This is a genomic window from Neolewinella marina, from assembly GCF_002631205.1.
Lineage (GTDB): Bacteria > Bacteroidota > Bacteroidia > Chitinophagales > Saprospiraceae > Neolewinella > Neolewinella marina.
In genome coordinates, this window is the sequence record NZ_PDLO01000007.1 from 115179 (window position 1) to 226271 (window position 111093).

Below are 111093 nucleotides of genomic sequence, written 5' to 3' on the forward strand. Positions count from 1 at the left end.
GATCTTGCGTACCGGCAGGGGAGACAGGAACGCCCGCTCAGCCCCCTGGGCCACCCAGCCCGAGCCGTTGGGCTTGGCCTCGCCGGCCCTCACCTTCGATACCAGCTTGTTGACGGACAGTCCGGCGGACAGCGGCAGGCCCGTCTCCCGGATGATGCGCTGCCGCAGTTCCCCGCTCCACTTCACGCAGCCGACGTGGCGGTCCATACCCGTCATGTCCACGTAGAACTCGTCGATGGAGGCCTTCTCGAAAACCGGTCCTTCCTCAGCGATGATCTCGGTCACGATCTCCGAGTGTTGCTCATAGCTCTCGTAATCACCCCGGATGGTGCGGGCATCCGGGCAACGCCGCAGGGCCACGGCCATCGGCATGCCGGAATGGATGCCGTAACGCCGGGCCTCGTAACTACAGGAAGTAACTACGCCGCGCCCGCCGGTGCCACCCACCAGGAGGGGAAGGCCGGCCAGGGCGCTGTTCTTTTTGATTTCCACGGAGGCGAAGAAGGCGTCCATGTCTAGGTGGAGGATGGCTCTTTGGTACATGGGGGCTGGTTTTTTTGGTTGGCTGGTTGCTGGTTGCTGGTAGGCTGGTTGCTGGTTACGGGTTGGGGATGAGGCGTTCCCGGCGGCTGGGGGGTGGCGGATCCGGGGCGGGGGAGCGGTCGTCGGTGAAGCGGAGGTCGCGCAGGTAGGGGAGGCGTTCCATGCGGGTGACTTCCAGGCTGGGGAAGTTGAACTCGCGGGTCACCTTGCCGGCGAGCCGGTAGACGCCCGGGCCGCGGAAGGGGTAGCGCAGGTAAGCGTCGGGGAAGTGGACGCTGTCGAAATACTGCCCCGTTTCGCTGAGCCAGCAGCCGAAGCTCATCCGTTCGCCCTTCACCGTGGGGACCACCTTGTCGCAGACGAAGTAGCCGAGCAGCTCCGTAGTTCCGTTTTCGGGGATGTGTCGGAGGGGGTGGCTGACGGGGGCCTCATCGGACGTGCCGGCGTAGCGCGGCGGAGGCGGTTCGCCCGGTGTGTTGCCCCCGATGCCGTTTGCGGTCAGCCAGAAGGGAGAGCAGAGTGGGAAGCCCAGCAGTTCCAGTTCGTCGAAGGCCTGGTCGAGTTCGGGGCCGCTGAGGGGATGCTCTGGCCGGTCGTTGGGGGCTTCGTCGAGGTAGAAGTCGGGCTCGGGGGCCACGGTCCTGAAGAGGTCCAGGGAGGATTCGCGGCGCAGCCGGGGGTTGTACACGGCGTTCTTTTCCCACAGCAGTTCCGATTTGCGTTTGCCGGTGAAGCGGAAGGCCCCGATGCGGATGAGGAGTTCGAGCTGGCTGCTTTCCACGTCGACGCGGGCGCAGAAGTCGGACAGGTCGTGGAAGGCCCCCGCCCGGTGGCGCTCCAGGACCGTGCGGTGGATCAGCTGCTCGGAGGCGCCCTTGAGGTGGATGAAGCCCAGGTAGAGGTCGGTGCCCCGCAGGTCGGTCAGGTAGCCGCTGTGGTTGATGCAGGGGGGGTGGATGGTGGCTCCGGCCATGCGGGCCTCGTGGACGTAGAATTCGGTCTTGTAGAAGCCGCCGAAGTTGTTGATCACGCCGACGATGAATTCCAGGGGGTAGTACGCCTTCAGGTAGAGGCTCTGGAAACTTTCCACGGCGAAGCTGGCCGAGTGCGCCTTGCAGAAGGAGTAGCCGGAAAAGCTTTCCACCTGCCGCCATACTTCCGCGGCCTTCTCCGGGGCGTGCCCCCGCACCTGCGCACCCGCAAAGAACTTCTCCCGCAGCTTCTCCAGGGTGTCGCCGCTGTGCTTCTTGCCCGACATGATGCGGCGCAGCACGTCGCTCTCGTCGAGGTCGAGGCCGGCGAAGTGGTGGACGATCTTCATCACGTCCTCCTGGTACACCATGATGCCGAAGGTCTCGCCGAGGTGCTCGGCGAAGACGGGGTCGAGGTACTCGAAGCTGTGGGGGTGGTGGTAGCGGCGGATGTACTCCTTCATCATGCCCGACTTGGCCACGCCCGGGCGGATGATGCTGCTGGCGGCCACGAGGTGGATGTAGTTGTCGCAGCCCAGCTTGGTGAGCAGGCCGCGCATGGCCGGCGACTCGATGTAGAAGCAGCCCAGGGCGCGGCCGCTGCGGAGCATATCGCGCACCCGGGGGTCCTGTTTGATGGTGTCCAGGGCCTGCAGGTCGACCGTCTTTCCGTGGTTGCGGTAGACAAGGTCGGCGGCGGAGCGCAGGTGCCCGAGTCCCCGTTGGCTCAGCACATCGTATTTGTGCAGGCCCATATCCTCGGCGTGGTACATATCGCAGTGGGCCACGGGGAAGCCCTTGGGCATGAGCCGCTGGGCGGTGTGGTAGTAGATGGGCCGCTCGGTGATGAGCACCCCGCCGGCGTGGATGCCGAGGTGGTTGGGCAGGCCTACGAGGCGGCGGGCAATGGCAACGACGGTACGGGCCTTCGGGTCGTCGGCGGCGCGGCCGTGGGGGTCGCGCACCAGGGCGTCGATCTCTTCCTTGGGCAGGCCGTGTACCTTGGCCGTCTCCCGCAGGGCCGCCCGCCCCTGGAAGGTGGAGTAGGTAGCCAGCAGGGCGGTGTACTCGCGGCCGTAGCGCTTGAAGATGTAGTCGGTCACGTCGTCGCGCTCGTCCCAGCTGAAGTCGATGTCGAAATCGGGCGGACTGGCGCGGTAGGGGTTGATGAAGCGTTCGAAGTAGAGGTCGAGTTCCAGGGGATCCACGTCGCTGATGCCGATGCAGTAGGCCACGATGCTGTTGGCGCCGGAGCCGCGGCCCACGTGCTGGTAGCCGGCCGCGCGGGCGTAGCGGACGATGTCGTAGGTGATGAGGAAGTAGGGGCAGAAGTCCTGCTTGCGGATCACGGCCAGTTCGCGCTCGGTGCGCAGGCGGGCGCGCTGGAAGCCGGGGCCGGGGGCGTAGCGGCGGGCCACCCCGGCCAGGGCCAGCTTTTCCAGCAGCTGGTAGTCGCCCTCCTTGGAGCCCGTAAAGGTTTGCCGGTTGATCTGCAGCCCCGTTTCCAGTTCGGCGGTGCAGGAGTCGATGATGCGCTGGGTGTTGCGCAGGATGGCGGGGTAGGGGCGGTAGAACTGCCGCAGGGTGTCGGGGGGCAGCAGGCGGTCGCCGCGTTTGGCCAGGTCGCGGGGGGTGAGTTTGGTGTGGACGGTGTTCAGGTCGATGGCCCGCAGCGTCCGGTGGAGGTCGTAATCGTCCTCGGTAATGGCCACCACGGGGGCCAGCACGACCAGCTTGTGGAGGTGGTGGCGCAACTCGTGGCTGAAGAGCCGGTTGACGTGCTGGGGCCGGATGCCGAGCAGCTCGTTGTCGCGGAAATCGCGGATGGGCTTGCAGAGGCGGGGGTAGATGATCCACACGTCGTTCATCCGGGGCGGCACGGCGGGCAGGGGGCGCTCCGCCAGGGAGTGCTCGCTGAGGAAGCGGCAGAGCTGGTACCAGCCGGCGGCGTTGCGGGCCAGTCCGGTGTAGAGCCACTGCCCGTCGTCACTGCGGAAGCCGATGCCGAGGATGGGCTTGACGCCGTATTCCCGGCAGCAGTTGACGAACTCCACCGCGCAGCTGGTATTGTTGTTGTCGGCCAGGGCCAGGCAGTCGACTCCCCAGGCGGCGGCCTTTTCGACCAACTGACGCGGACTGAGCACGCCGTAGCGGAAACTGAAGGACGTATGACAACTGAGGTGCACGCCGGCTCAGTTGGGGTATGAAGGACGCACCGGCGAACCGGCGTAAGGGACATGGCGGGGGCGTTCGGAACCGGAGGGGCACACGGGGCACCCCCCGGCCGGGCGGGGTGGAAAGTACATGTTTTCGTGAGTATTAGAGCCTGTTCCGACTTTGCGGTCCGGCCGGCGAGCGGTGCCTTTTTACCCAGGCAGCGGTGGTGAAGACGGCTGTACTGCACCGCAGGAACCCGGCTCCACGCTTCGTGAAGCTACGATCCGCTTTCACCGCCCCGCCTGGGCAGAAAATCCCGCGCTTTCGACCAGGAAAGCAAATTCAAAGCAGGCTTTTAATTAAAACAAGTCGTAAATCCGGAGGAGCCCGGATCAAAACATAAACGATAAAATCAAAAAACAGGAAAGCCCGGGGTTGCCCGCGAACGCTAGCAAACACACGCTTTCCGAGGCAAAGTAACGCGTGGTACAACTATAAAACAAATAAATTGTTTTAAAACTTTAAAAAAACAACACCTTGCTTTCCGCCAATATGCTAACTTGACGTATAGCGTATTGGCTTACTGTTCTATTTGGTTTTTCCCCGGGATGGGGTTGTCGTCCCGGTTGTTAGCGTACTACGAAGAGCGAACAAGACAATGAACGAGGCGAAACAGAGTTACCAGCAGCAGTTTTTCGAGCGGCTGTCCACGCGGTTCACTTCCCGCAGTGCCCTGGTACAGGCCGTGGCGGAGGACCTGCACGTGGGGCGCGACGCGGTGTACCGCCGGCTGCGGGGGGATACGGCCCTGACGGCCGACGAAATGATGCACCTGGCGGCGATCTACCAGCTGCGTACCGACCTGGGGGGCTCCTCCAAGGAGCGGGTGCCGAGCCTGCGCTACCCCGAGGACCGGCGGCCCATCACCAATGAATTCGATCACTTCGTGCAGCTCCACAGCCGCTGGGAGCAACTGAAGCGCTTACCCGGGGCCTCCTTCGACCTGGCCTCGCCGGAGCTGCCCATCTACTACGAGCTGTCGACACCCGTGCTCAGGGCCTTCAAGATCTTCATGTTCGGGATCACCACCTGGAACCTGGCCAAGTGGAAGCACCTCGACTTCTCGACCGACCTGATCGACGCCTCCCTGCACCGGCTGGTGGAGGACACCATCCGTGACCACTACAGCATACCGGCCCGGGAACTGTGGTCGATCGGCGTCCTCGACGTCACCCTGCGGCAGGTGAACTACATGGCCCAGATCGGCAAGTTTGCCGACCCCAAGGACCAGGAGCGCATATTTATCGAATTACATAAAATCGTCGACCACCTGGAAGCGATGGTCCGCACCGGCAAGCGCTTCCCCCTGGGGGAGGGCCCCGGCCCCCGGAGCACGGATTTTCGCGTATACCATAACGAACTTTCCAACACCAGCAACGTGGTCCTGGTAAAATCGCGCCTCCGTCCCTTTTTATTTACTACCTTGGTCAATCCAAATTACGTGGCCACCTCGGACCGCGAACTCTGCGAAGAAGCCCAGCAGTGGTTCGATAACCTGGTAGAACACGGCAATGCGCTCCACGCCGAGGCGGGGAAATATGCCGCCCAGTACTTTGGTTATCTTCGGGGGCTGATCCGCCACCACGAGCAGCGCAGCAAGGTGGGCCACTCCGTGTTTTGATCTTAGCCTAGCCCATAAATCTGTTAAAAAAAATAAATTTCGCCCCCGGGTCAAACATTTGGTGACCCCCGGGCGTCTATTCTACCAAACGGCTGGAAACGCCAGCTATATCGATATTCGATAATCCGGTATATATGCAGTAGCATAAAATGCCAAATACGATAAAGACAAAAGTGCTTATCTTAGCAGTAGATTCAGACCCTGCTAGGGTAAGAAATCAAGAATTAGGTTTATTTTTCATGAGAGACGCTGTGGACACAACACAGTCGTATAACAAGGACCCGGGCAATTTGCCCGGGTCTCTTTATTTTTGCCCCCCATGGAAGACAACCGCCGGCGCCGCAGGGGCAAGTTTCACGCCGCCCTGGCCTGGGTGCCTATCCTGGTCTACTTCGTAGTCAAGTACCTCGTCTTCGGCAATGAGATGCCGCAGAACCAGTGGATCGCCCTCATCGTGGCCGTGATCCTGGCCGAGGTGGCCCTGTGGCAGTACCGCCGCCGCGACCTCCAAAACCCTCCCTCCGATGGAACCGATTAGAAAAGACAAGCCCGGGCTGGGCCTCTTCCTCCTCATGAGCCTGGTCTACTTCGGCAGCTACTTCGGCCTCAAGTACGGGGTATTCGGGGGCAACATGCCCTGGTACTACAACGTGGTACTGATCGTCGTCTGCCTGGGGCTGGCCCTAGGACTGCGGGGGCGGTTTGGTTAGGAGCACCGCCTGCTTTAGATTTGTCATACATAATACTTATTCCCCGCGGCGATCCGCCGGAGCAACACTTATGCTATGCCAAAACTGCTGGGGTTCTTCCTGTTTATCTTTTGTGGTGGCCTGCTGAGCGGGCAGGGTAGTACCGGCCCGGAGGCGGGTGCCGTGCCCATGCTGATCCCCCACCCGGCGGAGCTGACGGCCGGGACCGGACACTTCACCTTCGATCCGGAGACGCGCATCGTAGCGACCAACGCGGCGGAACGCAAGCTGGCGGGGCTGCTGACGGAGAAGCTGTCCCGGGCGGCGGGCTTTTCGCCCCGGCTGGAAACCCGCGCGCCGCGCCGCAACTTCCTTCGGTTCACTACGGACGACAGTCTGCCACCGGAGGCATACACCCTGGAGATATCGGAGAAATCGATTGAGCTCCGGGCCGGGGCCTATGCGGGACTGGTGCACGGGCTGCAGACGATCCGCCAGCTGTTGCCGCCGGCCATTGAGGGGAACCGGGTGCAGGCGGGGGTGAGCTGGCAGATCCCCAGTCTGCGTATCCGCGACGAACCCCGCTTCCCCTGGCGGGGGCTGATGCTCGACGTGTCCCGCCATTTTTTCGGCAAGGACTACGTGCTGGCTACCCTGGACAGGATGGCACTCTTTAAGCTCAATACCCTGCACCTCCACCTCGTGGACGACCAGGGGTGGCGGCTGGAGATCAAGGGGTACCCGCGGCTGACCGAAGTGGGGGCCTACCGGGTGGACCAGGAGGACCGGCACTGGGACGCCCGCCTGAAGAACGGACCCGCTGACGAGGCGACCTACGGCGACTTCTATACCCAGGAAGACATCCGCGAGATTGTGGCCTACGCCCGCGACCGCGGCATCACCGTGGTTCCCGAAATAGAGATGCCGGCCCACGTGATGAGTGCGCTGGCGGCCTACCCCGAATTCTCCTGTCACGGGGAACCGATCGCGGTGCCCTCGGGCGGGGTGTGGCCCATAACGGACATCTACTGTCCGGGCAAGGAAGCAACCTTTGGCTTCCTGGAAGAGGTGCTGCTGGAGGTGATGGAGCTCTTTCCCTCCCGCTACCTCCACGTGGGCGGCGACGAAGCTACCCGGACGAACTGGGAAGTGTGCGAGGACTGCCAGCGCCGCATGCGGGAGGAAGGACTGGAAAGCACGGCGGAGCTGCAGAGCTACTTCATCCGCCGCATGGAGCGCTTTGTAAGCGCGCACGGCCGGGTACTCATCGGCTGGGACGAAATTCTGGAAGGGGGGCTGGCCCCCGGAGCCGCAGTCATGAGCTGGCGGGGCACGGAGGGTGGCTGGGAGGCCTCGCGGGCGGGCCACGACGTGGTCATGACCCCCGGCGACTACGTCTACCTGAACCAGTATCAAGGTGACCCCGATTACGAACCCCTGGCCTTCGGTGGCTACGTGCCCCTGAGCAAGGTGTATTCCTTTGATCCGCTGGTGGACTCCATGTCGACGGAACAGCAGCGGCACGTGCTGGGGGGGCAGGCCAACCTCTGGTCGGAATTCATTGCCGACGTGGCCGGTTCGGAGTACATGCTCTACCCCCGGCTGGCCGCCCTGGCCGAAGTGCTGTGGACCCCCCGGGCGGCGCAGCGCTGGGAGCGGTTCTCGGGACAATTGCCGGAGTTGTTCGGCCGCCTGGAGGCGATGGGCGTCAACTACTCGCGCAGTGCCTACGCCGTCACCGCGGCGAGCGAGCTCAGTGCGGAGAAGGACCGCATCCGCGTCGCCCTGCAAAGCGAGGTGGCCGGAGCCGACATTCGCTATGCGCTGGGGGAAGAAGCCCTAACTGCCGCCTCACGACCGTATACCACGCCCCTTGAACTGGACCGCACCACCACCGTACGGGCGGCCGTATTTGCCGACGGCCAACCCGCGGGAGATCCGTTGACGAAGACCTTTACCTTCCACCGGGCGGTAGGCAAGCCGGTAGCGTACGCGCCGGTCTACCACGCCCAGTACCCGGGGCGGGAGGACATTGGCCTGGTCAATATCCTGCGCGGCAGCAAGAACTTCCACGACGGGCAGTGGCAGGGTTGGCTGGTGGACGACGTTACCCTTACCATTGATTTGGATGAAGTTGTGACGGTATCATCCGTGGCCGTGGGTACGATGGAGAACCAGGGCTCGGGCATCTTCTTTCCCCAGGGGGTGAAAGTGGCGGTCTCGACCGACGGGGTCACCTACCAGCGGGTGGGGGAGTACGCCCGCGATTACGCCCGCAGCGGTGAGGTGCGGCTGGATGCCTTTGCCATTGAATTTGCGCCCCGCCCCGTCCGCTACCTGCGGATAGCGGTGGACAACCTGGGCCACCCCCCGCAGGGCGGGTCGGCGTGGATGTTCCTGGATGAGGTTATCGTGAAGTAGGCCCGGCCCGGATAACCGCTAACTTTTGTGGAAGGATTCCGGCGGGAGTTTTGTCCGAAGCAGTTTTCTTCCCTACATTTGTTATGTCATACATAATACATGAACATGGAACAGTTGATGGCGGCTACCTACGCCCCCCTTAAAGCGGATGGCTCACTGAATACCGGGGTGGTCGCGCGGTACCGCGAATTCCTGCGGGCGAACCGGGTAAAGGGGGCTTTCGTCAACGGGTCGACCGGTGATTTTGCCTCACTGTCTACCGAAGAACGCAAGGAGTTGATCGATGCCTGGGCGGATGGCCGGCCGGACGGATTTACGCTGGTCAACCACGTCGGCCACACCAACCTGCGGGAGGCACGGGAGCTGGCCGCCCATTCGAACGGCCGGGTGGACGCCGTGGCGGCCTTGGCCCCCTATTACTTCCGGATTAGGACCCTGGACAGCCTTCTGACCTACTGCCGGGAGATCGCGGTCTGTGCGCCGGATACGCCATTCTACTACTACCACATTCCCGTGCTGACCGGCGCGGACTTTGCCATGCGCGATTTTTTGGAGCGGGCGGAGCGGGACATTCCCACCTTCGCGGGCATCAAGTATTCCGACGGCAACCTCACCGACTTCGGGGCCTGCGTCAGCTACGGCGACGGTGACTACCGCATCCTGTTCGGGGTGGACGAGATGCTGGTCGACAGCCTCGCAGCCGGGGCCACGGGCTGGGTGGGCAGCACCTACAATCACCTGGCCCCCCTCTACCAAACCCTGATCCGCCTGTACCGCAAGGGGGAAACCGACGCGGCGCGTCAGTTGCAGGAGAAGGCGGTGCGGTTCGTCCAGACGCTGGACGGGCAGTGCGGCTTCAACGGAGCCGGGAAGAGCTTCCTGCGGGAGGTCGGCCTCGACCTGGGCCCGAGCCGCTTTCCCCACCGCTCCCTGACGGAGGAGCAACGCGCTGCCGTAATGGAGGTGCTGGAGCAGCTGGGAATCCTCCCTCACCTAAGCACTGTCCCCGCCTGGCCGGCAACCACTCCGGCTGAATAAACCACTTTTTCACTGACCCTGAAATAGATAGCGCCACGCTAAAGGGAACTACCAATCGTAAAAAACACAAGTCTTATGTATAACATAATACTTGCAGTGCCTATCTTAGGGCGGTCTTAGTTGAGGTCAATAAAAACTAGTACGTATGAATCGGTCTAAAAAATCATTGCGCTTGCGGGTTCGTCCGGGCGGTCTGGTGGCGCCCCCGGCGCTGCTGATGTTCCTCTTTCTATTGGTTGGGGCGAGTGCCTCCGGGCAGGAGCTGGAGGTGACGGGTACCGTTACCGATGCGGAAGGAATGCCGCTGCCCGGGGCCACGGTGTCGATCCAGGGCACTTCCCAGGGCACCCAGACCAACCTGGACGGCACCTATACCATTCCGGCACCGGCGGACGCGACCCTGGAATTCAGCTTCATCGGTTACGCCACCCAGGCGGTGGAGGTAGCGGGCCGGTCGGTGATCACCGTCCAACTCGCGGAAGACGCCGCCACGCTGGGTGAAGTGGTCGTCACCGGCTACGGCAAGCAGTCGCGGGCGAAACTCACTACCTCCGTAGCCAAACTCGATAGCCGGGTGCTGGAAACCGCTACGCGGTCCAACGCAGCCACCGCCCTGCAGGGTACGGTGGCCGGTTTGCGGGTCACCAACGTGACCGGGCAACCGGGGGCCACGCCGCAGATCATCCTGCGGGGCGGAACCAACTTCGACGGTTCGGGGGCACCGCTGGTGCTGATCGACGGGATCCCCGGCAGTTTCTACGGGCTGAACACCGACGACATCGAGTCGATCGAGGTGCTGAAGGACGCGGCGGCCACCGCCATCTACGGCGCGCGATCCGCGAACGGCGTCGTGCTGGTCACCACCAAGTCCGGCCGGGTGGGGCGTTCCAGCATCAGCTACAAGCAGCGGTACAGCGTGAACCGGAAACGGGAAACGCCGGACTACATCGGCGGGGCCGACTTCATCCGCTACAACCGGCAAGGGGTGCAGTACTACCGCGAAGCCACCGGCAACGCCACCGGATTCGCGGCCTTCCTGGACGGGGCCTTAGCCTTCGGGACGGGGGGCAACACCACGAATTCGCCGTTTACGGTGCAGTTCCTGAACGACGACAACCGCTACCTGCTCGGGCAGCCGGGGTGGGGCACGATAGCAGATCCCCTCGACCCGAGCCGCGAGATCCTCTTCTACGAGAACGACGTGAGCGACAACATCTACCAGAGCAGCCGTACCCTCGATCACTACCTCTCGGCCGACGGCGGCAACGAAAAGGGGACCTATTATCTCGGACTGGGCTATCTGGACAACGACGGACTGATCCTGGGCTCCGGCTTCAAGCGGTATTCGGGCAAGTTTTCCGCCTCCTACGAGGTGACGGACAAGCTCCGCGTGTCCTCCAACATCCTGTACACCCATTCCAACCTGAACCAGAGTCCGCTGGGCAGCGACAACACGGTGTTCCGGCGCTTTGCCGGGCAGCCGCCTACCTCGCGCACCTATAACAACAACCCGGACGGGAGCCTGTCCACCGACCTGAATCCCGGCACCAACTCCGGCTTCGGTAACCCGCTCTACTACATCGACAAATTCGTCCGGAACAACCTGGAGCAGCGGCTGTCGGCCTCGGTGGGCCTCAACTACGACGTGGCCCCTGATCTGGTGCTGGCGGTTAACGGCAGCCACTTCACCATCAACAACCAGGATGCATCCTTCAACCGGGCCTACCTGAACGGCCGCACCCTCATCACGAGCCGTAATGCCTCGGCGAGCCTGGACCGGACGCTGCGCAACCAGCTCACCGGCACACTGAACTACACGAAGGACCTGAACGCCCACCACTTCGACCTGCTCCTGGGCGGGGAGTACTACCGCGACAACTTCTACACCCTGCGCGCCGCTACCCAGAAATCGCCCACTGATCTCATTGCCACCCTCAACGCCGGCAGTGAAGCGGACGGGGTTCCCAGCAGCTTTGAAACGGAGAACGTGATCGTCTCCAACTTCGGGCGGCTGAGCTACGACTTTGCCAACAAGTACCTCGTGGGCCTGACCTACCGCTACGACGGTTCCTCCCGGCTAGGCAACAACAAGTACGGGTTCTTCCCGGGCGTCTCCCTGGGATGGAACCTCACCCAGGAAAACTTCTTCCGCGACCTGCCGGTGGCGGATTGGGTCACCACCCTCAAGCCGCGCCTCAGCTACGGGGTGAACGGCAACCTGGAATCCCTCACGGGCAACTACGCCGTCTTCGGGTCCTACGGTTCCCAGGGGGTGTACGACGGGCAAACGGGCTACGCCAATACCGGCCTGCCGACGCTTGACCTGCAGTGGGAGCGCTCCACTACCACAAACGTTGGCCTGGACCTGTCGCTGTTCGACTACCGCGTTACCCTGATTGCCGACTTCTTCATTCGCGACGTAAAGGACAAGATTGCGGACCTTACCCTGCCGTACTGGACGGGCTTCAGCTCCATCCGCACCAATAACGGTACCCTCCGCAACCGCGGCTTTGAGCTGCAGCTCACCACCGACGTCATCCGGAACGAACGGCTGCAGTGGCAGCTGCGGGGGACCGTATCGCGGAGCAAGAACTTCGTGATCAAGCTGCCCACCAACGATAACGAGCTGAACCGTCAGGGCGGGGCGCTCATCTACGATCCGGCCACCGGCGAACCCACCTGGGTGGGGGGACTGCAGGAAGGACAGCGAGTAGGCAACGACCTGGTGATCACCTACGTGCAGGACTACATCTACGCCGACGAAGCCGCCGTGTCGGCCCACGCCGAGCGAACCGACGTGCTGCTGCCCAACCCCAGCCAGCGCTACCCCGGCGACGTGGCCTGGGTGGACACCAACGGGGACAACGTCATCAATAGCCTTGATCGCCAAGTGATCGGCCGGACGACCCCCGACTGGATCGGCGGTATCTCTTCCAACCTGAAGTACGGCAATTTCGCCCTCTACGTGCAGACCGACTTCGCCACCGGCCACGTCATCTACAACCACATCCGCGGCAAGGGACTGGCCCAGACCCAGGGCAACCTCAACCAGGATGCCCTCGTGCTCGACTCCTGGACCCCGCAAAACCGGAATACGGACGTGCCTCGCTTCGTCTTCGTAGACGCCCAGCGCAACATCTTCCGCGGCAACGAGGGAGTGGTAAACAGCCGCTTCTGGGAGAAGGGGGATTACCTGGCCCTGCGGGAGGTTACCCTGAGCTATACGGTGCCGGCCGCCACCCTGGGCAACCGGGTAGAGGGACTGAACCTCTTCCTCACCGGGGCCAACCTCCATTACTTCAAAGCCTACAGCGGCGACACCCCCGAAGTGGGGGGCTACCAGGCCGGGCAGTTCCCGGTACCCCGGGTCTACTCGGCGGGTCTGAACCTCACCTTCTAAAATTCAAGCCATGAGATACCTCTATATCACCGTCGCTTTCTTCCTCCTGACCGCCTGCGAGCGGCAACTCGAGCTGGTGGCCCCCAGCGAACTCACCGTGGAGGGGTTCTGGGATACCGAAAACGGGGCCCGCGCCGCCCACTCCGGGCTCTACGGCACCCTGCGATCCAGTCACTCCACCCTGTGGCTGCTTGGGGAAATCCGCAGCGACGTATGGGGCGGACAGACCTTTGAGTCGCCCTCCAACCTCGACCTGATCGAATCCAACATCAGCATCGCCAACGCACCCTTCGGTGGATGGGCGGGGCTGTACACCAATATTCACCGCCTGAACGACTTCATCGCCAACCTGCCGGAGGTAAACTTCAACCGCAGTGAAGACCGGGACCACATGCTGGGGCAGGCCTACGGACTGCGGGCGTTCTACTACTATACCCTACTGAAAACCTGGGGAGCGGTGCCCCTCACCACGGAGCCCCTGGCGACCACCGACCCCGAAGGCCTGAGCAAACCGCGGGCCCTGGAGTCGGAGGTGATGGCCCAGATCAAGGCCGACCTGGAGGCCTCCCTGCAATTTTTCGGGGATGATGGCTCATTCTGGAACGGTCAGCGGATCTACTGGTCGAAAGCCGCCACCCTCGCCCTGATGGGCGATGCCTACCTCTGGTCGGGCACCCTGCTGAACGGCGGCGCAGATGACTACCGGGAGGCCAAAGCCGCCCTGCTGGCCGTGGGTGACCTGGACGTGGGCCTGCTGGACGACTACGCCGACCTCTGGACTCCCGGCAGCGAGAACAACCGGGAATTCATCTTCGCCCTGAACTACGAGCGGGACGAAGCGACCAACTTCTATTCCCTGATGACGGGGCGCTCCACGGAGATCCAGCCGCAGTTTGCCAGCGACGGTTCCTCGATGGCCGACTACATCGTGAACGGCGCCAACCGGTACGGACCCTCGGAAAAGACCCTGCTGCTAACCGACGACAACGACGATACCCGCAAGGCGGCCACCTTCCTTCGTCTCTACTCCGACGACAACGGGGGAGCGGGCTACGCCCAGTTCACCCCCGAGCCCTACTTCGGTTCGGTGATCAATAAGTTCGACGGCAACGTCGACGAGAGCATTCGTGTCATGGACAACAACGTGCCCCTGTACCGCTACGCCGACGTACTGCTGATGCTGGCGGAGGCCAAAAACCTGCTGGGTGAAGATCCTTCTGAGGAGATCAACCGCGTCCGGGAGCGGGCCTACGGGTCGGCGTACGATCCCCAGCGCCACGGCTTCGAAAATGGCGGCCAGACGGAGAACACCCGGGCGATCCTCGACGAACGCTACAAGGAGTTTATCGCCGAGGGTAAGCGCTGGTGGGACCTGTGCCGCGCCGGGGACCAGTACGTGATCGACAACGTCGCCTTCCTGGACGCCGACGAGCAATACAAGTTGCTGCTGCCCATCACCCTGGACATGATCGGGCGCAACCCCCTGCTGGAGCAAACACCCGGTTACTCGGAATAGGCCGCCTTAGCGGCCCCCCGTCTTGAGGGCATGGTCGAAATGGGGTTCCAGGTGCCGGCGCATGGCATTGCGGAACGTTTCGGGCGTGCCCTCGCGCAGGGTTTCCAGCAGCATACGGTGGGAGACGAACTCCCCTTCGGAGTAGTGGTAATCGTCCAAGTTGGTGTTTTCGGTGTCCTTCAGGTAAACGTAGTTGAAGACCGGAAGCAGCAGGTCCTGGAATTTCTGTAGGGTAACGTTGTTTGACATTTGGTACAGCTTGCCGTGAAAGGCAATTTCCTTGTCCAGGCTGAAGCGGATCTGATGGGTATCGGTAGCCTCCTCCGCGGCCACTATTTTTTCGAGCTCGTCCAGGTCTTCTTCGTTGCGGTTCTCGAAGAGGAAGTCGGCCATGCCCATTTCCAGGATGAGCCGCAGTTCGAACAGTTGCTTGAGGGTGTCTTCCCCGAGCAGGGTGGGGTCCAGAATCCGGGCAAAATTGTTGATGATGTCGGGCTGCTTCAGGATCATGCCCCGCCGCTTCTTGGACTCTACCAGACCCAGCGTGCGGAGGCGCAGGAGGGCTTCGCGGACCACGGTGCGACTTACCCCGAGAGAAGTGGCGAAGTCAATCTCCTTTGGGATGGCGTCACCGGGAACGAGCTTGTTCTCCTTGAAGAACATCAGCAGGCGGGTTTCCACCTTGTCCACCAGCGACTCCGTACCGAGGGGTTCCAGTTTCTTCAGCTTTTTCATAATGATCTTGTCTCTGTCTTGCCGACGGACACCGCCGGAGGGTTGGTTGATTTTCGTTGGCCGCCCCTTTCCCGGGAATAATGCGCCCTAAGGCATAAAGGATGGGAACCGACACGGCGAAGAACGGGAAAAAATACTACATTTGTATTATGTCATACATATAATATGAGCTACGCATCGCTTTACCAACGGTCCTTGCTGGACGATGTTCTTCCGTTCTGGGAACGGCATTCGCCCGATCCGGAGCATGGGGGCTACTTCAGCTGCCTGACGCGGGAGGGGAAAGTCTACGACACTGACAAGTTCATCTGGCTACAGGGGCGGCAGGCGTGGCTGTTTGCTTCCCTCTATAACCGGCAGGAGGCGCGCCCGGAATGGCTCGAACTGGCCCGCTCCGGGGTGGAGTTCCTGCGGCGGTTCGGGATGGACGCCGCGGGCGACCATTACTTTGCTGTCACGCGGGAAGGAAAACCGCTGGTCCAACCCTATAATATCTTTTCCGACTGCTTCGCCGCCATGGCCTACAGCCAGTACGGCAAGGCCGCGGGCGACGATACCTACCGGGCACTCGCCCGCAGCACTTACGCCCGCATCCTCAAACGGGCGGACAACCCGAAGGGCGGCTACGAGAAAAGTACCGGGGTGCGAAAACTGCGGGGTTTTGCCCTGCCGATGATCCTGTCTAATCTGGTACTGGAGCTGGAGGACGTGCTGGCGCCCGCCCACGTGGAGGCTGCCCTCGACCGAAGCGTCTACGAAGTGATGGAGGTGTTCCTGCGGCCCGATAGTGGGCTGATCCACGAGTTTGTCGACCAGGATGGCACCCTGCACGACAGCATGGACGGCCGGCTGATCAATCCCGGTCACGGTATCGAAGCCATGTGGTTTATGATGGACATTGGCCAGCGACGGAACGACCCCGTCCTGATCGACCGGGCGGCCCGGACGGTGGTCCGTACCCTCGAGTTTGCCTGGGATACTCGCTACGGTGGCATTTACTACTTTATTGATGCTCAGGGATATCCAACCCAGCAACTGGAGTGGTACCAGAAGCTGTGGTGGGTCCACCTGGAAACCCTCGTAGCCCTGTCCAAGGCTTGGTCCATTACCGGCGATGACACCATCCGCAAGTGGTACGAACGGGTCCACGAATACACCTGGAAACACTTCCCGGACCCCCAATACGGAGAATGGTACGGCTACCTCAACCGTCGCGGGGAGCCGCTGCTGACCCTCAAAGGAGGCAAGTGGAAAGGGTGCTTCCACGTGCCCCGCGCGCTGTGGCAGTGCGCCCGCGCATTTGAGACCCTGGAAAGGCAAACCGCGCCCCCGGCATCCATCGATCAAACCCCGACCTAAACTTCCCCCCCAATGAAAATACTGCTTAGCCTGATCCTCCCCCTGCTGGTCCTCCCCGTGCTCACATCCTGTCAGGGACGGCCGGCGAAATCGCCGATAACCGTGGAGGCACGACAGCCCCGGCTGCCAGTCCTGTCCGGCAAGGCCCGCAACAAGGTCCTGGTGAGTAAAGTGGAAGTACCGGCGGCTGCCGGCCCCGTCACGGTGACGGCGCTGGACATCAGTCTGGAAGGCACGACCCGGCTAGCCGATATAAAGCGGGTAGAAGTGCTATACAGTCCTACGGACGAGTTCGCGGACGCCCGGGTGTTTGGCTCCAGGTCCGACGTCCGGGATGACCTGACCGTTCTGGGGGAGCAATCCCTTGATGCCGGCACGAACTACTTCTGGTTGTCCGTGGAGCTTAAAGGGACGCCCGAGCTGTCGCACCGCATCGCGGCTACCCTAAATGAGTTGCACTTCACTGACGGCAGCAAAGTGCCGGTAGCCACCGACCCGGCTTCCCGGCCCCAGCGGATCGGGGTGGCCCTGCGGCAGCACGGGGACGATGGGGTGGATACCTACCGTATTCCGGGGCTGGCCACGACAAACGAGGGCACCCTGATCGCGGTGTACGACGTGCGCTACGACGACCCGGTGGACCTGCAGGAGAACATTGACGTAGGACTGAGCCGCAGCACCGACGGCGGTCAGAGCTGGGAGCAGATGAAAATCATCATGGACATGGGAACCTACGGGGGACTCCCGGAGGACCAGAACGGGATTGGCGATCCGGCCGTGCTCGTAGACCGCAATACGAATACCATCTGGGTTGCCAGTCTCTGGTTCCACGGTCACCCCGGCGAGCGGGCCTGGAATGCCTCGGCCCCCGGGCTGGCGCCCGCGGAGACCGGGCAACTCATGCTGGTCAAGAGCGAGGACGACGGGCTGACCTGGTCGGACCCCATCAACGTGACCCCCCAGCTCAAGCATCCGGACTGGCAGCTGTTCTTCAACGGGCCGGGCAGCGGCATCACCCTGGAGGACGGCACCCTCGTCTTCGCCGCCCAGTACAAGGACGCGGACCGGGTGCCCCATTCGACGATCATCTACAGCAAGGACGGCGGGAAGAACTGGTCGGTAGGCACCGGCGCCAAATCGGAAACCACCGAAGCCCAGGTGGTGGAGCTTTCCGATGGCTCCCTGATGCTCAACATGCGCGACGACCGCAACCGGGCCAACCGCCAGGATTCCCTCAACGGGCGTTCGGTGGCCATCACCCGCGACCTGGGGGCTACCTGGACCGAGCACCCCACCTCGCGCAGTGCCCTGCCGGCCTCCAACTGCATGGCCAGCATCATCGGCGTCGACCATCCGGAACGGGGCAAGCTGCTGTTCTTTTCCAACCCGAACACGAAGGTCAATCGCGACCACATCACGGTGAAAACCAGCCTCGACGACGGGATGACCTGGCCGACCGCCCACCAACTCGAACTGTACGAGGAGAACACCTACGGCTACTCCTGCCTCACCCGCATCGACGAGCACCACATCGGCATCCTTTACGAGGGCAGCAAGGAACTGTACTTCGAGAAGATCCACCTGGATGAATTGCTAAACGAGGAATAGCCGATGTACCCCCCCCCCCGACCCATCCGCCTGCGATCCTGGTGCAGCTTGCTGGCCCTGACACTCGTGCTGGGACAACTGCTGTTGGCAGGCCTGCCGCTGGGCGCCCAGGACAGCGAATTGCCGGCCCTCATTCCCACCCCCCGCCACGTCGAGTACTCCGGGGGTGAAGTGGCGTTCACGTCGGTAGCCGTAGCGGACGGCGACTGGCCGCAGGCCGCCACCCAACTGCGGGCCTTCCTGGTGGAGGAGGGGATCCCGCTTTCCGACGCGGGGCTACCCGTCCGGTTTGCAAATCAACCCGTGGCTTTTAGCGATAGCAAGGAGGCCTACCGGATCCGCGTGGATTCCTCCGTGACGGTCACGGCACCCGCGCGCGCCGCCGCCGCTTACGCCGTGGCCACCCTGCGGCAGTTGTTCCGCAAGCGGGACGGGGAGGGGATACTGCCCCGGGTATCAATTGAAGACTGGCCGGCCTTCGCGATCCGGGGCTTCCTCCACGATACCGGGCGCAACTTCCAGTCGATCGAGCAACTGCGGGAGCAGATCGAAGTGCTGGCGGCCTACAAGTACAACCTCTTCCACTGGCACCTGACCGACGATCCGGGCTGGCGGCTGGAGAGCAAGCGCTACCCGGAGCTGCAATCGGCCCGGGCCACTACGCGGAACGCCGGGAAATTTTATACCCAGGAGGAGTTCCGGGAGATGATCAAATTTTGCCGCGAGCGGAACATCACCGTCGTCCCGGAATTCGACCTGCCGGGGCACTCAGCGGCCTTCCGCCGCGCCTTCGGACTCCAAAGCATGGCCGAGCCCCGCGCCCTGGAGATCGTGCTGGACCTCTTCGCGGAACTGACCGAGCTGGCCGACGCCGAAACGATGCCCTACGTCCACATCGGCACGGACGAGGTGAGGAATGCGGCCGAGGCCGTGCCGGACAGCTTTCTGACCGCCATCATCCGCCAACTGGAAGCCGCGGGCCGGCAGGTGATCGTGTGGGAGGAAGGACTGGACGTGCCCGGCGACACCACCTCGATCCAGCAGCTGTGGGCGCGCCACCCGCCGGGGGAGGGGAGGAGGTTCATCGACTCCCGGGCCAACTACATCAACCACCTCGACCCCTTCGCGGGGATGACCCGCCTCTTCTTTCAGCAACCCACGCGGCAGCCTCGGGGCGATTCCCTGGCCCTGGGCGGCATCCTCTGCGCCTGGCCCGACAACCGCGTGGCCCACGAGCGGGACATCCTGCGGCAGAACCCCGTCTACCCGGCCATGGTCTTCTACGCCGACGCCATCTGGCACGGCCGGGAAGCGAACCAGGAAGCCTACTGGGCCAACCTGCCGCCCCCCGGAACCCCGGCCTTCGAGGCTTTCCGGGCCTTCGAGAACAAGGTCATCACCCACCGCGATCGCTACTTCGCCGGACGGGAATTCCCCTACCTGCGGCAGACCGACCTCCACTGGCGGCTGATCGGGCCCTTCGACCACGCGGGGAACCCGAAGCGCTCCTTCCCGGTGGAGGATACGCTGCGTGAATCGTACGAGGTGGGTGGACCGACTTACCCCTTGAGCGGCCCCTACGCCGGGGCTACCCTGCACCTGAAACACTTCTTTGGTTTTCCCGCTGTGACGGAAGCGAGCAGCGGCACGTTTTACGCATTTTCCCGTATTTATTCCCCGGACGACCGGATGCAGGACTTCTGGATTGGCTTCCAGGGCTGGTCCCGCTCCGGCGGCCGGCGGGGAGGGCCTACACCGGAGCGCGGGCAGTGGCACCACAGCAACCCGCAGGTATGGGTGAACGGAAATGAAATCGCCCCGCCCGCGTGGCGGCAACCCGGCGTAGCCGCTGCCTCGGACGAAATTCCCTTCGTCGACGAAGACTACTTCTACCGCACGCCCACCGCGGTGCCGCTGCGCCGGGGGTGGAACGATATCCTGCTCAAGGTGCCCCACACGGCGGCGGGCTGGAAATGGATGTTCACCTGCGTGCCCGTGAGGGTCACGGAAGCCGGCGTCCGGGAAGCCACCGGACTGATCTATTCAACCCCCGCCAACCTTCGCTGATGAACCCCCCGACCTATCTGCTTTCCCTGTTGCTGATCCTCCTGCTGCCCCTGGTGGGCGTGGCGCAGGTAACGGTGACCGACCGCCCCGCCCTGCCGGCGGCGGAAGGGGACAGCCTGGCCTTCGGTTACGCGGGCATGGTCGGGGGAAAAACCGGGGGCGTACTCATCGCGGCGGGGGGCGCCAACTTCTCCCGCGGGATGCCCTGGGCCGGCGGGTCCAAGGTGTACAGCGACGACATCTACCTCCTTCGCGACGGGCAGTGGACACCGGCGGAGGAACGTCTGCCCACCCCGCTGGCCTACGGCGCTTCCGTCGCTACCCCGGAAGGCATCCTGGTGCTGGGCGGGGAGACCGGCAGCGAGACCAGTGACCGGGCCTTCCTGCTCAGCTACGACGCGGCCGCGGGTGCCGTACGCCAACGGGCCTTCCCGGCTTTGCCCGAGCCCCTGGCCTACGCGGCCGCGGTGATGGAGGACGACTCGGTCTACGTTGTCGGGGGGATGAATGCCGGGGGGAGTGTACGGTCGTTCTACCGTATTCCCGTACACGGAAAGGGGAACTGGGAGCGATTGCCCGATCTGCCGGGCCCCGGCCGGGCGCTGCACGCCGCGGGCGTGCAGGAGAGTCCCACCGGCAGAAAACTGTACGTAGTAGGGGGGCGCCGGCAGCGGGCGGGGGAAAAGTCACTGCCGCTGACGGACTACCTCACTTACGACTTCCACACGGGCCGGTGGTCCTCAGCCGGAGAGATGCGCATCGACGGCCGTCCGATGGTGCGGATGGGCGGTAGCCTGCAGCCTCTCGGTTCCATGCACTTGCTGCTCTACGGGGGTTCCGACGAAGTCATCTTCGACGAGCTGGAGCGATTGGCGCTGGAGGCATCAGCCACTATGGATACAACTGAAGCGGATTCCCTGCACCGGCGGTCCACCGAACTGCTCACTACCCACCCGGGCTTTTCCCGGGATGTACTGGCCCTCAATACCGTCACCGGGCGGTGGTTCGTCTACGACACCCTGGAGGCGGGACTACCGGTGACCACCCTGGCGGTGGACGGGGGAGACGGGGCGCTCACCCTGGTGTCGGGGGAGGTATCTCCCGGAGTACGCACGGCTGCGGTCCGGGAGCTGCGCCCCTCCGAAGCGGCCCGCCCCTTCGGCTGGGTGAATTACGGCGTACTGGCGGGCTACCTGCTGTTGTCGGTGCTCATCGGCGTCTACTTCTCGCGCAAGCAGCACTCCACCGCCGACTACTTCACGGGTGGTGGGCGGATCCCCTGGTGGGCGTCGGGGCTGAGCGTATTCGGTACGCTGCTGAGCGCGATCACCTTCATGGCCATTCCAGCCAAGTCATTCACTACCGACTGGTCGTTTTTCATGCTCAACATCACGGCCATCCTCATCACGCCGGTGATCGCCTTTCTCTTCATCCCCTTCTTCAACCGGCTGCACATCCGCACCGCCTACGAGTACCTGGAGACGCGCTTCAACTACGCGGCCCGGGCCTTCGGAAGCCTTTCCTTCATCCTCTTCCAGCTGGGGCGCATCGGCATCGTGCTGCTGCTGCCTTCCCTGGCCATTTCCATCGTCACCGGCATGCCGGTCGAGGCCAGCATCCTCATCATGGGCGTGCTCTGCATCATGTACACAACCTTCGGCGGCATTGAGGCGGTGGTGTGGACCGACGTGCTTCAGGTGGTGGTGCTGCTCGGTGGCAGTATCCTGGCCGTGGTCTGGATCCTGCTGCACACCGAAAGCTCCTGGTCGGAAATGCTGGCCCTGGCCCAGGAGCACGACAAATTCAACGTGGTGGACCTCGACTTCGACTTCACCCGCTCTACCTTCTGGGTGGTGTTTTTTGGGGGACTGGCCTCCGCTATGGTCACCCAGGGGACCGACCAGACCATCGTGCAGCGCTACCTCACCAGCAGCAGCGTGCGTGATTCCCAGCGCACCCTTTATACCAATGCCCTGCTCACCCTGCCGGCTACCGTCATCTTCTTCGGCTTGGGTACCCTGCTGTTCGTCTTCTACTCCGAGCGGCCGCAGGCGCTATCCCCGGCCCTGTCCAACAACGATTCCATCTTCCCCTGGTACATCGTGCGGGAGCTGCCGGTGGGGGTCTCCGGTCTGCTCATCGCCGGCATCTTCTCGGCGGCCATGAGCAGCATCAGCAGCAGCCTCAACTCGGTGTCCACTGCCTTCTGCAACGATTTCTACCGCCACTTCCGCCCCGGGGTGGCCGACCTGCGCCTCCTGCGCATCGCCCGCTACGCCACGGTAGCCACCGGGGTGGCGGGGGTTCTGCTGGCCCTCTGGATGGCCAACGCCAGCATACAGTCGCTTTGGGACGAATTCTACCGCTTCCTCGGCCTCTTCACTGGCGGGCTGGGTGGGCTCTTCCTCCTCGGCATGCTCACCACCCGGGCCAATGCCCCCGGGGCCCTGCTGGGGCTGGCCGCCAGCGCGGTCGTTATTTACTACGTGAGCGTCTTTACCGCCATCAGTTTCCTGCTTTACGCCTTCATTGGGGTGGTGACCTGCTTTGTGTTCGGCTACGGTTTCAGCCTCTTGTTTACCCGGTCCAGGGGATAGTCGGTGGCGGCGGCGCGTGGGTGCCGGGGGGCTGGTCCGACGCCCAGCGTCCGATCACTATACGGGACTCAATAAAGCGAGAAGCTCCTTCCCTCACTCACCCACCCCCTCAGCAATCCGCCCTAACTCCGCATCCAAAAAGGCGCGATCCAGCCAGCGGCCGCGGATCATGACGCCGGCGGGCTGCTGGAGGTGGTCCATATCCTCGAGGGGATTGCCGGATACCAGCATCAGGTCGGCCGAAGCGCCGGGATCGACGGTGCCGAACTCTCCGGCCCGGTCGAAGTACTGGGCCGGGTGGACGGTACCCATCCGTAGAATGTCGTAGGCGGAAAGGCCGGCGGCCTGCAGGGCGTCGATCTCGTGGTGGATGGAAAAGCCCGGTACGTTGAAGACCTGGGGCGCATCGGAGCCCAGCAACAGCAAGCCCGTGTCGTTGAGCCGGCGGATGATCTCGCGGCGGGTTGCCATCATTTGCTCCCACTGTTCACGGGTGTAGCCCGGGGCGGTGATGAGGTTGGTCTTGTTCTGCCGCCAACTGAGCAGCGTACGGCCGGGCATATACTTCATCTCCGGCTGTTGCAGGTACACCTCCGCCGGCTCGGGGGAGGCCCAGCGAGTGAAGAGGCTTTCGGTAGTGACTACCCACACCCGGTTTTCGTCCGTCAGCCGGATCAACTCCGGCAGCAGATCCAGGTCCACCAAAGGCGCGAAGTTGTAGCCGAAGAAGCCGTTCTCTGTGGGATCGACCCCGGCGCTTTCCGGTACCAGTCCCTCCAGGTAGCCATCGACGTGATCGATGCTGGCGTATTGGAGCGACAGGGCACGGCGGATACCCACGTCGACCGGGACGTGGCCCGCAAAGTCGATCCCCACCGCATCGGCCGTGGCCACCAGCGTATCGAATACCTCCCGCTGAATACCGGGGTGGATCTTCAGGAAGTCGTAGCCCGCCTCCTGCTGGGCGCGGACTTTCGTACGGGCCTCCTCCGGGGTCTGGACGGTGCTGCCGTTCAGGGAGGGGCCGGAGGTAAAAATGCGGGGCCCCAGCACGCTGCCATCGGCTACCGCGCGGCGCAGTTCGAGGTGGGCGGGGTGCCCCAGCATGCCGCGAACGGTGGTGATGCCGTTGGCCAGGTAGAGGAACAGCGTCTCCTCAATCCGGTCATCCCCCGTTTCGTCGGGGTGGGGAATGTGGGCGTGCATTTCGGCCAGTCCGGGCAGCAGGTACTGCCCCCTCCCATGGATGACCTCCGCAAAGTCTGCGGTGTCCACCTGGTCCATGGGGACCACCCGACTGATGCGGCCATCAGCCACCACCACGGCCCGGTCGGGCAACACCCGGTCGTCCACCATGGTGAGCACGTTGACGTCATAAATGACCAGGTCGCCGGAAGGAGCCCCGGTATCGGGCGGCGCGACGCGGGTGCAGTGCGCCAGGAGAAGTGCCAACAGCAGGAGGGGAAAAAGTGGTTTCATCGACGGTGGATTACCTGTACCGGAAAATAGGTAATTATTCCTGGGCTGCCATACTTCTCGAACGTGATTCAGTGGTTGCTACTCAACCGAGTACACTATCGGATTATATTTGAACAACCCAGGCTCCGACCACTTCCACCAGCAACCAGAACCAGCAACCAGATCCCCATGCCTCACAAAACACCCTCCAACCCCCGCCGCCAGTTTCTCCGCCAGTCCGCCGCAGCCACGGGACTGCTCCTGGCACCAGGCCTCATCGGCTGTAATTCCTCCGGACCGGCTTCCGCCGGGGAGGACCCGGAACCCGCGCCCCGCCGCCCGGACCAGGGCCGTAAGCTTGGCATTGCCATCCTCGGACTGGGGGGCTACGCCAGCGGTCAGATCGCCCCGGCCCTGCAACTGACCGAGCACTGCGAACTGCGGGGGCTCATCACCGGCAGTCCCGAGAAGCTCCCCGAGTGGCAGCGGAAGTACAACATCAAGAAGGAGAACTCCTACACCTACGACACGATGGACGAAATCGCCGACAACGCCGAGATCGACGTCATCTACGTGATCACGCCGACGGCTACCCACCGCGACTTCAGCGTACGGGCGGCCAACGCCGGCAAGCACGTCTGGTGCGAAAAGCCTATGGCCATGACCCCGGAGGAATGCCAGGAAATGATCGACGCCTGCAACCGCAACGGCGTCAAGCTCGCGATCGGCTACCGCATGATGCACGAACCGAACACCCGCAAGCTGATCGAACTGACGAAGGAAAAGGCCTACGGCCCCCTCACCGGCGCCCACGCCTACGCGGGCTACGCCGGCAGTCCGCCCCCGGCCGACTACTGGCGCGGACAGCGCGACATGGGCGGCGGGGCCCTCTACGATATGGGCGTGTACACCGTGAACGGTCTGGCCTACGGCACCCAGCTGCAACCCGTAGCGGTGGTGAAGGCCGAACAACGGCGGCAGGACCGGCCCAACGGTGTCGACCTGACCACTACTTACACCCTCCGCTACCCGGACGGGATGACCGCCGAAGGCAAGACCAGTGTGGTGGAAGACTACAACGAGCTACACATCGACGCTGAAAACGGCTGGTACGAAATGGACCCCATGCAACCCTACACCGGCGTGAAGGGAAGCACCAGCGACGGCAAGGTACTCGGCCCCCCGGTGCCCAACCAGCAGTCGATCCAGATGGACGACGACGCCCTGGCCATCCTGAACGGAACCGAACTCATCGCCCCGGGTACCCTGGCCAAACACGACATCCGTGTGATCCGCGCCATCATCGAAAGCGCCGAAACCGGCCGGGAGGTGAAAATCTAGACTATTCCCCAGGTCCCCAAACGGCCAGATTACCAGCAGCTTTGGCAATCGATTGTTACATTGGTGGGCGGAGTGGCGAGGGGGAAGCCCGGGGGAGGGTAGAAGCTCGCGGGGAAATGCTACATTCGTTGATCACAAACTGAAAATCCACCCACCTATGTATCCTACCTGGCGCTGGTACGGCCCGAAAGACCCCATCAGCATTGAAGAAGTATCCGCCCTGGACATCCGGGGCGTCGTGACCGCCCTCCACCACGTGGAGAACGGAGCCGTGTGGAGCCAGGAGGAGATCCGGCAGCGGAAGAAGGAGCTGGGCAGCATGCCCTGGTCGGTAGTGGAGAGCGTGCCCGTCCACGAGGGCATCAAGCAGAACACTGATGCGGCCCCCCAGCTGATCGAGAATTACTGCCGCACCCTGGAGAACCTGTCGGCCGAAGGCATCACCACGGTATGCTACAACTTCATGCCGGTCCTCGACTGGACCCGCACCCGCCTGGCGGTACCCGTGCCCGGGGGAACCACCGTAGCCCTGTACGGCCTGGACCTGATCGCCTTCGACATCTTCATGCTGGCCCGGCCCCACGCCGCGGAGGACTACCCGGCGGAGCTCGTCGAGTTGGCCACCGACCACTACGAAAGTATGGGCCCCGAGGATCGGCAAGAGGTGATGGACAATATGCTGAAGGGATTGCCCGGCTCGGAGGAGAGCTTCGACCTGGCCTCCTTCAAGGAATCCATCGAGCCCTACCTCCACATCCCCCGCGCCACCTTCAAGGAGAACCTCCAGCGCTTCCTGGAGGAGGTGGTACCCGTAGCCACGAAGGAGGGAATTAAACTGACCATCCACCCCGACGATCCACCGTGGTCGGTAGTGGGCCTGCCGCGGATCGTCTCCACCGCCGCCGACCTGGAAGATATCCTGGAGATGGTCGACGAGGAAGCCAATGGCCTCTGTCTCTGTACCGGTTCGCTGGGTTCACGGGAGGACAATGACCTGCCCGCCATGGCCCGGAAGTACCTGGACCGCATCCACTTCGTACACCTGCGCAACGTGGCCCTGAAGCCCCACGCCAGCTTTGAAGAAAGCGGTCACCTGCAGGGCGACGTCGATATGGCGGCCGTGATGGGCGAGCTACTGCGTGCCAAAAACGACGTACCCTACCGGCCGGACCACGGCTTTACCCTCTTTGACGACCGCAAGCGCCGCACCAATCCGGGCTACAGCCTGTACGGCCGCATGCGCGGATTGGCGGAGCTGGAGGGCCTGCGGCGCGGCCTGTCGGCTAGTCGACCAGCGTAACGGAGCCCTTTATGGGTACCGTCATGCCGTTGTCCAGGCGAAGGTGACCTACGTAGGCGAACACTCCGGAGGTCAGTAGCTGCCCGCGGTAGGTACCGTCCCATGCTGGCTCGGAGCCGTCGATGCTCTGGTAGATCAGTTCTCCCCAGCGGTCGAAGATCATCAGGTCGGTGAGGGTGCCCGCGCCGGGCCCCAGGTGGAGCCGGAACTCATCGTTGACGTTGTCGCCGTTGGGGCTGAAGGCCGTCGGGGCGTAGACGTTCGGGGCCTGGTCTACCTGTACCAGGATGCGGTCGGTGATTTCACAGTTCTGCGCGGTGGTGTAGGTCACCCGGTATTCGGTGCTCACGACCGGGGCGACGCTCAGGGTGGCGTATCCGTAGGCGCAGTCCGAGCAGTCCAGGTTGCCGGGGGAGGGGTTCCAGGAAAAGCGTCCCCGCGTGAGGTCGGTACCCGGACTTTCGATGTTGAGGATGGCCGAATCGCCGAGGGAAATGCGCAGGTCTTTCCCGAGCTCAAACTCCGGCGGGGCTTCCAAGCTCACCACGGTGGCCGCGGAGGAGCAGCCGGCCGCGTCGATCACCTGCAGTCGGTAGGTGCCGCCGGTAAGGCCGGTAAAGGTGGGGTCGGCCTGCTCGGGGTAGCCCGCCAGCCGGAAGCGGTAGGGCGCGCGGCCGCCGGCTACGGCAGCGTGGATGGTCCCGCTGTCGGGGTCGCTGCAGTCGGCAAAGGCGGTGGTAACGGTAGTCTGGAGCGGTGGCGTACCCTGGATGGTGGCCTCCTGGCGGAGGCTACAGCCCCTGGCGTCGGTAATTTCCACGGTGTAGTTTCCGGCGGGCAGGTTGCTACGGCTGGAGAGGTTCTCGTGGGTGGGGTCGGGGGCCCCTTCGTAGAACCAGCGGTAGCGGAAGGGGGCGGTGCCGGTGACTGAGGTCACGCTGATGCTGCCGCCACTCCGGCAACCGGCGGGTTCGGTGGCCAACTGGGCGGTAAAGGAATCGGCCTCACCAACGGTGTAGGCGAAGGTTCGGGGGCAGTGGCTGCCGTCCATCAGGGTGACGGAGTAGGTGCCGGGGCGGCTGACCGACAGGGTAGCGGTGCCGTCGCCGACGGGTTTGCCGGCGGGGTCGACCCAGCTGAACTCAGTACCCGAATAGCCGGCCGGCAGGCTCAGACGAACAGTTCCCGTACCGGTACGGCAGGTGATGTCCTCCACCGAGGCCTGGGGTTCGGGGAAGGGGGTGCTGCTGGCAATGCGGATGGTTTCGGTTTCCAGTCCACAGCCGTTGCCGAGGAAGGCCAGGATCTCCTTCACTTCGCCGGCCACGACCTGCAGTTCACCGTCGCGGGCCGTGAGGGGCTCTCCGGTTTCCTTGTTGCGGAAGTAGTAGCGGGGTTCGTGGGCGTTGCTGGTGACGCGGATGGTCACGGTTTCTCCCGCACAGGGTTGCCGGGGCGTTTGGGTAATTTCGTATGCGAAGGGAACGTCCTGCTCCACCACGATGGTTTCGGTGTGCTCCACGCAGGCCTCGCTCACCGTCACGCGGTAGGTACCGGCTTCGGTCACGACGTGCTTGGGACCCTCGCTGCCGTCGGACCAGCGGTAGGTAGCACCGGTGAAGCGGCGGGGGGAGAGCACGATCGAGTCCTGGTTGCTGCACAGCGCGATGCTGTCGGCGAAGTGGTCGGTAACGATGGGGCGCTGAATGACCACCGGCTCGGTGAGGGCGCAGCCCAGGGGGGTGGTCACCCGCAGGACGTACTTGCCATCCACCTGGGCGCCGCTGCGGAGCTGCAAGGTCCGGTCGGTAGCGCCGGACAAGGCTACCCCGTTGCGGTACCACTGGTAGGTGGCACCGGGGGAGGGCGTACCGGTGAGGGTGATGGTTTCGTCGCAGACGGTCAGTCCGTCGACCTGCACCGGGCCGGCCACGGGCTCGGCGAAGGCCGCGGGCTCGTTCAGGATCAGGTCATCGATAAAGTAGTAGTTGCGGTAGTTGCCACCGTCAGGGCGCCCGTTGTCGGCCGCGCAGGAGCCGCCGATGGCGAACCCGGCGTAGGTGCTCCTGGATACGAAGTCCACCTGCTCGGCGGTCCAGCTGCCGGCCTTGCCGTTCACCGTAACGTTGGCGATCAGTTCGTAGCCTTCGGCGCCCGATTCCTCGGGGCAGCCGTAAAAGGAACCGAAATTCAGCTGCTCACAATCGCGGACGCCGTAGATGCTGAGTTCGACGGTTTCCGGGGAGCGCACATCCACTACGGTTTCGTCCTCGGTGGCCCGCTGGGGCTCCATGAAGCCCAGGTTAAAGGTGAGGCGGTAGGGCCGCCCGGCTTCCATGACCTGACCGTCGACCAGGCAGGCGGCGAGGTATTCGCGGTACTTTTTGGTGGCGGTGCCGTTTCCGTTAACGAAGGAGGCATCGGGGGTGTCCCGCACGCCTACCCAAAAGCCGGCTACGCCCGTACCGCTCGGCAGGGGGCGGGGCAGGGCGGCGGGGAAGAAGGGACCGGCGTTGGTGAAGGTGAAGGCGTTCCAGGAATCGGTGGTGCCGAGGGAGGCCCGCTTCCAGCCGGTGAGGCAGTTGGCCTGGTTGACGGCATCGGGGCGGCCACCGGGTTGCCGGCTGGTACAGCCGAACTGACCGGGGTCAAATTGCTCCAGGGAAGGGTTGGGAAGCAGGGAAGTGAGGGTGGATGAAAGAGCGCAGCTACAGTTTTCCTTATCGTTTAAATCTACCAGTCCATCGCCATCGTCGTCGATGCCATTAGAACAGTTTTCTTGTGCGGATAAAGAAGGACCAACTAATAAGAAGGTAAGCAGCAACGCCCAAGTCCTCATCAAGAGGACAAGCTGGGCGGTTGTCACAGTGTTGTGTTTAGTTCAATAGTGTTTTAAAACGCAAAGCAAATATATCATAAAGATATACGCTTTACACAATAAAAGCAGAACTAAATCACTTGTTCGCCGCCCGGCCCTGGTTTTTCTACCGAATCAGCTGAATGGTACCCTTCACCTGGGTGGTGCCGCCGCGCCGCAGCCGCAGTTCCCCGTGGTAGAAGTAGGTGCCGGTGGTGACGGGCTGGCCGAAGCGGGTGCCGTCCCAGGCTACGGCTTCGGCACTGGTTTCCCAGACGAGGCCACCCCAGCGGTCGAAGACCCGGAAACTTTCCACCCCGGTGATGCCCACGTTGGGGTAGAGCTCCAGCAGGTCATTGTTGCCGTCGCCGTTGGGACTGAAGGCGGTAGGAACGAAGGCGCGGATGGAGTTGTTGACGTTCACCACCAGGCTGTCGGTGTAGACGCAGTTGTCGGGGGTCACGAACTCCACCGTGTACCAGGCGGTAGCTTCCGGCGTGCTCACCGCGGTCAGGGGACCATCGGGGAATTCCAGTTCGGCGTTGGAGTCCCAGAAGATGAGGGCTTCTTCCGGATTGGTGCCGCTGACGTTCAGGTTCAGCTGCATGGTTTCGCCGTAGTTGATCCGCTGGTCGGTACCCAGCTCCACTACGACGGGCTCGGGGTAGCTCACCTCGGCTTCCAGGGGGGGCGCTTCACAATTCAGGGCATCGATAACCTGCACGGTGTAGCGACCTTCGGGCAGCCCGGCGAGGGAGGCCTCGGGTTGCAGGCCGCCGCCGCCGACGGAGTAGGCGTAGGGCGCTACGCCACCGCTAACCTCGATATCCAGGCGGGCGGTGTTGGCGGGGGAGCAGCCTTCCACCTCCACCACGGCGGTGGCCTGCAGCGGATCGGGACCGGTAATGGTGAATTCTTCCAGTTGCGAGCAACCGTCCTGGTCGCTGACGCGGGCCACGTAGTTGCCGCGGGGCAGGTCGGTGATCACCGAAGCGGAGGAGCCGAAGGGTGGCTGGTCGGCGGCCGGCCGCCATTCGATGGCGTAGGGTGGGGTGCCACCGCTGGCCAGGGCACTGGCCGATCCGTCCGGGCCGCAGGCGGCGTCGGTGGTGAGCACGTCGACCGAGAACTGCCGGTCCGTCACCGTATAGCTGAAGGTCGTGGCGCAGTTGGCTTCCCCGGAAAGGGTAACCTGGTAGGTGCCCGGCGCCTGTACGGGCAGGACGCTTTCGGTAGCCGCTGCGAGCGGCAGACCGTCCGGGCCGCTCCAGGCAAATTGGTCGGGGGCGGAACCGGTAACCGAAAGGGCGATGGCCCCGGTGGGGCCCTGGCAGTTCAGGTCGGTGACCGCGGCCTCGGCCGTGAACTTGGGCAGGGCGGCTACCACGATCTTGTCCGTGTACATGCTACACGAAGAGATGAACATGGCGGAGATGGTGTCCACTTCACCGGCCACGACCCGGATGGGGGCGCTACCGGAGACGTAGTGGCGCTCCTCCTCGGAAACGGTATAAATAACCAGGGGAGCGTACCAGCCGGTCTCGAGGGAGATTTCCACCGTATCGCCCAGGCAGGGGTTCTCCGGGGTCATGCGGTAGCGGTAGCTGATGTCGTTGGTTTCCACGGCCGTGAAGGACTCTACCCGTTCCTGGCAGGCGGAGCTGATGGTGACCGAGTAGGTGCCGGGTTTCGACACCGGCAGGTAGCTGCGGTTGCTGCCGTCGCTCCAGGTGTAGGTGCCGGCCGACTGGTGGGAGGCAAAAACGGTGGCGCCGCCGCCGTTACACAGGGCGACGGAGTCGGGGAACTGGTCGTAGATCACCGGACGCTGGATGCGGACCGCCTCGGTGGTGGCGCAGCCCGCCGCGCTTTCGATGCGCAGGGTATAGTTGCCGTCGATGTCGGAGGCGGGCGTCAGGGCCAGGGAAGGCTGGGTGGCGTCGGGCACCGCTACCCCGTCGTGGTACCACTGGTAGGTGGCTCCGGCAGTGGGCTGTCCGCGCAGGACGAGCTCGTCGGCGCACATGCTCTGGCCTTCGATGGATACGGGGCCGGCTACCGGTTCTTCAAAGGCTTCCCGGCGGTTGAGGATGAGGTCGTCGATGAAGTAGTAGTTGCGGTAGTACTTGCTGTCCGTGCGGGTCTGGTCGTCGGCGCAGCTGCCCCCGATGGCGAAGGCGGCGTAGTCTCCCAGGGCGGTAAAGTCGACCGAGGCGGGGGTCCAGCTGCCGGGGGTGCCCTCCACGGTTACGTTGGCGATGAGTTCGTATCCCGCGGCGGCGGCTTCCTCGGGGCAGCCGTAGAAGCTGCCGAAGTCCAGCTGGTTGCAATCCTTTACACCATATACGCTGAGTTCCACGCCGGAGGGAGAGGCTACGTCGATTTTCCGGCCCTGGAAGTGGTAGGTTTCCTGTTCGGCGAAGCCCAGGTGAAAGGTGAGCCGGTAGTCAACTCCGCTTTTGATTTCGTTGCCGGGTTCGAAGCAGGCAGCGAGGTATTCGCGGTAGCTTTTGGCCCAGGTGCGGTTGCCGTTGCGGAACTGGTTGCCGTTGGTGTCCTTGATGCCGACCCAGAAGCCGGCCACGCTGGATCCGCTGGGCAGGGGCTGCGGCAGCTTGCTCGGAAAGCCTGGGCCACCGCTGGGCAGGGTGAAGGCGTTCCAGGCGTCGGTGGTGCCCAGGCTGATGCGCTGCCAGCCTACCAGACAGTTGGCCTGGTTGGTGTTGTCGGGCAAGCCGTTGGGTTGCTGGGAACCACAGCCGGCCTGGCCCGCGGAGAACTCCTCCAGGGATGGGTTCGGCAACAGGGAGGCCACGGTGGACGGGAGGTTACAGCCTTCCTGCCCCATAAGGGGTTGGGACAGCGACAGCACCAACAGGGCTACGCCAAGGCATAGGGGGGAAAGGGTTCGGGACAACACAGAAAAGGGTGTAGATGAGAGACACTGATGCCACCGTCGATCCCGAAAGCTTAAAAAAGTGGATCGCGGTGCAAAAAACTATCCCCTTAACTGATCCGGCCGCCCGGAAATTATGTGAAGAAGCAATTTCCGCTGCGCCGTACCGTAACCTCCTGAATGGTCAGCCATTAAGTTTGATGTACCCCCCGTCGATGGGGAAGTCGGTACCCGTGATGAAGGCCGCCTCGTCCGAGCAGAGGTAGGCGGCCAGGTAGCCCACCTCCTCCGGACGCCCCATGCGACCGATGGGCTGGGTGGCCGACAACTGGTCGAACACCTCCGCTTCCCGGCCGGGGTAATTCCGTTCGAGGTATTGGTCCACGAAGGGGGTATGCACCCGGGCCGGGGAGATGCTGTTGCAGCGGATGCCGTGGGCGAGGTAGTCCTTGGCCAGGGAGTAGGTCATGGTCAGCACCGCCCCCTTGGTCATGGAGTAGGCGAAGCGTTCGGCGATGCCGACCGTAGCCGCAATGGAAGCCATGTTGAGGATCACCCCGCCGCCGCCGTCCTTGAGGTGGCCGATGGCCGCCAGGGCGCAGTTGTAGACCCCCTTTACGTTGACGGCGTACAGGCGGTCCAGGTCGGCCTCGGCCGTCTGCTCCAGGGTGCCGACGAAGCCGATGCCGGCGTTGTTGACCAGGATGTCCAGCCGGCCGGCTTCCGCGACGACCCCGTCGACCGCTTCGCGCACCTCCTGCTGTTTTGTTACGTCGCAGCGGAGGCTGTCCTTAGCCCCCTCCGCCAGATCGAGTACAAACACGCGGGCCCCGCGCTCCCGCAGCACCTTCGTGATGGCCGCGCCGATGCCGCTGTTGCCACCGGTAACGATGGCTACCTTACCCGCAAGGGAATGAATCATGGAGGGAAGTTTTGGTGGTGAACCCGGAACCCGCGCGCCGGCGCCGCCCTAGCTTACGGGCTCCGCCGTGCGGCGGAATTCCCAGCGGCGGAAGGCTTCGATGGCTTCGTACTCCGTCAGGCCCAGCTGGTTGTACAGGCGGGCGGTTTCCCGGTTGCGCTGCTCAGCGCGCTGCCAGAATTCCCGGTGGTCCTCACCCTGGAACATGGCGCCGTCCTTCTGGCTCTGGTGGAAGAAGATGGCGTTCCGCTTGGCCTCCACCTGGGCGGGGCTGAGGGGGACGGCCATTTCGATTTCGTGGATCGGCCACTCCTGCCAGGCGCCGCGGTAGAGCCACAGCCAAGTATCCTTGATGGCGGCGGGCTGCTCTTCCTCCAGCTGCTCGAGGGCGCGGAAGATGGCATCCAGACACACCTTGTGGGTACCGTGGGGATCCGCCAGGTCACCGGCGGCGAAGATCTGGTGGGGTTCCACCTTTTCGATCAGCTCCCGCACGATGCGGATGTCATCGGGGCCCAGGTCGTCCTTGATGCTCTTCCCGGTTTCGTAGAAGGGCATGTCCAGGAAGTGGATGTTGGCGTCCTGGAGGCCGACGAAGCGGGCACCGGCGATGGCCTCGCCGCGGCGGATCAGGCCCTTGATGGTCCGGACCTCTTTGGAATCGGGTTGCGACTTGTTGCGGCTGTCGTTCAGCTCCTGGATGATGAAGTCCAGGCGGGCGTTCCCGGAGCCCAGGTTCTGGTTGAGGTCACGGGCGAACTCGGCGAAGCGCAGGGCGTCGGCGTCGGAAACGGCGATGTTGCCGCTGGTCTGGTAAGCTACGTGTACGTCGTGGCCCTGCTCCACCAGGCGGGCGAAGGTGCCCCCCATGCTGATGACGTCGTCGTCCGGGTGGGGGCTGAAGAGGATAACCCGCTTGCGGGCCGGGTCGCGGCGCTCGGGGCGCTGGCTGTCGTCGACGTTGGGCTTGCCGCCGGGCCAGCCGGTGATGGTGTGCTGCAGCTTGTTGAACATGCGGATGTTCAGGTCGTAGGCCGAGCCGTGGAGGGCCAGCAGGTCCGACATGCCGTTGCTGTTGTAGTCCCGCTCGGTGAGCTTGAGGATGGGCTTGTCGACGTGGCGGCTGAGCCAGATGATGGCCTTGCGCTCCAGGGTGTCCGTCCACTCGCAGGGGCCCACGAGCCAGGGCGTGTTGAAGCGGCGCAGGTCGGCGCTCGACTCTTCGTCCAGCAGCACGGTTACGTTCGGGTGGTCCTGGAGGTAGGTGGCGGGGATCTCCGAGGTGCGTTCCTCCTCGATGGTCTTCTGGATGATCTCGGCCTTCTTGTGGCCCCAGGCCAGCAGTACGATGCGCCGCGCCTGGCTGATGGTCTGGATGCCCATGGTGATGGCGCGGGTGGGCACGTTGGAGATGCCCTGGAAGTCGCCGGCGGCGTCGACCCGCGTCAGGTGGTCCAGGGTGATGAGGCGGGTGAGGGAGCGGGAGTGGGAGCCGGGTTCGTTGAAGCCCACGTGGCCCGTCCGGCCGATGCCGAGCAGCTGGAAGTCGAGTCCGCCGGCCTCCCGGATCATGGCCTCGTACTGCATGCAGTGGTCGTAAACCTTCTCCAAGGGAATGTTCCCTTCGGGAATGTGGATGTTGCGGGGATCCACGTTCACGTGGTTGAACAGGTGCTCGTGCATGAAGTACCAGTAGGAGTTGCGGCTCCCCCGGGGCAGTTCGTAGTATTCGTCGAGGTTGAAGGTGATCACGTGACTGAAATCAAGCCCTTCCTCCCGGTGCAGCCGCACCAGCTCCGCGTAGACCCGGATGGGGGAAGACCCCGTAGCCAGGCCCAGCACGCAGGATTCCCCCTTGTCGGCCTTGGAGCGCATCAGGTCGGCGATCTCGTGGGCCACGGCGATCGAGGCCTTGGCGGAATCGCGGAAGACCTCTACGTGCATCTTTTCGTAGCGGGTGACGTCCGTACTGCCGACGTGGCGGTAGCTGATGTCTACGTTGGGTTGGTCGTGGATTGATAAGTCTAACATAATACCTTGGTTAATGAACCGGAAAGATAATTCGCGGCTCGCTTCCGGGACGCTTGGATGCGGAGTAAGCGGTGCGCTTCGGGCCTAAACTTAATAGGTAATTACGAAACCCACGCTACCCGTTCCATCGTGGTAGCCGCCGCCCAGGGAGAGGCGGCTGCGGTGGTTGCGGGCCCAGGTTTTGTGGATGTGGGGCACCATGACGCCGAAGAAGGCGCCGACCCCGAGCCCTACCACCGTATCGGTCGGAAAATGCTTCAGCGCCCGCACCCGCTGTACGGCCACGAAGGCCGGGGGTAGGCTCGCCAGGGTGAAGGCGATGGCGCGGTGGCCGGCCGTCCACTGGGGGTTGTAGTCGGACAGCACCTTGGTAAAGAAAAAGGTACCCACCGCGGTAGTGCTCACGTGGCCGCTGAAGAAGCTGTTGCGGTTATTGCCCGCCTGCCGGTCCTCATAGCTCAGCTCATCGTAGTAGGCCACGGGGCGGTAGCGGTCGATGAACAGGGGACCCAGGGGGCTGAAGGCGTAGGTGGCGGCCGACAGCGCGTGGGCTTCCAGGTAAAGCACGCTGATGTCCAGCCAGTCCTTGCGGAATTTCCTATTTACGAAGAGCGTAAGCGGCAGGAGCACCGAGCCATTGAAAAAGTAGTCGCTGGCTTCCTCGCTTTTGAAGCGTTTCAGGGCATCCTGCTCCAGCCCCCAGCGGTCGAGGCGACCCACCTCCATGGTCTGGAGTCGTTGCAGGGTTTCGTCGCTGATCTCCTCCTTGCTGCGCAGGGCGTCGATGCCGGTGGTGGCCCCGACCATCACGGCCAGTCCGCCCAGCCCTTCGTAGAGGTGGCGCACCCGGTATACGGATTCCGTCTTGGGGTCAGGCGCCAGCGCCGGTTGGGCCAGCAGGGAAAGGTGAAGGAGGCAGAGCAGAAAGGCGAGTAGGGGTCGGGGCATGGTAGGGGAATTCCGTAGTGGAAACTGCCCCTGCCGCCGGAGGTTCGGCTAGTACTTCAGCACCAGCGCCAGTCCGCCCGCGCCTCCGCCGTACACCGGACTGAGGCTCAGCGAGCTGCGGTGGCGGGCCTTCCACCATTTGTGCAGGCTGGGAACGCCAATGCCGCTAATGGCCCCTACGCCCAGCCCCACCAATACATCGGTAGGGTAGTGCTTGAGGCCCTTGACGCGCAGCCACCCCCCCAGGAGGGAGGGGACGGTAGCCCCGGTATACAGCAGGGCCCGCTGCCCCCCGGTCAGGTCCGGGTTGTAGTCGTCGATCATGCGGGCGAAAAAGTAAAAGCCGGTGGACATGGTCGATACGTGGCCACTGAACATGCTGTTCCACTCATTGCCGTCGGTGCGCTCCTCGTAGGGGAATTCCGGGTAGTAGGACTTCGGCCGGATTCGGTCCACCAGGGTGGGACCGAAGGGGGCAAAACCGTAAAACAGTCCCTGGGTGGTCTGGGCTTCCAGGTACATCAGGGTGATGTCGAACCAGTCGCGGCGGTATTTTTTCCAGATGAAGAGCCCGAAGGGCAGCCACTGGCCCGTATTGAAGAGGTAGTCGCTCTGGATGATGGCCTGCTTGTGCTTGTCCACGTCCATCCGCAGGGCGATGCGGTCGAAGCCGTTCACGTCCTCGGCCCGCAGTTCCTGCAGCGTTTCCCGGGGGATGGGGGGCTTGTCCTGGAGGGAGAGCAACCGTTGCTGGCTGGCGTAGGCGCCTACGGCGATGGCCGGTACGCTTACCCATGGATTTACCGCGTAGCGCTCCGAGGAGCGGAAGATGGAATCGAGTTGGAGCCCCTGGGCGAAAAGGGAGCAGTTCAACACCAGGAGGATCAGGACGGTCAGGGTACGCACAATAGGGGATTTGTCCGCAAAAGCGGGGCCGGAGTGATTGAGAAGAAGGCGGCTCGTAGCTTACGAGTGAAAAATGCTTTTCAGGATCTCAACCGTAATTAGGTAAGTAGGTTTGACGCCGTCGACACCTAAACTTCCGCTGGCCAGGGTGTGGCCGGTCACCAGGGGGTTATCACTGGCGTAGTAGGCGTAACGCAACTTCAGGTTCGGGTTGGCGCTCTTGCGGATGTGGGTGGCCGCCTGGATGGCTTTTTGGTAGTGGGCGCCCTCCATTTCCAGTCCTACGGCCTTCCAGCTGCTCTCCAGGAAATACTCAAGGATCTGGCGGTTCTGCAGGCTGGTGCCGAGTACGGTGACCATGGGGCCGCAGTAGACCCCCAGGCCGTGCCCCTCGAATTGATCCGGGGTAAAGCTGTTCTTGAAGGGATAGTTATCGGCTGTGCCTTCGAAGATGTGGGCGTCGGGGATCATCAGGTCGCCCTTTATGCCCTCCAGGATGCCGGCTTTGCCCATGATATTGATGCTTTCGACGGGCATTTCGTATACCTCATCGCTACCGGGGGGGTGGTAGGGACGCAGCAGCTCGTCCATGCTCTCGTAGGCCTGTTCGCCAAAGGCGTAATCCATCACCAGAATCACCGGGGCGGTGTCGGGGGTAGGGGCCGGGGCGAATTCCAGTTCCGGGCTGACCACCTTGGGGTCGAAGGCCGCGGTGTCGAAGAGTTGCACGCCGATGTTGCTGCCGCTGGTGTCGACGATCTCGATCATGCCGTTCTTCAGCGCCAGTTTCGTGACCAGTTCGCGCAGGTTGCGCCCTTCGGGCTGGGAGAGGGAACGGGCCACGTCGTAGACCGAGCGGCCGGCGCGGAGTTTCTGGGCGGTGGCCGCGGGTGCAAAGAGGGCGTTCATGACGCTGTGGAGGTTGGCGCTTACCACGTGGAGGGGGCGGCCGAAAAGCCCGCGCTCCAGCAGTACCTCCTTGACGGCGCTGGCCCACAGTTCGCCGAAGTAGTGGTGGCCGGTCTTTTCCCGCAGGGTGCTGGAAAAGGACACCTCCCGGTCGTGGTCGTTCTCCAGTTCCTCCTTAGCCAGCAGTCCGAGCCAGTAGGTGATGTGGAAGAGGGAGTTAACCATCTCCTCTTCGGCGAAGCGGCGGCAGGCGTCGACGATCTCGTTGTAGGTCCGGCCCAGCAGGGTGCTCAGGTAGGTGTAGGCCGTTTCAATCTTGAATTCCTCACCCTTCTTCTCCCGCTCCACGATTTCGGCCAGCAGCTGCCATTCCCGCTTCTGCCGCCCCTTGCTGTCGAGGCTGTTGCGGTAGATCTTGTTGGCCTCGGCGTAGAGAAAGGTGAGGTGGGTGAGGATGTCGTAGATGTCGCTGCGGCCGCGGGTCATCTCGATGTACATCTCGTGGACGTCGATGCGGTAGGCCTCCCGGCGGCGCTTCGGCGGCACGATGGGGGTGAAGTGACTGTTCTCGTACCCTTCCCGGGTGATGAGGCGGATGAAGCGGCACTCCTCGATGCCCTTGGGCAGCCGCTGAAATACGTAATGCAGCCCGTTCAGCTCTACCCGTTCGGTGTCGGTGATCGACCCGTAAATTTCGGGGCGGAGGATCATCAGGTTGTCCATCAGCGTCTTGCCGCTCATGCCTCCGGGCTTGTAGCTGCCGCGGATGAGCAGGTGACGCATGGCAATGTAGAGCCGCTGTACGGCGGCCCGGCTTTCTTGGGCGCGGGTACGGTTCTGGGGGATTTGAATCATGCCCCAAAGGTAATTACCGCCGGGTGGTTGCCCGGTAGTGGGCGGGGGAACTGCCCGGAGGGATGACCTCGGCGGTGGCCCCCCGCAACTGGTCGTAGAACAGTACGCTGGTGTTGCTGCTGATGGTGGCTAGCTCGTCGTAGAAGCGGTGGACGTAGCGCTGGAGAATCCGGCGGTCGTTGGTGGGCAGCAGGCTGAACTCGTCGATAAGGTTCAGCAGGTTGCGGCGCTGGCCCCGGAAATCCTGGCTCACGTTGCGCAGCACCCGGTCACTCTGACCGTAGCCCAGGTACACGCGGTGGTAAATGCTCTGCTGTCCGTGGTCGCTGGCCGGACTGGCGTAGGGCGCGCCTACCCAACCGCTGAAGTCGAAGTCGTAGCCTACGGGCAGCAGGCTGCCGTCGGGGCGCTGGACCAGCTTGACGTTGCGGTTCAGGGCCAGGCTCCAGTCGGCGTTGCCGATGAGGTACTGGAACATGGCGTGGGTGGCCTCGGCGGTGGGGTCGAAGAGGTCGGCATCGAGGCTGGGCAGTTCGTCGATCTCCTTGCCTCCGGCCCGGGCCGCCATTTCGTCGGCGTCCTCGATGAGAAAGGCGTAGGCGGTGGTCTCGGGGTGGCTACCGGACAGGTCGCGGATGGTGAGCCGCAGCAGTTGGGTACGGTAGTGTGCATCGGGGCTAAAGAGGGCGTAGGCCCGGTAGGCCAGGTATTCCTTCAGTAGCAATGCGGTGGCTGTACTGTCTGCGTAGCAGGTGGTTACCAGCTTGTACTTGTCGTGGTCCAGCAGGCCGGCGGCCCGCAGTTCCTTCTTGGAGAAGTTGAGCTTCAGGGGCGGGGTGGCACAGCGGGTACGGCGGAATTTGCCCCGCAGCGATGCCTCGGTACCCAGGGTGAGTACCTCTCCGTCGCCGTCGGTGTAGGAGAAGGTGGCCGGTTGGGGGGTGCGGGTATCCTTGCGGATGCTGTCGACGGGCAGGGTCAGCACCACGTCGACGGCCTCGGTGGCCAGCTCCTGGTAGAGGCGGTCGAAAAGAGACTCCTGGGCGGCGACGCGACCAGCCAGAAAAGGGCTGAGCATCAGGGCCAGAAAAAAGGTGGCGGCAAGAGAATGATATCTTGTCATACGGAACACGATGATATGTCCCGGTAACGGCCGAAAGGCAGGTGAGTTGTGGTGGTAAAAACCGAATTAATATTGGTTTTACGTATCTTGTCGGGCGGGTCGGCGAAGGAATATCGGCCTGCTTTCACTGCGTAAAATATATGTCGGTTTCCCGTCCGGCCGCAGACTTTTGCCATCCTCCGGAATCTCTTCCGCCAAATCCCGGCTGTCGGCGTTAAGACGCCCCGGCCGCTAACATTTTACCGACTTTAACATTTAAGTTTTAGCCCTTTCACCAACCACCACCACCAATGACCGCAAATATGACCGCGCCGTCCACCACCACGGCGAGCGAAGAACAGCTGGAACTCATCCGGCAGAGTGCCGCGGATTTCGCGCGCACCAACATTTTCCCCCACGTAATGGAGTGGGACGAGAAGCAGCATTTTCCCCGCGACCTCTTCCGGAAGATGGGGGAGTTCGGCTTCATGGGCGTGCTCGTACCCGAAGAGTACGGCGGCAGCGGACTGAGCTACGCTGAGTACATCACCGTCATCGACGAGGTGGCCCAGGTATGCGGCAGCATCGGCCTGAGCCTGGCGGCCCACAACTCCCTGTGCACGAACCATATCCTGATGTTCGGCAGCGAGGAGCAGAAGCAGAAATACCTGCCCGCCCTGGCCAGCGGCGAGCACCTGGGGGCCTGGGGACTCACCGAACCAAACACCGGCTCCGACGCGGGCCGTATGCGCACCGTGGCGGAAAAACAGCCCGACGGCGGTTACATCCTGAACGGAGCCAAGAACTTCATCACCCACGGCATCAGCGGCGACGTAGCCGTGGTGATCGCCCGCACCGGTGAGCTGCTCGACAGCCACGGCATGACGGCCTTCATCGTGGAGCGGGGCGACGAGGGCTTCCGCGGCGGAAAGAAAGAAGACAAGCTGGGCATGCGCGCCAGCGAAACCGCCGAGATCATCCTGGAGAACTGCTACCTGCCCGCCGACCGCATCCTCGGAGAAGTGGGAGAGGGCTTCATCCAGAGCATGAAGATCCTCGACGGCGGCCGCATTAGCATCGCCGCCCTCAGCCTCGGCATTGCCAAGGGAGCCATGAAGGCCGCCCTGGCCTACAGCAAGGAGCGCGAACAGTTCGGCAAGGCCATCAGCCGCTTCCAGTCCATCGCCTTCAAGCTGGCCGACATGGCCACCGAAATCGAAGCGGCGGAACTCATGACCCGGAACGCCGGCCGCCTCAAGGACGCCGGACTGCCCATGACCCGTCAGGCGGCCATGGCCAAGTTGTTCGCCTCGGAAACGAGCGTACGCGTTGCCAACGAGGCCGTACAGATCTTCGGAGGTTACGGATTCACCAAGGAATACCCCGCTGAAAAGTACTACCGCGACTGCAAGCTCTGCACCATCGGGGAAGGCACCTCCGAGATCCAGCGGCTGGTCATCAGCCGCGATTTGCTGCGGGACTAGGGTCGGCAGCGTATCTTGCCGGCCATGGAGCGATTGCCCTTATTTGATCTGTTTCGGCTGGTTCGGATGCAGAACCTCCTGGTCGTAGCCCTCACCCAGGTATTGATTTACTACCGCATCATCCTCCCCGCCCTCGACGCGGAGGGGATTGCCGGGGTGCTGCGCCCGTGGAAGTTCTTCGAACTGTGCCTCGTGACGGTGGCCATCACCGCCTCCGGTTACCTGATCAACGACCTGCGCGACGTGCGCATCGACGCTATCAACCACCCCGGCAAGAACATGGTCCTGAAGGTGGGCCGGCAGAACGTGCAGTGGCTCTTCGCCGCCATCGTCTTTGTCGGCTACCTGTTCGCCCTGCTGCTGGCCCTGCGGCTGAACGAGCGGCAACTGCTCTTCCTCTTTCCCCTGGCCATCGGCATCCTGGCCCTCTACAGCGCCACCCTGAAGCGCATGCCCTTCATCGGCAACTTCCTGGTGGCGCTGTACTGTGCCGGCGTGCCGGGCATTTTGGTGCTCACCGAACGCAAGGCCCTGGCGCGGCTGTATGAGTTGAATCCCGCCCTGGCCACCGATACCCTGAGGGTATGCCTCCTCTTCATGGTCTTCGCCTTCGTAGCCACCCTGCTGCGGGAGCTGGTCAAGGACCTCGAGGACCTGAGGGGCGACCGGCAGGAAGGGCGGCGCACCCTGCCCGTGTTGCTGGGGGTAGCCAAGAGCCGACAGCTGGCCATCGGACTGGGCCTCATGGTACTCATCTCTATCGCCAGTCCCGTATTTCTGGGATGGCCCGCCTTCCTCCAGCCTCCCATGCTCACCTGCATCGTGCTGTTGCTGCTGGCGGTAGCCATCATCGTCGCCCAGCTGCTCCGGGCGCGGCAACAGGTCGACTACCACAAGCTCAGCACCCAGATCAAGTTTCTCCTGGTGGGCGGCCTCGGCCTGCTGATCTTTTTCTGATATGGATTATTACGTACACCCCACCGCCGTCGTTGACCCCGGCGCCCGCGTAGGTGCCGGCTCCCGGATCTGGCACTTCTGCCACCTGATGCCGGACTGCGAGCTGGGTCCCGACTGTAACCTGGGGCAGAACGTCTTTGTGGCCGGGGGGGTGCGGCTCGGCAGCGGGTGCAAGGTGCAGAACAATGTGAGCCTCTACTCCGGACTGCAGGTGGGGAACGACGTATTCATTGGTCCCTCCGCCGTATTCACCAACGTAAACAACCCCCGGGCCGCGGTGGACCGACGCGGGGAGTACGCCTCGACCATCGTCGAGAACGGGGTAACCATCGGGGCGAACGCCACCATCGTTTGCGGCATCACGCTGTCCACCTACGCCTTCGTGGGGGCGGGGGCGGTGGTGACCCGCGACGTGGCCCCCTACGCCCTGGTGGTGGGCACCCCCGCCCGGCAGATCGGCTGGATGAGCGCCGCGGGCTACCGCCTGGACTTCGACGTGCGTGGGCGGGCGGAGTGCCCGGTGTCGGGCGTCTACCACCTCGAGGACGGAATCGTGACGCGGGAATAGGGAGTTGCCGCCGGACGGACATTACCTTCGCGCCCCACCATGAAACTACGCTTTGCCATCGTCGGGCTCGGCCACATCGGCCGGCGACACGCTACCCTGGTAGCCGCCCATCCCGGTGCGGAACTGGTGGCCGTGTGCGAACCCCGGGGGCAGGAAGAACTGACCTGGCCGGAAGGCGTGCCCCGGGTACCCCGTTATGCCGACCTCCGGGAATTGCTGGCGGCCGTCCCCTGCGACGTAGCCTGCATCTGCACCCCCAACGGGCTCCACGCCACCCACGCCATCGACTGTCTGGAAGCGGGCCGCCACGTGGTGGTCGAAAAGCCCCTGGCCCTGACCGTAGCGGAGTGCGACGCCATCATCACGGCGGCCGAAAGGACGAACCGGCGGGTATTCGGCGTAATGCAAAACCGCTACAGCCCAGCCTCCGCCTGGTTAAAGGAAACCGTCGCTTCCGGCGGACTGGGGCAAGTACTGCAGGTACACCTGGACTGCTTCTGGAACCGCGACGAGCGGTACTACCGGCAGCCGGACGGCTCCCCCCACCCGTGGCATGGCGATCCGCAGCTGGACGGCGGCGTGCTCTTCACCCAGTTTGCCCATTTCCTCGACCTGCTGTGCTGGACCTTCCCGGGGGTGACCGCCACCAACGCCCGGCTGGTGAACCAGGCCCACGCCCACCTTCACCCCTTCGCCGATACCGGGATGGTGCAGTTCGCGCTGTCCGGAGGCGGGCTGGGTAGTCTCACTTTCAGTACGGTGGTCTGGGACCGCAACTTCGAGTCCACCTTCACGGTCATCGGCAGCCGGGGGACGGTAAAGCTCGGCGGGCAGTACATGAACGAGCTGCGGTACTGCCACGCGGATGGTTTCACGGCACCTGCGCTCGCGCCCAGTCCTGCTTCCAATAATTACGGACCCTACCAGGGCTCGGCGGCGAACCACCACTTCGTGATCGACAACGTCGTGGACGTGCTCAATGGCCGGGCGGAAGTGGCCACCACCGCCGCCGAGGGGCGGGACGTAGTGGCCCTGATCGAGGACATCCACCGGCTTTCAGAGCCACACTAAATCCGGACTTTCCCCCCGCCGGCCCACCACGATGGCATGTTGCTGGTAGAGGCGGCCAATGGCGCAGCCGGCTTCCGGTGAGGGGTCCAGCAGGCATACGCCCCGCTCTTCGGGCCAGCCGCCCTCCGGATCGCTGCCCGCGGCGGCCACGTACGGCATGCCGCGGCGGTCGAGCAGTTCGATAAGGGTGTGGTGGCGCGCCTCATTGACCGGCTCGGGCAGTGGGGTGGAGTAGGGGTTGAAGGCGGTCAGGATCAGGTAGTACCGGTGACCCCGCCGCGACAGCCAGGCGTCAAAATCGGGGTGGGGTTCGTCTATTTTAAGTTCGTAGCCGTTCACTACGTAGACGGCATTGCGGTAGGCCTGGGCCAGTTTTTCGTCGGGGGCTTTCATAGACTGATCCGGGTGAGGAGGTGGCATAACGTATTGCGGTGTACCTTTGCGGCCCCAAAAGAACCGGGCTGCGGCCGTCGGGTTGCCCCTTTCAATTAAAAGACCCTGCTATGGAGATGGACAGAACTTCCATCATCGGTATCGTCCTCATCATGCTGCTCTTCCTGGGGTGGCAGTACGTCGCCGCGCCCAGTGCCGCGGAGATCGAGCAAGAGCAGCGCTACCAGGACTCCCTCGCCGCCCTGAGCGAAGCGGAACTGCGGGAAGCGGAATCCCCCCGGGCGGATATCCTGCCGGTTGACCCCACCTCCCTGTCCGACTCCGCCCGCCTGGCCCAGTACGGTGGTCGCTTCGGCGCCTTCGCCGCCTCGGCCGTCGGAACCGCCGAAGACGTGGTACTGGAAAACAACCTCATGAAGCTGACCTTCTCTACCAAGGGCGGCTCCATCAAGGTGGCCGAACTGAAGAACTACGACAAGGTCGTGGAACGTGAAGGCGACGAGGAAGTCCACCTGCCCCTGCTGCTGCTGGAAGATGAGCAGAACAAGTTCGAGTACATCCTGCCCGTCAACGGCGTGGCCGGTGAAGGGGTGCGCACCAGCGACCTCTACTTCACCCCTACGGTGGAAGGCAATACGGTGATCCTGCGCGCCGCCGCCGCCGGAGGAGGCTACCTGGAGCAGAAATACACCCTGCCCGACGACACCTACCTGATCGATTACGACGTACGCTTTGAAGGCCTCAACTCCGTGCTGGCCAACACCAACGGAACGGTACAGCTCTACTGGGAGAACCACCTCGACAAGATCGAGAACAACAGCCAGTACGAAGCGAACTACTCCACCCTCTACTACAAGCCGGTGGACGACGACACGGACTACTGCTCCTGCACCAGCGACGACACCGAGGAGCTCGACGACCAACCCCTGAAGTGGGTGGCCGGCAGCCAGCAGTTCTTCACCTCGGCCCTGATCGCCGACGACCGCTTCAGCAGCGCGGTGCTGACCACCATCGCCGACACCGACCGCCTCCAGGACGACGAGCTCAAGGTGCTGGTCTCCAACCTGGCCGTCCCCGTGGGCACCTCCCCCTCGGAGAGCTTCGGCATGTCGTTCTACGTGGGCCCCAACGAATTCGAGCGGCTGCGGGCCATCGGCTACGACCTCTCGGACGTGATCAGCTTCGGCTCCTCGATTTTTGGCTCGATCAACCGGTGGATCATCCGTCCCCTGTTCAACTTCCTGTCGGGCTTCATCGGCAACATGGGCATCGCCATCCTGGTGCTCACCCTGCTGGTGAAAATGCTGGTCTACCCCCTGACCTACAAGATGCTCGTCAGCCAGTCGAAGATGCAGGTGCTCAAGCCCGAGATCGACAAGCTGAAGGCCAAGCACAAGGACGACGCCCAGGCCCAGCAGATGGAAACCATGAAGCTGTACCAGGAATACGGCGCCAGCCCCCTCGGCGGCTGTTTGCCCATGGTACTGCAGATGCCCATCTGGTTCGCCCTGTACCGCTTCTTCCCGGCCTCGATCACTTTCCGCCAGGAGAACTTCCTCTGGGCCAATGACCTGAGTACCTACGACAGCATCCTGCGCCTGCCGGAGTGGATTCCCTTTATGCAGGGCCACCTGAGCCTTTTCGCCGTGCTCTGGGCCGTCACCACCGTGATCTACGCCTACTACAACAGCCGGCACATGGACTACAGCGCCCAGCCCATGATGAAGTACTTCCAGTACATCATGCCGATCGCCTTCCTGGGCTTCTTCAACAGCTTCGCCGCCGGTCTGACCGCTTACCTGTTCTTCAGCAACGTGTTCAACATCCTGCAGACGATCATCACGAAGAACTTCATCATCGACCAGGAGAAGCTGCGCGCCAAACTGGACGCCAACAAGAAGAAACCGAAGAAGAAGTCCGGCTTCAGCGCCCGCCTCCAGGAAGCCCTCAAGGAACAGCAGCGCGCCCAGGCCGCGGCCCAGGCCAAGAAGGGCAAGTAGCGCAATCGCCGCAAGGCGGTAGTGAAACAATGCGGCCGGAATCGGTTTTTGCAGAAGTACAAGCCTTTGCCATGATGCCACATCCGACCTCGCTGTTCCTGACCCTCCTGTTCCTGCTGTGCCTTTCGTGCTCCCGCCAGCCGGTGGGCGTCACCGCCGGATCAGCCAGCACGGTAGCACCCGCCCCGGTGGCCGACGGCGCCGTACGTCCCGATCCTGAAGTGGAGGCGGCCATCGCCGAGCGCGCGGCCCCCGAATCCATGGACGCCCGGGCCCCGGAGGACCCCGGAGCAGCACCCCTGCCGGACGCCGCCGCCGTGAAGGCCCAGCGCCGGGAAGAGGTGAGGGCCCGCCGCCGCACGGTGCCCCAACCGCCCATCGAGTCCAATGAAACGGCCGAGATCGAAAACCAGGCCAGTCTCGGACAAGCCCCCCTGGCCGAGCCCGGATACCGGGAGGAAGCGGCCGCGGACAACACCGAGGTGCCGCTGTTTTCGTTCCGCAAGTCCAACTGCTACGGCGACTGTGAAGCCTATACCTTCGACCTGAAATCCGGGGGCATGACCTCCCTGCTGGTCGACCAGGGGGAGATTGCCCAGGGCCTCTACAACCGCCAGCTGTACTCCGTCGATTACGCCGAACTCAACCGGTCGATCGACAGCCTGCGCCAGCTCGACCTGGCGCCGGTCTACCCGGTAGGGGAGGAGATTCCCGCCGACATTCCCTACCGCCAGCTCATCCTGCCCGACGGGGAGGGCAAGCCGCGGGAGGTAAAGGTCTACTACGAGGCTCCCCCGGCCCTGGAACGGTTCATGGACCGCCTGGAAGTACTCATCGGGGAACAGGCCTGGGAACGGGCCACCCCCCAGCCCCGCAAACGCAACTAACGCAATATTACACCACCCATTATGGCAGAAAACAAAGTGATTTTTTCCATGGAGCGGGTCTCCAAGACCTTCCCCGGAGCGAACAAGAAAGTCCTCAACAACATCTGGCTCAGCTTCTTCTACGGAGCCAAGATCGGCGTCCTCGGCCTCAACGGCAGCGGTAAATCCACCCTGCTGAAGATCATCGCCGGCGTCGACAAGAACTACGAAGGCAACGTCGTCTTCGACCGCAACTACAAGATCGGCTACCTGGAGCAGGAGCCCACCCTTGACCCCACCAAGACGGTCCGTGAGATCGTCGAGGAAGGGGTGCAGGAAACGGTCGACCTGATGAAGGAGTACGAGGAAGTGAACCTCAAGTTCAGCGAGCCCATGGACGACGACGCGATGAACAAACTCATCGAGCGACAGGGCGAACTGATGGAAGAACTAGAGAACCGCAACGCCTGGGAGCTCGAGAACCGCATCGATACGGCCCTGGAAGCCCTGCGCTGCCCGCCCGACGACGCCAAGGTGGACGTGCTATCCGGCGGGGAACGCCGCCGTACGGCCCTGGCCCGACTGCTGCTCAGCAACCCCGATATCCTGCTGCTGGACGAACCTACCAACCACCTGGACGCGGAATCCGTTGACTGGCTCGAGCAGTACCTGCAAAGCTTCCCCGGCACGGTGATCGCCGTGACCCACGACCGCTACTTCCTCGACAACGTCGCCGGCTGGATCCTTGAACTCGACCGCGGCGAAGGCATCCCCTGGGAAGGCAACTACTCCAGCTGGCTGGAGCAGAAAGCCCAGCGCCTCGCCCAGGAGGAGAAGCAGGAGAGCAAGCGGCAGAAGACCCTCAAGCGGGAGCTCGAATGGATCCGCATGGCCCCCAAAGCCAAACAGAGCAAGGGTAAGGCCCGCCTGAGTGCCTACGACAAACTGGTCGGGGAGGAAGGCCGCGAACGGGAAAAGAACCTTGAGATCTACATTCCGCCCGGGCCACGCCTCGGCGACGTAGTCATCGAGGTGAAGAACCTGAAGAAGGGCTTCGGCGACCGGGTCCTGTTCGACGACGCCACCTTCACCATCCCCAAGAACGCCATCGTGGGCATCCTCGGCCCCAACGGAGTCGGTAAATCCACTTTCTTCCGCCTTCTGGTCAACGAGCAGGAGCCGGACGCCGGGGAGATCAAGATCGGCGATACGGTGGAGATCAGCTACGTAGACCAGGCCCACACCCAACTGCAGGATGGCAACAAGACCATCTACGACGTGGTCAGCCAGGGCCATGACATGATCGAGGTAGGAAATACCTCCGTGAACGCCCGCGCCTACCTGAGCCGCTTCAACTTCGCCGGTGCCGACCAGCAGAAGAAGGTTGGAATGCTTTCCGGCGGAGAACGCAACCGCCTGCAGCTGGCCATGACCCTCCGCGAAGGGGGCAACGTGCTGCTACTGGACGAACCGACCAACGACATCGACATCAATACGCTGCGCGCCCTGGAGGACGCCCTCGACAGCTTTGCCGGCTGCGTGCTGGTGATCAGCCACGACCGCTGGTTCATCGACCGCCTGGCGACCCACATCCTCAGCTTTGAGGACGAAGGCAACATCCGCTTCTTCGAGGGGAACTACAGCCAGTACGAGGCCGCCAAGAAAGCCGAACTCGGAGACGTGACGCCCCGCCGTCCGCGCTTCAAGAACGTCATCAATCGGTAGGATTGAGGATGTACCACTCAATGTCCCCGAGGGGCGGCCGCCGGCCGCTTTCCTCGGGGGCATAGTAGGTGGCCAGGTAGTCCAGGATAGGCCCTTCCTGCTCCCCCAGGTCCCAGAGGCCCTGCTTTTCCTGCATCCAGTGGATCATCTCCAGCCAGCCCTCCCGGGTGGCGCGGTTCTGGGTCACCAGCTTGGCGCTGTGGCAGGCCAGGCAATTCCCCTTGACCAGGAGGTAGTCCCCCTCGGCGATCAGGCCGGTATCCGCGTCGAGCCCGTCCACGATGCGCGAGGGCTTGGCCTCCGTGGGGCGGGGTTCCGGTTCGCGGTCGGAGAGCAGATAACCCCCCACGGCCACGGCCACCAGGAGAAGGAGTAAAAGGGTATACCGCAGGGTACTGGACATCATCAAACGACTTTAACGGCGATGCGGTGGCAGGCGTTGTTAAGGTAACCGCGGGGGTTCCAGCCGGGCAATACCATGGGCTGGGAGCGGCCGGCGGTGTCCGTCGCCCGCGCCCAGACTTCGTAGTAACCGGGCTTGGGGAAGTTTACCCGCGCCGAGAAATGCTGCCAGGCGAAGCGGTTCGCCGGAGCCGCCAACTGGCACCGCGACCAGCTGCTGCCGAAGTCGATGCTGTACTCCATGCGCTCCACGGCCGAGCTGCCACACCAGGCGTGGCCGGCGATCGACAGCGGCGTCCCCCGCTCCACCACCGCTCCGGTGCGGGGTGAGGTGATCAGGGACTTTACGGGCATTTCCAGGATGATGCACATGTCCTCGTCCTCAACGGTCGTACCCGGCGCCACGGGTTCACAGGGTACGCGGTAGGACTGTCCGCCCATCTTCTCGCCGTCGTGTACCTGGTCGCGCACGACAATTTCCGAAAGCCATTTCCCGGAGCAGCTGGCGGGGTAGCCGCCGAAGACCAGCCGCAGGGGGTAGCCGTTCAGCAGGGGCAGGGGTTTGCCGTTTAGGGCCCAGGCGATGAGGCTCTCGTCCTCCAGGGCCTTGGCGATGGGCACGCCCCGGGAGATGACCACCTTGTCGGGGTCGCCGCTGAGGTGGGTGTCTTTTCCGTAGTAGCCCACGTAGACGGCCCGCTTGCGGTCGTAACCGGCGGCCTCCAGCACGTCCTTCAGCCGAACGCCGGTCCATTTCGGGCAGCCTACCGCACCGGTACTCCACTGGTTGCCGCGGGCGGGCGGACTGAACTCCTTGCGGCCGTTGCCCCCGCATTCCAGGGTGAGCTGATAGGTGTGGGCGGTGAATCGCCGCTGCAGTTCTTCCAGGGTGAAGGTCACCGGTTCCGGTACCGCCTCGCCCGCGATCCGCAGCGTCCAGTCGCCGGGCAGGGAGGTCGGCAATTCGGGAAGTCCCCGGGGCACGGCGCCGTTGTTGCGCACGAACATCAGTTCAGCGGGGGTCACCTTGTCGTTCAGCAGGTGGGCCGGGGTTTCGGCGTTCACGGGGCGGTCGTTGAGCACCGTCAGGCCCGGATGTTTGCCGGGGAGCGGGTCCGCGGGTTCCAGGCCGAGCAACTGAACGCCGGCGGGTAGGCTGGCCGCATAGACGACCGGCAGGCCCGCCAGGGCGAGGAATTTTCTGCGATTCAGGGAGGACAGAAGGCAAGGATTTTGGGGACGGGCAAGATAAAACAATCCGTCGGTTGCCCGGCGGACGCCGGCGGCGGGGAAGGTGTATCTTGGCCGAAAATTACGTCGTGAAGAAAACCCTGGCTTTGGCATTCACCCTGATCGGCGCCGTCGCTTTGGCCGCCGGTGTACTCGCCATCTTCAATCCCGGCCAGCTGGCCCTCGGGCAAAATGCCTGGGGCGTAGCCATCGTAGGGGTCATATTTTTCATCACCGGAATGGGACTCCTGCGTTCCGTCCCGGAATAAACACCCCCCACGGGGCCGCCGTCAGCCATGCAGTGGATCAAACGGATCACCCTCTTCTTCCTCCTCAGCTACGTTCTGCTGTGCGGGCTCCTTTACTTTTTCCAGGAGCGTTTCATCTTTCACCCCCGGGCGCTGCCGGCCGACTACGCCTTCGAGGTAGGGGAGGAGATGACCATCTCTACGGCGGACGGCGTTCCCCTGAACGTCTTGGCCTTCCGGCAACCCGAAGCCAAGGGTGCGATCCTCTTCCTCCACGGAAACCGGGGCAGCAACCGGCGCAGCCTGCGGCAGACGGAAGGCCTGGTCGGGGCCGACTACGACCTCTACCTCTATGATTACCGAGGCTACGGCAAAAGCGGGGGCTCCATCGTTTCGGAAGAGCAGCTGTTCGCGGATGCCCAGACCGTCTACGATTCGCTCCGCCAATACTACGCCGAGGAGAACATCATCCTGGTGGGGTATTCCCTGGGTACGGGAATGGCCAGCTACCTGGCCGCCAACAACCACCCCCAACATTTGATCCTGGCCGCACCCTACGCCAGCATCACTGCCATGAAGAACCTCTGGCTGTGGATGGTGCCCGACTTTATCCTGAAGTACCCCCTCAATACCCGGGAAAACGTGGCCCGCGCCAACTGCCCGGTGACCGTACTGCACGGTCGGCGCGACGAGCTGATCCCCTACGCCATGGCGGAAGAGATCCGCGAAGCCGCCCCCGACCGGGTCGAACTCATTCCCTTGCCGGAGTCGGGGCACCGGGGTGTTATCTTAGACCCACTCTTTACCGAAACGGTGCTCAAGGCCATCCGCTGAGTCCGTGGCGCGCAAATCCTCCTCCTTGAGAGCTCTACTATACGTTTGTTTAACCCTGACCTGCTTGACCTGCTCCGACCCGCGGCCCCAGTACGATACGCTGGAAGATTACCCCGTCTACCCCTACGGTGACCTGGGGGTGACCTACACTCCGAACTCCACCACCTTCAAGCTCTGGTCGCCCGCCGCCCAGGCCGCCCGGGTCAAGCTCTACACCGACGACCGGCCCACCACCCAGGCCCACGCTACCCTGGATTTGGAGGAGATCAACCGCGCCTGGACCGCCACCGTCCCGGAAGACCTGGACGGTACCTACTACACTTTCCAGATCAAGCGCAACGGCCGCTGGCTGGCTGAAGCCACCGATCCCTACGCCCGCGCCACGGGTACGAACGGACTGCGGGGACAGGTGGTCGACCTCTTTGACACCGATCCCCCCGGCTGGGAAACAGATCGCCGCCCCGCTATGGGGGCACCCACCGACGCCGTTCTGTATGAACTCCACGTGCGCGATCTGAGCATGGATCCCCACTCGGGAATCGAACACCGCGGGAAATTCCTCGGGCTTACCGAGCGGGGCACTACCACCCCCCGGGGCGATACCACCGGCCTGGACCACCTCATTGAACTGGGCGTGACCCACGTCCACCTGCTGCCGAGTTTCGACTTCGTAAGCGTCGATGAGTCCCGCCCCGACTCCACCCAGTACAACTGGGGCTACGACCCCCAGAACTACAACGTGCCCGAAGGGAGCTACTCCACCAATCCCGCCGACGGCAAGGTGCGCATCCGGGAGTTCAAGGCAATGGTACAGGCCCTCCACGCCGCCGGTATCCGCGTCATCATGGACGTAGTGTACAATCATACGGGGCGGACCGAGAACAGCAACTTCCAGCTGCTGGTCCCCGACTATTTCTACCGCTTTAACGAGGACGGCACCTACAGCGACGCCAGCGCCTGCGGCAATGAGATTGCCAGCGAACGGCCCATGGTGCGCAAGTACATTCGGGAATCGCTGGAGTACTGGGTCGACGAGTACCACGTCGATGGATTTCGCTTCGACCTGATGGGCATCCACGACATCGCCACGATGAATGACGTCAGCGAAACCCTCCACAGCATCGATCCCACCATCCTGCTGTACGGCGAAGGTTGGTCGGCCGGCCCCAGCCCCCTGCCCGAAAAACAACGGGCCCTCAAGGCGAATACCTCCGAGCTGATTCAGATCGCCGCCTTCAGCGATGACCTCCGCGACGCCCTTAAGGGCAGCGTCTTCGAGCATGAGGAACGCGGCTTCGTGAGCGGCGCCACCGACCTGGCCGAATCCGTCCGCTTTGGGATCGTGGCGGCCACCGCCCACCCCCAGATCGAGTACGACAGCATCAACTACAGCGAGGGGCCCTGGGCCAAACAGCCGGGTCAGTGCGTGAATTACGTAAGCTGCCACGACAACCATACCCTCTGGGACCGCCTCGAAATCAGCAATCCCCGGGATCCGGTATGGCTGCGCAAACGCATGCACCACCTGGCCCTGGCCACGGTGCTGACCTCCCAGGGCATTCCTTTCCTGCACGCAGGTAGCGAGATATTGCGCTCCAAGGGCGGCGACGAGAACAGCTACAAGAGCAGCGACGAAGTAAACGCCATCAAGTGGGACGACAAGGGCCGCCACGGGGAGACCTTCCGCTACGTCCGCCACCTGATCGCCCTGCGCAAGGCGCATCCCGCCTTCCGTCTGGGAGAAACGGAACTCATCGCCCGCCACCTCACCTTCACCGACGATGGCCGCGACGGACAGTTGATTGCCTACCGCATCCAGGATGCCCCGGGCGACCAGTGGTCGGACATTTACGTCGTGCTGAACGGGGCCCAGACCATACGGCGGGTAACCCTGCCCGAAGGGGAATGGCGCCAAGTGGTCGACGGTACCGCGGTGGACCCCACCGGCATCGGGCGTTCCCTCACCGACAAGGCGGACGTGGATCCAGTAAGCGCCAATGTCTTCGTCCGTCAGGTGACCCAGTAAGGCGTTGGTGGTGGGCTACTGACGGCCATCGACCACCCGGTCCGTGCCGAGGTAGCGGTTCTCCCGGGTATGGTACCAGTGACGGGTAGCGGGCAGGATTAGGCCCTCGATCTCCGCCTCATCTTCCAGCAGGATGTACTCTCCCGATGCGGGACCTTCGGCCGCGTGGTAAAAGCGGTAGCCCTGGAGAGCGTAGGATACCGGGTCAAACAGGAAAAACCACACGTCACCCCCGGTGTCCGGGGTATAGTGCACCTCCAGCTCGAGCATTTCACGCCCGTCGTACCATACCCGATGGACCCGGGGCTGGAGGAGGGTGCCCGCGTCGGAGAGTTTCATGGGCAAACCCCAGAGATAGTCGTAGTAGTCGCGCAGCAGCTCAGCCCGCTCCCGCGTTAGCCGGTTGGCCCGGAGCAGGGAATCGGAAACTTCGCTTTCGCCCTGGTAACGATAGCTGAACTCGTCGTTCTGGATACTCAACTCAATCCGTTTCCCGCCGCTGTATTGCTGAAGGGCGAAGTCGCCGGTGCCGGGGGACAGGGTCAGGCCGGTAAGGCGGGTGTCGCCACCGGGTCGCGATTCGGAAAGCCAGAAGCCGTAGGGCTGGCGGCCCCATACTCCCCGGGGATCGTGGTAGCGGATGCTGCGCGAAAGCAGGGTGTCGGGGAGGAGGTCCACGGGTTCCCGCGACCACTCGCGGAGCGACCGTTCGTTCATCCGGATGTAGTGGTCGTTGCCCGCCTCCCGGGCCAGGTCCAGGCTGGTTTGCATCAGGCGGTGTGCCAGGGTGTCGTTGCCCAGTTCCCGTTCGATGAGGGCCTGGCGGCGGGTGCGGCCGAACTGCGGACCGGTGGCGGCCGCCCAGCGGTCGATCCAGGTTTTGGCCAGCGACAGGTTCTCCGTTTCCAGATAGTAGCGGGCGGCTTCGTAGTAGTCGTTGGGGTCGGAGGCGGGGTTGAGGTGCTGCCGGGCTTCCTGGGCCACCCGCTGGTCGGTGTCCAATTCCAGGGGCAGGCCCACCCGGTACCACTCCCACTCCAGCACGAGTTCGGCTGCGGAGTGGGCAAGGTTCATCCACCGGTATTCCAGGCTCTCCACCCGGCGGGACAAGCGTTCGGCGGGGGCGTCGAAGCGCAGGACATCGGAGGCCGCATTGTATTCCTGGGCGCCCCAGCGGTCGGTCACGGCATTGAGGATCCAGGTCCAGGCCGTATCGCGCCGCGGGATCAGGTAGAGGGAGTAGGTGCCGGCCGGAACTTCGTTGTCCCCGATGCGGACCGGGGTGGAAAATTGCAGCAGGGTGTTCTCGTTGGCCCCGGCCCGCCAGACTTCCCCGTAGGGCACCAGGTCGCCGAAGATGAGGCGTTGGCGAACCGACGGACGGTGGTAGTCCACGGACAGCTCCGTGTATCCTGCGGTAACGGCGTGACGGGCCGGCTGGCTGGCGGGCGGGGCCACAAACTGGGCTGCCGCGGGGGTGGGCAGGATCAGCCACAGCAGCAATAGGAAACGAAGCATGGGGAAAGATTGAAGGGGCGGCTTAGCCCCTCCCATTATACGGCGGCGGACCGGTTCATCCATTTTCCACGAAGGCCAGGGCGCGCTCGTCCATACCGTTCCAGTCCTTGCCCCGGAGGGAAAAGCCCACGTGGCCACCCCCGCGGGGTTGCTCCACCCGGATCAGGGGGTGGCCACGCGCCAGGTCCACCGGCGTACACGCCTCCGGTACGATGGGGTCGTTGAGGGCGTTGACGATGAGGACGGGGACGGCCGTTTCTCCCACGTAGTTGCCCGAGGAGAGGTAGTCGTAGTAGGCATCCAGGTCGTCGTACCCCCCGATGACCGCCGAGAACGCCCGGTCAAAATCCCGCCATACGGCCACCCGGTCGAGGGCGGAGAGGTCGACCAGACCGGGGAACTGGGCTTCCTTGGCGGCAATTTTCGCCGACAATGAGCGGAAAAATTTCTGCTTGTAGATCCAGTTGTCGGGGCGTTCCAGGCTGTCCACGCTGTGCTGGATAAAGCAGGGGGCCGAGAAGGCTACCCCGTGGGTCACCGCTTCCGGCACCTGCCGCCCCGCCGTGCCCAGGTACTTCAGGGTAAGGTTCCCTCCCATACTGTAGCCGATCAGTACGATGCGGTCATAGCGGCCGGTGGCCACGGCGTGGTCGACCACGGTTTCCAGGTCTTCGCTCTGTCCGTGGGAGTAGAGCTTGGGCGTCCGGTTCATTTCCCCGGAACAGCTGCGGCAGTTCCAGGCCAGGGCGTGCCAGCCGTGACGGGCGAAGTAGTGGGCCGCGCTGGCGATGTAGGCGCGGTGGCTGTCGCCCTCTAGTCCGTGGCTCAGGATGACGAGCTGGCGGCTGTCTCCGCGTTCGAGCCAGTCGAGGTCGAGGAAATCGCCGTCGGGAGTGTCGATCCGCTCGCGGCGGTAGGCGATATTAACCCGGGCGAAAAGGTGGGGAACAATGGTCTGGTAGTGGCCGGTGAAGCGTTGGAGCATAAACGGAAGGGCGTAAGCGCGCCGGTTTTCGGGGTATGGCGGAGCGGGTGCCATGAAAACCAAAGGACAGCCGGGTAGTTTGGTTTGGGGGGCATTCCACCCCTTCTTTCCCAGCTCCCGTCGTATGAAGTACCCCCTCCTCCTGCTGTTCGCCCTGTTCCTGGGCACCCGCGCTCCGGCGCAATCCCTTCCTGCCTCGCCCTTCCCCGACGAATACCGTACGGCGGAAGCCCTGGAAACGGCCCGCCTGCGTCACCAGCAGACGGCCATGCTCGTCCTTGGTGGATGGGCCCTGGGCAATATCGGACTCGGACTGGCGCTGAGGTCCCGGCGAACGGGGGAGGACCGCCGCTTTCACGAAATGAATGCCCTGTGGAATACCGTCAACCTGGGCATTGCCGGACTGGGCTACCTATCCGTGGCCCGCACCGATCCCACTGCCCTGGGCGCCTTTGCCAGCCTGCTCGAAAACCAGGGCCTCCAGAAGATACTACTGTTCAATGCGGGGCTGGACGTGGGGTACCTGGCAGGGGGCTTTTATCTGCTGGAGCGGGCGCGCCGCCCGGATGTCGATCGCGACCGGCTGCGTGGCTACGGGCGCAGCATCATTTTACAGGGTGGCTTTTTGCTGGCTTTCGACCTGGTCAACTATTTCCTCGCGGCCGGCCGCAATCCGGACTACGCGCCGCTGCTGGGGGTGACGTCGGAAGGGGTAGGGCTCACCCTGGGGTTCTGAAAAAAAAAGCGCCCCGCGCCGGAAATCCGGGGCGGGGCGCTGAAAATAACAGTAGGTTGTTCTGGTCGACTAGCGATTTGTCGAACCGAAGGACTTGGCGTCCTTATTCTGGCTAACCAAATCGTTCAGCACTTTCTCGGCGGCGTCGAAGAAGGTGTAGACGTGCTCCTTCTGATCGGTAAGCAGCTGGTCGGGATTAATGGCTTCCGCGGCCTGCTTGAGTTTATCGAGCTGGGACTGGGGGGTAGAGAAGCGGTCCTGGGTGGCTATTTCGCTCAGCAAGCTGGCGGTGTGCTTGAAGGCATCAGCCGCGTAGTCGGCGTGTTCGTCACTGTGGCGGTCGGTCTGCATGGCTTTTGCCTTTTCCAGGATCAGCCCTTTCGTTGCGGTGAAGTTTCCAATGGAAATGGCTTCGGCGTTCTTCATGGCTTCTACGGCGTTGAGGAGCTTGTTCAGCCCTTCGCCGATGAATTCGTGGTTGAGATCGACCTTGCCGTCGATGTTCATGGTGGCCCAGCGGTTAAAGTCGTCGAGTTCCCGTTGGTAGCTCACGTAACCGGGCTCCAGTACTACCAGGGTAGGAATGGAACGGAGCAGGCGCATCCGGTCGACCCGGTCCTTGAAGGCGGCGTCGAGGGCAAAGAACTTCAGCGCTTTTTTAGCGCCGATTTCGTCGTCCAGCCGGTCAAAGTAGTCCTTCTTCAGCTCCATTTCGGCGATGTCGAGTTCCCAGTAGTCTTCAATGAACTCACCCGTTTCACCGAGTTCGTCCTTTGGAGTATCGTCTTCGGACATTTCTTCCCGGTACTGGTTGATCAGGTTGCGGCGGCGGGCGGTGATGGCCTCCTTATCGCGCTGGTAGTCGTCGAATATCGGGTCGAACTCATTGATTTCGTCTTCGGACAACTCCATGGCCTCGATGGCGGTCTTACGGAAATCGACCATCAGGCGGGTGTTCACCATGCGTTCAAAGTCGCTGTTGTCGAGCTTGGGCTGGTCGATGTCGGCCTGCATGCCGGGTTTGGCCATCTTGTCCTGGGAGCGATCAATGCGCTGGTTGATCTCCTCCTGGGCGGCCAGGGGTAAACTGAGTGCGAGGGTAAGTAAGGCTAAAAGGAAGTTTTTCATAAATGTAGGGGTTATGTTATTCAATAAACTGTGGATCAGCTGATTAATTCGCTTGATCTGCTATATAACGGGAAGCCCCCGGGGGGATGTTCGGCAAAGGTCCGGGTATCGGGCCCGGGGGGAATTCGTCGGCCGTTCCCTACCGTCGTATCTTGGCCATAACTTGTCTCCGCTGAATCTCGTTACCTTAAGAAATCCACCCGCGGCCCATTCCGTGAAAGCTTTCTGTACCCTCCTGTTGCTGTTCCTGGTTGCCACCCTGGGTGGACAGGCCATGCGCATTGAGTACTTCACGGTGACGGATGGCCTAAGCACCCGCGACATCAACGACCTCCACATCGGAGACGACGGCTACCTCTGGGTGGCCACCATGGACGGGCTGAACCGCTTTGACGGTCACGGCTTCGTGTCCTTCGGGCAGGGCCTTGGCAACGAGCCCGGATTGAGCCGGGGCGCCATTGAGAGCGTTCGGGCCGACAACGATGGCCATCTCATCATCACTTTCAATGAGTTCTACGGTTACTTCGACCGCTTCGATCCGCGGGATTTCTCCGTCGAGCAGGTGCGCATGGTGCCCAGTACCGGGGTGGTGGGGTATCCGCGCACGATTGAGACGGACCAGTTCGGGCGCACCTTCGTGGTGACCATCGGGCAGGCGGGGACCATCATCTACGAATACACCAACAAGGGATTCGAGGCCATCTATCAGCAGCCCGACGACGGGTGGCTCACCTTTGCCCCGCGGATCGAGCTGCTGCCCCTCACCAATGGACAGTTCCTGCTCTACGATGAGGAGCACGGCTTTCGCCACCTGTCGGCCAACGGGGAACTGCTGGGTACCTTCTTTCCCCCCCAGACCGCCCAGCGGCGGCTCTACACCATGGCCGAGGGCCCGGACGGCTATGTCTACCTCAGTTTCCGCGACGGCTATCCGCTGTACCGCTGGTTGCCCGAAGGGGACGAGGGGCCCGAGCCCGTTCCCGACCTGGACTCCGGGCTCCACTACACCCGCATCTTCCGCGACGAACTGGGGCAACTGCTGTTGCTCGGCACGGAGGACATCCTCGGAAAACAGTACCCCGATGAGTATTACCTCATCGATACCGCGGGCCACTTTCAGTTCTTCGAGCGGGAGTTGCCCACCAACCGACTGGTGACCAGTATCGCCGCGGTGAACTTCAACGAGACGGCCTACCTCGGCCTCCGGGAAGGCCTCGGGGTCATGGAGCGGTACGTCAAGTCGATCGGGAACTACCTGAACGAGGATTCGGGGGAATTGTACCGGAGCCCCGTCCAGGGCATCGCCGAGGATTCCGCCGGTACGGTCTACATTGCCGACGCGAGCGGCGCGATCTATACCATGGCCCGGGGGAGCCGGGAGCTGGAGCAACTTCCGCTGGTAGACACCGCCGGCGCGCCCGTGCTGGTGAGGGAAATCCGCCAGCTTATCTACGACCGTATCCGGAACGCCATCTGGGGCGTGGCCCAGCCGTCCGGACTCAGCAAGGGGGGGCTGCTCCTGCGCTATAATGTCGCTACGGGCATCACCGAAACCTACGCCTCCACCTACCCCCTGATTTGCCTGGCCATGGCACCCCAGGGAACCATTTACCTCGGCGCCACCGATCCCCGCAAGGTGGGGCTGCTGCTGCAGTACGACGAGCGTACGGGCGGATTTGCCGAGCTGGTCGACTACGAAGGCAACCAGGTGAGGATCCGCGGCCTGCGCATCAACTATCTGGTACACTCCCGGAGCGGACAACTCCTCCTCGGCACCCGGCAGCGGGGCCTGATCGGTTACGACCCGGCTACGGGACGTTCTCATGTCTACAGCAAGTCGGACACCTCCCGCCAGGCCATCGAGATGAATGCCCTGACCATCAACTGCATCTACGAGGACATCGGCGGCAAGTGGTGGCTGGGTACCGACGCCGGCCTGCGCATCATCGACCCCCACAGCGGTACCGAGCGCAGCTACGGCCGGCAGGACGGGCTGAGCAGCAATACGGTGGTGGGCATCGTGCCGGACTCCACCGGGGGCTACTGGCTTTCTACCCACAACGGCCTTGTCCACCTGCCCGATGACCTCGACAACGGAACCTTCCGTCGGTACTACATGGAAGATGGCCTGGCGTCCGACAATTTTAACCGCTACTCTTTCCTGCGCGACCGCAGCGGCCGCTACTTCTTTGGCGGGGACAACGGGCTTTCCGTATTTCGCGACGACGACCTGAGCGTAGAGTCCGCCGGTTCCGACGTGATGATCACCGAAGTCGTCATCTACGGGCGGGGAGAAACCCGGACGCTGAGCCGCAACCTGGACCAACTCACGGACATCGAGATAGGGGCCAGTGAAAAAAGCATTGCCGTCTCCTTCGCCCTGCCCGTCGGACAGCGGCCCAGCCTGACCCAGCTGCGCGTCAAGCTTGACGGCTTTAACGAAAGCTGGCGCGAACTGCGCAACGAGCGTACCGTCCGCTACAACAACCTCCCCTCCGGCAGGTACCAGTTGCTCGTGCAGGCCGCCGGCGCCAACGGGAACTACGGCGACCAGGTACTCACCCTCAACATCCGGGTGCGACAGTACCTCATCGAGCGGACGTGGTTCCAGTTCCTCATCGCTACCGTCATCGTGGGCCTCTTCTTCTTCATTCTCCAGGCCAAGCTGCGGGAACGGCTGAGGAATGAGCAGTTGCGTACCCAGCTGAGCAGCGACATCCACGACGAGGTGAGCGGACTGCTGGCCGGCATCACCCTCCAGGCGGAACTGCTGCAGCACCGCACCGACGACGAGAAATTGCGTACCCGCCTCCAAACCGTCGGGGAGGCTGGCCGCAACGCCATGTCAAAGATGAGCGACGTCATCTGGAGCATCGACAGCCGGCGCGACAACATCGGCAACCTCCTGCAGCGTATGCAGGAACACGCGGATGAAGTGCTACTGCCACTCGACATCCGTTACGACTTCAGCGCCAAGGGCTTCAACATCGAGAGGGAACTTGCGGGTAACGTTCGCCAGGATCTGTATTTCATCTATAAGGAAGCCATCAACAACATCGCCCGCCACAGCAACGCAACCTACGTGGAGATCGAGCTGGAGCAATATGCCCAGACCTTCGAGATGTTTATCCGGGACAACGGGGAGGGCAAGAAGAGCGAGGAGTACCCGGTCTATTCCAGCACCCGCTTTACGCCCAAGAAGGGGCAGGGAAAGGACAACATGCGCATGCGCGCCCAGCGGTTGCGGGCGGAACTGACCATTGACGATCGTGCCGGCTACACCCTGATCCTCCGGATGCGCCGCCTGTCCTGAGACTAGAGGCCGGGCATCCAGGCCAGGCTCGTAGGACTGGGTACCTTGCGGATAACGTGGTTGAGGCGCAGTCCGCCCCCCGCGCCAACGCGGAATACCCCGATGCTGTGGTCCTGGAGGTTGGCCGCAAGTAACCACTGGTCGTCTGGGCTGAGTAGGATATCCCGTGGCCGGAGTCCCCCGCTCGGCAGGGTGTCCCTCAGGGTCAGCAGCGGCTTGGCCGCCTCCAGCCGCAGGGCGGAGATCACGCTGTACTTGCGTTCGCTGACGTACACGTTCCGGCCGCCCCGATCCAGCCGGATGGCCGCCCCGCTGGTGCCTTCCACCACCCGTTCGGGAAGGGTAGGGACGTTGAGGGCCACCCGGGGGGCACCTTCCCTCAGATCCACCAGGGCCAGGCGGCCGCGGTACTCGAAATTCACCAGCAGGTATTCACCCGAGGGGTGCAGCACCAGGTGACGGGGGCCCGATCCCTCAGGAAAATGAATCGTCCAGTCGCGGCGCTCCGTAAGTAGTCCATCCGGGCTCCGGTCGAAGATGCGCAGGCGGTCGGATCCCAGATCGCAGAGGTAGACCCGGGAGCGGGCGGCGTCGTAGACCGAGCAGTGGGCGTGGGGGTCGGCCTCCCCCGCGGAAAGCGTGATGCGTTGGCGCACTTCCCCGATCCGACCGTCGTCTTCGAGGCTGACCACGTGCACCGTACCGCTGGCGTAACAGCTTACGATGAGGCTGCGCTCGGCCAGCGCCACGTGGCAGGGGGCATCACCTTCCAGGCTTACGTTGCTGGTGGGCTCGAACACTACCTTGTTTCCCTTACCGCGCTGCAGCCGGAAAGCGGTGACCCCGGCCCCGTCCTGCCGGCTGCATTCGCGTACGCCATACACCATCCGCCGCGCGGGATCGGTACAGGTGTAGCTTGGATTCGTGGTCTTGCCGTGGCCCCGGTATTCCAGGCGACCGTCCTTGGGGGAGAAGTCATAGGCCGAAATGCCACTGGCCTTTCCCGGGGCATCGTCAGACATGGTAGCGGTGTAACCGCCTACAATCAATAGCATACTTGATGGTTTCGGTAGGGTGGGCTACCGGAAGTCGATATCCTCGCCTCCAAACATATCGGCCAGGATGTCCCGGAAGTTCAGGCTGTTGTGGAGGGCCTCCTTATTAAGGACTTCCATTTCGGCCAGGCCCTGGAGTACCAGTTCCATGTAAAGGTAGGTTTCGGCGTCGGAGAGTTTGCGGTCGAGGTGACCGGTGACGAACTTCCGCAGTCCGGCTACCTGGTCGAGGGCCGCCTGGTATTCCTGGTTGCTGCCGTCGTTGAGCAATTCCACCACGTTGCCGCCGCTGAAGTAGGCCCGGATAATGCCGTAGGGGTCGCTGTCCCCGCGGCCATCGGCGGCCACGTCGGAAGGATCGGGGAAGTGGGCGAGGAAAGAGGTCTTGATGGACTGTCCCAGCAGCTTCATGGCGACGCCGTAGGCGCCTTCCTGCTCTCCTTCGTAAACAAGCTCCACCTTGCCGGTGATGGCGGGCACCACGCCCCAGAAGTCGGTAATGCGGGCCACGGTATGCGCATCCCCGCTGAGCAGCGCCCGGCGCTCGGCGGTGGACACGAGATTTTCCAGGGCGGTGATGCTGAGGCGGGCGGATACGCCGGATTTTTCGTCGATGTATTCGCTGTCGCGGGCGGCAAAAGACAGTTGCTCGAGCATCACGTTCAGCAACTCCGGTACCTCCACCCGTTCGCGCTGTTCATCGGCCAGGGTAGCTTCCTGGGCCGTGATGCTGCGGGCGATCTCCACCGTTTTGGGGTAGTGGGTGAGGATCTGGCTTTCGATGCGATCCTTCAGGGGGGTAATGATGCTGCCCCGGTTGGTGTAGTCTTCGGGGTTGGCGGTGAAGAGGAACTGGATATCCAGCGGCAACCGCAGTTTGAAGCCCCGGATCTGGATGTCGCCCTCCTGCAGGATATTGAACAGGGAGACTTGAATGCGCGCCTGCAGGTCGGGGAGTTCGTTGATCACGAAAATGCCCCGGTGGGCGCGGGGCACCAGTCCGTAGTGGATCACCCGCTCGTCGGCGTAGGTGAGCCGCAGGGTGGCCGCCTTGATGGGGTCCACGTCGCCGATCAGGTCGGCCACGGAGACGTCCGGCGTGGCCAGCTTCTCAACGTAGCGGTCGCTGCGGTGCCACCAGTCGATGGGGGTTTCGTCGCCCTTTTCCCGGATGAGGTCGGAGGCAAAGCGGCTGATCGGCGCCAGGGGGTCGTCGTTCAACTCACTGCCGGCCACCACGGGTACGTATTCGTCCAGCAGGTTCACCAGCAGGCGGGCGATGCGCGTCTTGGCCTGCCCGCGCAGTCCCAGCAGCAGTACGCTGTGGCGACTCAGGATCGCCCGCTGCATGTCGGGGAGCACGGTGTCGTCGAAGCCGATAATGCCGGGGAATACTTCTTCTTTATTACGGAGGCGCTGTATAAGGTTATCGCGTAATTCTTGCTTTACACTGCGGGGGGTGTAGCCGGACGCTTTCAGCTCACCGAGAGTTTTGGCCTGGGCCATAGATGCTTGGTTGTCGTGGGGAAAACTGTTAAACGGCTGGCGCAGGGATTGGTTGTGAAGCCGCCGGGGCCGCTGGCGAAGCGGGGGAAAGCCAGGCATTAAGCCATTCGACTATCGAAAATTTCCGCAGAAAAATCGGCCTTACGACTGAACAAAAAAATTATTGCCCATTCTGGAAAAAATGCGTATATTAGGTTGATTTTCAATCTGACTACTAAACTATCGCACTATGGATATTTTCGCTTTAGCCCTGATCCTCATGCTGATCCTGGCTACCCTCTTCCTGATCGGTTACTCGATCTACCGCCTCGTATCCGGGTTCTCCAACCCCGTCCACTAAACACGATCTATCGCAGCATCTCTACTAAACCGATTTAGTGTTATCAAACCGGGGATGGCCTTCGCTACCAGCGAATGGTCCATTCCCGGTTTGTCATTTGGGCAAGGATTTTCACGGGTGGCCCAGACGGTGACCATCCTGCCGGTTCAGCCACTTTCAGGATTCCCATTTAATTTCCTCTACCCCGGCGGTGTGCGCCAGGTAGCGGGCCAACACGAAAAGGTAGTCGCTCAGGCGGTTCAGGTAAACGATCACCGCGGTATCGGCTCCCTCGACTTCCACAACCCGGCGCTCGGCGCGGCGGCAGACGGTGCGTGAGAGGTGGGCGAAGCTGACGGGGGGACTCCCGCCGGGCAGGATGAAGTGGGTCATGGCGGGCAAGGTCTCGTCCATTTCGTCCATATACGCCTCCAGGTCACCCGCTGCGTTTTCCGGCACCCGGTAGGCGTGGTCGGGGCGATCGTCCGCCAGGGCGGCTCCCAGGGCGAACAGTTGCCGCTGCTGATCGAGGAGCTGGGCGCGGACGCGGGTTCCCGTTTCTCCATCGGGATCCAGGTGGTCCCTCAGGAGGCCGAGGCAGGCGTTCAACTCGTCGATGGTCCCGTAGGCTTCCACCCGGGGGTCGGCCTTGCTCACGCGGCGGCCGCTGAAGAGTCCGGTTTCTCCCCGGTCGCCGGTGCGGGTATAGATTTTCATGGTTCGAGCTTTTTTTCCAGCCGCGCGATGCGCTTGTACAGCTCGGGCAGACGGGTGTGCAGCAGGGAGCTCTTGATCCAGTCGCGGTATCCAAAGGCGGGGGAGCCGGCCAGGGCCTGGTTCGGTTCGCGGATGTGGCGGGCGATGCCCGACTGCGCCTGGATGTTGGTACCGTCGGCAATGGTCAGGTGACCAGCGAAGCCCACCTGTCCGCCGATGCGGCAGTTGGCCCCGATCTTGGTCGATCCGGCCACGCCGGCCTGGGCCGCGATCACCGTATTGTTGCCGATCTCCACGTTGTGGCCGATCTGGATCAGGTTGTCGAGCTTCACGCCTTGACGGATCAGGGTAGAGCCCATGGTGGCCCGGTCGATGGTGGTATTCGAACCGATTTCCACGTGGTCTTCGATGATGACGTTGCCCACTTGGGGAATCTTGCGGTAGTGATTGTCCCCGTCGGGCAGGAAGCCGAAGCCGTCGGCCCCGATGACCACGTTGGGGTGGAGCACGCAGTGGTTGCCGATTACGCAGTCGCGCAGGATGCGGGCCCCGGGGTAGATGGTACAGTGCTCGCCGATGCGCACGTTTGGCCCGATGAAGACCTGGTCCAACACCACGGTGCTGGCTCCGATCCGGGCCCCGCTGCTGATGACGGTAAACTTGCCCACCCGAACATCTTTGCCCAGCTGGGCGTCGTCTTCCACGCAGGCGTGCTGGCTTACCTGGCGGACGGTTTTGGTGGCCTCGTCCTGCTGGTAGATCTCCAGCAATCCGCGGACCGTCTCGTAGACGTTGTCGACCCGCAGCAGGGTAGTGGATAGCTCGTTTTTGGGCTGGAACTGGCGGCTGACGAGTACGGCGGCCGCCTCCGTTCCGTAGAGGTGGTGTTCGTAGGCCGGGTTGGCCAGGAAGGTGATCTGCCCCTGGCCGGCTTCCTCGATCCGGGCGGGTCCGGTAATCATCACGTCGGGGTCGCCCTCGAGGGCGGCTCCGATCATCTGGGCGAGGGCCGCGGCGGATATTTGCATGAGGGTAAGGCTTAGGCGTTAAATGATGTTGGGCAGGCTGTCGGTCTCGTCGGCTGGCGGCGAGATGCGCTGCAGGACGTCCGCCTGAATGCGCTGCATTTCCTGAAACTGCCGGAGTACGGCCGCGCGGAAATTCTCGTCGACGTACGTCCGCAGGTGGCCCATGTTACTCAGCCGCTCTCCCTTGCGGAAGCGGTAGATCTGGGTGATCCCACCCAGTTCGAACTGCACCGGAAAGCGACCGTCGTTTTCGAATACGGTGATTTGCATCCGGGGGTCCGGCAGTCTACCGATGATGCGCATGGTGGATAAGGGTTTCCGGCAAAAGTAGGGAATGCCGGAGCAAATCCGCCCGCCGGGCGGACGACTACCCAAAAGCCGGCCAATCCGTTACTTTTGCGGCCAATGAATAGAATCATGATTACCGGTGCCGGCGGACAGCTCGGTCAGAAGCTGATCGGAGCCGCCAAAGCCGCACCCCACGACTGGCGCATTTTCGCCTATAACCGTTCCACCCTCGACATTACCCGCCCCGAAGACATTCAGGCGGCCCTGGCGGAGGCCCGCCCCGACATTTGCTTCAACGCTGCGGCCTATACGGCGGTCGACCGCGCCGAGGCGGAGCCCGACAAGGCCCGCGCCATCAACGTAGAGGGCGCCGCCCGCCTGGCCGCCGCCTGCCACGAAGCCGGCGCGGCCTTCGTTCATTTCAGCTCCGACTACGTATACGCCGACGGCTTTAACCGCCCCCTCCTGGAATCCGACCCCACCCTCGGCACCAGCGTTTACGCCCGTACCAAACTGGAAGGGGAGGCGGCCGTCATGGACGCCCACCCGGAAGCCTATATCATTCGCACGAGCTGGGTATACGCGGAGTACGGACAGAATTTCGTGCGCACCATGCTACGCCTCGGCCGTGAGCGGCCTGAGCTGGGCATCGTCGCCGACCAGATCGGCTCTCCGACCTACGCCGCCGACCTGGCCGCCGCGGCCATGAAGCTGGCCACCTCCGGCGAAGCGCCGGGTCTCTACAACTACGCCAACAGCGGGGTATGCTCCTGGTACGACCTGGCCAAGGCGGTCCACGAACTGGCGGGCATCGAATGCAACGTCCGGCCCATCACCACCAACCAGTATCCGACGCCGGCCAAGCGGCCTGCCTATAGCGTGCTGAATACCCAGAAGATGGCCGCCGTAGTAGGTACGCCACGCCACTGGCGGGCGGCCCTGACTGAGTGCATGGACAAGATCCGGGCCCGGGAAGCGGAATAGCCTAGGCTCCGTGGATCCGCGTGCCTTCTCCGGCCCGCAGGGCGCTGAGGCTACCGATCACGACCTCGCGGACTCCGGCGGCGATGGCCGCGAAGGCATTGTCCAGTTTGGGGATCATGCCGGCCGAAATCACCCCCTCCTCACGGTAGGCGGCGTAGGAGTCCGGGTTGAGCGTCCGGATCACTGAATCGTGGTCGTTGATGTCCCGGAGGACGCCCGGCAGTTCAAAGCAGTATTGCAGGCTCACGTCGTGCTCCAGTGCCGCCATGGCCTTGGCCACCTCGTTGGCAATGGTATCGGCGTTGGTGTTGAGCAGCTGACCGTGGGCGTCGTGGGTGATGGGGCACAGCACAGGGCGCAGCCCCAGTCGTAGAAGTCCGTCCAGCAGGGGGGCGTTCACCCCCAGCACGTCGCCCGCGAAGCCGTAGTCGATGGCCCCCACCGGGCGCTTGCGGGCGAGGATGGCGTTGCCGTCCGCCCCGCTGAGGCCGATGGCGTTGCTGCCGCGGGCCTGCAGTTGGGCCACGATGTCCTTGTTGATGGACCCCGCGTAGACCATGGTTACGATTTCCAGGGTAGCGTGGTCGGTTACCCGCCGCCCGTCGACCATCACGGGCTGCCGCCCCATCTCGGTGATCAGCTGGTTGGCGCGGCGGCCCCCGCCGTGGACGAGGATGGCGGGCTCAACCTGGGCGGCGACGTAATCCAGCGCCTCGTGGAGGGTGGCCGGGTTGTTAATGACGTTGCCGCCAATCTTGTAAACAATCATACTGATTAGTCGTAAACGGGTTCGACGGAAATCCCCTCGGCGCGCAGCAGGGCAATGACGCCGTGCTCACCCCCGAGGTGGCCGGCACCGACGGCGAACATGGCGGGACGGGACTCCAGAAATTCCAGGATCAGGGGTACCCAGTTCTGGTTGCGGCGGGTGACCAACAGCTCCTCAAAGTTGCCGTAGCCCTCGCTTTCGGAGGTGATGAGCTGCGACATCTCTGCCACGGCCCGCCGCTTGTACATGTCCACCATCTGCTGCAGCTGTCCATCGCCGCCTTCCAATTCCTGATTCATTTCGCTGGCGATGGTCTGGTAGAGCATCTCGGCCTGCACCGAGTAGGGGATGCTGTCGAAGATGCTGACCTGAAAGTCCATGGTCTCGAGGCCGCCAATCTCCTTGTCCGCGGCGCGGGCCACTTTGGTGAGTTCCGCCTCGTAGCTCTTCATGCCCCCGCTGGTTTCCTCTCCGCCGCCGAAAGGGTTACCCGTGGTCATGTCCTGGCCGACCATGGCCGAGAGGAACATTGGCTTCATATTGCGGAAGAGAAAGAAGGGCAGCCCGTTCTCCGTGAAGTAGTTGGCAATGCTGTCGTACTGGCTGGGGCGCAGCAGGTCTTCCAGGGTGGTGTCGTTGCGCATCGTAAGCTTGCCCATCAGCGCCATCATGGCCATGGGATCCTGCATCTCCCGGGGATCGATCTCGAAGAATATGGCATCGACGTCGTTGACCGCCCGCACGACCGACCCATCCAGGAAATAGTCGGCTTTGGGGATCATATGGATGGTGCCAAACAGATAGCTCGGGGCCGCGCCGCTTCGGGGCGTAATGCGCCACAGGAGGCTGGTGTCCTCGGTGGTAGGCACCTGGAAGGCCGCGTTAGCCGGGGCCTGCGCCTGGGCGAACAGACAGGGCTGCGGCAGGACCGCCGCCAGGGCGAGCAGGGAAAGCAGGGACAGGAGAGAACGCATAGACAGGTATCAAGCGGCGGCAACTTGCCGCCGCGAATAAAAAGCCTGGGCCCCGAAAAAGTTGCCGGCCGTCCGGGGGGCTTACCCCATCCGTCCGGGGCACCCGCGCGCCGCCGCAATCCTGGGGAAGGAATAGCCCGCCGGAGCCTTACCTTTGCTGAAATGCAAGACATCTTCGACCTGATCGGACGTATACTGCTGTCCTTCATCTTCTTCTTCGAGGCCTACGACTACTTTGCCTTCGAGCAACTGAACCGGGAGGCGATGACGATCTACGGGATGACGTGGAACCAGGATTTCCTGCTCTACGGGGCCATCCTCCTGCTCTTTTTTGGCGGATTAATGGTCTTGCTCGGCTACCGCATGCGGCTCGGGGCCATCCTGCTGCTGGTGTACTGGGTACCCCTAACCTTCATCGTTCACGACTTCTGGGAGGAGGTGCCGAATACCGAAGCCTACCGGTTGCAGAGCCTTTTCTTCATGAAGAACCTGGCCATCATGGGCGGGCTGCTGCTGGCGGCTACCCACGTCAGCGGGCGGTACCGGCTGCGACGGCTGTTCGCAACCACCCGGGTGCGGGGCTAGCGCAGCGACTGTACGAAAAGCTCCATCATCTGCTTGAACCGGGGATCGTCGAAGTCCTCCGCGATCACGTCCACCATGGCTTCTACCTCTTGGTCCACGGCCGCCAGCAATCCCCGGCGGAGGTACCGCTTGGTGCGGCGAAATACCGGAGGGTGGACCCGCATGAGGGTACGGCAGTGCTCCACCGCCCGGGGAATAACCTGGTCCACCGGTTCTGAGGCGTGCACCAGCCCCACCTTCACTGCTGCCTCGCTGTTGTACATGCGTGCAGACTGCACGTCGCTCCAGGCCGCAGCCTCGCCCCGGTAGTAGGCGTAGATGTCCGCCATCATGCGGGGGATCTGCAGGCTCATGTTGAACTCGTTCATGCCCACGGTATGCTTTTCTCCCTGTGCCATAATGCGGTGGTCGGCCGTAAGGGCCAGAATAGTTCCTCCCGCCGGGGCAAAGCCGGTCAGGGCGGCCACCAGGGGCTTTTCAAAGCGGACCATCGTCTGCAGGGCCGTGAGGTAGGTCTGGAAGAATTCCCGCAGCCCCGCCCGGTCGCTGGTAGCAAGGGCCATCACGTTCAGTCCGGCGCAGAAGCAGTGGGGCTTGCCGGCCAGTATCACCCCCCCGACCGCGTCGTCCTTGGCGAGTTCCTGAAACACACGGTGCAGGTCACGTGACATTGACGTATCGATGGCGTTCACCTTGCCGTGGTCGAGGGTGACGGTAGCCAGGCGGTTGTCGAGGGAAACGGTCAGGGTAGTGTATTCGGGCACGGGCGGGGCGGTTATGGTGAATGTTGGGTAATTTAACGCAAGTCCGGCGGAGTCGGCGTGGCCCGGCATTCTCCGGCAGGCTTAAACCTTCGGCCCAAAACAGTTGTCCTAGCAACAAAGTCTTCGATCATGCCCATTTATCACCACCTTGGCCAGTTGCCCCCGAAGCGGCACACCCAGTTTCGCCAGCCTGACGGGTCGCTTTACCACGAGCAGTTATTCGGGACCGTCGGGTTCGACGGGATGTCCTCCCTCATGTACCACCTGCACCGGCCCACCCAGGTGAAGGAGATCGTGGGCAAGAAGGACCTCAGCCCCAAGATCGCCGAGGAGAAGACCATCACGGCCCGCAAGCTGGTCGGCTTCGACGTGGCCCCGGAGGATGATTTCCTGGACGCCCGCAAGCCGTTGCTGGTCAACAGTGACGTGAAGGTGGGCGTAGCGGCCCCCCGCAAGAGCTTGCGCGACTATTTCTACAAGAACGCGGACGCCGACGAGCTGCTGTTTATCCACCGCGGCACCGGCACCCTGCGCACTTTCCTCGGCAACATTCCCTTCGAGTACGGCGACTACCTCCTCATCCCCCGGGGCGTCATCTACCAGATTGACTTTGACGGGGAGGACAACCGCATCCTGTACGCCGAGTCGGGCGATCCGATCTACACGCCGAAGCGCTACCGCAATCACTTCGGCCAGTTGCTGGAGCACTCGCCCTTCACGGAGCGCGACTATAAGCTGCCCCGCGACCTGGAGACCCACGATGAGGTGGGCGAATTCACCATCAAGGTCAAGAAGCAGGGCATGCTGCACGAGCTGGTCTACGCCACCCATCCCTTCGACGTGGTGGGGTGGGACGGCTACAACTTCCCCTACGGCTTCAGCATCCATAATTTTGAGCCGATCACCGGACGGGTACACCAGCCGCCGCCCGTTCACCAGACTTTTGAGACCAAGTCCTTCGTGGTCTGTTCCTTCTGTCCCCGGCTCTACGACTACCACCCCCTGGCCATTCCGGCGCCCTACAACCACAGCAACATCGATTCCGATGAGGTGCTGTACTACGTCGATGGCGACTTCATGAGCCGTACGGGCATCGGACCGGGTTACCTCACCCTCCACCCGGGGGGCATTCCCCACGGCCCGCACCCCGGTACCTACGAAGGTAGCATCGGCAAAAAGGCTACCGAGGAGCTGGCGGTGATGATCGATACCTTCCGCCCCCTCCAGGTTACCGAGGAGGCGGCCAAGATCGACGACGGCAAGTACTACAAATCCTGGCTGCCCCATGAGTGATTGGCTGCGTATTCCCCCCGATTCCGACTTCACCCTGGCCAATCTGCCCTATGGGATATTCTCTACCGACGACCGCCCCCCGCGGGCCGGCGTGGCCGTTGGCGAGCAGATCCTGGACCTGGCCGAACTGGGCAATACGGGGGTGTTCGATTTCGACGTTTCCGTGCTTAATCAGCCTACCCTCAACGCTTTCGTCGCGCTGGGTAAAAGTGTTACTTCAAGGGCGCGGACGCGGGTGCAAAGTTGGCTCCGAATGGCCCCTGACGGACCGATCCAGCGTCACCACCTGGTCCCCATGGCGGAGGCAACCCTCCACCTTCCGGTGCGGATCGGCGACTATACCGACTTCTACTCGAGCATCGAGCACGCCACCAACGTGGGGCGGATGTTCCGCGACCCCGAGAAGGCCCTGCTGCCGAACTGGCGGCACCTGCCGGTGGGCTACCACGGCCGGGCTTCCTCCATCGTGGTCAGTGGTACGCCGGTCCGTCGCCCTGTGGGACAACTCATGCCCGCGGAGGCCAACCACCCCGTTTTCGAACCTACCCGCCGGCTCGATTTCGAATTGGAGATGGCCTTCGTCGTCGGGAAGGACTCCGAACTCGGCCGGCCCATTTCGGTGGACGAAGCAGAGGACTACATCTTCGGGATGCTGCTGTTCAACGACTGGTCGGCCCGCGACATCCAGCGCTGGGAGTACGTTCCCCTGGGGCCCTTTCTCGGCAAGAGTTTCGCCTCCTCCGTTTCTCCCTGGCTGGTCCCCCTGGAAGCCCTCGGACCCTTCCGCGTAGCGGGCCCGGAGCAGACCCCGGGGGTGTTGCCCTACCTGCAGTCTACGGGAAAGAACAACTACGACATCGACCTGGAAGTGAAGGTGAACGAGGAGACCGTCTGCCGGTCCAACTTCCGGTACATGTACTGGAACATGCAGCAGCAGCTGGCCCACCACACCAGCAACGGTTGCAACGTGCGCGTAGGAGACCTGATGGCCTCCGGTACGATTTCCGGACAGTCGCCCGATTCCTACGGTTCCCTGTTGGAGCTGACGGACAATGGTACCCGCGGCGGTTTCCTCCGGGATGGCGACACCGTGACCATGACCGGCCACGCCGGGCAGGGCGCCGAGCGCGTGGGGTTCGGCAGCGTCACCGGCCGGATCCTGCCCGCCCGGCGCTGAATTTACTGTCCCGCATTATCCCCTTAACCAACTCCCCGTATGACCCTTGACCCCAACGCCTTAGACACCCGTGACCTCTACACCTGTCTGTCGACCGCCGTGGCTCCCCGGCCCATCGCCTTCGCCTCGACGGTGGATGCCGAAGGGCGGATCAACCTGAGCCCCTTCAGCTACTTCAACGTATTCAGTACCACCCCGCCCATATTGGTATTTTCGCCGATCCGGCGGGGCAGGGACGGCTCCGCCAAGGACACCCTGAACAATGTACACGCCGTGCCGGAGGTGGTCATCAACATCGTCAACTACGCCATGGTCGAGCAGATGTCGCTGACCAGCACCGAGTACCCCACCGGGGTCAACGAATTCGAAAAGGGGGGATTCACGCCACTCGCCAGCGATTGCGTACGCCCGCCCCGGGTGAAGGAATCACCGGTATCCTTTGAGTGCCGGGTGGACCAGGTCATTCCCCTCGGAGACGGCGGCGGTGCCGGAAACCTGGTCGTGGCCCGGGTGGTGCGCATTCACATCGACGAATCCGTCCTGGACGACAAGGGCCAGCTCGACACCCGCAAACTCGACCTGGTGGCCCGCATGGGCGGCAACGACTATTGCCGCGCCACTCCGGCGAACCTGTTTGAGATTCCCAAGCCGTTGCGGACCCTCGGGCAGGGGGTAGACCAGTTGCCGGCCCACATCCGCGAAAGCACGGTGCTTACCGGCAATAACCTCGGTCGCCTGGGCAACCTCGAAAAGTTACCCGACGAAAACCTCCGGCGGGAAGTAGGGGAGTGGCCGGAAGTGATCGCGGCCCGGGAAACCGGCACCGAGGCCCTCCACCGGCTGGCCCAGCAGTACCTGGAGGCAGGGCAGACCGAAGAGGCCCTGGCCGTACTGTTGCACGCTGCGCCTTGATGCTGCCCTGCTTTATTAACCCACGAAACCTTGCCTTCCCATGAAGATCACCCAGCACGACTTTCCGACCCTTCACCGCTTTCCCGTCCACTGGGGAGATATGGACAGCGCCCAGCACGTCAATAACCTGGTCTACCTGCGCTGGGCCGAAACCGCCCGGGTACTGTACTTCAAGGCGATGGGCGTGAATACCCGGTTTGCCCCCGGCGACACCGGAGCCATTTTGGCTTACCAGGATTGCAAGTACACCTTTCCGATGACATATCCCGACACCGCGCTGGTGGGGGTGCGTACGGTTGAGGTGAATGAGGACCGGTTCACCCTGGAGACGGCCATCTTCTCCGAGCACCACAACCGGCTGGCGGCGATCACCCGGCAGGTCATTGTTCCCTACGACTACGGGGCACTGCGGAAAGCACCCATGCCCGACGCCTGGCGGGAAGGCATCCGGCGGGCGGATGCACCCGAACCAGCCCGCGACAAATAAAAAGGACCACTACCAGGGGCAGCGGTCCGGGGATCAGGTTTATTTAGCTTAATCTTGAACCTGCGCTCCGGCGGCATATTTCAGCAAGGCCGTAAACGGAAGTTGTGTTAGTAAAACACAAAAAAATCACACGGTGTTCGCGCTTAAGTAATTATAGTTGCGAAAAATGCGAAAAAAAATGGCGCCCTCCCAAGGGAAGGCGCCAATCCGTGTTCAGGGTAGGTGCGAACTGCCCTAGTTTATGCTGATCTGCCGGGGCGGTTTCTCCCGGGCTTCTTCCTGTTTCGGCAGCACCAGGCGAAGAATGCCATCCTCGTAGGTAGCCTCTATTTCCTGGTCGTTGACGACCTGGTTGTTGAGGTTGAAGGAGCGCTGGAAGGACTGATAGCTGAACTCGCGGCGGGAATATTTGCCGGCTTCTTCTTCCTCCTTTTCGTTGCGTACCTCGCTGCGGATGGTGAGGACATTGTTGTGCAATTCAATGCTGAAGTCCTCCTTCTTCATGCCGGGGGCAGCCATCTCCACGATAAATTCATCCCCGGTTTCCCGTACGTTGACGGAAGGCAGGGTCGTGGTAGTGCTGGAAAAATTACGGTTGCGCCAGTCGAAGAGGTTATTCCAGTCGTCGTCTAAAAATCTGGACATCGCTGGCAGTACTGAATTACTACGCATGACTCAAAGATTTAGGTTGAACAATGAATTACCGCCTTACCTCAGGCAAATGCCGTGCAAAATTCCCGTTTTTGACGAAATGACAGAAGAATATGCAAATTTGACATTCTCACGGTCCGGTGGATACAGGGGCGGAGCACATTTTGACACCCCCGGCCGCGTGGCCGGCTCCGGCCCCTTCAGAGAACTTTAGCGAGCGTGAGGAATTCCTGTCTCATATGACGGACGAACAGCAAGCGGAGATTGCGGAACTGCGGCGGCTCACCGACCTGGAGCGTCAGGAGGAGCGCCGGCTGCACCTGGAAGTGATACAGGCCATGCCCCTCGTGCAGCGGGTGGACAAGGGCTACAGCTGGTACCCCTTACAGGTCATGGAGTCGGGCTACGGCATTGGGGAGCGCCCCTACGTGGTGGTGACGCGGGAAGGGGAGGAGGCCCACCAGTTCCGGGCGGGGACCTCCGTGAATCTGTTTACCACCCAACCCGAAACCCGCTCTCCCGAACGAACCGGCGTCATCCAGTACGTCAAGAAGGATCGGATGAAGATCATCCTTGGCGGGGAGGACCCTCCGGGGTGGTTGCAGCGGGGTGGGGTGGGCGTCGACCTGATGTTCGACGAGCGTACCTACGTCGAAATGGAGAAGGCGATGCAGCTGCTGTCCACGGCCCGGGGCAACCGCACCGCTGAATTGCGGGACGTCATCATGGGCGCCCGGCCGGCCGAGTACCAGCCCGTGCCCGCCGAGCGGGTAGCCCATCTCACCGAACTCAACGACAGCCAGCGCGCGGCCGTCCGGGAAATCCTGGGCGCCAGCCACCTCAGCCTGATCCACGGCCCTCCGGGAACGGGAAAGACCACTACGCTGGTCGCGGCGGTCGGGGAGCTGATCAAGACGGAAACCACCGTGCTATTCTGTGCGCCGAGCAACAGCGCCGCCGACCTGGTCACCCTGCGCATGGCGGCCCGCGGCATCCGGGTGGTGCGTACCGGCAACATCAGCCGAGTGGAGGATGACGTGATGCGCCACACCCTGGAAGTGCAGATCGCCGAGCACCCCGACACCAAGCAGGTAAAGAAACTGCGGCTCGAAGCGGCCGAGCTGCGCCGCAAGGCCAAACGGATACGCGGGGGGCGCGACAAGGGACTCGCCTTCGCGGAGGCCGGCCGCCTCAGCGGTTGGGCCCGACAATTGGAAGACCACCTGCTGGGGTACGTGCTGGACGCTGCCGAGGTGATCGTGTGCACCCTGGTGGGCGCGGCGGCATCGGTGCTGGGTGACCGTACCTTCAAGACCTGCATCATCGACGAGGCGGCCCAGGCCCTGGAGCCGGCCTCCTGGATCCCCATCACCAAAGCCAACCGCGTCGTACTGGCCGGCGACCCCTACCAGCTGCCGCCCACCGTGAAGAGCAAGGACGCCGAGCGGGGTGGCTTCGGCATTACCCTGCTGGAAAAGGCCCTGGAGCGCCACGGGCGCAACGCCCTGCTTGACGTCCAGTACCGGATGAACGAGCGCATTATGGGCTTCAGCAACGAGTATTTCTACGCCGGCAAACTCATAGCCGCCCCCGGGGTGGCCGAGCGCACCCTGCCCGGGGTAAGCCTGGCGGAGAGCGTTGTCTTCATCGATACGGCCGGCACCGGCTTCGAAGAAAGCCTGCACCCCCAATTCAAGAGCCGCTACAACGAGGGCGAAATCGGCATCCTCATCGAGCACCTGCTGCAATTGAAAGGCAGCATCCCGCCGGAATACCCCCTGCCGCGGGTGGCCGTCATCAGTCCCTACCGCGAGCAGGCCGTGCGGGCCGAGGACCGGCTGGAGGAGGTTGCGGAACTGGTCGACCTGGACATTACGGTCAACACCATTGACGGCTTCCAGGGCCGCGAACGGGCGGTGGTGTACCTCACCCTGGTGCGCAGCAACCACCGGGCCGAGATCGGCTTCCTCAACGACTACCGTCGCATGAACGTGGCGCTGACCCGGGCCAAGCTGCACCTGGTGGTGATCGGCGACAGTGCCACCATCGGGAACGATCCCTTCTTTGCCGGTTTTCTGGCTTACGTGGAGCGGCAGGGCACCTATCAGACGGCCTGGGAATACATGACGGGTTAAATGTCGGCGGGGCCATCCTTCAGTCACGGGCCGTGTGCTAGCTTTGCGCTTCCCAAAATTTCTGATATGTCATTCCGTATTTTTCTCCCCTTCCTCTGTTTCACCGTGCTGGCCTCGGGCTGCCTGAAGGACGACGACCCGATCACCCCCTCCGTTTGCGAGGAGGGCCTTATTTCGGTTGACGCCTACGCCGCTGCCGACACCTTCACCTACACCGAACTCGACGATACGGGGCTGCTGTACCACATCAGCGCGCCGGGCTCCACGGAGAAGCCCACCGTCAACAGCGGCGTGACCGTGAACTACGTGGGGGCAGTCACCAACGGGCGGGTATTCGACCGCAGTGCCAACGGCCCGGTAAGCTTTCCCCTGAGTAACCTGATCGAGGGCTGGAAGCTGGGCCTTCCCCTGATCGGCCGTGGCGGAAAGATCCGTCTGCTGATCCCCTCCGAGCTGGGCTACGGCAGCCGCGGCAGCTGCAGTTTTGGACAGTGCTCGATCTGCCCGGATTCGGATCTGGTGTTTGATATTGAGCTGGTGGATTTTAACGGGTAGGGTTTCTGTCCCTCTTTGTCAGACATCGGATATTAGCTGGCTGCCGTCTTGTCAGACATCGGATGTCTGACATTTTGACAAAGGTCTAAAAACCAGGCCTTGTGCTGTAATTAGGCCCTGACGCAGGACATTTGGTTCCGTGTTACGTAGGTAAAGTGTCCGAAACATTCTGTCAGACATCGGATGTCTGACAGAATGTCCGGCCGACAACATCCGATGTCTGCCTACAAAATCTCAGGCCGTTTCAGGTTGCTGTGCCGTACCCCGTAAAGGAAGTACACGACCACGCCCAGTCCCATCCACGCCAGGAAACGCACCCAGGTGACCCACGGCAAGGAGAGCATGAGTCCCAGGCAGATGATCACGCACAGTGAGCAGACCAGTTGGTAGGCCGGGGTGCGGAATTTGCGGGGGGCATCAGGCCGGCGGACGCGTAGTATCCAGATCCCGATGGCCACCAGGACGAAGGCGAAGAGGGTGCCAATGTTGGTCAGTTCCGCCGCCACGCTGATGTCGACCGTGGCCGCAAGCACCGCAACGAAGAGACCTACGACCACCGTAGCGAAGGTTGGGGTAGCAAACCGGGCATTCACCCGCGAAAGCTTATCGCTCAGCAATCCATCCCGGCTCATGGTGTAAATGATTCGGATCTGCCCGAGTTGCATCACCAGCAGAACGGTCGGCATGGTCAGGGTTACCCCGATGGCGATAAGCAAGGCAATGTTGGTTTCACCCACCGATATCAGGGCTTCCGCCACGGGCTTCTCGTTAGCCAGTACACTCAGCGGAGCCATGCCGGTGAGGACCGCGGCTACCGCGATATAGAGCAGGGTACAAACGACAAGCGCTCCGATCATGGCAATCGGCAGGTCGCGCTGCGGGCGTTTTGCCTCTTCGGAGGTAGTACTTACGGCATCGAAGCCCACGTAGGCAAAAAACACCAGGGCGGCCCCCGACATAATGCCCTTCCAGCCGTTGGGTGCAAAAGGTTCCCAGTGGGTGGCGGGCGCAAAGTGGGGTAGACCGTAGTATAGGAAGAGGCTCACCAGAACCAGTTTTAAAATGACCAGTACCGCGTTCACCCGGGCCGATTCCTGGATGCCTACGTACAGCAAACCGCTTATGGCCAGCGTAATCAGTAGAGCCGGAAGGTTCAGCAGGGCCGTTTCAGTAGGCAGGGTTCCCAACACCTGGGCGTAGGTAGTTTCCACCGCCGGGGTTAGGGGAGTCCAGATTCCGGAAGGCAATTGCACCATGGTTGTTCCCGTGGCCGCACTGAGGTAGCCCGGCAAGTGCAGGCCAAAACCGTCGAGAAGGTTCTTGAAGTAGCCCGACCAGCCAATGGCTACGGCGACGTTACCGACGGCGTACTCCAGCACTAAGTCCCAGCCAATGATCCAGGCGAAAATTTCACCAAAGGAGCTGTAGGAATAGGTATACGCGCTGCCGGAAACGGGAATCATGGACGCAAACTCCGCGTAGCAGAGGGCCGCGAACAGGCACGCCAGACCAGTAATGACGAAGGAAATAGTGAGGGCCGGTCCCGCGCCCAGCGCGTGTTCCGTGCCGGCGGCCGCTTCACCAGTGAGTACAAAAATGCCGGTGCCAATGATGGCACCGATGCCCAACATCGTGAGGTCGAAAACTCCCAGGGAACGCTTGAGCGAGGATTCTCCGGATTCCCCCGCTGGAGTTGTTCCAGCGATTTTTTCCGAAGCAGTTGTTGGATCATTTGGGGTGGGGGAAGAATGGTTCGGAAGGCGAAATTATGGGCAAGGGAACCGCATTATCTCTTTCCGGTCGCACTATATTTTTGGCAGGTAAACAAATGATAGATAGTAAGTTAAGTATGGTAGTTGCGGCGATGCACGCTGGTTCCGTGCACCGGGGGATGCCACCTCGAACGCTGGGACCCTGCCCACCTGTCGGACATCGGATGTCTGACAATTTGACGGGACAAAAACTGGGCAATATACGAGCGTTTGCGTCCAAATCCCGGGAAAAACCCTTCTATTTAATAAAATACCATTTGGATGTCCCAAAAATAACATCCGATGTCTGCCAAAAAGTCACCATCACTCCACCCCCCAACTCCGGTTCGGCTCCGCGCCCACCGTCAACTCCAGCAGGCCACCGCGGGCAAAGGTTTCGTGGGAGAACTCGACGCTGTTCCAGTCCTGGCCGTTGAGGCGGGCAGACTGAATGTAGAGGTTGTCGGTAGGATTTCCTTCGGTGCGGATGGTGAAGGTTTTCCCGGGGTAGTAGGTCTGGTTTAGTTGGATTACCACCTCGTCGAAGAGGGGAGTGGTGATCTCGTAACCAGGCTCGGTGGCCGCACTGCCGTCGACGCTGAACAGACCGATAGCCATCAAGGCGCCCAGGGCACCCATCTGCCCCTGGTCCTCGTCACCGTGGTAGCCGCCGTAGGGGGTGGTTTCCCCGTAGCGATCCTTGACGATGCGGACCCACTTCTGGCTGAGCCAGGGAGCGCCGACCTTGTTGAAGAGGTGGGCCATACCGGTGCTGGGCTGGTTGGCGTAGTCCACCCAGTTCACGGCGTGGTTCTTGTCGTCGGCCTGCAGCCAGTTCTTGCTCTGCTTTTCGAAGCTGGATTCCAGGCTGGCGATGTAGGCCTCCCGGCCCCCGAACAGCTCGGCCAGGGCCGGCACGTCGTGGGGCACGTAATGGCTGTAAATGGCCGAGTTGGCCTCGCAAAAGCCCCGGGCACTGAACTGGTCGGCGGTCGCCACGGGGGCGAAATCCGCCATCCAGCTGCCGTCGATCTCCCGCGGGTGCATCCAGCCGGTGGCGGGGTTCCAGAGGTGGCGGTAGTTTTTGGAGCGTTCCATGAAGAGGGCGTAGTCCTCCTCCTTGCCCAGGGTGCGGGCGATCTGGGCCAGACACCAATCCTGGTAGGCATACTCCAAGGTCATGGAAGCCCCGTCCTTGTGGTACCCCTTGCCGGGCAGCCCCTCCGGTACGTAGCCCCGCTCGACGTAGTATTCCATCCCGCCACCCAGTCGGGTATAGTGCTCGTACCCTGCCTTGTCGCGGATCCCGCCGGGGAAGGCATTTTTGCGCAGGCCGGCGTAGACCTTCTCCAGGTCATAGCCCCGGTGCACGCCCCGGTTGATGGCGGCGGCGAAGAAGGAGACCGCCGGGTCGCCGATCATCACGAAGGTGTAGTTCCCGCCCGAAGGCCCGCGGGGAATCATGCCCCCGTTCTCGTACATGTCCTGCATGGTGCTGCCGAAACCGTCCAGCCGCTCCGGATAAGCCAGGGCCCAGAGGATGTCCAGCGACCAGTGACTGCCCCACCAGGCGTCGAAGTTGTAGTGCGGAAACCGCGGGTTCCCTTCTTCGTCGAGTTTCACGCGGCGGATGCGGGTTTCCGGGCCGGTATTGTCGGCGTAGTGGCCATCCACGTCGCTTACGATGCGCCGCCCCAGCAGGCTGTGCCACAGGTCGGTGTAAAACTTCACTTGTTGCTGTTCGGTGCCCCCGGTCACGTCGATCTTGCCCAGCTCGGTGTTCCACTCGGCGCGGGAATCGGCGACGACCTGCTCAAAATCCCAGTGGGAAAGCTCGGCTTCCAGGTTGCGGCGCGCGCCGTCCAGGGAGGTGTAGGAGAGGGCCACTTTCAATTGTACGGTATCGGTACCGGAGGGAAAGCTTAGGAAGGCGCCCGCGTCCTTGCCGCCCACTGCTGCGGGCTGGCCGGTAAGCATTTTACCTTCCTCCCAGCCACCAAACCCGACCATGTCACGGTCCAGCTGGGCCACGAAGTAAACGGTGAAGGGCTTGGGGCGACGGTTGGTGGGGCCCATGACGGCCAGTCCCTCGATTTCGCGGTCCGACAACCGCCGTACCTCCGAGTAAAGGGTAGAATCGTGCGCCAGAAAGGCACCGGTATCAAAGTAGAGGTGGCGGTCTTGGTCCTCCCCCTCATAGGTGTACCGGTGAAAGCCCACCCGCGTGGTGCTGGTCAGCTCCGCGGTGACGTCGTAGCGGTCGAGGTGAATCCGATGGTAGCCCGGGTAGACCACCTCGGTGTCGTGGGAGAAGGGCGACAGGTAGGTGTCCGGCCCGCGGTGGCCCAGTACCTCGCCGGTAGCCGGCATGACCAGGATGCCCGAGATCTGCCAGCCGTGAATGTGGCTGAAGCCCCGGACCACGGTGGAATCGTAGAGGTAGCCACTGCCCCAGCTGCCCTTGAGGTTGGTGTCCGGGCTTAGGTTGACCATGCCAAAGGGGCGGCTGGCGGAGTTGAAGTAGAACCACCGCGACTTATGGGTGTCGATCAGGGGATTCACCCGGGAAACGTAATCCGTGGTGTCGGGCGGGGAGGCCATGGCCAGTCCACCGAAGAAACAGAGCAAGAGAAGGAACATCGTGTACCGCATCGCAGGAATTTGAGGAAAAGATACTGCACCCGCGCGCCGCCGCCCCCGACGGAAAAAAGCCCCGCGCTACCGCGCGGGGCCAAAATCAATCTATATGAAGCGTATGAAAGGTTATCCGGGGGTTTTCTTGGGAGCACAGGACCGGTTCCCGGGGAATAACCCCCCTCATGGGTGAAGCATGACTGTGCCGTACACCACCCGTGAACGTGAAACCGATTGCAAGTCAAGTATACTGATTATTTGTCGATACGACACTGAAATCTTCGGAAGTACCCTTGATTTCCCGTTTTTATGCGGTCAAAGCCAGGGCAGGGCAGCAGGGCCTGACCCATGGATTTCCTTATTCCAGGTGGAACACCTCCCGCAAGTCCACACTTTTCGGGCTCCCGTCGGGGTTGGTCTCCATCAGTTCCTGCATATAGGTCCACCACCGGCGGCACACCTCGGTCTGGGCGACGGCGGCCCAGCGGGTTTCCGACTCAATTTCCACGTAGGCGAACAGGGTGGCGGTTTCTTCGTCCAGGAAAATGGAGTAGTTCCGGGCGCCGTGGAGGTGGAGGACGTCCGCCAGATCGGACCAGATGGGGTTGTGACGGTCGGTGTACTCGGCTTCCCGGCCGGGATGCACCTTCATCTTGAACGCCTTGCGGATCATGGGGTAGAGGATTGGTGGTCAGGCCGGGAAGAGGTACTCGATCTGTTCCAGGCTGCGGTGGGTCGTTTTCTCGTACAGCTCACAGACGATCCCGTCCTTCAGGCCCACCCGGGGCACGAGCAGGGTGTCGGCACCGGCGGCTTCCAGGACGCGGATATAGATTTCGGAGGCCGGCACGATCACGTCCGCCCGGTCGGGGTTAAGCTTCAGGATCGACAGCCGCTGTTCCAGGGTGAAAGTCTTGACGTAGGCGCGTAGCGCGCGGAGTTCGACCAGCGACATACTGTTCTTGTCGGCCCGCGAAGACAGTTTGAACAGCCGGTCGATGTTGCCGCCGGTGCCAATGCCGAATACCCCGCCCGCCCGTCCGTCCAGGCGGCTCCGGATCCAGTCGCCCATTTCGGCAGACACGGCGGCGCGGTCCGCGGCGGCGAGCTTGCGCACCGAACCGATGCGGAAGGAGCGGGCCGCGATCACTTCCTGCCCGGCGTAGAGATTGATTTCCGTGCTGCCACCGCCCACGTCAACGTGTACCGCCGGGCCGCTGCCCAGGTAGGGGATGATGGCCTTGTGCAGGATACGGGCTTCTTCCTCTCCCGACAGGATCTGGATGTCTACCCCACTGGCCTCCCGGACGGCGGTGAGGAGTTCAGGACCGTTGACCGCCTCCCGCATGGCCGAGGTGGCCGCGGCGTACAGGCCGTTCACCTCGTACAATTCTACCAGCAGCTGGAAAGTCTGCATCAGTTTGGTGAAGCGGGCGGCCGTAGGCGGGGTGATGGTACCGCCGGTAAACACGTCCTGCCCCAGGCGCAGCGGAAACCGGAGGTACTCCAGGCTTTTGAAGCTGACGAGGGGCGACTGGTCATATACCTGGACGATCTCCAGGCGGACGGCGTTGGAGCCGATGTCGATGGCAGCTAGTTTCATACAGGCGGGGGGCTTTATACGGATTCCCGTTCGATCAGGCGAAAGGGGTTCTTGATCCGCTTGATCTTCTTGTTCAGGATCAGGTCGGCGGCCGTCCGCCCCATGGTGGCAAAATCGGTGGAGATGACCGTGATGCCCAGCAGGTCCTTCAGGGGCGTTTCGTTGTAGGAGATGATGCCGATGTCGTCGCCCAGCCGGAGCTCCTTGTCGCGGATTTGCTTGACCAGGTTTACGAGGTCCGATTCCTCGATGGTAATGAAGAGGTCGCCCCGGCGCAGGATGGTATCCTCGTAAATTTCCTGGATGATCTCGAAGGGCAGTTGGCTTTCCACGCAGAATTTCCGGAAGCCGTGCAGGATCCGCCTGGGGTAGGGATATACCGAAGCTTCCGGGTAGACCAGGATAAGCCGCTTGTAGCGGCGGATTTTCTCCAGCCCTGATTTGAGGGCCTGGTAAATGTCGTTTTCGAAATCCTGGTACACCTCGGCGTAGTCGCCCGCCAACTGGAAGTGGTTGTTGTCCATGACGATCAGCTTGTTCTTGGGGATCTGTTCCATGGCCTGGACCACCTCCTCCGTAAAGCTCACGTGGCGCAGCGCCGGCGTCTTGAAGTGGGGCATGATCACGAAGTAGTCGTAGGCATTCAGGTTACGCGACAGCAGGTTCAGGAAAAGCGACTCGTCACAGTGGTAGATGTACAGGTCGGTATGGGCGATACCGCCCACCTGCTCCACGAAGGCATTGTAGATGCGCATCTTGTAGGTGCTCAGCTTGTTGACCAGGAAGAGGACGTTCACCTTCGACAGCAGCTTCGTGCGGGTGATGTAGAAGCCCTTTCCCTTGACCGAGGTGATGATGTTGCGCTCCTTCAGGATGTTGTAGGCTTTTTCTACCGTATCCCGCGACAGGTCAAAGGTTTCACTCAGCACATTGATGGAGGGGATCTTGTCATCGATCTCCAGCTTGCCGGAAGAGATGTTGTCGATGATCGCGTTCACGATCTGCTGGTACTTCGGGATCCGGGATTCCTCGGTGATCGAAATATGGTCGGTTACTGCCATCTGCTGTTGCGGTTTCTGGGCGCGGGCGCGGGTGCCATGCCGGAAATGAAGGCCGGGGGCGGTGGCAAGTTATAATTCCCGGCGGCGGTTTCCATCCCGCACCTCCGGGGAATGGCGGAATAATATATATTGGATGTTCTGCCGGACAGTACAGGATACGGTGGCGGGGGGGCTGGCCTACCTTGGTGGTCAATATTCACCAGCCATCTTGTAGCATGAACACACCCGCCATCCAGTTCGATCACGTGGATTACCTCTGGGACGAAGAGGCCGCCGCCAAGCTGGGCGACGACCAGGTCGCCCTCTTCCTCTACCGCTCCAACATCCTGGGAGCCGACCTGCGCATCACCAATTACGGGGGCGGCAATACCAGCTGCAAGACCATGGAAAAAGATCCCCTGACCAACCAGGAAGTCGAGGTTATGTGGATCAAGGGTTCGGGCGGCGACATCGGTACCCTGACCCGCGCCGGCATCGCCGGACTCTACACCGGGCGGCTGCGCGACTTGAAGAAGGTCTACCGCGGCCTGGACGACGAAGACCGGATGGTGGGGCTGTTCAACCACGCCATCTACGACCTCGACAGCCGCGCGCCCTCCATCGATACCCCCCTGCACGGCCTGCTGCCCTTCAAGCACATCGATCACCTCCACCCGGACGCCCTCATTGCCGTGGCCGCCGCCGAAGACAGCGAAGCGATCACCCGGGAAATCTGGGGCGATACCATGGGGTGGGTGCCCTGGCAGCGGCCGGGCTTCGACCTGGGCCTGCAACTCGAACGGACGCTGGCCGAAAACCCCGGCATCCGGGGCATCGTGCTGGGCAGTCATGGGCTGTTTACCTGGGGCGATACCTCCTACGAATGCTATCTGAACAGCTTGGAGGTCATCGAGCAGGCCTCCGCCTACATCGAGCGGAAGGTGAAGGAGCAGGGGAGCGTCTTTGGCGGCGAAAAAATAGCCGCCCTGCCGTCCACCGAACGCCGCCGTAAGGCCGCGGCCCTGATGCCGATGCTGCGGGGCCTGGCCTCCTCCGAAAACCGGATGGTAGGCCACTTCGCCGACAGCGATACCATCCTCGAATTCATCAACAGTTACGACCTGGAACGCCTGGCTCCCATGGGCACCAGCTGCCCGGACCACTTCCTGAGGACGAAGATCCAGCCCTTGGTGCTCGATCTGGAGCCCCGGCAGGACCTCACGGATGCAGCAGCCATTATGGACCAGCTGCGGCCGGCCTTCGCCCGCTACCGCGAGGAATACCAGACCTACTACGAAACCCACAAGCGGGCCAACAGTCCGGCCATGCGCGACCCCAACCCGGTAGTGATCATCTACCCCGGAGTAGGCATGTTCACCTTTGCCAAGAACAAGCAGACCGCCCGGGTAGCCAGCGAGTTTTATGTCAACGCCATCAACGTGATGCGGGGCGCCGAAGCCATCAGTGCGTACACCTCCCTGCCCCGGCAGGAAGCCTTCGACATCGAGTACTGGCTGCTGGAGGAAGCCAAGCTGCAACGGATGCCAAAGGAGAAACCCCTTTCCCGCAGGGTGGCCCTCGTCACCGGTGCCGGCGGCGGCATTGGCAAGGCCATTGCGGACAAACTGGCCGCGGAAGGGGCCGTGGTCGTGCTCACCGATATTGCCGAAGACCGGCTCCGGGAAGCCCTGGCAACCTACCCCGCTGACACCGCGGCCTACGCGGTATGCGACGTCACCGACCCGGACTCTATTGCCGCAGCCTTTTCCGAGGCCTGTCTGGCATTCGGTGGGGTGGACATCGTGGTGCACAGCGCCGGCCTGGCCATCTCCAAGCCCCTGGAGGATACCACCGACGCGGACTGGAACCTCCTGCAGAACGTCCTGGTGAAGGGGCAATTCTCCCTCGCCCGTACGGCGGCCGCCATCATGCGGCAGCAGGGGCTGGGGGGCGACTTCATCCCCATCGCCAGCAAGAACGGGCTGGTTTCGGGGCCCAACAACGTGGCCTACGGTACCGCCAAGGCCGCCCAGCAGCACATGGCCCGCCTGCTGGCCGCCGAGCTGGCCGGTGACCGCATCCGGGTCAATACCGTAAACCCCGATGGAGTTATCATTGGCAGCAAGATCTGGGAGGGCGCCTGGGCCGAGGGCCGGGCCAAAGCCTACGGCATCACCGTGGAGGAGCTGCCGGCCCACTACGCCAAGCGCAATTTGCTCAACCAGATCATTCGCCCGGAAGACATTGCCGACGGCGTGTTTGCCTTCACCATCCTGGAAAAGTCCACCGGCAACATCCTCAACGTCGACGGGGGAATGGCCAACGCCTTCGTGCGCTGACCCTACTTACCCACCGTACCGTAAATTTCAGATCATGCAACTCACCAAAGACCAGCTCCTTTCGGCCAATGAGCCCGGACTGCGGCGCCACGAATCAGACTACAATCACCTCTCGGACAAGCTCTCCGAGGCGGGGGTGGCGGTGGAGCCCGTCGTGGACGCACTCAGTAAATTCCAGGTCGCCATTCCCAGTTGGGCGCTCGGCGCCGGGGGCACCCGCTTTGGTCGATTTTCCTTCCACGGGGAGCCCGGCACCCTGGAGCAGAAGCTGGACGACGTGGGCATCCTCCACGCCCTGACCCAGACGGCGGGTGCCGTTTCCCTGCACATCCCCTGGGATACGCCCACCGACTACGCCGCCGTCCGGGAACACGCCGCCGAGCTTGGCCTGGCGTTTGACGCCATTAACTCCAACACCTTTCAGGACCAGCCCGGAGCGGTCCACAGCTACCGTCACGGGAGCCTGAGTGCCACCGACGAAGGCGCGCGCCAACAGGCCATCGAGCACAACCTCCGGGTGGTGGAGATCGGCGAGAAGCTCGGATCCAAAAGCCTGACGGTCTGGCTGGCCGACGGCACCAACTTTCCCGGCCAACGTAATTTCCAGCGGAATCTGGTGCAGACGGAGGACAGCCTGCGGCAGATCTACGCCGGCCTGCCGGCCGACTGGAAGCTGTTCATCGAATACAAGCCCTACGAGCCCAACTTCTACAGCACCGTCATCCAGGACTGGGGCACTTCCTTCCTGCTGGCGAACGCCTGTGGCGACCGCGCCTTTACCCTGGTGGATCTGGGGCACCACCTGCCGAATACCAACATCGAACAGATCGTCTCCACCCTGATGCTGAAGGGTAAACTGGGCGGCTTCCACTTCAACGACAGCAAGTACGGCGACGACGACCTGACCGTCGGCAGCGTCAAACCCTACGCCCTGTTCCTCATCTTCAATGAGCTGGTCTACGGCATGCGGAACAACCCCCAGAATCCCGATCTGGCGTGGATGATCGACGCCAGTCACAACGTCAAGGATCCCCTGGAGGACCTCCTGCAGTCGCTGGAGGCCATTCAACTTGCCTACGCCAGGGCCCTGCTCGTGGACCAGGATGAGCTGGCCACCGCCCAGGGCGACCACGACGTCGTGCGCTGTCAGGAAATACTGCAGAACGCCTTCCGCACCGACGTACGGCCGCTGGTGGAGCGCGCCCGCCTCAGCCGCGGGGGTGCCCTGCATCCCCTGGGGGCCTACCGGCAGCTGGATGTACGCCGCGAACTGGTAAGGGAGCGGGGCAAGCATACCGTAGCAACCGGGCTGTAGCATGGAGCAACCGAGGGTCACCGCCGTATTCGACATTGGCCGGACGAACAAGAAGTTCTTCCTCTTCGACGACCACTACCGCGAAGTACACCGGGAATACATCCGCCTGCCCGAAACCACCGACGAAGACGGCTACCCCACGGAGGACCTGTCCGCCCTGCGGGCCTGGCTGCGGGAAGTATTCGATCGCATCCTCACGGCCCGGAACTTCGACATCCATTCCATCAACTTCTCCTCCTACGGCGCCAGCCTGGTCCACCTGGACGCCGACGGAGAGGTCGTCACCCCCCTCTACAACTACACCAAACCCTGTGACCCCGAACTGGCCCGTGAGTTTTACGATCGATACGGTCCGGAGCCGGAGTTCACCGCGGCCACCGGCTCCCCGCCCTCCGGCCTCCTCAATTCCGGGATGCAGCTGTACTGGCTCAAGCATCGCCGCCCGGAAGCATTGCGCCGCATCCGCTACAGCCTCCACCTGCCGCAGTACCTGAGCTACGTGTTCACCGGCATTCCCATCAGTGAGTACACCAGCATCGGCTGCCACACGGCGCTGTGGGATTACCGCCGCGGCGACTATCACGACTGGGTCCACGCCGAGGAGCTGCACCGCCTTTTGCCGCCCATCGTCTCCACCGAGACGAGCATCAATATGAACTACGGCGGCCGCCGCCTCCGCATCGGAGTGGGCATTCACGACAGTTCCGCCGCCCTGCTGCCCTACATCCGCAGCGCAGCGGATCCTTTCGTCCTGGTATCCACCGGTACCTGGAGTATTACCCTTAATCCTTTCGCGCAAGGTGCGTTGTCCGTGGAGGATCTCGAGGGCGACTGCATCAATTACATGCGCATCGATGGCCGCCCGGTCCGAGCCGCCCGGCTGTTCCTCGGACAGGAATACCGCCAGCAGGTAGGTTACCTCACGGACCACTTCGGCGTCGATCCCGAGCGCCACCGCGCCGTTCGGTTTGACCCTGCGATTTATGCGGAAATCATGGCCGGTTACCGCCCCTGGTTCCACCTGGAATACCTGGCGTACCCCGGCAACCCTGCGACTACCACCATCTCAACGGAAAGCTTTGATTATGCCTACCACCAGCTGATGGTGGAGTTGGTTGACCTGCAGGTGGACAGCATCCGCGCGGCCATCGGCGATACCCCCCTGCGGACGATCTTCATCGATGGGGGCTTCAGCGACAACGAGGTATTCCTGCAATTGATCTCCCACCACTTTCGGGAGCTGGAGTTGCGTACCACCGACAGCAGCCTGGGCTCCGCCCTGGGCGCGGCCATCAGTATTTCCGACCGGGGGCTGAATTCCCGCTTCCTGGAGAAAAATTACGGGCTGAAAAAGCACCAACCTTTCATCATCAAAGAAGCCGGCGCCTGAGGCGCTCCCGGCCAGTAACCTTATCCCGATCATGCTGCAACAAGTCACCGAGGAAGAAATCATCCAGGAAATCGCCGGCGGCGGGGAGTACGAGCGCGAGCCGGTGCCGGCCGGCCGCTGGAAGGGGTGGGGTAGCTTCCTGGGCATGTACGCCGGCGAGCACGCCGCGGGTACGGAGTTCGTCATTGGTCCCCTCTTCCTTACCGCGGGGGTGAGTGCCTTCGACCTCATCATCGGCTTGCTGCTGGGCAACTTCCTGGCGGTCCTCAGCTGGCGCTTCCTCACCGCCGAGATCGCGGTGAAGTACCGCCTGACGCTGTACTACCAGCTGGAAAAGATCTGCGGCCGCAAGCTGGTGCGCTACTACAACGTGGCCAACGGCATCCTTTTCTGTTTTCTCGCCGGGGCCATGATCACGGTTTCGGCCACGGCGGTGGGCATCCCCCTGAATATGGAAATGCCCCAGCTCACCGACACCCTGCCCACCAGCGGGACGTACATCGTGGTGGTGATCCTCATCGGGGCGGTGATCTCCCTGGTGGCCGCCCGGGGTTACGATACGGTGGCCCGCGCCGCCAACTTCATGTCGCCCGTCATCGTGTTGGCGTTCCTGGCCTGCGGAGTTGTGGCCCTCAGACAGCTTGGGGTGGGGAGCCTGGGTGAATTCTGGGCGATTTGGGGTGAGGGTTCCGAGCCCTTCCCCGGACAGATCAAGTACACCTTCTGGCACGTGGTCATCTGGTCGTGGTTCGCTAACGCCGCCATGCACATCGGCATGTCGGACCTTAGCGTCTTCCGCTTCGCCCGCCGCGCCACTGCGGGATGGACCACCGCCGCCGGAATGTACGTCGGCCATTACATGGCCTGGATTGCCGCGGCCCTGCTCTACGCGGTCTACCTGCGTACCCCCGAGGCCCAGGCGTTCCTGACCGAGGGGCTGGCCCCCACGGTAGCCCCGGGCCCCCTGGCCTTCAACGCCATCGGCGTTTTCGGCATCATCGCCGTGGTGCTCGCCGGCTGGACCACCGCCAACCCCACGATCTACCGGGCTGGACTGGCATTCCAGGCCGTACTGCCCCGCTTTTCCACCTTCTGGGTTACCATCCTGGCCGGTACGGTGGCCACCGTCGCCGGATTGTTTCCCGCCTTCGCGATGAAGCTGCTCGACTTCGTCGCCCTCTACGGCTTCATCCTTGCGCCCGTCGGGGCGGTGATCGTCTTTCAGCACTTCTTTGCGCGGCGCACGGGGGTGGTGGAGGATTACGCCGAGCGCCGCGGACTGGGTTTCAACCCCGCCGTGTTCTGGGCGTGGGCGATCAGCTTCGGACTGTTCTACTTCATTTCCTGGCAGTTCGACGTATTCCTGTCTTTCGTGACCCTGCCGGCCTGGTTGCTGTGTGGCGTCCTATTTCTGCTGCTCAGCCGCAAATGGCAGCAAACAGCAGGTAGCTTGAATACTCCGGGATGAGAGAGGGTTATCGCCCCTAGCCCCGCCGCGGAATCAAGCCAATTTCCTGCTGGAGACGAATGATTTCCCGGTTGGGGAGTCCGGCGTTTGGCAACACAAAGCAGTCGCGCATCACCTCTCCGTGGTGGGGCGTCAACCCGTCCAGGTTGGTCAGGGCATTGCCCGAGACGTAAAGTGTATGTAGCCGGGTTAGTGAACGCAGTGGCGCAACCGACGACAAGGCATTGTTCTGGGCGTAAAGTTCCTGTAGTCCGGTGCAGCTTTCAATACCCTTCAGGGAGGTGAGGCGGTTGTCTTGGACGAACAGGCTGCGCAGCTGGTGGTGGCCGTGCAACTCTTCCAGGGTGGTGATATGGCAGTCGGTGACGCTGAGGTAGGTCAGATCCCTGAGGGCTACCACGCCGCTGAGGTTGGTCAGGGCAATGCTCAGGTTGGAGTAGGGAGCCCCCGGCCCGGCTAACCTCAGCACCTGGGTATGCAACAGTTGATGCAGTTCTTCTTCGGAGGGCGAAAAGGAAGGGGAGGGGCGGCTGAAGAAGGCTTCCCGAAAGGCTTGCCGCCACTGGGGTTCAAGTCCGTTCCACCACGCGCGGGTGCGGTTCATCTGGAGGGATTAATTGATGTGGGCGATAATTTGGTCGCCTCGTCGCTGCAGGATAACCTCTTCCCCCGACGAGCAGTAGTAGGTGACCTTCCCCGGAGATGGATAATGGTAACCCCCGATCGGCGTGCACAGGTTTCTGATTACCGCCTCCGGGGTTCCCGGCAGCATATTTTCCCGCAGCTGCCGCTCGAATTCCGCGAGGTAGGTGGCGTAGCGCCTGCGCCTGGGTGCCGGGGAGGGGCTGGGGGCAGCTCCCAGGGCGGGGCAGGCGGATAGCCCGAACAACAGGAGGGTGCCGCGGCCAATAAAGGTTCTTCTGTACATCACGGTCGGTGGTTTATCGTGAACCATTTGTGCCAACCCCGCTCTGCGCCGAGGGCCGTCAGGAGATAAATGCCGGGGGGCAGGGAAACGGAGACTTCGGTTTGCCGTTCGGGCCCAGGTCCCGTCGGTCCGGGCACCGACCACACGCGCCGTCCGGTGGCGTCATGGATCTGGAGAACGGTGGCGGCCGGATGGAGCACCATAAATCGGCCCGGGTTCGGATTGGGAAATACCTGGAGCAGCGGGTCGTCCGGGGTCCGCCAGTATCGGTTGGCGGTGGTGGAGGTAGTGTCGAGTACGACGAGCTCCACCGTGCAGGAGGCTGAGTTTCCGGCCGTGTCCGTCCGCACCTCTACGCTCGTTATCAGCCCCGTATCCTCCCGGGTGTAGAAGCGGGTCGGATTGGGGATGACCTCGTCGGGTGGGCAGTTGTCGGCCGTTACCGTTGCCAGGTCGCCAATCGCAAATTCCGCAACGCCCTCGGCATTGAGGTAGATGGTGTCGCGGCGGCACGCCAGCACCGGAGCCAGGGTATCCCTTACCACCACCGTGACGGAGCAGGTTGCCCTGTTACCCCCGGAATCCTCGGCCACCAGGGTCACCTGCATCCCCACGGACGGGGATACTGCAGTGCCCGCAGGAGTGGATTGGGTGATGGTCGCATTCTCCAGGTTGGTGGTTACCGTGGTGATCAGGTCGGGAAAACTGGTAAGGCAATCCTCCTCCACGAACAGTTCGACGGTGGCAGTCGGGCAGGTGATTTCGGGCACGACGGTTTGGGAACGGCTGCCACTTACGGTTGCCGGGTCGGAACAGATGCCGGTTGTCCACTCCTGCAAAACCGTGGCTGGCGGATTCGGGGTGGAGGGCAGCGGATTGGAGTAGTACACCTGGGCGCTGACAGAGTCCCGGTCGCGCAACTCCCATTCACCGGAAGCGGGGTTGAAGGCAATTTCCAGGTTCCGGGGCCCATCGGTATACACGTACCGGCCGGTGGTGTCCATTCCCGTGCGTACGAAATTCAGGGGGGAGGAACTGCCGAAGCAGGCCGAGGCAACGCTTACTCCGTCAAAAACAGCAGGGGAGGGGTCGCACCCACTCGCGATCCCGTCGCCATCCGGGTCGAGGTTGTCGTCGAAGCCCGGGCATTGGTCATTGTCGTTGCAGATGCCGTCGTTGTCGTCGTCGCCGCCTTCGCCGGCGCAGGCATCGCCCTCGCCCGCGGTGGACTGGGTGCCGGTGCCGGTCAGGGTGGCGGTGCCGGTGCATCCGCTCATGCCGCTCCACGTCGCGGATTCGCTGTCGGGCGGATTGGGGAAGAAGCTGTTTTCTTCGGTGGCGTAAAACACGGAAGAGGGGTCATTCACGTCCTGCACTTCCCAGCGGGCAGCCGAGGGGTTGTAGGCGATCCGGAGGCTGGGATTGGTATTTGGGTCCCCGTCGTCGTCCACGAATTGGTTACGACCGTTGACGGAAGCCGCCAGGGTAAAGGTACCCGTGTAGCAGTCGGAGGAGAAGGTGATCTCCTGGGCACCGGCGTGCACCGACCAACCAATCGACAGAAGGAGGATGAGCAGGGGCATGGGAGGGTTTAGCTGCGGGAGGGGAAGATGCCGGTCAGGGCAATGATGTAGTGGATGCCCTGATAGGGCGAGCGCACCGGTATCGGCTGGCCGCCGCCGGCAGACCCTACGGAAACCGTTTGGCTGCCCAGTGCGGCCGATCCCGTGGGTGGGGAAGAGGTGAAGGGCGTTTCCCCGGCGGCGTTGAAGGCCAGGTACTGGTCATTGCCGTTGGCGGAGGTACCTACGCCCTGCCCCAATTGCAGGGTGGCCAGGTGGCTGTGGGGCGGCATCTGGTTCTGAGTGAGGGTCATGGATTCCAGCCCCCCCTTCTCGCCCCACCTAATTGGGGATAATCCCGCCCCGCTGCCCGGGTGGACGATCGACCGCCCGCGGAGATCTGGGAGGCCGAAGGTGCTTCTCCCATCTCCACCATAAGTGGTGCCGATCAGGGAGAACAACGCCTGATTTTGGGCGATGGCGAGTATTTGGCCATCACAAAAAGCCCAGCCGCGGGGGGCGAAGTTGCCGCCAAAGGCGACGATCATGGCAATGAAAGGTTCCATACAGTGTCGTTTGGTGAGGTACGACCCTGTAGTTAGGGGTTATTTCTTGAATGTCAAAAATAACAGTATAATATTCTGTGAGCGACGCTGCTTCAGGGCTTCAATGCAGTCGATCTACCCTGGTGATGGGGAGTCGGCATCATGGGGTCATCCACGGCACCCGCGCGCCGCCGCCCGGCAGGTCTAGCGCAGGTAGAGGATGTAGGCCGCCGCGAAGGGAATGACGAAGATGAAGGCGTCGAAGCGGTCGAGAAGCCCCCCGTGACCGGGCAGTAAATCGCCGCTGTCCTTCACGCCCACGCTGCGTTTGAGCATGCTCTCGACAAGGTCGCCAATGCCGCCGAAAACGGCGACGATGGCCGCCAGGACGAGCCACTGAATGAGGTTGATCTCGTCGAAAACGAGGTGGAGTAAGTAGCCGAACAGGATGCAGGTTACCGCTCCGCCGACGGACCCCTCCCAGGTTTTGTTGGGGGAAATGCGGGGGAACAGGGGCGTCTTGCCGAAGCGGCTGCCCACCAGGTAGGCGCCGGTATCGTTGACCCAGGTAAGCAGCAGCAGGCCGAAGACGATGCGGTAGTAAAAGGTCTCACCGTCGAAGGCGATAAATTCCACCAGGGCGAAGGGAATACCAATGTAGAACAACCCCAGGATGATGTAGGCGATGTTGACGAAGGGTTCCCGGCTGTTACTGTAGAGCTCGTAAATGAAAATGGTGAAAATGAAGGGAGCGAACAGCAGGCTCGACACCTGGATGAAGCTGGCCGGGTCGCTGACGTAGCCGAGGGAGAAAAAGCTGATCAACACAAAGGGGAGCAGCCCGACGGCCACGCCGAAGGCCTTGCGCACCCGGTCGCGGCGGGTGTGCCGGTCCAGGGTCATGCCGAAAAACTCGTAGAGGCAACCTCCCGTGATGACCAGAAAGAGCAGGTTAAAGGTGTAGGGACCGGTGTACATTCCGGCAATCATGATGATCACAAAAATCACCGCGGTAGAAAGTCGTTTCCAAAGTCCCTGCATCTGATCGTTTACTCGAAGGCTGGCCTGATCGGCGGGCGTAATATAGCGTACCGCCCGGTTGTAGCCGATAGTCCAGCGTCAAGCGACACTGCCGTGACGATGATTACCGCAACCGATTGGTGGAAAGCCAAAAATTGACGATGTTCTGCAGGGCCTGGCGGTAGGCCACGTTATCCGAAGGCTTGGTGACGAAGGCCGATGCCCCCAGCTCGTACACCCGCTGCACCTCTTCGGAACACTCGGAAGACGAAAAGATCAGGATAGGGAAGGGGGGGCGTACCTGCCGCGACCTCAGGTTCTCCAGCACGGCAATGCCGCCGCGCAGGGGCATGTGGAGGTCCATGATCGCCAGGTGTACGTCGTCCAGCGGGTGCTGGGCGCAGTACTTCAGAAAATGGTCACCGTGGTGGAGGTGGGTTACCCGAATGTCCGGATCGATCTTGCGCAGTAAACGCTGCGCCAGCCGGGCTTCGGTTTCGTTGTCCTCAACCAATAGAATATGACGAAAGGGCATAAAACGAAAAAGATAAACTGAGGTAGTTAGGAGCCCGGGGTGAGCCGGCCGAAAGGAACGCTTTTCGGGTGGGGTACAGTATGTTAGGCTGCCCGGTGGTGCGCAAGGTCGCAATTAAAATGACAATCCGGGCTCCGGGGGGGCAGGTGCCGGGATCTTGACGTGATTCCGACGGCCGCCCCGCCCACGGGCAGTAACATTGCAAAAATTTTCGATCCCCATGAAATTTGAACAGCGTATCCCCCGCGAAACCTCAGCCCGTCTATTCGAAGAAGCCCAGGAGTATTTTCCCGGCGGAGTGAACTCTCCGGTCCGGGCCTTCCGCAGCGTGAGCGGGCCACCGCTGTTCATTCGCGAGGGGCACGGTAGCCATATGACCGACGTGGACGGGAACCGTTTTCTCGATTTCTGCTGTTCCTGGGGCCCCCTCATCCACGGCCACGACAACGCCCACATCCGGGAGCGGGTCATCGAGACCGTCCGTCGGGGGACGAGCTTCGGCACCCCGACCGAAATGGGCAACCGGCTCGGGAAACTTATCCTGGAGAACCACCGGTACGTCGAGCGCATCCGTTTCGTAAGCTCGGGCACCGAAGCGGTGATGTCGGCCCTGCGCCTGGCCCGCGGGGTGACCGGCAAGACCCGGATCATCAAGTTTGAGGGTTGCTACCACGGTCACGTCGACCAGTTGTTGGTGAAGGCCGGATCGGGACTCGTCACTTTCGGCACCAGTTCCTCGGCCGGCGTACCGGAGTCCGTAGCCCGGGATACCCTCGTCCTTCCCCTTGGCAACCGCGAGCTGCTGGAGCAGACGCTCACTGAACAGGCCGGCCAGGTGGCCTGCATCATTGTGGAGCCGGTACCCGCGAACAACGGGCTGCTGATCCAGGACAAATCTTGGCTTGAGGACCTCCGGGCGGTGGCCCATAAATATGGAGTGCTGCTCATCTTCGACGAGGTGATCAGCGGTTTCCGGGTGGGCTTCGAGGGCGCGGCCGGCTACTACGACGTACAGCCCGACATCATCACCTTCGGCAAGGTGATCGGTGGTGGGTTCCCGGTAGGAGCGTACGGGGCGAGCAAGGAGATCATGGACCATATTGCCCCCGTGGGGCCGGTGTACCAGGCGGGCACCTTGTCCGCCAACCCGGTAGCCATGGCCGCCGGCCTGGCCGCGCTGGAGCAGTGCCTCGAACCCGACTTTTATACCAGGCTGGAAGCCCGTACCCACGAGATGGCCACCGCCCTGGAGGACTACGCACGGGAGCGGGGTTACCCCCTGCACGTCCCCCACATCGGCTCCATCTTCTGGCTGGCCTTCGGCACGGAACGCATCGAGCGGGCCGACCAGATCGACCCCGCCAACATGGAGTACTTCAAGGTGATCCATCACGAGTTGTTGCAGACCGGCGTCTACCTGGGCCCCAGCGGCTACGAGGTCGGCTTCGTCAGCAGCGCGCACACTCCGGAGGACCTGGAGGAGGCGGTAACCAAAATCTGCGCGGCCATGGACGTCGCTTTTGCCAGGTAGGAGGGCCGTTTTCTTTTTCCGGTCCGTATCCGGCGGGCGGGTTAATTTGGAAGCCTAAAATACCATCCGATGCGTAAGCTGTTTTTTGCCCTCGTGGTCGTAACCCTGGCCGCCTGTTCCTCCCCCCGCACCGCGGCGGACTCGACCACCCCGCCCGCCGCCGAAGTGGAGGCCCCCACCTACGCCGGGGAGTGGGACGTTGTTGTGAGAGATACGCCGGCGGGAACGGTTACCGGATCCATGATCCTGGAGGGTGGGCCGGACGGACTGTCGGGCAAGTTCCTGAGCAATGGCCGGGAAACCACCCTGCGCTCCGTGGAACCCACCGAAGGGGGGCTCAAGATCCTGTTTTATTCCAGCGAGTACATGACCGACGTATACCTGAACCTGAACGGTGAACCCTCCGACGACGAGTTGACGGGGACGGCCCTGGACAGCTACGCGGTGGTGGCCACGCGGAAGATGTAGTATTATTGCGGATGAATGAAGAGCAGCAACCCGAAACCCGCGCCATCCGCGGGCAATTGGCGGCAACCCAGTACCGGGAGCACTCCGCGCCCCTGTTTCTGACCAGCAGTTTCACCTTTTCGTCCGCGGAATCCATGGCCGAAACCTTCGCCGGCAACGGGGAAGGCATCATCTACAGCCGCTACAACAACCCCAACGTTGATGAACTCATCGCCAAGGCCTGTGCCCTGGAGGGGATGGAGGCCGGCTTTGCCACCGCCTCCGGCATGGGAGCGGTCTTTGCCAGCCTTGCCGCCCTGGTGGAACAGGGCGACCACATCGTTGCCACCCGGGCCGTATTCGGCAGCACCCACCAGATCCTTACCCAGATTCTGCCCAAGTGGGGGGTGACCTTCACCTACGTGGAACCGGACCAGCCCGACAGCTGGCCCGCGGCCGTACGGCCGGAATCCAAATTGTTCGTTACCGAAACCCCCTCGAATCCGGGCCTGCAACTGGTTGACCTGGAGCGGGCCGGGGAATTCTGCCGGGCCCATAACCTCACCTTCATCGTCGACAACTGCTTCGCTACGCCCTACCTGCAGCGGCCGGGGGACTACGGCGCGGATCTGGTTACCCACTCGGCCACCAAATGGATGGACGGGCAGGGACGGGTGCTGGGCGGCTTGCTGCTCGGGCGGGCGGACATCATGGAGCAGGTGACCTTCTTCTGCCGCCACACCGGACCGGCCATGTCGCCCTTTAACGCCTGGGTCATTTCCAAAAGCCTGGAAACCCTGCACGTTCGGATGGCCGCCCACTGCCAGTCGGCGCTCACCCTCGCCCGCTGGCTGGGGGAACAGCGGGGTATCGCCCGCGTGCATTACCCCCACCTGGAGAGCCACCCCCAGTACGACCTGGCCAAGCGGCAGATGACGGCCGGCGGAGGGATTGTGACTTTTGAGTTGACCGGAGGGGAAGCCGCCGCCCGCCGCCTGCTGAACAGCGTACAATTGTGTACCCGCAGCAGCAACCTGGGGGATACCCGCACCATCCTTACCCATCCGGCCACTACCACCCACAGCAAACTGAGCCGTGAGGAACGGTCCGCGGTGGGTATCTCCGACGGCCTGGTGCGCATGAGCGTAGGCCTGGAGGCCGTGACCGACCTGCAGCAGGACTTGCTGAGGGGGTTATAATCCCTCAATCCTGAGATATTCTCAGCCGGGCGCAACAATTTTTTTCCTTCAATAGTTAGGTGGCCGGCACAATAGTAATGCTATCACTTTGCCGGTTTATGGATGTTACAATTACCCCTTTAGTCATTGCGGTTTGTCCCTCGCTGTACCTCAAGGATCCCGAAACCAGTAAGCTGGGAAAGCGGATCGTGGCCGGGGCCATTGACCTGGTTGACGAAATCGGGCTGGAACAATTCACCTTCCGCAAGCTGGCCGTCAGGGTGGGGACCACCGAGGCATCGGTTTACCGTTACTTCGAGAACAAGCACAAACTGCTGCTGTACCTGGTTATGTGGTACTGGGGATGGATGGACCACCGGTTGACGGCCGCCCTGGCCGGCTTGCCCACCGCCGAAGACCGACTGCGGCGGGCGATCCGGTTGCTTACGGAAACCGTAGCTGAAGACAGCGACTTTTCCCACGTCAATGAGGTAAAACTCAACCGTATCGTGGTTGCGGAAAGCCTGAAGGTTTACCTCACCCGCGCCGTGGATGAGGACAACCGCCAGGGTGCTTTTCAGTACTATAAGCAACTGGTGGAGCGGGTGAGCGGTATCATCAGGGAGGTAAACCCAACATTTGCCTACCCACACATGCTGGTGACCACCATCATCGAGGGCGGGCATCTGCAGCGGCACTTCAGTCACCATCTGCCCCGGATCACCGATGCGCCGCGGGATGGCGAAGACGCCGTCGTCTGTTTTTTCACCCACCTGGCCTTCAAAACCATTAGTTGACTTCTTTTATGGCCGTTACTCAATCTGATCTTTCTCCGCTAGAGCGCTTCTGGCGCCTGCTCAAGCCCGACCGGCGGGAGGTCCGCAACGTCTGGGTATACGCCCTGTTCGCCGGTTTGGTCAACCTGTCGCTGCCCCTGGGCATCCAGGCCATCGTCAACCTCATCATGGGGGGGCGCCCCAGTTCGGCGTGGTTGGTGCTGGTCTGCCTGGTGGTCTTCGGCATTGCAGCTATCGGCGTACTGCAGATCCAGCAGATGCGGGTAGTGGAAAACCTGCAGCAAAAGATCTTCAGTCGGGCCGCCTTTGAATTTGCCTACCGCATCCCGCGGGTCCGGACGGATGTGATTTACAACTACTACGGGCCGGAACTGATGAACCGCTTCTTTGACGTGCTGACCGTCCAGAAGGGGCTGTCGAAGATCCTGATCGACTTCTCGGTGGCGAGTTTGCAGGTGGTCTTTGGCCTGATGCTCCTGTCGGTGTACCACCCCTTCTTCATCCTCTTCGGCATCATCCTGGTAGGACTGGTGACCCTCATTTTCGTCTTCACCGCCCGCCGGGGGCTGGCTACCAGCCTGCAGGAATCCAAGCACAAATACGCCGCCGTGCACTGGCTGGAGGAGCTGGCCCGTACCGCCAGCAGCTTCAAAATGGCGGGGAAGTCCAACATGGCCCTGCAGCGCATGGATCGCCACGTCGACGACTACCTGGATGCCCGGGAAAGCCACTTCAACATCCTAATCCGCCAGTACGGCCTGCTGGTGGTGTTCAAGGTCATCGTGGCCCTGGGACTGCTGGCCATCGGGGGCTTGCTGGTGATGCAGGAAAGGATGAACATCGGACAGTTCGTGGCCGCGGAGATCATTATTCTTTTCGTCATGGCTTCGGTCGAAAAACTCATCCTCTCGCTGGAGACGATTTACGACGTGCTCACCGGCCTGGAAAAGATCGGCCAGGTGACCGACCTCGAGCTCGATAACAAGACCGACGGGTCGCCCGTGGAGCTGATGCAGTCCGAAGCCGGGCTGGCCATTCGCCTGGAAAACGTGACCTTCAAATACCCGAATGCCCCCGAGGCCATCCTGAACCAACTCGAATTCTACGCCAAGTCAGGCGAGCGGGTAATGATCACTGGTCCCAGCGGATCCGGCAAGAGCACCTTGCTCTACCTCATCGCCGGACTGTACGACATCCGCAAAGGATCGCTGTCCTACAATGGACTGCCCCGCAACAACCTGGGGCTGGAGGCCCTGCACAGCATCATTGGCACCTGCTTCAAGCAAGGGGAGCTCTTCGAGGGCACCGTGCTGGAAAACATTACCATGGGGCGCGAGCGGGCCACCTTCCAGAACGTGGAGTGGGCCGTGGAGAACCTGGGCCTGTCTTCCACCATCCGGAACCTGCCACTGGGCTTCGAAACCAAGCTGAACCCCACGGGCGACAAACTGTCCCGCAGCATCGTGCAACGGCTGTTGCTCGCGCGGGCCATTGCCGACCGGCCCCGGCTGTTGCTGCTCGAGCACTCCTTTGAGGCGATCGACCAGGACGGGCGCCACGAGATCATCGACTTCCTCCTCGACCGGTCTCACCCCTGGACCCTCATCGCGGCCAGCAGCAACAAATACCTGGCCACCCTTTGCGACCGCATGATCACCCTGGAAAAGGGCCGCGTTGCCGCTGACCTGACCAACTGACCCCTCCATGCTCAACATCTCATTCAATTCCGTCAACCGCCACGTGGACCGCGACTGCCTGCCCTCGCTGCGGAGGGTAGAGAACCGCCGGTCGGGCAATGTGCTGTTGCGGCTGTTGACCATTTTCTCGATCCTGTTCCTCATCAGCCTGTTCCTGCCCTGGACCCAACACATCCGGGCCACCGGACAGGTAACGGCCCTGCAACCCAACCAGCGGCCGCAGATGGTGCAGACCATCATCGGCGGCCAGATCCTGGAATGGTACGTGCGCGAAGGTGACCTGGTGGAGGAAGGGGATACCATCCTGCGCCTGGCCGAAACCAAGGACGCCTACTTCGACACCAGCCTGCTGGACCGCACCCGCTCCCAGGTGATGGCCAAGGAAATGTCGCTGCAGTCCTACCAATCCAAGATCGATGCCCTGGCCAACCAGATGGAAGCCCTGCGCGAATCGGGCCGCCTGCGCACCGAACAGGCCCGCAACAAACTGCAACAGGCCCGCCTGAAGGTGGCCAGCGACAGCATGGACCTGGAGGCCACCCGGTTGAATACCGAAGTGGCCCGCAACCAGTACGAGCGCATGGAGGAGCTGTACGAGCAGGGGCTGAAGTCGCTCACCGATCTGGAAAACCGCCGGGTAACCTTCCAGCAGGCCCAGGCCAAATTAATCAGTGCCGAAAACCGCCTGCTGGCCTCCCGTAACGACGTGATCAATGCCCAGGTGGAACTCAACGCCATCCAGGCCAAGCTAAGGGACGATTTGGCTAAAGCCAGTTCCGAAAGGTACACCGCCCTTTCGGGCCGCTTCGAGGCCGAGGCCGGGGTGGCGAAATTGGAAAACGAATTCAGCAACTACGAGCGCCGCACCGATCTATACATCCTCCGGGCGCCCCAGTCGGGCTACATCACGGAAATCCTGGCGGCGGGAATCGGGGAGAACCTTTCGGCCGGCGAACAGGTGGTGACCATCGTCCCGGCCAACTACCAATTAGCCGTCGAGATCTTCGTGCGGCCCATCGACCTGCCCCTGCTGAACCCCGGCCAGCAGGTCAACATCCAGTTCGACGGCTGGCCCTCTATCGTATTCAGCGGCTGGCCCAACACCAGTTACGGAACTTATTCGGGCACCGTGGTGGCCATCGACCGGGCCATCAACGCCGGCGGCGAGTACCGCGTAATGGTGGCTCCCGATGACAGCGAGGAAGCCTGGCCCGAGGCCCTGCGGATCGGTTCCGGCGCCTCGGCCCTGGTGCTGCTGAAGGACGTGCCCCTGTGGTACGAAATGTGGCGCAAGATCAATGGATTCCCCGCCGACCTCTACGTCCCGGCTGCCACCACGGCACCCGCGGCCCCGCCGAAAATCAAGGTACCCAAATGATGCCATGCCCATGTTGTACCTGATCCTGCTTGTCCTGCTGACGGCCACGCCCCTGAGAGGCCAGGAGCTGCCGCCCGTGCTCACCGAAGAAGAGTTCCTCGCGCGGGTCGCCAACCATCACCCCCTGGCGGTGAGAGCCGACCTGCAGCGCGATCGCGCCCGGGCACTCCTGCAAGAGGCCCGGGGTGGTTTTGACCCGAAACTGTACGGCGACCTGGCCCAGAAGTACTACCGGGGTACCCGCTACTACAGCGTGGCCGAGGGCGGGCTGAAGGTGCCCACCTGGTTCGGCGTGGAGCTGAACGCCGCCTACGAACGCAACGAAGGGTACTACCTGAACCCGGAAAACACCGTACCCGAAAACGGGCTGTTCGCCGCCGGCCTGACGCTGCCCCTGGGCCAGGGACTCATGTTCGACCAGCGCCGGGCGGAGTTGCAGCGGGCGCGCATCTACCAGCAGGCGACGGCGGCGGAGCGGCTGGTTCAACTCAACGAATTGCTGTACGAAGCCGGGAGCCGCTACTGGGAATGGGCGGGGGCGCAGGGTGCCGTGGAGGTCTACACCGAAGCCGTGGAGCTGGCCCGTGCCCGTTACGCGGCCGTCGTGAACAGCGCGGCCCTGGGCGACCGGCCCGCCATCGATACCCTCGAAGCCCAGATCCTGGTGCAGAACCGCCTGCTGGGACTGGAGTCCGCCCGGCTGGAAGCCGCCAACGCCGCCGCCGCGCTGAATGCCTTCCTGTGGCTGGACGGGGTGATTCCCCTGGAACTGGAGGCGGATACCCGTCCGCTCGATCCCGCCTCGGTGGTCGTGGCCCCGCCCGAACCCCTGCCGCCCGGAACCGAAAACCCGGCCCTGCTGCGGACCCGCCTGAAGGTGGACGAGCTGGAAGTGGACGAGCGACTCCAACGGGAACAACTTAAGCCCCGCCTCGACCTGAAGTACAACGCCCTGCTCGCCGGGGGAGTAGACCGCCCCCTGGAAAGTTTCTCAACCCGCGATTACAAATGGGGGCTCACCTTCAGCCAGTCACTTCTGCTGCGCAAGGAGCGCGGAAAGCTGGCCCTTACGCGCATCAAGCTGAGCGAAACCCAGCTCGAGCTAAGCGACAAGGCCGCCCAGCTGTCGGTAAAACTCGCCCAGGCGGATAACGAGGCGCGGGTTACCGTAGCCCAGTACGAACTGGCGCGGCGCAACGCCAGTGACTACGCGCGATTACTGGACGGGGAGCGCGACCTGTTCCGGGCGGGGGAGAGCTCGCTGTTCCTGGTGAACAGCCGGGAGGTATCCTTCATAGACGCCAGCCTCAAGCAGTTGGAGCTGATGGTGAAACACCGTAAGGCACGTCTGGCGCGGCGCTTTGCTGCGGGCCTGACGCTTCCGGTCGTGGAAGGTGGAACCTTACCCAGTGAGTAAGGTCGAGGTAGAGTAGGGCCTTGTGCTCGTAGGGGTCGTTGGTAGCGGCCTCGCGCAATTCTTCGTCCAGTTTCTGGAAGATGGGCAGGTGTTCCGACTTCACGAGTTTGATAAGCTTGCGCAGGGCGGCGGTGGCCAGGCGGTGGACCTGTCCGGTTTCGGTGCTCTTGCGCATCTGCCGGTTCACGTTCACCAGGTGGTAGTCCAGCAGCGCCCGGTTGCCAAGCTCGTAGTGGCATAGCAGGTGCAGCAGGCGGGTATTGAGCAGCAGGTCTTCCCGGAGGATGCCCGTACGCATGTTGATGATCTCGTTGAGGTAGTCGAGGGCCTCCTCGAAGCGCCGCAGAATGAAACAGGTGGCCGCGAACTTGTACAGGAAGAGGCCCCAGCGGTGGTCGGTGGGGCGGAATTCCTTGCTGATGTAGGCCGACCGCAGTTGCTGCCCCGCGCGGTGGGCACCCGCCCAGTTGCCGGTGGCCAGGTGAGCGTTCAGCGTCATCAGGCCGGCGTAGGTGCGTCCGATCAGCTGACTGTTCTCGTTGAGCAACACCTGATCGTCGCCCAGGAACTCCTGAACCACCCGCAGCGACCGCAGCATCCGCAGGGTGTCGCCCGTCAGGTAAGCGAAAATGGAGACGTAGTAGAGGCACCGCAGGTACAGGTCCGGGTCCTTCACCGTCATGTGGGTGCTGAGGTGGAATAACGTCAGGGCGTTCATCGCCGATTCCAGGGCATCGTCGAAGCTGAGCTGGATGTAGTGATACCACATCGAGGCCTGGAAGCGGTTGATCTTCTGGTGAAAGGTGCTGCGCACGATCTCCCGGTCGAAGCGGTAGGTCTGGATGTTGTCCCAGAACTCCCGGTTTTCCTGCCGCTCCTCCGCACTGCGGCTGTGGCCGGCCTCGATGTAGCGGCCGTGAATCTGGATATTCAGGTTGAACAACTCGCTGGTGTTGAGTACGCTGTAGCTGCGCTCCGCGGATTCGTTGAGCAACAGGTCCATCTTGTTGTCGATCTGCCGCGAGAGGGTAACGTGGCGGGATTCGATCAGTTTCTGGAATTCCAGGATCTCCAGATGAAGCACGTCCCGGTTGTGTTCCACGGCTTTGGCCTTAGCCCTTTCGAGGGACCGCAGGGCGTCCAGATAAAGCCCCTTGCCGTAGAGGATGTGGCTGAAGTCGATCTGCTCCCGCAGCTCAATGTCGATCTCCTTGTTGATGTAGATGAGGCGCAGGCTGGTGAGCACCTGCTGGTAAAGGTGGCGCTTGAGGTTGGAGTACTGGCCGGCGGTGAGCGCCAGCCGGTCGGTGACCACGGCGTCATCCGGGGAGGGCAGGCGGTCCAGGACGTCGAACAGCTGGATGAACTTACTGTCGCCGGTGGACCCGCCGCGGGTGGCATAAAGCTTGAAATTGCGCTTTTCTGCCTTGTTGAGCGATTTTATGAGTCGCCACAACTGATCTTTGACGGCCGTTGGCATGGGTAAGCGGGGTGGTGTAAGTGGTTGTAAATCAGCTATAAAGTATGCCTGAGGGCGCTTTAGGCGTCACATAAGGCCAAACTACTTCGCTGGGGGGGATGCCATTTCGGGTGGCATATTTGTTTCAACGAAGCAAGGAGACGTCCGGGCTTCTCCCAGTCCCCAACCAGATAGGCTTCTCCGTTCACTTTTTTCCTGGCCCTCTGCTAACCACCCTGCGGCCTAAAGATAACCACTTCTATGAAGAAGATTGAAGCTATCATCCGACTGTCGCGCTTTGAGAGCATCCGGGATGCCCTGGCGGCCATCGACGTCAATTTCTTTACCCTCACGGAAGTCAAAGGTTTCGGCCTGCAGCGGGGCGAGCAGCTCACCTACCGCGGCAGCGTCTACGACGCCGACTACATTGCCCGCCTGCAACTCGACATCGTGGCCCCGGCCCATAAAGTGGAAGCCATCGTCGAGGCCATCGTATCGGCGGGCCGTACTGGCAAGGTAGGCGACGGCAAGATCGTCGTCTACGAACTCGACCGCATCGTCCGCATTCGCACGGGCGAAGAAGACGAAAGCGCGATTTAACCCTCCCCCCGCGCCGCCCTTGCGGCGCGACGATTCCATCTGATTTAACCCTTCCGCTCCGGCGACCCCCGTGGTCACCCTGGCCATGCCATGCCGGTTCGCGGACATCCCCCCCTCATTAATCAACTACCCCATTGCCATGGAAGCACTGTTCACCGTAAACAACCTCTGGATCCTGGTGGCGACCTGCCTGGTCTTTATCATGCACCTCGGATTCGCGACCCTCGAGGCTGGCTTCGTCCAGCGGAAGAACGTGGTCAACATTCTTTTCAAGAACTCGATGATCATCAGTATCGGGTTGCTCACCTACTACTTCATCGGTTACAACCTCATGTACCCCGGTGACGACTACGCCGGCGGCGTCATCGGCGCATTCGGCGTCATGGACTGGGCCGCCGGGGTGACCCCCGACTACGCGGCCGCCGCCGAAGCCGGGGATACCTACACCGGCTACTCCGACTTCATTTTCCAGGCCATGTTCGCGGCCACCTGCGCCACCATCGTGTCCGGTGCCGTTGCCGAGCGCATCAAGCTGGTTCCCTTCCTGATTTTTGCTACCCTGTTTGTCGCCCTGAGCTACCCCATCACGGGCATGTGGCAGTGGGGTGGTGGCTGGCTGGCTTCCCTGCAGACCCCCTTCTACGACTTTGCCGGCTCCACCCTGGTGCACGCCGCCGGCGGTTTCGCCGCCCTGGCCGCCATCATCCTGCTGGGTTCCCGCCGCGGTAAGTACCGTTCCGATGGTACGGTGACCGCCATCCCCGGCCACAGCATGCCCCTGGCCGCCATCGGGGTGTTCCTCCTCTGGTTCGGCTGGTTCGGCTTCAACGGCGGCTCGGTCCTCAGCGCCGACCCCAACGGCGTCAGCCTGGTGTTCGTCACCACTTCCCTGGCCGCCGCGGCGGGTGGCGTGGCCGCCTTCTTCATGGGCTACGTCCTGTTCAAGAGCTATGACCTCTCCATGGTACTCAACGGAATCCTGGGTGGCCTGGTAGGCATCACCGCCGGTGCCGACCTGATGTCGGGCGGAGAAGCCATCGTCATCGGACTCATCGCCGGTACCATCATCCCCCTGAGCATCGTCTTCTTCGACAAGACCCTGCGGCTCGACGACCCCGTTGGCGCCACCAGCGTCCACGGCGTCTGCGGCATCTGGGGCACCCTGGCCGTCGGCCTCTTCGGGGCCTCCGCCGGCTTCGACCAGTTCATCACCCAGCTGATCGGCACCCTGGCCGTAGGTGCCTTCTCCTTCGCTTCCAGCTTCATGATCTTCAGCGGACTCAAGGCGGTGATGGGCATCCGGGTAGACGAAGAAGAGGAGATCCGCGGCCTCGACGTGGGCGAGCACGATATGCACGCCTACAGCCTGACCAAGGAAGACGGCGTCTTCCAGCTTACCTCCGAATAATCCCCCATCACGGCTGATTTCCTCCCGTACCCCCAAAAAACTACACTAGTTATGAAACTGCAATCAACTCCGTTTTTCGCCTTCCTCCTCCTCCTGGGCACTCCTCTGCTGGCCCAGGACGCACCACCGCCGGTGGTGCTCGAAGAGGAGGAAACCAACAAATCCTTCCAACTGACCGGCTACGTAGACGCCTACTACCAGGCCAACTTCACCAATTCGGTCGGTGAAGACGCCATGCCCCTGGTCTTCGGCAGCTCGTTTACCGACTTTTCCAATACCTTCGGCATCGGAAACGTGAACCTGCTGGCCGAGCATTCCTTCGGGAAAGTGAGCTTCGTAGGCCAGATTGGCTTCGGCCCCCGGGCCGTAGCCGCCAACAGCGACAGCAACCTCGACGTCGGGGGCACCAACTTCGCCTCCACCGTCCAGCAGCTCTACGTCACTTACTCCCCAACGGAGGCCATTACCTTTACCCTCGGTAATTTTGGCACCTTCATCGGTTACGAAGTGATCGACGCCCCGGCGAACATGAACTACAGCATGAGCTACCTCTTCAGCAACGGACCATTCTACCATACCGGGGCGAAGGTGGACGTTGCCCTGGCCGAGGGCATCGGGGCCATGATCGGGGTGTTCAACGATACGGACTCCAAGTTCGACGCCATCGCCGGCAAGCACATCGGCGGGCAACTGAGCGCCGAAGCCGGCGGACTGGCCGCCTACCTCAACGCCATCTACGGCAAGGAGCAGGAAGGATTCCTCGACGACGGCACCGCTGACCTCAATGAATTCCAGGTCGACCTCACGGCAACCCTCGACGTCAGCGAAAGCTTCATGCTGGGCCTCAACGCCAGCAGCTACTCCACCAGCGCCGACGGGGCAGGGCAGGGCGGTTTCGTAGGCACGGCCCTCTACGCCACCGTAGCGGCCACCGAAACCTTCGACCTCTCGCTGCGCAGCGAGTACTTCGCCCAAACCGCCGCCGAGGGGGTGGACGGCGACCAGCCCAGCGTATTGGCCCTCACGGCCAGTGGCAACTTCACGGTGGGCGGGCTGCGCATCATCCCCGAACTGCGCTTCGATACCGGATCCAACGGCTTCACCTTCGGGGAGGAGGCCAGCGACGACAGCGCCTTCGCCTTCCTGCTGGCCGGCGTCTACGCGTTCTGATATAAAACTTATGGGTACGGGCCGCGTTGCAGGTCTTTTCCTCGGCACCCGCGGCCCCGCCCTCACACCAACCTTTCTCAACCTTCTGATTTAACCCAAACCTTTATTCTATTATGGCTACCAAGCACAAGCTTCAGTACGTCTGGCTCGACGGCAACGAGCCAATGCAGACCCTCCGCTGCAAAACCCGCATCGAAGCGAACTTCAGCGGCGACCTGGAGGACTGCCCCATGTGGTCCTTCGACGGATCCAGCACCAACCAGGCCGAAGGCGGCAGCTCCGACTGTCTGCTCAAGCCGGTCATGATCGTCCCCGACCCCCAGCGCAAGAACGGCTTCATCGTCCTGTGTGAAGTCCTCAACTCCGACGGATCCCCTCATCCCACCAATGGCCGGGCCACCATCGACGACGAGGACCAGGACTTCTGGTTCGGCTTCGAACAGGAGTACTTCCTCATGGACATGGAAACCAACAAGCCCCTCGGCTTCCCCGCCGATGGCAGCAACCCTCCCCCCCAGGGCCCATACTACTGCTCCGTCGGTGCCCGCCGGGCTTTCGGCCGCGAGATTATCGAGGAGCACCTGGATGCCTGCCTCGACGCCGGACTGAACGTGGAAGGCATCAACGCCGAAGTAGCGCCCGGACAGTGGGAGTTCCAGACCTTCGCCAAAGGCGCCAAGGAAGCCGGCGACCAGATCTGGATGGCCCGCTTCCTGCTGGAACGGATTTCCGAAGCCTACGGCGTCTACGTCGAATACCACTGCAAGCCCCTCAAGGGCGACTGGAACGGATCGGGCATGCACGCCAACTTCTCGAACTCCTTCCTGCGCGACAGCGGCAAGCGGGAGGACTACGAAAAGGTCTGCGAAGCCTTCCGCCCCTACGTCAAGGAGCACATCGCGGTCTACGGCTACGACAACCACCTGCGGTTGACCGGCAAGCACGAAACCCAGAGCATCCACGAGTTCAGCTTCGGCGTGTCCGACCGGGGTGCTTCCATCCGTATCCCCATCGCTACGGTGGAGCGCGGCTGGAAAGGCTGGCTGGAAGACCGTCGCCCCAACAGCGCCGCCGACCCCTACAAGGTGGCCGCCCGGATCGTCAAGACCGTCAAGCCCGTATCGAACTGATGCATCCCTTTCCTGATCTGACCTTCTTTATCCCCTAATCCCAAGATCTGCAAGAAGGTTAAATCAGCTCAGGTTCCCTCTTTTGGAACCGTACCGTTTGCCCGGCTCCCCCTTTGGGGGCCGGGTTTTTTGTGTCCTATATATATAAGGATAGGGTAGGGGGCTTCCGGGCGCCGGTGCGCGGGTGCCAGGGAAGTCCAGCAGCAATAAAAGTAGGGGAGGACTTGCAGGTGTAAATCCCAACGACGTACCTTTGCCTTCCCGCAAACGAATAGTGCGCGCGGCACACGCCGGACCTTTACAAGGCTCCGGCTCCTCTTTCAGCTTTCCGATTCATTTTGCCTGGGGCAACGGCCACAGGAACGGATCATTTTCGCTGAAACGCTCGGATCAACCTGATTTCAGAAAAACTTTCTAAAACAGTTGCACGAGTCGCCCGCGTCATTGTACTTTTGCACCCCGCAAACGAGCGGCGCCTGATTCACCTGGCTTACGGGCCTGGACGAATCGCCTTCCTTAGTTAACCGGCCCGGCCGGCAGCGCAAGCGCTGGTACGGGGTGGGGCAATAGCGGAAGGGTTTTGGTTCTCAATCTTTCGGAAAAGAAACTTTTCAAAAGGGTTGCAGGAACGGAAACGGGCGACGTACCTTTGCGGCCCCCGCGAATGAGCGGTGGCAAACTTGAGGAAACGGGCTGGAAAGAAAAAGTGAGAAACTTGCTTTTCAGCTTGCAGGAATCAAAAACTTGCTGTACTTTTGCAG

88 protein-coding genes (1 of these 88 cut by a window edge) are annotated in these 111093 nt (G+C 62.5%); 48 read left to right on the forward strand and 40 right to left on the reverse strand.

What is annotated here, in order from left to right; translation table 11 throughout:
• Together dinB and CGL56_RS14720 are read right to left on the reverse strand one after the other, a co-directional pair.
• On the reverse strand, positions 1–543 hold the start of the coding sequence (gene dinB, locus CGL56_RS14715) for a DNA polymerase IV (RefSeq protein WP_099107333.1). Its footprint begins 591 nt before the window's first position; only the first 543 of its 1134 coding nucleotides appear in the window; its start codon is at positions 541–543; the stop codon falls past the left edge of the window.
• Positions 544–598: 55 nt separating this feature from the next.
• Positions 599–3700 carry a DNA polymerase III subunit alpha gene (locus CGL56_RS14720; RefSeq protein ID WP_099107334.1) on the reverse strand — a complete coding sequence of 1034 codons (3102 nt, stop codon included), beginning with the start codon at positions 3698–3700 and terminating at the stop codon, positions 599–601.
• A 629-nt stretch (positions 3701–4329) separates the two neighbouring features.
• Here CGL56_RS14720 and CGL56_RS14725 point away from each other — a divergent pair.
• The 7 genes from CGL56_RS14725 (at position 4330) to CGL56_RS14755 (ending at position 14416) form a co-directional block, all read left to right on the forward strand.
• Entirely contained in the window at positions 4330–5352 is a 1023-nt protein-coding gene (locus CGL56_RS14725) for a hypothetical protein (protein WP_099107335.1), read from the forward strand.
• A 319-nt stretch (positions 5353–5671) separates the two neighbouring features.
• Positions 5672–5890 carry a hypothetical protein gene (locus tag CGL56_RS14730; protein WP_099107336.1) on the forward strand — a complete coding sequence of 73 codons (219 nt, stop codon included), beginning with the start codon at positions 5672–5674 and terminating at the stop codon, positions 5888–5890.
• Complete coding sequence (locus tag CGL56_RS14735; protein ID WP_099107337.1) at positions 5877–6062, forward strand: hypothetical protein; 186 nt, start codon at positions 5877–5879, stop codon at positions 6060–6062. The genes CGL56_RS14730 and CGL56_RS14735 overlap by 14 nt, the downstream gene beginning before the upstream one ends.
• A gap of 75 nt (positions 6063–6137) precedes the next feature.
• A complete protein-coding gene (locus CGL56_RS14740) occupies positions 6138–8462 on the forward strand; it encodes a glycoside hydrolase family 20 protein (RefSeq protein WP_209280399.1) in 2325 nt (774 codons plus the stop codon).
• Positions 8463–8567: 105 nt separating this feature from the next.
• Complete coding sequence (locus CGL56_RS14745) at positions 8568–9500, forward strand: dihydrodipicolinate synthase family protein (RefSeq protein WP_099107420.1); 933 nt, start codon at positions 8568–8570, stop codon at positions 9498–9500.
• 145 nt (positions 9501–9645) lie between these two features.
• Complete coding sequence (locus CGL56_RS14750) at positions 9646–12900, forward strand: SusC/RagA family TonB-linked outer membrane protein (RefSeq protein ID WP_167641700.1); 3255 nt, start codon at positions 9646–9648, stop codon at positions 12898–12900.
• 10 nt (positions 12901–12910) lie between these two features.
• A complete protein-coding gene (locus CGL56_RS14755; protein ID WP_099107338.1) occupies positions 12911–14416 on the forward strand; it encodes a RagB/SusD family nutrient uptake outer membrane protein in 1506 nt (501 codons plus the stop codon).
• 6 nt (positions 14417–14422) lie between these two features.
• On the opposite strand, the gene CGL56_RS14760 is transcribed toward CGL56_RS14755, so the two are convergent.
• Positions 14423–15151, reverse strand: a complete 729-nt coding sequence (locus CGL56_RS14760; protein ID WP_099107339.1) for a FadR/GntR family transcriptional regulator — start codon at positions 15149–15151, stop codon at positions 14423–14425.
• 165 nt (positions 15152–15316) lie between these two features.
• Between CGL56_RS14760 and CGL56_RS14765 the strand changes: the two genes are divergently transcribed.
• The 4 genes from CGL56_RS14765 to CGL56_RS14780 are packed head-to-tail and all read left to right on the forward strand — an operon-like array spanning position 15317 to position 22782.
• Positions 15317–16510, forward strand: coding sequence for an AGE family epimerase/isomerase (locus CGL56_RS14765; protein WP_099107340.1), 1194 nt, complete (start codon positions 15317–15319; stop codon positions 16508–16510).
• A 12-nt stretch (positions 16511–16522) separates the two neighbouring features.
• On the forward strand, positions 16523–18118 hold the full coding sequence (locus CGL56_RS14770; protein WP_099107341.1) for a sialidase family protein: 1596 nt from the start codon (positions 16523–16525) through the stop codon (positions 18116–18118).
• Between the two features lie 3 nt (positions 18119–18121).
• Positions 18122–20185, forward strand: coding sequence for a family 20 glycosylhydrolase (locus tag CGL56_RS14775; protein ID WP_099107342.1), 2064 nt, complete (start codon positions 18122–18124; stop codon positions 20183–20185).
• Positions 20185–22782, forward strand: a complete 2598-nt coding sequence (locus CGL56_RS14780) for a sodium:solute symporter family transporter (protein WP_099107343.1) — start codon at positions 20185–20187, stop codon at positions 22780–22782. The genes CGL56_RS14775 and CGL56_RS14780 overlap by 1 nt, the downstream gene beginning before the upstream one ends.
• 93 nt (positions 22783–22875) lie before the next feature.
• On the opposite strand, the gene CGL56_RS14785 is transcribed toward CGL56_RS14780, so the two are convergent.
• Entirely contained in the window at positions 22876–24261 is a 1386-nt protein-coding gene (locus CGL56_RS14785; RefSeq protein WP_099107344.1) for an amidohydrolase family protein, read from the reverse strand.
• A 168-nt stretch (positions 24262–24429) separates the two neighbouring features.
• On the opposite strand from CGL56_RS14785, the gene CGL56_RS14790 reads away from it, so the two are divergent.
• Together CGL56_RS14790 and uxuA are read left to right on the forward strand one after the other, a co-directional pair.
• The gene (locus CGL56_RS14790; RefSeq protein WP_099107345.1) at positions 24430–25581 is read left to right on the forward strand and encodes a Gfo/Idh/MocA family protein; all 1152 of its coding nucleotides are present in this window, start codon (positions 24430–24432) and stop codon (positions 25579–25581) included.
• Between the two features lie 157 nt (positions 25582–25738).
• Complete coding sequence (uxuA, locus tag CGL56_RS14795; protein WP_099107346.1) at positions 25739–26881, forward strand: mannonate dehydratase; 1143 nt, start codon at positions 25739–25741, stop codon at positions 26879–26881.
• Here the strand turns inward: uxuA and CGL56_RS14800 are convergent.
• The 8 genes from CGL56_RS14800 to CGL56_RS14835 form a co-directional block, all read right to left on the reverse strand.
• The gene (locus CGL56_RS14800; protein WP_167641699.1) at positions 26865–29720 is read right to left on the reverse strand and encodes a gliding motility-associated C-terminal domain-containing protein; all 2856 of its coding nucleotides are present in this window, start codon (positions 29718–29720) and stop codon (positions 26865–26867) included. The two genes, uxuA and CGL56_RS14800, sit on opposite strands and share 17 nt — an antisense overlap.
• A 145-nt stretch (positions 29721–29865) precedes the next feature.
• On the reverse strand, positions 29866–32658 hold the full coding sequence (locus CGL56_RS14805) for a gliding motility-associated C-terminal domain-containing protein (RefSeq protein WP_143470744.1): 2793 nt from the start codon (positions 32656–32658) through the stop codon (positions 29866–29868).
• A 160-nt stretch (positions 32659–32818) separates the two neighbouring features.
• The gene (locus tag CGL56_RS14810; RefSeq protein WP_099107349.1) at positions 32819–33556 is read right to left on the reverse strand and encodes an SDR family NAD(P)-dependent oxidoreductase; all 738 of its coding nucleotides are present in this window, start codon (positions 33554–33556) and stop codon (positions 32819–32821) included.
• Between the two features lie 48 nt (positions 33557–33604).
• Positions 33605–35587, reverse strand: coding sequence for a glucosamine-6-phosphate deaminase (gene nagB / locus CGL56_RS14815; RefSeq protein WP_099107350.1), 1983 nt, complete (start codon positions 35585–35587; stop codon positions 33605–33607).
• A 90-nt stretch (positions 35588–35677) separates the two neighbouring features.
• The gene (locus CGL56_RS14820) at positions 35678–36535 is read right to left on the reverse strand and encodes a phosphatase PAP2 family protein (protein ID WP_099107351.1); all 858 of its coding nucleotides are present in this window, start codon (positions 36533–36535) and stop codon (positions 35678–35680) included.
• Between the two features lie 48 nt (positions 36536–36583).
• A complete protein-coding gene (locus tag CGL56_RS14825; RefSeq protein WP_245851988.1) occupies positions 36584–37441 on the reverse strand; it encodes a phosphatase PAP2 family protein in 858 nt (285 codons plus the stop codon).
• A 60-nt stretch (positions 37442–37501) separates the two neighbouring features.
• Complete coding sequence (locus CGL56_RS14830) at positions 37502–39205, reverse strand: DUF6909 family protein (protein ID WP_099107353.1); 1704 nt, start codon at positions 39203–39205, stop codon at positions 37502–37504.
• A 13-nt stretch (positions 39206–39218) separates the two neighbouring features.
• Positions 39219–40328, reverse strand: a complete 1110-nt coding sequence (locus CGL56_RS14835; protein ID WP_143470745.1) for a hypothetical protein — start codon at positions 40326–40328, stop codon at positions 39219–39221.
• Between the two features lie 290 nt (positions 40329–40618).
• On the opposite strand from CGL56_RS14835, the gene CGL56_RS14840 reads away from it, so the two are divergent.
• Genes CGL56_RS14840 through CGL56_RS14855 form a run of 4 tightly spaced genes read left to right on the forward strand, consistent with a single transcriptional unit; the run spans position 40619 to position 44387 of the window.
• Positions 40619–41791, forward strand: a complete 1173-nt coding sequence (locus CGL56_RS14840) for an acyl-CoA dehydrogenase family protein (RefSeq protein ID WP_320055061.1) — start codon at positions 40619–40621, stop codon at positions 41789–41791.
• Positions 41792–41815: 24 nt separating this feature from the next.
• Positions 41816–42748, forward strand: a complete 933-nt coding sequence (locus CGL56_RS14845; RefSeq protein ID WP_099107355.1) for a geranylgeranylglycerol-phosphate geranylgeranyltransferase — start codon at positions 41816–41818, stop codon at positions 42746–42748.
• Position 42749: 1 nt separating this feature from the next.
• Positions 42750–43316, forward strand: a complete 567-nt coding sequence (locus tag CGL56_RS14850; protein WP_099107356.1) for an acyltransferase — start codon at positions 42750–42752, stop codon at positions 43314–43316.
• A 39-nt stretch (positions 43317–43355) separates the two neighbouring features.
• Entirely contained in the window at positions 43356–44387 is a 1032-nt protein-coding gene (locus CGL56_RS14855; protein ID WP_099107357.1) for a Gfo/Idh/MocA family protein, read from the forward strand.
• On the opposite strand, the gene CGL56_RS14860 is transcribed toward CGL56_RS14855, so the two are convergent.
• Entirely contained in the window at positions 44373–44780 is a 408-nt protein-coding gene (locus CGL56_RS14860) for a DUF3293 domain-containing protein (protein ID WP_167641698.1), read from the reverse strand. The two genes, CGL56_RS14855 and CGL56_RS14860, sit on opposite strands and share 15 nt — an antisense overlap.
• Positions 44781–44890: 110 nt before the next feature.
• Here CGL56_RS14860 and yidC point away from each other — a divergent pair, with 110 nt between their 5' ends.
• The 3 genes from yidC to ettA all read left to right on the forward strand — a co-directional run bounded on the left by yidC (position 44891) and on the right by ettA (position 49371).
• On the forward strand, positions 44891–46780 hold the full coding sequence (gene yidC, locus CGL56_RS14865) for a membrane protein insertase YidC (RefSeq protein WP_099107359.1): 1890 nt from the start codon (positions 44891–44893) through the stop codon (positions 46778–46780).
• A gap of 71 nt (positions 46781–46851) precedes the next feature.
• Entirely contained in the window at positions 46852–47667 is an 816-nt protein-coding gene (locus CGL56_RS14870; protein WP_143470746.1) for a DUF6438 domain-containing protein, read from the forward strand.
• Between the two features lie 21 nt (positions 47668–47688).
• The gene (gene ettA, locus CGL56_RS14875) at positions 47689–49371 is read left to right on the forward strand and encodes an energy-dependent translational throttle protein EttA (RefSeq protein ID WP_099107361.1); all 1683 of its coding nucleotides are present in this window, start codon (positions 47689–47691) and stop codon (positions 49369–49371) included.
• Here the strand turns inward: ettA and CGL56_RS14880 are convergent.
• Positions 49361–49777, reverse strand: coding sequence for a hypothetical protein (locus CGL56_RS14880; RefSeq protein WP_209280398.1), 417 nt, complete (start codon positions 49775–49777; stop codon positions 49361–49363). The two genes, ettA and CGL56_RS14880, sit on opposite strands and share 11 nt — an antisense overlap.
• Entirely contained in the window at positions 49777–51030 is a 1254-nt protein-coding gene (locus CGL56_RS14885) for a sulfite oxidase (RefSeq protein WP_245184302.1), read from the reverse strand. The genes CGL56_RS14880 and CGL56_RS14885 overlap by 1 nt, the downstream gene beginning before the upstream one ends.
• Positions 51031–51092: 62 nt before the next feature.
• On the opposite strand from CGL56_RS14885, the gene CGL56_RS14890 reads away from it, so the two are divergent.
• From CGL56_RS14890 to pulA, 3 genes are all read left to right on the forward strand, one after another.
• Positions 51093–51272 (forward strand): hypothetical protein, encoded by a 180-nt coding sequence (locus tag CGL56_RS14890; protein WP_099107363.1) that lies wholly within the window; start codon positions 51093–51095, stop codon positions 51270–51272.
• A 27-nt stretch (positions 51273–51299) separates the two neighbouring features.
• Complete coding sequence (locus CGL56_RS14895; protein ID WP_099107364.1) at positions 51300–52085, forward strand: alpha/beta hydrolase; 786 nt, start codon at positions 51300–51302, stop codon at positions 52083–52085.
• A gap of 64 nt (positions 52086–52149) precedes the next feature.
• Positions 52150–54111, forward strand: a complete 1962-nt coding sequence (gene pulA / locus CGL56_RS14900; RefSeq protein ID WP_245184299.1) for a type I pullulanase — start codon at positions 52150–52152, stop codon at positions 54109–54111.
• Positions 54112–54126: 15 nt separating this feature from the next.
• On the opposite strand, the gene CGL56_RS14905 is transcribed toward pulA, so the two are convergent.
• Both CGL56_RS14905 and CGL56_RS14910 read right to left on the reverse strand, forming a co-directional pair.
• Complete coding sequence (locus CGL56_RS14905; RefSeq protein ID WP_167641697.1) at positions 54127–55629, reverse strand: DUF6503 family protein; 1503 nt, start codon at positions 55627–55629, stop codon at positions 54127–54129.
• A gap of 55 nt (positions 55630–55684) precedes the next feature.
• On the reverse strand, positions 55685–56614 hold the full coding sequence (locus tag CGL56_RS14910) for a YheT family hydrolase (RefSeq protein WP_099107367.1): 930 nt from the start codon (positions 56612–56614) through the stop codon (positions 55685–55687).
• A gap of 124 nt (positions 56615–56738) precedes the next feature.
• Here CGL56_RS14910 and CGL56_RS14915 point away from each other — a divergent pair, with 124 nt between their 5' ends.
• Positions 56739–57350 carry a DUF6992 family protein gene (locus tag CGL56_RS14915; protein WP_099107368.1) on the forward strand — a complete coding sequence of 204 codons (612 nt, stop codon included), beginning with the start codon at positions 56739–56741 and terminating at the stop codon, positions 57348–57350.
• A 69-nt stretch (positions 57351–57419) separates the two neighbouring features.
• Here the strand turns inward: CGL56_RS14915 and CGL56_RS14920 are convergent, their stop codons facing one another.
• The gene (locus CGL56_RS14920) at positions 57420–58478 is read right to left on the reverse strand and encodes a hypothetical protein (RefSeq protein ID WP_099107369.1); all 1059 of its coding nucleotides are present in this window, start codon (positions 58476–58478) and stop codon (positions 57420–57422) included.
• Between the two features lie 214 nt (positions 58479–58692).
• Here CGL56_RS14920 and CGL56_RS14925 point away from each other — a divergent pair, with 214 nt between their 5' ends.
• Positions 58693–61791 (forward strand): ligand-binding sensor domain-containing protein, encoded by a 3099-nt coding sequence (locus tag CGL56_RS14925; protein ID WP_099107370.1) that lies wholly within the window; start codon positions 58693–58695, stop codon positions 61789–61791.
• A 2-nt stretch (positions 61792–61793) separates the two neighbouring features.
• Here the strand turns inward: CGL56_RS14925 and CGL56_RS14930 are convergent, their stop codons facing one another.
• The 5 genes from CGL56_RS14930 to CGL56_RS14950 all read right to left on the reverse strand — a co-directional run bounded on the left by CGL56_RS14930 (position 61794) and on the right by CGL56_RS14950 (position 66719).
• Positions 61794–62846 carry a lactonase family protein gene (locus CGL56_RS14930; protein WP_099107371.1) on the reverse strand — a complete coding sequence of 351 codons (1053 nt, stop codon included), beginning with the start codon at positions 62844–62846 and terminating at the stop codon, positions 61794–61796.
• A 24-nt stretch (positions 62847–62870) separates the two neighbouring features.
• The gene (locus tag CGL56_RS14935; protein WP_099107372.1) at positions 62871–64352 is read right to left on the reverse strand and encodes a sigma 54-interacting transcriptional regulator; all 1482 of its coding nucleotides are present in this window, start codon (positions 64350–64352) and stop codon (positions 62871–62873) included.
• 496 nt (positions 64353–64848) lie between these two features.
• A complete protein-coding gene (locus CGL56_RS14940; RefSeq protein ID WP_099107373.1) occupies positions 64849–65388 on the reverse strand; it encodes a cob(I)yrinic acid a,c-diamide adenosyltransferase in 540 nt (179 codons plus the stop codon).
• A complete protein-coding gene (lpxD, locus tag CGL56_RS14945) occupies positions 65385–66416 on the reverse strand; it encodes a UDP-3-O-(3-hydroxymyristoyl)glucosamine N-acyltransferase (RefSeq protein WP_099107374.1) in 1032 nt (343 codons plus the stop codon). Before lpxD ends, CGL56_RS14940 begins: the two co-directional genes overlap by 4 nt.
• Before the next feature lie 18 nt (positions 66417–66434).
• Complete coding sequence (locus tag CGL56_RS14950; protein WP_099107375.1) at positions 66435–66719, reverse strand: hypothetical protein; 285 nt, start codon at positions 66717–66719, stop codon at positions 66435–66437.
• A gap of 102 nt (positions 66720–66821) precedes the next feature.
• Here CGL56_RS14950 and rfbD point away from each other — a divergent pair, with 102 nt between their 5' ends.
• Entirely contained in the window at positions 66822–67688 is an 867-nt protein-coding gene (gene rfbD / locus CGL56_RS14955) for a dTDP-4-dehydrorhamnose reductase (protein WP_099107376.1), read from the forward strand.
• 1 nt (position 67689) lies between these two features.
• On the opposite strand, the gene argB is transcribed toward rfbD, so the two are convergent.
• Both argB and CGL56_RS14965 read right to left on the reverse strand, forming a co-directional pair.
• Positions 67690–68457 carry an acetylglutamate kinase gene (argB, locus tag CGL56_RS14960; protein WP_099107377.1) on the reverse strand — a complete coding sequence of 256 codons (768 nt, stop codon included), beginning with the start codon at positions 68455–68457 and terminating at the stop codon, positions 67690–67692.
• 5 nt (positions 68458–68462) lie between these two features.
• Positions 68463–69431 (reverse strand): TraB/GumN family protein, encoded by a 969-nt coding sequence (locus CGL56_RS14965; RefSeq protein ID WP_099107378.1) that lies wholly within the window; start codon positions 69429–69431, stop codon positions 68463–68465.
• Between the two features lie 162 nt (positions 69432–69593).
• On the opposite strand from CGL56_RS14965, the gene CGL56_RS14970 reads away from it, so the two are divergent.
• Positions 69594–70016 carry a DoxX family protein gene (locus CGL56_RS14970; protein ID WP_099107379.1) on the forward strand — a complete coding sequence of 141 codons (423 nt, stop codon included), beginning with the start codon at positions 69594–69596 and terminating at the stop codon, positions 70014–70016.
• On the opposite strand, the gene CGL56_RS14975 is transcribed toward CGL56_RS14970, so the two are convergent.
• Positions 70013–70780 carry an enoyl-CoA hydratase/isomerase family protein gene (locus tag CGL56_RS14975; protein ID WP_167641696.1) on the reverse strand — a complete coding sequence of 256 codons (768 nt, stop codon included), beginning with the start codon at positions 70778–70780 and terminating at the stop codon, positions 70013–70015. The two genes, CGL56_RS14970 and CGL56_RS14975, sit on opposite strands and share 4 nt — an antisense overlap.
• A gap of 129 nt (positions 70781–70909) precedes the next feature.
• On the opposite strand from CGL56_RS14975, the gene CGL56_RS14980 reads away from it, so the two are divergent.
• From CGL56_RS14980 to CGL56_RS14995, 4 genes are read left to right on the forward strand one after another with little or no spacing between them, the layout of a single operon-like run.
• Entirely contained in the window at positions 70910–72073 is a 1164-nt protein-coding gene (locus tag CGL56_RS14980; protein ID WP_099107381.1) for a homogentisate 1,2-dioxygenase, read from the forward strand.
• Positions 72066–73250, forward strand: a complete 1185-nt coding sequence (fahA, locus tag CGL56_RS14985; protein WP_099107382.1) for a fumarylacetoacetase — start codon at positions 72066–72068, stop codon at positions 73248–73250. Before CGL56_RS14980 ends, fahA begins: the two co-directional genes overlap by 8 nt.
• A 39-nt stretch (positions 73251–73289) precedes the next feature.
• Complete coding sequence (locus CGL56_RS14990; protein ID WP_099107383.1) at positions 73290–74162, forward strand: flavin reductase family protein; 873 nt, start codon at positions 73290–73292, stop codon at positions 74160–74162.
• A 40-nt stretch (positions 74163–74202) separates the two neighbouring features.
• A complete protein-coding gene (locus CGL56_RS14995) occupies positions 74203–74649 on the forward strand; it encodes an acyl-CoA thioesterase (protein ID WP_099107384.1) in 447 nt (148 codons plus the stop codon).
• Between the two features lie 234 nt (positions 74650–74883).
• Here the strand turns inward: CGL56_RS14995 and CGL56_RS15000 are convergent, their stop codons facing one another.
• A complete protein-coding gene (locus tag CGL56_RS15000) occupies positions 74884–75294 on the reverse strand; it encodes an Hsp20/alpha crystallin family protein (RefSeq protein ID WP_209280395.1) in 411 nt (136 codons plus the stop codon).
• Between the two features lie 245 nt (positions 75295–75539).
• Here CGL56_RS15000 and CGL56_RS15005 point away from each other — a divergent pair, with 245 nt between their 5' ends.
• The gene (locus CGL56_RS15005) at positions 75540–77435 is read left to right on the forward strand and encodes an AAA domain-containing protein (protein WP_099107386.1); all 1896 of its coding nucleotides are present in this window, start codon (positions 75540–75542) and stop codon (positions 77433–77435) included.
• Between the two features lie 66 nt (positions 77436–77501).
• Positions 77502–77990: an FKBP-type peptidyl-prolyl cis-trans isomerase gene (locus tag CGL56_RS15010; protein ID WP_167641695.1), complete on the forward strand. Its 489-nt coding sequence runs from the start codon at positions 77502–77504 to the stop codon at positions 77988–77990.
• Between the two features lie 224 nt (positions 77991–78214).
• Here CGL56_RS15010 and CGL56_RS15015 read toward each other — a convergent pair whose 3' ends face one another.
• From CGL56_RS15015 to CGL56_RS15035, 5 genes are all read right to left on the reverse strand, one after another.
• Entirely contained in the window at positions 78215–79621 is a 1407-nt protein-coding gene (locus tag CGL56_RS15015) for an amino acid permease (protein ID WP_245184298.1), read from the reverse strand.
• Positions 79622–80065: 444 nt separating this feature from the next.
• Entirely contained in the window at positions 80066–82393 is a 2328-nt protein-coding gene (locus CGL56_RS15020; RefSeq protein ID WP_099107388.1) for a GH92 family glycosyl hydrolase, read from the reverse strand.
• A gap of 340 nt (positions 82394–82733) precedes the next feature.
• Positions 82734–83048, reverse strand: a complete 315-nt coding sequence (gene rhaM, locus CGL56_RS15025) for an L-rhamnose mutarotase (RefSeq protein ID WP_099107389.1) — start codon at positions 83046–83048, stop codon at positions 82734–82736.
• 18 nt (positions 83049–83066) lie between these two features.
• On the reverse strand, positions 83067–83978 hold the full coding sequence (locus CGL56_RS15030) for a Ppx/GppA phosphatase family protein (protein WP_099107390.1): 912 nt from the start codon (positions 83976–83978) through the stop codon (positions 83067–83069).
• Between the two features lie 14 nt (positions 83979–83992).
• Positions 83993–85039, reverse strand: coding sequence for a GntR family transcriptional regulator (locus tag CGL56_RS15035; RefSeq protein ID WP_099107391.1), 1047 nt, complete (start codon positions 85037–85039; stop codon positions 83993–83995).
• A gap of 215 nt (positions 85040–85254) precedes the next feature.
• Here CGL56_RS15035 and CGL56_RS15040 point away from each other — a divergent pair, with 215 nt between their 5' ends.
• From CGL56_RS15040 to CGL56_RS15055, 4 genes are read left to right on the forward strand one after another with little or no spacing between them, the layout of a single operon-like run.
• Positions 85255–87357: a bifunctional aldolase/short-chain dehydrogenase gene (locus CGL56_RS15040; RefSeq protein WP_099107392.1), complete on the forward strand. Its 2103-nt coding sequence runs from the start codon at positions 85255–85257 to the stop codon at positions 87355–87357.
• Between the two features lie 34 nt (positions 87358–87391).
• Complete coding sequence (locus CGL56_RS15045; RefSeq protein WP_099107393.1) at positions 87392–88672, forward strand: sugar isomerase; 1281 nt, start codon at positions 87392–87394, stop codon at positions 88670–88672.
• Between the two features lies 1 nt (position 88673).
• A complete protein-coding gene (locus CGL56_RS15050; protein WP_099107394.1) occupies positions 88674–90062 on the forward strand; it encodes an FGGY-family carbohydrate kinase in 1389 nt (462 codons plus the stop codon).
• Between the two features lie 31 nt (positions 90063–90093).
• Positions 90094–91530 carry a purine-cytosine permease family protein gene (locus CGL56_RS15055; protein WP_099107395.1) on the forward strand — a complete coding sequence of 479 codons (1437 nt, stop codon included), beginning with the start codon at positions 90094–90096 and terminating at the stop codon, positions 91528–91530.
• Positions 91531–91546: 16 nt separating this feature from the next.
• Here the strand turns inward: CGL56_RS15055 and CGL56_RS15060 are convergent, their stop codons facing one another.
• The 6 genes from CGL56_RS15060 to CGL56_RS15085 all read right to left on the reverse strand — a co-directional run bounded on the left by CGL56_RS15060 (position 91547) and on the right by CGL56_RS15085 (position 96120).
• Positions 91547–92134, reverse strand: coding sequence for a leucine-rich repeat domain-containing protein (locus CGL56_RS15060; RefSeq protein ID WP_099107396.1), 588 nt, complete (start codon positions 92132–92134; stop codon positions 91547–91549).
• 9 nt (positions 92135–92143) lie between these two features.
• Entirely contained in the window at positions 92144–92461 is a 318-nt protein-coding gene (locus CGL56_RS15065; RefSeq protein WP_143470747.1) for a hypothetical protein, read from the reverse strand.
• Positions 92458–94041 (reverse strand): T9SS type A sorting domain-containing protein, encoded by a 1584-nt coding sequence (locus CGL56_RS15070; protein WP_099107398.1) that lies wholly within the window; start codon positions 94039–94041, stop codon positions 92458–92460. Before CGL56_RS15070 ends, CGL56_RS15065 begins: the two co-directional genes overlap by 4 nt.
• Before the next feature lie 8 nt (positions 94042–94049).
• A complete protein-coding gene (locus CGL56_RS15075; RefSeq protein ID WP_099107399.1) occupies positions 94050–94586 on the reverse strand; it encodes a phage tail protein in 537 nt (178 codons plus the stop codon).
• Positions 94587–94769: 183 nt separating this feature from the next.
• Entirely contained in the window at positions 94770–95606 is an 837-nt protein-coding gene (locus CGL56_RS15080) for a phosphatidate cytidylyltransferase (RefSeq protein ID WP_099107400.1), read from the reverse strand.
• 103 nt (positions 95607–95709) lie between these two features.
• A complete protein-coding gene (locus CGL56_RS15085; RefSeq protein ID WP_099107401.1) occupies positions 95710–96120 on the reverse strand; it encodes a response regulator in 411 nt (136 codons plus the stop codon).
• Positions 96121–96340: 220 nt separating this feature from the next.
• On the opposite strand from CGL56_RS15085, the gene hemL reads away from it, so the two are divergent.
• The 7 genes from hemL (at position 96341) to CGL56_RS15120 (ending at position 104565) form a co-directional block, all read left to right on the forward strand.
• Positions 96341–97651 carry a glutamate-1-semialdehyde 2,1-aminomutase gene (gene hemL, locus CGL56_RS15090; protein ID WP_099107402.1) on the forward strand — a complete coding sequence of 437 codons (1311 nt, stop codon included), beginning with the start codon at positions 96341–96343 and terminating at the stop codon, positions 97649–97651.
• A 69-nt stretch (positions 97652–97720) separates the two neighbouring features.
• Positions 97721–98119, forward strand: coding sequence for a hypothetical protein (locus tag CGL56_RS15095; protein ID WP_099107403.1), 399 nt, complete (start codon positions 97721–97723; stop codon positions 98117–98119).
• Positions 98120–98130: 11 nt separating this feature from the next.
• The gene (locus CGL56_RS15100) at positions 98131–99297 is read left to right on the forward strand and encodes a trans-sulfuration enzyme family protein (protein WP_099107404.1); all 1167 of its coding nucleotides are present in this window, start codon (positions 98131–98133) and stop codon (positions 99295–99297) included.
• Between the two features lie 98 nt (positions 99298–99395).
• Positions 99396–100073: a TetR/AcrR family transcriptional regulator gene (locus CGL56_RS15105; RefSeq protein ID WP_099107405.1), complete on the forward strand. Its 678-nt coding sequence runs from the start codon at positions 99396–99398 to the stop codon at positions 100071–100073.
• 8 nt (positions 100074–100081) lie between these two features.
• Positions 100082–101770 (forward strand): peptidase domain-containing ABC transporter, encoded by a 1689-nt coding sequence (locus tag CGL56_RS15110; RefSeq protein ID WP_099107406.1) that lies wholly within the window; start codon positions 100082–100084, stop codon positions 101768–101770.
• A 7-nt stretch (positions 101771–101777) separates the two neighbouring features.
• Positions 101778–103148 carry an HlyD family secretion protein gene (locus CGL56_RS15115; protein WP_099107407.1) on the forward strand — a complete coding sequence of 457 codons (1371 nt, stop codon included), beginning with the start codon at positions 101778–101780 and terminating at the stop codon, positions 103146–103148.
• Between the two features lie 4 nt (positions 103149–103152).
• Positions 103153–104565, forward strand: a complete 1413-nt coding sequence (locus CGL56_RS15120; protein WP_167641694.1) for a TolC family protein — start codon at positions 103153–103155, stop codon at positions 104563–104565.
• Here CGL56_RS15120 and CGL56_RS15125 read toward each other — a convergent pair.
• Positions 104456–106045: a hypothetical protein gene (locus CGL56_RS15125; protein WP_099107409.1), complete on the reverse strand. Its 1590-nt coding sequence runs from the start codon at positions 106043–106045 to the stop codon at positions 104456–104458. The two genes, CGL56_RS15120 and CGL56_RS15125, sit on opposite strands and share 110 nt — an antisense overlap.
• Before the next feature lie 240 nt (positions 106046–106285).
• Between CGL56_RS15125 and CGL56_RS15130 the strand changes: the two genes are divergently transcribed.
• The 4 genes from CGL56_RS15130 (at position 106286) to CGL56_RS15145 (ending at position 110332) form a co-directional block, all read left to right on the forward strand.
• On the forward strand, positions 106286–106624 hold the full coding sequence (locus CGL56_RS15130) for a P-II family nitrogen regulator (RefSeq protein WP_099107410.1): 339 nt from the start codon (positions 106286–106288) through the stop codon (positions 106622–106624).
• 139 nt (positions 106625–106763) lie between these two features.
• Positions 106764–108032 (forward strand): ammonium transporter, encoded by a 1269-nt coding sequence (locus tag CGL56_RS15135; protein ID WP_099107424.1) that lies wholly within the window; start codon positions 106764–106766, stop codon positions 108030–108032.
• A gap of 51 nt (positions 108033–108083) precedes the next feature.
• Positions 108084–109202 (forward strand): outer membrane beta-barrel protein, encoded by a 1119-nt coding sequence (locus CGL56_RS15140; protein ID WP_099107411.1) that lies wholly within the window; start codon positions 108084–108086, stop codon positions 109200–109202.
• 113 nt (positions 109203–109315) lie between these two features.
• Positions 109316–110332, forward strand: coding sequence for a glutamine synthetase beta-grasp domain-containing protein (locus CGL56_RS15145; RefSeq protein WP_099107412.1), 1017 nt, complete (start codon positions 109316–109318; stop codon positions 110330–110332).
• Positions 110333–110848: 516 nt separating this feature from the next.
• Here the strand turns inward: CGL56_RS15145 and CGL56_RS18365 are convergent.
• The coding region (locus tag CGL56_RS18365; protein WP_222837677.1) for a hypothetical protein at positions 110849–111093 on the reverse strand (245 nt) is incomplete at its 5' end.

Bases quoted from the DNA above. Each gene is read 5' to 3' on its own strand.
- CGL56_RS14725 (WP_099107335.1), top strand. From the start codon at position 4,330: ATGAACGAGGCGAAACAGAGTTACCAGCAGCAGTTTTTCGAGCGGCTG.
- CGL56_RS14730 (WP_099107336.1), top strand. From the start codon at position 5,672: ATGGAAGACAACCGCCGGCGCCGCAGGGGCAAGTTTCACGCCGCCCTG.
- CGL56_RS14735 (WP_099107337.1), top strand. From the start codon at position 5,877: ATGGAACCGATTAGAAAAGACAAGCCCGGGCTGGGCCTCTTCCTCCTC.
- CGL56_RS14740 (WP_209280399.1), top strand. From the start codon at position 6,138: ATGCCAAAACTGCTGGGGTTCTTCCTGTTTATCTTTTGTGGTGGCCTG.
- CGL56_RS14745 (WP_099107420.1), top strand. From the start codon at position 8,568: ATGGAACAGTTGATGGCGGCTACCTACGCCCCCCTTAAAGCGGATGGC.
- CGL56_RS14750 (WP_167641700.1), top strand. From the start codon at position 9,646: ATGAATCGGTCTAAAAAATCATTGCGCTTGCGGGTTCGTCCGGGCGGT.
- CGL56_RS14755 (WP_099107338.1), top strand. From the start codon at position 12,911: ATGAGATACCTCTATATCACCGTCGCTTTCTTCCTCCTGACCGCCTGC.
- CGL56_RS14760 (WP_099107339.1), bottom strand. From the start codon at position 15,151: ATGAAAAAGCTGAAGAAACTGGAACCCCTCGGTACGGAGTCGCTGGTG.
- CGL56_RS14765 (WP_099107340.1), top strand. From the start codon at position 15,317: ATGAGCTACGCATCGCTTTACCAACGGTCCTTGCTGGACGATGTTCTT.
- CGL56_RS14770 (WP_099107341.1), top strand. From the start codon at position 16,523: ATGAAAATACTGCTTAGCCTGATCCTCCCCCTGCTGGTCCTCCCCGTG.
- CGL56_RS14775 (WP_099107342.1), top strand. From the start codon at position 18,122: ATGTACCCCCCCCCCCGACCCATCCGCCTGCGATCCTGGTGCAGCTTG.
- CGL56_RS14780 (WP_099107343.1), top strand. From the start codon at position 20,185: ATGAACCCCCCGACCTATCTGCTTTCCCTGTTGCTGATCCTCCTGCTG.
- CGL56_RS14785 (WP_099107344.1), bottom strand. From the start codon at position 24,261: ATGAAACCACTTTTTCCCCTCCTGCTGTTGGCACTTCTCCTGGCGCAC.
- CGL56_RS14790 (WP_099107345.1), top strand. From the start codon at position 24,430: ATGCCTCACAAAACACCCTCCAACCCCCGCCGCCAGTTTCTCCGCCAG.
- uxuA (WP_099107346.1), top strand. From the start codon at position 25,739: ATGTATCCTACCTGGCGCTGGTACGGCCCGAAAGACCCCATCAGCATT.
- CGL56_RS14800 (WP_167641699.1), bottom strand. From the start codon at position 29,720: ATGAGGACTTGGGCGTTGCTGCTTACCTTCTTATTAGTTGGTCCTTCT.
- CGL56_RS14810 (WP_099107349.1), bottom strand. From the start codon at position 33,556: ATGATTCATTCCCTTGCGGGTAAGGTAGCCATCGTTACCGGTGGCAAC.
- nagB (WP_099107350.1), bottom strand. From the start codon at position 35,587: ATGTTAGACTTATCAATCCACGACCAACCCAACGTAGACATCAGCTAC.
- CGL56_RS14820 (WP_099107351.1), bottom strand. From the start codon at position 36,535: ATGCCCCGACCCCTACTCGCCTTTCTGCTCTGCCTCCTTCACCTTTCC.
- CGL56_RS14830 (WP_099107353.1), bottom strand. From the start codon at position 39,205: ATGATTCAAATCCCCCAGAACCGTACCCGCGCCCAAGAAAGCCGGGCC.
- CGL56_RS14835 (WP_143470745.1), bottom strand. From the start codon at position 40,328: ATGACAAGATATCATTCTCTTGCCGCCACCTTTTTTCTGGCCCTGATG.
- CGL56_RS14840 (WP_320055061.1), top strand. From the start codon at position 40,619: ATGACCGCAAATATGACCGCGCCGTCCACCACCACGGCGAGCGAAGAA.
- CGL56_RS14845 (WP_099107355.1), top strand. From the start codon at position 41,816: ATGGAGCGATTGCCCTTATTTGATCTGTTTCGGCTGGTTCGGATGCAG.
- CGL56_RS14850 (WP_099107356.1), top strand. From the start codon at position 42,750: ATGGATTATTACGTACACCCCACCGCCGTCGTTGACCCCGGCGCCCGC.
- CGL56_RS14855 (WP_099107357.1), top strand. From the start codon at position 43,356: ATGAAACTACGCTTTGCCATCGTCGGGCTCGGCCACATCGGCCGGCGA.
- CGL56_RS14860 (WP_167641698.1), bottom strand. From the start codon at position 44,780: ATGAAAGCCCCCGACGAAAAACTGGCCCAGGCCTACCGCAATGCCGTC.
- yidC (WP_099107359.1), top strand. From the start codon at position 44,891: ATGGAGATGGACAGAACTTCCATCATCGGTATCGTCCTCATCATGCTG.
- CGL56_RS14870 (WP_143470746.1), top strand. From the start codon at position 46,852: ATGATGCCACATCCGACCTCGCTGTTCCTGACCCTCCTGTTCCTGCTG.
- ettA (WP_099107361.1), top strand. From the start codon at position 47,689: ATGGCAGAAAACAAAGTGATTTTTTCCATGGAGCGGGTCTCCAAGACC.
- CGL56_RS14880 (WP_209280398.1), bottom strand. From the start codon at position 49,777: ATGATGTCCAGTACCCTGCGGTATACCCTTTTACTCCTTCTCCTGGTG.
- CGL56_RS14895 (WP_099107364.1), top strand. From the start codon at position 51,300: ATGCAGTGGATCAAACGGATCACCCTCTTCTTCCTCCTCAGCTACGTT.
- CGL56_RS14905 (WP_167641697.1), bottom strand. From the start codon at position 55,629: ATGCTTCGTTTCCTATTGCTGCTGTGGCTGATCCTGCCCACCCCCGCG.
- CGL56_RS14910 (WP_099107367.1), bottom strand. From the start codon at position 56,614: ATGCTCCAACGCTTCACCGGCCACTACCAGACCATTGTTCCCCACCTT.
- CGL56_RS14915 (WP_099107368.1), top strand. From the start codon at position 56,739: ATGAAGTACCCCCTCCTCCTGCTGTTCGCCCTGTTCCTGGGCACCCGC.
- CGL56_RS14920 (WP_099107369.1), bottom strand. From the start codon at position 58,478: ATGAAAAACTTCCTTTTAGCCTTACTTACCCTCGCACTCAGTTTACCC.
- CGL56_RS14930 (WP_099107371.1), bottom strand. From the start codon at position 62,846: ATGCTATTGATTGTAGGCGGTTACACCGCTACCATGTCTGACGATGCC.
- CGL56_RS14935 (WP_099107372.1), bottom strand. From the start codon at position 64,352: ATGGCCCAGGCCAAAACTCTCGGTGAGCTGAAAGCGTCCGGCTACACC.
- CGL56_RS14940 (WP_099107373.1), bottom strand. From the start codon at position 65,388: ATGAAAATCTATACCCGCACCGGCGACCGGGGAGAAACCGGACTCTTC.
- lpxD (WP_099107374.1), bottom strand. From the start codon at position 66,416: ATGCAAATATCCGCCGCGGCCCTCGCCCAGATGATCGGAGCCGCCCTC.
- CGL56_RS14950 (WP_099107375.1), bottom strand. From the start codon at position 66,719: ATGCGCATCATCGGTAGACTGCCGGACCCCCGGATGCAAATCACCGTA.
- rfbD (WP_099107376.1), top strand. From the start codon at position 66,822: ATGAATAGAATCATGATTACCGGTGCCGGCGGACAGCTCGGTCAGAAG.
- argB (WP_099107377.1), bottom strand. From the start codon at position 68,457: ATGATTGTTTACAAGATTGGCGGCAACGTCATTAACAACCCGGCCACC.
- CGL56_RS14965 (WP_099107378.1), bottom strand. From the start codon at position 69,431: ATGCGTTCTCTCCTGTCCCTGCTTTCCCTGCTCGCCCTGGCGGCGGTC.
- CGL56_RS14970 (WP_099107379.1), top strand. From the start codon at position 69,594: ATGCAAGACATCTTCGACCTGATCGGACGTATACTGCTGTCCTTCATC.
- CGL56_RS14980 (WP_099107381.1), top strand. From the start codon at position 70,910: ATGCCCATTTATCACCACCTTGGCCAGTTGCCCCCGAAGCGGCACACC.
- fahA (WP_099107382.1), top strand. From the start codon at position 72,066: ATGAGTGATTGGCTGCGTATTCCCCCCGATTCCGACTTCACCCTGGCC.
- CGL56_RS14990 (WP_099107383.1), top strand. From the start codon at position 73,290: ATGACCCTTGACCCCAACGCCTTAGACACCCGTGACCTCTACACCTGT.
- CGL56_RS14995 (WP_099107384.1), top strand. From the start codon at position 74,203: ATGAAGATCACCCAGCACGACTTTCCGACCCTTCACCGCTTTCCCGTC.
- CGL56_RS15000 (WP_209280395.1), bottom strand. From the start codon at position 75,294: ATGTCCAGATTTTTAGACGACGACTGGAATAACCTCTTCGACTGGCGC.
- CGL56_RS15005 (WP_099107386.1), top strand. From the start codon at position 75,540: ATGACGGACGAACAGCAAGCGGAGATTGCGGAACTGCGGCGGCTCACC.
- CGL56_RS15010 (WP_167641695.1), top strand. From the start codon at position 77,502: ATGTCATTCCGTATTTTTCTCCCCTTCCTCTGTTTCACCGTGCTGGCC.
- CGL56_RS15015 (WP_245184298.1), bottom strand. From the start codon at position 79,621: ATGTTGGGCATCGGTGCCATCATTGGCACCGGCATTTTTGTACTCACT.
- CGL56_RS15020 (WP_099107388.1), bottom strand. From the start codon at position 82,393: ATGCGGTACACGATGTTCCTTCTCTTGCTCTGTTTCTTCGGTGGACTG.
- rhaM (WP_099107389.1), bottom strand. From the start codon at position 83,048: ATGATCCGCAAGGCGTTCAAGATGAAGGTGCATCCCGGCCGGGAAGCC.
- CGL56_RS15030 (WP_099107390.1), bottom strand. From the start codon at position 83,978: ATGAAACTAGCTGCCATCGACATCGGCTCCAACGCCGTCCGCCTGGAG.
- CGL56_RS15035 (WP_099107391.1), bottom strand. From the start codon at position 85,039: ATGGCAGTAACCGACCATATTTCGATCACCGAGGAATCCCGGATCCCG.
- CGL56_RS15040 (WP_099107392.1), top strand. From the start codon at position 85,255: ATGAACACACCCGCCATCCAGTTCGATCACGTGGATTACCTCTGGGAC.
- CGL56_RS15045 (WP_099107393.1), top strand. From the start codon at position 87,392: ATGCAACTCACCAAAGACCAGCTCCTTTCGGCCAATGAGCCCGGACTG.
- CGL56_RS15050 (WP_099107394.1), top strand. From the start codon at position 88,674: ATGGAGCAACCGAGGGTCACCGCCGTATTCGACATTGGCCGGACGAAC.
- CGL56_RS15055 (WP_099107395.1), top strand. From the start codon at position 90,094: ATGCTGCAACAAGTCACCGAGGAAGAAATCATCCAGGAAATCGCCGGC.
- CGL56_RS15060 (WP_099107396.1), bottom strand. From the start codon at position 92,134: ATGAACCGCACCCGCGCGTGGTGGAACGGACTTGAACCCCAGTGGCGG.
- CGL56_RS15070 (WP_099107398.1), bottom strand. From the start codon at position 94,041: ATGCCCCTGCTCATCCTCCTTCTGTCGATTGGTTGGTCGGTGCACGCC.
- CGL56_RS15075 (WP_099107399.1), bottom strand. From the start codon at position 94,586: ATGGAACCTTTCATTGCCATGATCGTCGCCTTTGGCGGCAACTTCGCC.
- CGL56_RS15080 (WP_099107400.1), bottom strand. From the start codon at position 95,606: ATGCAGGGACTTTGGAAACGACTTTCTACCGCGGTGATTTTTGTGATC.
- CGL56_RS15085 (WP_099107401.1), bottom strand. From the start codon at position 96,120: ATGCCCTTTCGTCATATTCTATTGGTTGAGGACAACGAAACCGAAGCC.
- hemL (WP_099107402.1), top strand. From the start codon at position 96,341: ATGAAATTTGAACAGCGTATCCCCCGCGAAACCTCAGCCCGTCTATTC.
- CGL56_RS15095 (WP_099107403.1), top strand. From the start codon at position 97,721: ATGCGTAAGCTGTTTTTTGCCCTCGTGGTCGTAACCCTGGCCGCCTGT.
- CGL56_RS15100 (WP_099107404.1), top strand. From the start codon at position 98,131: ATGAATGAAGAGCAGCAACCCGAAACCCGCGCCATCCGCGGGCAATTG.
- CGL56_RS15105 (WP_099107405.1), top strand. From the start codon at position 99,396: ATGGATGTTACAATTACCCCTTTAGTCATTGCGGTTTGTCCCTCGCTG.
- CGL56_RS15110 (WP_099107406.1), top strand. From the start codon at position 100,082: ATGGCCGTTACTCAATCTGATCTTTCTCCGCTAGAGCGCTTCTGGCGC.
- CGL56_RS15115 (WP_099107407.1), top strand. From the start codon at position 101,778: ATGCTCAACATCTCATTCAATTCCGTCAACCGCCACGTGGACCGCGAC.
- CGL56_RS15120 (WP_167641694.1), top strand. From the start codon at position 103,153: ATGCCCATGTTGTACCTGATCCTGCTTGTCCTGCTGACGGCCACGCCC.
- CGL56_RS15125 (WP_099107409.1), bottom strand. From the start codon at position 106,045: ATGCCAACGGCCGTCAAAGATCAGTTGTGGCGACTCATAAAATCGCTC.
- CGL56_RS15130 (WP_099107410.1), top strand. From the start codon at position 106,286: ATGAAGAAGATTGAAGCTATCATCCGACTGTCGCGCTTTGAGAGCATC.
- CGL56_RS15135 (WP_099107424.1), top strand. From the start codon at position 106,764: ATGGAAGCACTGTTCACCGTAAACAACCTCTGGATCCTGGTGGCGACC.
- CGL56_RS15140 (WP_099107411.1), top strand. From the start codon at position 108,084: ATGAAACTGCAATCAACTCCGTTTTTCGCCTTCCTCCTCCTCCTGGGC.
- CGL56_RS15145 (WP_099107412.1), top strand. From the start codon at position 109,316: ATGGCTACCAAGCACAAGCTTCAGTACGTCTGGCTCGACGGCAACGAG.